The following is a 115,343-nucleotide window of genomic DNA, read 5'->3' on the forward strand; positions in this document are numbered from 1 at the left end:
CACTTGGGCACGCCCTGGAGTCTTATCATGGATACGGTAAGTTAACTCATGGTGAGGCGGTTGCAATCGGTACATTATTCTCACTACATATTAGTGAGGACCTTTTTAATACGAATCTTCCATATAAGGAAATATACGATTGGATGAAGGTAAATGACTATCCACTTCATGCAAAGTTACTTTCCGATACAGAAGCATTAATTAAAAAAATGAAAGCAGACAAAAAGACAGTAGATAACAATATACAAATGGTACTCCTAGAGACTACAGGAAAACCTGTGAATAGAATTGTTTCTGACGAAGCATTACAAAACTATTTACATTCATTTTCAAAAAGGTTGGTGGAAGTATGACTCGTGGTATAAGAGGGGCAACGACTGTAGTTCAAAATGAAGCAACTACCATAATAGAAGAAACACGTAGACTTATAGAAGAAATGGTTACAGCTAATAACATTGCACCAGAAGATATTTCCCATGTGTTTATCTCTGTTACACAAGATTTAAATGCAACCTTTCCAGCCAAAGGTTTGCGTGAATTGCCAGGTTACACGTATGTTCCTGTAATGTGTATGTCAGAAATAGACGTGCCAGGTAGTCTGACAAACTGTATCCGAGTTATGATGGTCGCCAATATAAAAACTGACCAGTCTAGAATTAACCACATCTTTCACAATGAAGCAATAAAGCTACGTCCTGATTTAACAGAGAAAGGCGGTTTGTGATTCATGCGGGGAAAAAAAGTGCTAGATACATTGACGCCATACCAACAAGGAAAACAAATGAAAGAAATTAAGGAAGCTTATGGTTTAGAGAGAATCGTTAAGCTTTCCTCTAATGAGAACCCATATGGTTATTCTTCGACAATAAAAGCATATTTTAAAGAAAACCCGATCGATTTTAACATTTATCCAGATGGTTATTCTACTGAGCTCCGAAAAGCGATAGCAGAAAAATGTGAAGTAGAAGAAGATCAAATTATATTCGGGAGCGGATCTGAAGAGATTGTTCAAATGTTGAGCAGGGCTTTTTTATATTCAGGTGCTAATGTGATCATGCCTACACCATCCTTTCCTCAATATAAACATAATGCCTTAATTGAAGGAGCAGACATTAAGGAAGTCCCTACAGTTGATGGGCATCATGATCTTGATTCTATGCTTAAAGCGATTGATGATCAAACGAATGTTATGTGGCTTTGTTCTCCTAACAACCCTACTGGTAGCGTTATTGAAAAAGAGTTACTATATGACTTTCTTGATATATGCCCACAGCATGTCGTAGTAGCATTAGATGAAGCGTATTATGAGTACATGGAAGAAGAGGAAGACCCTCAAGCAATAAAATTACTATCACGCTATCCCAATTTGATCATCTTACGGACATTTTCCAAAGCTTACGGCCTCGCGGGCTTGCGTATTGGATATGGACTTGCTAATCCAGAGCTAATTCGAAAGTTGGATGTGATTCGTGGCCCATTTAACACCACATCTATTGCTCAAAAAGCGGCCCAAATGGCAATAGAAGATGAGATATTTATGAAAGAAACTTATTCGAAGAATCTTTCAGTCAGGAAGTCCTTTGAAGCTTTTCTTGATGATCTCGGTTGGGGATATATTCCATCACAAACTAATTTCCTTCTCGTTTCTACCCCAGTTAGTGGGATGGAAGTCTTCCAACATCTAATTGAGAGAGGCTATATTGTCCGTCCTGGAGAACTTCTAGGTTGTCCACAAACAATTAGAATGACACTGGGTACAGAGAAGGACATGGAAACATTAAAAAATGTTCTTAGAAATTATAACGAACAATTAAAGAAGGAGCTTTCATTGTGAAACAAGTAATCGTAGTGGCCGGCCTTGGCCTAATCGGTGGATCCATTGCGAAGAGTGTGGTTCGTGATAATGGTCATTATGTAATCGGTTATGATACAAACAACGAAACAATCCAGTTTGCTTTAGAAATGGGTATGATTCATGAAGCTGCTACTGACTTGATGACAGTCGCTAAAAGAGCTGACTATATCATTCTAGCAGCTCCAATTTCTGAGACAATTAGATTAATGGAGCAGCTTGATAATGTAAGTTTTGAGAAAGACATTATCATCACAGATGTGTCCTCTGTAAAAAGGCCAGTAATGGAGGCTGCTGAGAATTTAGTAAATCCCCACCTATACTTTATTGGCGGACATCCCATGGCAGGGTCGCACAAAAAAGGGGTACAGGCAGCAAAGGCCCATTTATTTGAAAATGCTATATATGTTCTCGTTTCGGGAAGTACTGTACATACGAATCAAGTTAAACAACTAAAAGAAATCCTTTCAGCAACAAATTGTAAATTTATTGAATTAAATGCAACGGAACATGACGAAATGACGGGGGTTGTGTCACATTTCCCTCACCTCATTGCCTCTTCCCTTGTTCACCAGGCTAGAAAGTGGGAAGAGACACATCAGTATTTACCAAATCTTGCAGCAGGGGGGTTCCGTGATATTACACGTATTGCCTCAAGTAACCCAGTCCTTTGGCAAGATATTTTTCATCATAATCGAGAAAAAATGGTCCAATTATTAGATGAGTGGATTAAAGAAATGTCCTTTCTTAAGCAACTTGTGGAGCAAAAAGATAGAAAGACAATGATCTCCTATTTAGAGGAAGCTCAAGTATACCGAGACGGACTTGGTAAAAAAGAAAAAGGTGCCATTCCTTCTTACTATGATCTCTATGTCGACATCCGTGACCAAACAGGTGCTATTGCTAGTGTTACGCAGTTGCTAGCAGAGCATTCAATTAGTATTAATAATATTCAAATCCTTGAAATTAGAGAAGGGATCACGGGAGCATTACGTTTATCTTTTTCTTCCCAAACTTTTTTGGGCCATGCAAGCCAATTATTACGAGATCATGGTTATGAAACAATGGTAGAAAAATAATTAGTATCATATAAAGGAGGAAGGGCTTTAATGGAAAAGCGATTGAAATCTGTTAATCATTCTCTAGATGGAGAAATAGAAGTTCCTGGAGATAAATCGATCTCTCACCGCGCTGTAATGTTCGGTTCTATGGCACACGGCGTTACACATGTGCGCCACTTCCTTGATGGGGAAGATTGCATGCGGACTGTAAAAGCCTTCCAAGCGATGGGTGTTGCTATAAGTAAAAGAGGAGACGAACTCAGAATAGATGGCAGGGGAATAACAAACCTAAAGGAACCTACAGAACAACTTGATTTCGGAAATTCGGGCACAACCGCTAGATTAATGCTTGGGGTACTTGCTGGAATGAAGTTCAACTCAACGGTATATGGCGATGCTTCTTTAACCAAAAGACCTATGGATCGGGTTGTGAACCCTCTAAAAAAAATGGGCGCAAAAATTGATGGGGCGGATTCTGGCAGTTATTTACCATTAACTATTACGGGTCAGTCATTGATTGGAATTGATTACAGTTTGCCCGTTAAAAGTGCACAAGTGAAGTCAGCGGTATTGCTGGCAGGTCTCCAGGCAAAAGGAGAAACGATAGTTAGAGAGTCTAATCTAACCAGAAATCATACAGAAACGATGTTACAGGCTTTCGGTGCCTCCATCATAACAGAAGGACTAAAAACTACTGTTACAAACGAAAAAACACTGAAGGGTACAGACGTATATGTACCTGGTGATATTTCATCGGCCGCTTTTTTTATCGTTGCATCAGCTATCGTACCTGGTAGCAAATTGACATTGAAGCGTGTTGGATTAAACCATACACGAACAGGAATACTTGATGTGATCCAAAAGATGGGTGTACGAATAAATATCTTGAATGAGCAAATGTTAGGCGGAGAAAGCTTCGGAGATATTATTGTGGAAGCTGGAGAACTAAGAAGTGTAACGATAGAGGGAGATTTGATCCCTCGACTAATTGATGAAATTCCAGTGCTTGCTTTACTTGCCACCCAAGCTGAAGGAACGACTGTAATTAAAGATGCAGAGGAACTACGAGTAAAGGAAACGAATCGAATTACAGCTGTTACGAATGTATTAAATGGGTTAGGAGCTTCTATTGAAGCTACAGAAGACGGGATGCTTATTCATGGGAAAACCCAACTAAAAGGCGGGAAAGCTGCCTCCTATAACGATCATCGTATCGCCATGATGAGTGCAATTGCTTCATTGATTACAGAAGAAGATGTTATCATAGATGATATATCTTCTATAGCCATATCCTATCCAAACTTCTTTGATGATTTACAACGGATAAAATAAAAGTTAACATTATATTACAGTTCGTTGATTAATAGTAATCAACTAAAAGAATCTGCTTAAAGCGGATTCTTTTAGTTCCAAGAACATTTTTGATATAAAGGAAGTTCACATAGTTTATTTCTTCTCAATCTATAGGATTGGTATAGATTTTTATTCACCCAAATGATCTTCTATGTGCGGCAAGTTGGTTATAATGTAAAGGTACGGTAGGAAAGGAAGCGTAATCTATGGAAACAATTATGGAAGCTGTCCATTTAATGGAGGCAAAACAAACAGAAAAAGCAATACAGCTCTTGGAGGGGTACTTACCAACTGCGGACCCTGAAGAGAAGTATACAATAGCAGAACTTTATATGCAGTGGGGGTTTTTACAGGAAGCAAGCGAAATTTTAGATGAATTGCTTCAATTATACCCTGAAGAAAGTGAGTTAAAAATCACCTTAGCTGACATCTACATTGAATTGGAAAAAGATGAGTATGCAATTGAATTATTGAACGAGGTTAAAGAAGATGATGAAGCCTATGTTCAAGTGCTGATCCAGCTTGCGGATTTATATCAGGCCCAAGGGTTATTCGAAGTAGCTGAGCAAAAGCTGCTGAACGCCAAGCAGGTTGCTCCTAATGAACCTATTATTGATTTTGCGCTTGCAGAATTGCTATTCTCGATCGGAGAATACCGAGGTGCCACCACCTATTATGATAAGGTTGCAAGCATGGATATTAAAGAGCTTGCAAATGTGTCCATTGATGATAGGCGCGCGGAATCCCTTGCAGCGTCAGGTGAATACGAAAAAGCATTGGAGATTTACCAAGGCCAAGAGATGGAAAACTCAGATTCTCTTTTCAAATATGGCGTGACCGCAAATCAAGCAGATCGGAAAGACATTGCTATTAAGGCTTGGGAACGTGTGTTAGAAACAGATCCATATTACCATACAGTTTATCAAAAGCTTGCAGGCGCATATGAAGAAGAAGGCTTGGAAAAAGAAGCTTATGAAACAGCCATTAAAGGGTTAAAGAACGATGAATTCAACAAAGAACTATATTTTATGGCTGGTCAGTTAGCACATAAACTTGATAAAAATGATGAAAGTGAAAAGTTGATGCGGGAAGCTGTGGCAATAGACCCAGATTATAAGGAAGGGGTCCTATTTTTAATAGAACTATTAAAAAATAATGAGAATTTTAAAGGGATTATTGAGCTTGTTGGCGAAATTAAAAGTATAGGTGCGAGTGATCCTCTTTATGAATGGGAACTTGCCCGAGCTTATAATGAGGCAGAATTATATAAAGATGCATTAAACCATTATAAGGAAGCATATAATAGCCTTAATCAGGATAGTGACTTTATAAAGGAATATGGTTATTTTCTTACAGAGGAAGGGAGGGTCCAGGAGGCAATACCAGTATTGGAATCCTATATGGCACAACAACCCTTGGATGATGATGTGGAAGGATTTTTAAGTCGCTTAAAACAAGCGAATACTGAAGCGTAATGCAAGAACAGATAATTGAAGGGGGACTGAAAATATATGCAAACTCCTATTTCCATACAAGATAAAAAAGGGTTTCTTCAGTGGTTTCTTAACCATTATCAACTGAAAAAAAGAGAAAGTGTATGGATCTTAAATTATTTGGTCAATCATGATGAAATCCTGGCAAACGTCCACTTTGTTAGGGAAGCTAAATTTTGTCCGCGAGGTATTATTATGACGAGCCACTGTTCCGAAGAGACACCATTTAGATTCTATAAAAACCAATTGGTGACAACAGATGCTGAAAAATCGTTCCATGACATTCGACTTAACCATAATGAACCTTTATATTTACAATTAAATTTTAAGAAATCCTATCAAAACGCTGCTTATGTGGCGGTATTAGAAGAAAACCCCTACATTCCAGATGAATATTTTATAACAGAAAAGGATCAACAGATAGCTGAAGATCTACTAGAAAGATCAATTTACACATTTAAACGAAGCTATTTAACTCAGGAAATCGATCTGGCTCTAGATAAAATGGATCAGCAAAGGTTTCTTGACCTTTCCAATGAATTAAAGAAGCTAGAAGACTCGTTTTCCAAAAATCAACCTTTGCAGGAGCAATAGGTTGATTTTTTTTGATTGGTTAAGATAAAATTTATGTAGGCATTTCGCATTTATAGCTATATTAATGAATCATCACAACGAGTCACTTGTGACCCGAGAAAAGTGGATGGGTTACCGTAACTTTGATCCTCCTTTTTTATCGTATAATGAGGTTGAAACTTATAGACTTTAAATGTATTTAGCTACACATTGTAAAAACAAAGAGAGGATAGTGGATAATAATGAAGTGGAAAAAGAATGATATTATTCAGTATATGGAGGCAAAAGACTTTATCGATAGTGTACTTATTCCATTGGTGCCTTTTCAGGTATCAGATGATAATACATTACCATCAAGCACCTTTCAAAGTGAGGTCATCCAAATTCTAGCAAATGAGATTGAAAAAGAGCTAACGGGGAGAGTATTGCTTACACCACCTTTACATTACCTAAAAAGCACCAACAAGGACACAGAAGTATCTCGTCTTAATCAGTGGGTTCAAGATGTAAAGCAGCAGCCTTTTGAACATGTTTTCTTTCTTACCTTTGATTCTGGTTGGAAGAAGGTAGAGAAAGAGTTGGATGGTACGCTTCTTTGGTTGCCTGGTAGTAAATCTGGAAACTTGCAATCAGCAGAAATGCGTGCGGTTATAAAAGACCAGGTAGACCAGTTAGGAGAATTGATCCGTTCCTATTGGGTATAATTAAAAATGTATGCATTTTCATTTATAACAGTTAATTTTGTTATTGGCTGAATATTTATTGACCGGACAAGCAGTTTGCGCTATCATGGTAATGTCCTAGTAATATGATAATTAACTAATAATTGTCCCGTGATTAATGTAAAGAGGGGGGAAACAGATGAGTGAGAAAAAGCAACAAGTATCCCGTAGACAGTTTTTAAATTATACGCTTACAGGCGTTGGCGGATTTATGGCTGCTGGTATGCTAATGCCAATGGTTCGTATGGCTGTAGATCCTGTCCTTAAAGAGTCTGGACATGGTGGGTTGACCAATGTCAGTCTGGCTGTGGAGGATATCACAACAGAGCCACAACGAATTGATTGGAAAATTGATCAGGTGGATGGATGGTATGAGTCTGAGGTAAGTAGGTCTGCGTGGGTATTTAAGGATGAAAATGATGAAATTCAGGCTTTTTCCCCGATATGTAAGCATCTAGGATGTGTCGTATCCTGGGAAGGTAATGAGTCCTATCCGAATGAATTCTTTTGTCCTTGCCATAATGGACGCTATTACAAGAGCGGTGAAAACGTTCCAGGTACACCACCATTAGCTCCACTAGATGTTTATGAACAAGAAGTTAGAGACGGAATGTTGTTTCTTGGCGATGCAGTTCCTAGAGAGGAGGCGTAATGATTTATGCTACAAAAAATTTATGATTGGATCGACGATCGTATAGATATTACGCCAATATGGCGGGATATTGCTGATCACGAGGTTCCAGAACATGTTAATCCAGCCCATCACTTCTCTGCATTTGTATATTGCTTTGGCGGTCTGACATTCTTTGTCGTAGTCATTCAAATCCTTTCTGGGATGTTTTTGACCATGTACTATGTTCCCGATATTGAGAATGCATGGAAGTCGGTATATTACTTGCAGACAGAAGTGGCGCATGGGCAAATTGTCCGTGGAATGCACCATTGGGGAGCTAGTGTTGTCATTGTCATGTTACTACTACATACATTGCGAGTGTTTTTCCAAGGGGCTTATAAAAAACCACGTGAGCTTAACTGGATTGTCGGAGTATTAATTTTCTTTATTATGCTTGGCCTTGGTTTCACAGGGTATTTATTACCTTGGGATAATAAAGCATTTTTTGCAACACAGGTTGGACTGGAGATAGCAGAACAGGTTCCATTTATTGGAACCCAGCTTAAAACATTACTATCTGGTGATCCATCCATTGTTGGTGCGCAAACATTAACTCGTTTCTTTGCAATCCATGTATTTTTCCTGCCAGCAGCTTTATTTGGATTGATGGCTGCTCACTTTATACTAATACGAAGACAAGGTATTTCAGGACCATTATAAAAAGGAGGGAAAGCTGTGCATAAGGGAAAAGGCATGAAATTTGTAGGGGATTCTCGTATTTCTGCTGAGAGAAAACCTAACGTACCAAAAGATTATTCTGAATATCCCGGAAGAACAGAAGCTTTCTGGCCCAACTTTTTATTAAAAGAATGGTTGGTTGGTGCTGTCTTCCTTGCTGGATTTTTAACATTGACATTGGCTCATCCTTCACCACTTGAAGGTGTAGCCGATCCGACGAATGCCGCCTATATACCATTACCGGATTGGTATTTCTTATTCTTATATGAATTACTGAAATATGAATTTGCTAGTGGTGATTGGACAATCTTGGGCATTCTTGTTTTACCTGGTATCGCCTTTGGAGGACTACTACTTGCGCCATTCCTTGATAATGGGCCTGGTAGAAGGCCACATCAGCGGCCAATTGCAGTTGGCATGATGATTTTAGGACTTGCATCTGTTATGTGGTTAACCTATGAGTCAGCTGCACATGTTGACTGGGAAAGCCGTGCAGAAGCAAATAAACCTATTCCCGCCTCTGATGTAGAAATTGATACAGAGGATCCTGGCTATGCTATTTATGAAAATAGTTGTCTACAATGCCATGGAGACGATTTACAAGGTGGGGGAGCTGCACCTGCTCTGATAGGGACAGAGCACTCAGCTGAAGAAATAGCTACCATTGCGGTTGAAGGGATTGGTTCTATGCCCCCCGAACAATTCCAAGGTAGTGATGAAGAATTACAACAGCTTGTAGATTTTATTGTTTCGGTTAATGAACAGGCTGAATAAAAATGACTAAAAGAAAACACCTTTGCCACGTAAACTGGTGAAGGTGTTTTTTTAGACGTTAGGGATACATAAAAATTAAATCGAGGAAACGATGACGACGCAGATTGAAATTTTGAAGTCCCTAATAAATAAAAACGTGCACATTCGCTAAAAGACAAGCGAACGTGGGTGATTCTAATCTATCTAATCCGGTAGAATAAAGGAGAAGCTATGGTTAACTACATATTACGTGATAAGCGCTTTTTAATTATATTGTTTATTATTAATTTATTAGGTACTATTTATGGCTATATATGGTACGAAAGCCAGCTTGCAATAACCCCTGACATCTTTCTTATTTTCGTCCCTGATAGCCCTACAGCGAGTCTGTTCTTTACTATTTTCCTCTTGTTTTTCATCTTTGGAAGAAATATTCCATATATAGAAGCACTCGGCATCATAACGCTATTTAAATATGGCGTATGGGCTGTGGTAATGAATCTTTTAACGTTAATTATAGATGGTTCGCTTTCAGCAGCCGGATATATGCTAATGGTTTCGCATGGCGCTATGGCCCTACAGGGATTGTTATACGCTCCATATTACAAAATAAAGCTTCGCCATATTGCCGTTGCAGCGATCTGGACATTGCATAATGATGTCATTGATTATGTTTTTGGAATGATGCCAATTTACTCATCCTTAACTGATTATATGAATGAAATTGGTTACTTTACGTTTTGGTTAAGTATTCTTTCGATATTTATTGCTTACAAATATACAGTAAGTAGAAATAACCGTATAAGCGCCTGAGTTGTTGTTATATATTGAGGTCCCTCGCCATATAGTAGATGTAGAAGATATATACGAGGTGATCTCTATGGCTAAGAAAAGAATTTGCTGGTTACTGTTCATCCTCATAGGGATTAAGATAACATTGCTGACAACTTCAACCCGCGTTTTGGCCTATACATCTAGCGCAGCAGCACAGCAAAATGGAATGAAAACTGATTTTACTTTATTGTTTTGGACCATCGGAATTGTAGGTGGTTGTATTGCCATTACATTAACTTATGTAAGCTGGAGAAAATATAAAGGGGAAGAAAAGAAGAAAAAGCAACAAGACAATATAATTGACTAAATCCTCATTTTTGACTAAAATTGACCTTAAGGAATCTATTTTAAAACATGGAGGAATGTAGAATGTTTGGCGGGTTAGGTGGGTATCTCATTTACATTGCGCTCATTATGATTATCCCGTTGTGGGCACAATCAAAAGTTAAAAGTACGTACAAAAAGTATTCAAATAAAGCAACTTCCTCTGGAATGACAGGTGCTCAAGTTGCTCGAAAAATATTAGATGATAATGGATTATACAATGTTTCGATTCAAGAGACCAAAGGAATGTTATCGGACCACTACGATCCTCGGAAGAAAGTCGTTCGCTTATCTTCAGGCAACTACCATAATCCTTCAATGGCGGCCTCAGCAGTGGCTGCTCACGAGGTAGGACATGCTATCCAGGATGAACAAGGGTATGCATTTCTGAAATTTAGAAGTGCACTTGTACCTGTAGCCAGCCTTGGATCAAATATGTCGTTCTTTCTAATCCTAATAGGGATCTTCACTCAGATATCTCAACTATTTCTTTTAGGGATTATTTTTATGGCAGCAGCAGTATTATTCCAACTTGTAACATTGCCGGTTGAGTTTGATGCGTCCAATCGGGCTATGGGTCAACTTGTGTCGGCAGGAATTATTCGGAATAACGAAGAGCGCGAAACCAAAAAAGTATTAAATGCTGCGGCAATGACATATGTAGCCGCTGCACTTGTTGCTGTAGCCGAGCTTCTTCGCTTCATTCTAATGTATGCAGCATCAAGAGACTAACGATAGCTTAACACAACAATAAATATGTTTTTCCATTAAATAAGCCAAGCGGCCATTATATGACCGCTTGGCTTTCTTTTTTAATCATCATGTAGGGGGTTCTTATTTTCATCTAACGTAAATCCTTCACCTAAAACATCATGGACAGTACTTACTGCAACGAAAGCATGAGGATCGATGGAGTTAATGATACCTTTTAACCTGACTATTTCGTTCCTTGCTACGACACAGTAAAGCACATCTCTCTTCTCTCCTGAAAAACTGCCTCGGCCATCCAAGACCGTGACACCACGATCCATTTCCTTAAGGATTTTTCCTGCAATTTCTTCGCTTTGACTGGAAATAATGGTTGTCCCTTTTGCTGAATAGGCACCTTCTTGAATAAAGTCAATGACCCTTGCTCCAACATATACTGCAACGAGTGTGTACATGCCTTCAACAAGATCAAGAATAGCAAATACCGATGTTGCGATGACGACAAAGTCAAATAAAAACATCGTACGCCCCATACTCCAGCCTGCATATTTATTTACAAGCCTCGCAATAATGTCAACACCACCAGTGGTTCCACCAAAACGAAAAATGATACCGAGTCCCACACCGATAAATACCCCTGCAAATAAAGCTACTAGTGTCATATCATTCTGTAAGCCTATTTGAAATTGATACGCTTGGAAAATGCTTAGAAATACAGACACTGCAGACGTCCCGATAATTGTGTAAAGAAACGTATTACGGCCAAGAAATTTCCAACCAATAAAAAATAGAGGAATATTTAACAATATATTTGTAATGGCAGGATCCCATCCCCAAATAAAATATAGAAGTAGGGTAATTCCTGTAAATCCGCCTTCTCCGAGGTTATTTTGCATATTAAAATGGACGATTCCAAAAGAAAAAATAGCAGAACCTAATAATATAAAGATAATGTTTTTTAATTTTAAGCCAAACATCATGGACAAGTCCTCCCTTCATTTATATGTAAATAATGTATATCCACGCCCCAATTAAGGTATGTCAGAATAAAAAGTTTGTCAAATCACAGCCTATTAGCTAACATGTTAGATAGGATTAAGTGAAACTTCATTGGGTAGGAACTTTACTAATCAAATGTTAGTTGAATGAATCGTATTAATATAAAGGGGTTTTTTATTATTCATACACATGACTATACCACAAAAGAAATGCAAAAACGTGTCGATGATTATATTTCCCAATTCAAGGAAGGATATTTCTCTCCATTAAGTTTGATGGCAAGACTTTCTGAAGAAGTGGGAGAATTAGCACGTGAAGTTAACCACTATTATGGGGAAAAGCCCAAAAAGAAAAGCGAGCAGACAAACACAGTGGAAGACGAGTTAGGGGATATTTTATTTGTGCTTTCCTGCTTTGCTAATTCGCTAGACATTGATTTATCTGATGCGTTTAATACGTCACTTACAAAAATAGAGACAAGAGATAAAAATCGCTGGACAAAAAAGGAAACAACGTAGATTACCAGTCAGGGAGGAAGCAGAAAATGAAGAAGATAATTATTGCTGGACCACGTGGCAAAATGGGCTCTGAAGCTATAAAGCTTGTGCAATCTCAAGAAGACATGCGTTTGGTCGCTTGTATTGACCGAAAGAACAATGGGAAAAAGCTAGCAGACATAGCGGAGTTACCTAACCTAGATGTGCCGATCTATGAAGATGCATTGGAGTGCTTTAGTGAAATTGATGCAGATATTCTAATTGAATTAACTATCCCTGAACAAGGGTACAAACATACGAAAGCGGCAATGGAGCATGGTATTCGACCAGTTGTTGGCACGACTGGCTTTACTGAGGAACAAATTGATGAGCTAAGTTGGCTCGCTAGCGAAAGAAAAATCGGATGTATTATTGCGCCTAATTTTGCTATTGGGGCCGTGTTAATGATGAAATTTTCTCAAATGGCAGCACAATATTTCCCAGACGTTGATATTATTGAGAAGCACCATGATAACAAACTAGATGCCCCTTCAGGTACTGCAGTAAAAACAGCTGAAATGATAAAGGAATCTAGGGAATATAAAAAACAGGGCCATGCAGATGAAAAAGAGACCTATCCAGGTGCAAGGGGAGCAGATTATGATGGAATGCGAATCCATAGTGTTCGCTTACCAGGCTTAGTTGCACATCAGGAAGTAATCTTTGGAAGCCCTGGGCAAACTTTAACAATAAAGCATGACTCAATTAATCGTGCTTCTTTTATGGAAGGGATTAAACTAGCCACTGACAAAGTAATGGAAATACAAGAAGTTATATATGGTTTAGAAAATGTTTTATAGGGGGAGAACACAATGAATATTGCTTTAATTGCACATGATAAAAAGAAACAAGAGATAATTGGCTTTACTGTGGCCTATACCTCCATTCTTAAAGAACATCAATTGTTTGCGACAGGTACAACAGGAAGGAAGATTTCGGAAGCGACCTCCTTACCAGTACATTTATTTCAATCTGGTCCGCTTGGAGGAGACCAGCAAATTGGTGCCATGATTGCCAATAATGAAATGGATATGGTTATTTTCTTCAGAGATCCATTAACTGCACAGCCACACGAACCAGATGTGAGTGCACTTATGCGACTTTGTGACGTTCATCAAATTCCACTTGCGACAAATATTGCAGCTGCAGAGATATTTATTCGAGGATTGGATCAAGGGGACTTAGACTGGAGAAAAATCATTAAAGACAGAGAGGAAGAGGATAAACAGGGATGAAGAAGATAGGAATTACCTGTTATCCCACTGTTGGTGGCTCTGGGGTTATCGCAACAGAGCTGGGGATACGGTTGGCAGAGGAAGGGCATGAAATTCATTTTATTACGTCAAGTTTGCCCTTCCGATTAAATAAAGTATACCCAAATATTTTTTATCATGAAGTAGAACTAAATCACTATCCTGTTTTTCAATATCCACCATATGACCTCGCCCTTGCGACTAAAATGGCAGAGGTTATTGACAGAGAGAAACTTGATATACTACATGTGCATTATGCGATGCCACATGCTGTGTGTGCTATTCTAGCCAGAGACATTGCCAAGCATGAGGTGAAAATCGTGACAACACTTCATGGCACAGATATTACGGTTTTAGGTATAGATAACACTTTCCAAAAAATGATTAAGCATGGCATTGAGCAGTCAGATGCTGTTACGGCAGTGTCAGCAGATCTAGTTAGACAAACAGAAGAAATGCTACAGGTTAATAAAGAAATTGAAGTGATTTATAACTTTGTAAATGAAAATGAATACTATAAGCAGCATATCCCAGAGCTGAAAAAGCAATATGGGATCCAGGACGAAGAGAAAGTAGTCATTCACATCTCCAATTTTCGTAAAGTTAAACGGCTTGAGGATGTTATTCAAACCTTCTTTAAAATCCAATCGGAGGTACAGAGTAAATTACTTTTGATAGGCGATGGACCAGAATATACAAATGCAGTTCAACTAGTAAAAAAACTGAGTATAGAGGATGAGGTACTGTTTCTAGGTAAACAGAAAAATATCCGTGATCTATTATCTATTTCAGATCTTAAATTACTCTTATCTGAGAAAGAGAGCTTCGGATTGGTATTACTTGAAGCTATGGCCTGTGAAGTTCCTTGTATTGCAACAAATATTGGAGGCATACCGGAAGTTGTGAATGACGGTGAGACGGGCTATATCGTGGAACTAGGAGATACGAAGCGGGCTGCCGCACTAGGGATTGAACTATTACAGGATCCAGAGAAGTTAGAACAGTTTTCACAAAATGCACTTAATAGAGCCAACAGCTATTTCAATTCAGAGAGCATTGTACAGCAGTATATCGAACTCTATTATAGGGTGTTAAACTAAACACTAGTGGTGATTAAAATGCTTGATAGTCCATTTAAAGAAGCGACTGCCGTGTTAGAGCGTATTGAACAAAACGGTCATGAAGCCTATTTCGTTGGAGGCTGTGTTCGTGATCATCTGCTTGATAGAGAGATACGAGATGTAGACATTGCAACCTCTGCAACACCGCAGTTCGTCCAAAATATATTTGATAAAGTAATTCCAGTAGGGATAGAACATGGGACAGTTATTGTTCGACATCTGAACACTTCCTATGAAGTTACAACGTTTCGGATTGATGGGAGCTATTCTGACAGCCGTCATCCTGACCATGTCGCATTTATTAATAAAATTGATAAAGACTTAGAAAGACGCGATTTTACAATTAATGCTATGGCAATGAATAAGCAAGGACGAATTATTGACCTCTACCATGGTAGAGAAGATTTAAAAAGACGAATTATTCGCACGGTTGGAGATGGATATGAGCGATTTAAAGAAGATCCCCTACGGATGGTTCGAGCGGTGCGATTTGCTAGTCAGCTTGGATTTACGCTAGATATAGAAACAAAAAACCAGATCAGGTCATTAAATAAAAAAATAAATACTGTTGCTGTAGAACGTATTGCTGTTGAGATGGAAAAATTTTTTGCAGGTGATTATATTTCCGAGGCGATGAAGGAGTTAAAAACAACCGAACTTTTTAATAATCTCCCTGTTTTTGAACACAAACCTAGTCTAATAAATCTGCTTCCAGCGGAACAGACACCATTACATTCACTTGCAGAAATGTTTGCCTTTTTTCACTTCCTTTACCCACAAATTTCGGTAAACACATGGATAAAAGAATGGAAGGCCTCTAATCAATCAAAACGGCATACAATCAAACTGGTTGAAGCAGTGACAGAATTTAGAAACAAGGGATTAGAAAACTGGATTGTTTATCAATTACCGAGTGACCTCTATGCAGGTTTTACCCGCGTATTAACTGCTCTTTCTGAATACGCTATACCAACTCTGCAAGAAATCCGAACTATTGCATCTAGTCTGCCTATTGAAAATCGTCAAGAGCTTGAAATAGATGGGAATGATTTAATTAAATTATTTCCAGATGTAACAAAAGGACCTTGGATGCAAAAGCTCCTGTACCAAGTAGAATATCTTGTTGTGATGCGAAAATTAACCAATGAGAAAGAAAAAATAAGGGAATGGTTAAAATGGAATCCACCAGAAGTAAATTGATTCGACTGCTTGCAGATGCTAAAGAGTCTTATATTTCAGGGCAGCAGCTCTCGGAACAATTACATATTTCCAGAACTGCAATTTGGAAACACATGAAAGAGTTAGAAAAAGATGGGTACGTGATTGAGGCGAAACCTAAAACAGGATACAGAATTAAGGAATACTCAGGAAACGTTAGTTCCAATACTATCACATGGGGACTTAACACGTCGTGGATAGGTAAGGAGATTATTCATAAACCTACTGTCACGTCCACGCAGTTTGTTGCACATCAAGCTGCACGGGACAACACACCACATGGCACAGTGGTCATAGCAGATGAACAATCCAGTGGCAGGGGAAGAATGGACCGCGTATGGCACTCCAAAAAAGGGAAAGGTGTATGGATGAGTATTATTTTACGCCCCAAGATACCACCATATATGGCTCCCCAGCTAACTCTCATGACAGCTACAGCCATTGCTGAGGTGCTGGATCAATATGATGGCTTACAACCTAAAATAAAGTGGCCAAATGATATTCTTATTCAGAATAAAAAGGTAGCTGGTATTCTTACAGAGATGCAGGCTGAACAAGATCGCATCCAGTATGTGGTAGTGGGCATAGGCTTAAATGTAAACCAAGATAATAAAGAAATACCTGATGCCATCCATTACAGGGCAACCTCTTTAAAAATGGAGACGGAGAAGGAATGGCCAATAATAGATTTAGTGCAACAAATTCTTGAAGCGCTTGAAAAAGAATACGAATCTTTTCTCAAAAAAGGGTTTCGTGATGTAAAATCAAAATGGGAAAACTATGGATTTAGGATAGGCGAAAAGATTTCTTTACATAGTGGTAGTAAAAAGAAGGAAGCCGTTTTTTTAGGTATCGCAGAGGACGGTGCACTCCTAATTGAATCATCAACCGGAGAAACGGAAAAAATTTATTCAGCTGAAATTGATTGGTTTGTGGAATAATAATAAGAAGTCATATAATGAAAGCACAGATAGAGGGAAAGTGAGGTGGTCGAGTGGAGCGATTTGTCGTGATCGACCTAGAAACTACCGGCCATTCAGCTGTAAAAAGAGATAAAATTATTGAAGTAGGTATTGTAGTTATCGAAGAGAATGAAATAGTTGATAGCTATGGCACTTTCCTCAACCCGGGTAAATCTATTCCTGAATTTATATCAAGTTTAACAGGTATAAGGGATGAGGATGTTAAAGATGCGCCTACATTTGAAGAAAGGGCAGAGGAAATTTCTGCTTTATTTGAAGACAGTTATTTAATTGCACATAACGTCCCATTCGACATGGGCTTTATAAACGCTGAATTTGCAGCAGTGGGGAGAGAACTACTGAAAAATCCAGTTCTAGATACGGTCGAACTGGCTCGTGTTCTTTACCCTAAGGCTCCCAGTTATAAATTAGGTCAGCTTGCAGAGTACTTGGGAATTCACCATGAAGACCCGCATCGCGCATTATCTGATGCATACGTAACAGCGAAACTATTTTTAAAACTTAGGGAACGACTTGATAACCTTCCTTATGAAACAATTACACATTTAATACGCCTTGAGAAAATGTTAAAATCAGATCTTTTCGCATTACTGGCTGATCGAGAAAATGAGCTTGCATTTTCTACCCAGGAAGATCCCGAGTTAGAAACATTTCAGGGTCTTGCATTTAGAAAAATCAAGGAGACAAAGATTACGCCACCATCTAGGATAGGCTCCTATGGAGATTTTTTAGATGCAATCTATGAAGAAGGCGGGACGCTATCTCAGCAAATGGCTCGGTATGAAAAAAGAACAGGCCAGCGTGAGATGTCAGAAACCATTTATGACGCATTTCAATCTCGACGCCATGCTTTAATAGAAGCAGAAACTGGTACAGGAAAATCACTTGCATACATACTTCCTGCTATTTATGATGCCGTTATATCTGGACAACGACTGGTTATCAGTACCTTTACTACCCAGTTACAGACACAGCTATTAGAAGAGGAAATCCCGCTAGTACGTAATCTTCTTCCATTTTCATTTAAGGCAGCCTTACTAAAAGGGAAAAGCCATTATATCAGTTTGGAAAAATTCGAAAGGGAATTACTTAGCACAGAGAAGGATAATTATGATATCACCCTCACGAAGGCCATGATTTTAGTTTGGCTAACAGAAACACAAACGGGAGATATTGACGAGGTTCAATTACCTTCAAGTGGTTATTTATTTTTTAGACGCGTTTCTACAGATACAGAAGCACATGTGGATCCCCAGTCTCCCTGGTTTTTAAGATCCTATTACCAAAAAGCGAGAAAAGCAGCTCAACAGGCTGACATTGTGATTACAAATCATGCACTTCTAGCTACAGATATCTTTAATGATTATCAATTATTGCCAAGCTACGATAAAGTGATCATTGATGAAGCACATCATTTTGAGGAAACTGCATCAAAGCACTATGGTCTTAAGCTAGATTATATGAACATGCAGTACACGCTAAATCAAATAGGCGAGACAAATGATCCGAAATTTATTGGTCAATTAATTACAAAATACAGAGACTATATAGAAGAGGAAATTATTGATAGATGGGATGATCTCATAATTGATGCAAAATATGAGACCGATGATTTGTTTCGAGGTATTTTCCAGTATGTGGCCGAACAAAATAAGCATCAAAAATCTTTAAGCGATATTGGTAGGACACAATACAGGTTTGAGAATAGCAAGGAAGATGCGGCCAAGTGGGACACTATTTTGGAGATGACAAACCGTTTAATGTTTTTCCTACGTGATTTAATCTATATATTAGCGAGGCTTGATCAGACTCTTGAGAAACAGTATGAAGATAAATATGATAAAAATGAAGTCGGGCAGCATATTGAGCAGCTACAACAATATATGGATCATCTAGAATCCCTATTTCTTGCAGCCGATTCACCTAAGTTCGTTAAATGGGTTGAAGTCGAAACATATGGAGCGAAAAACGCAGTATATCTATACAGTGAACCAACAGATATATCAGGCTTTCTGTCCACTGATTTCTTTGCAAAAAAAGAAAGTGTTATTTTGACCAGCGCTACCCTGACGATGAAGAACTCGTTTACTTTTATTAAAGAGCGATTAGGATTAACAGACGAAGAAATTGAAACCAAGAAGATTCCTTCTCCATTCTCTTATAAAGATCAGGTCCAACTGATGATTCCGACTGATTTTCCTGATATAAAACATGGTAACCAGGACGACTTTATTTATGCCACGTGTGAGGCTATCTTTTCATTAGCTGAAATCACCAGTGGAAGAATGCTTGTTCTATTTACTTCTTATGATATGTTAAAGAAATCCTACTATCTGCTTAAAGAAATCATGGACACATCCACTTACTCTTTGATTGCACAAGGTATATCAAGTGGAAGCAGGAGCAGGCTAAAAAAGAATTTCCAAACATTTGACCAATCCATACTGCTTGGCACCAATTCATTCTGGGAAGGTGTAGATATACCTGGAGAAGACTTATCCAGTCTGGTCATCGTACGTTTACCCTTTCAACCACCAGATCATCCTATTTTTGAAGCGAAATCTGCAAACTTAAAGGAAAATGGGAAGAATGCGTTCATGGAATTATCGTTACCAAATGCTGTTATTCGATTTAAACAAGGCTTTGGCAGGCTTATCCGTTCAAACACAGATAGAGGGATCGTGTTCGTTTGTGATTCAAGGATCATTCAAGCGAGATATGGCAAGTATTTTCTTGATTCAATACCTGAGATCCCTTTAACGAAGGATAAAACCCAGCAGCTAATGCGAAAAGCAGAAGAATGGTTTTAATATATTTATCTGTAGATCGTAAAAGGTAAAAAAAACTACTGATGCGTCAATTGTGCATCAGTAGGAAAGATGGTATGGTATAGGTTGGAATAAATTTATTGAATTAAATAAAACACAATCCTTCGCTTACTTGGTATACTGTAATTGCGTTTCACCTTACATCAACATACTTATAGTATAAGCAATGAGCCCTACACTATGTCTAACAATATTTGATAAAACAAGCAGTTCTTTAACTGGAGGGGAAAAGATGGATAATAAAATACAAACCCTGTCAACAGTCAAGCTCCAATATTCATCAGATCTTTATAAAATTGTCGATTCATTAAATCGAACTCTTAAAGAGAATGATTTAATGTTTGGTCTAACATTGGATGAAAATGATGAGAATCAGGCAATCTTCACCATATACAAAACCTAGCTGGCTGAGATGGAGCTTGCTGCTAGTTGGCATTGTAGTAGTAGCAGTAGGGATATATGCTGCATTTTTATATCATGACATAAACAAAAATAGAACTGCAGGATTTGAAACAACAAAAAAGCAGGTCTTATCTGCTACATCTGTAACAGAGATTGAAAAAGTTGTCACCTTCAATGGGGCAGATAGCTATCATGTAGTATTTGGGCAAACAGATGAGAATGATGGTAGACTCGTTTTTTACCCTTTGGAGGGAAAAGAAAAGACCTTGACGACTATTAACGAACAAGAGATGGTTAGTGAAGAAGATATGCTACGTAAGTGGAAAAGCAATTGTACCGATTGTGAATTTATTAAGATAGTACCAGGGATTGTCGATGAAGAAGTACTCTGGGAAATCACGTATCGGGATGCTTCTGACCGTTATGTTCTCGACTACTATGCGATCGAAGATGGTAGTCAATTCGAACAATATCGCTTAAAACAAATGTTTAAATAGAAAGGTGAAAAGTGAATGAACTTAGCGAAAAGAGTAAAAACATTATCACCCTCTTCCACACTTGCTATTACAGCAAAAGCGAAGGAGTTAAAACAGCAAGGACATGATGTAATTGGACTAGGAGCAGGGGAGCCGGACTTTAATACCCCACAATATATCCTCGATGCTGCAATGGAGGCAATGAATGATGGGAGAACAAAATATACACCATCTGGCGGCATTGCAGAATTGAAAGATGCGATTGTGAATAAGTTTCAAACTGATAATCAACTTAGTTATAGTCCTGACCAAATTATTGTAACAACTGGCGCTAAACATGCATTGTACACGCTATTTCAAGTGTTATTAGATGAAACAGATGAAGTTATTGTGCCAACACCATATTGGGTAAGCTATCCGGAGCAAGTAAAACTAGCTGGCGGGAACCCTGTTTTTGTAACAGCTAAAGAAGACAATCATTTTAAAATGACACCACAGGAGCTTGAGGCGGCGATTACAGAGAAAACAAAAGCTGTTATTATCAACTCTCCAAGTAACCCAACGGGTATGATGTATACAAAAGCAGAGTTGAAGGCATTAGGTGAGGTATGCTTAAAACATAATATCCTTATCGTTTCAGATGAGATTTACGAAAAGCTAATATATACAGATGATGAGCATGTATCAGTTGCCCAGTTATCACAGGAATTAAATGAACACACGATCGTAATCAATGGTGTAAGTAAATCCCACTCTATGACTGGTTGGAGAATTGGATATGCAGCTGGCCCTCAAGAAATTATTAAAGCCATGACAAACCTTGCGTCGCATTCTACTTCAAACCCGACATCTATTGCTCAATATGCAGCTTTGGCGGCGTATGAGCAAGCTGGAGATACAACATTAGAGGAAATGAAGAAAGTATTTGCTGAACGATTGGAAATGCTACACGCGTTGTTAAATGATATACCTGGTGTTAGCTGTATTAAACCAAAAGGCGCTTTTTACTTATTTCCTAATGTTAAGGAAGCAGCAAGCAATTGTGGCTATGCTAATGTAGATGATTGGGTAGCAGCTTTATTAGAAGAGGAAAAAGTTGCCGTTGTACCTGGTTCTGGATTTGGCTCAGAGGATAATATTAGGTTGTCTTATGCTACTTCAACAGAAGCACTTAAGGAAGCAGCTGAAAGAATAAAACAATTTGTTATAAAACATCAATCATAGATGTGTAGGAGGTAGGAAAGTGAAAATTACTATATCGCAAGCACCAAAATATAATGAACAAACCGTTACTATGGGAGCTTGGTTATCAAATAAACGCTCAAGTGGTAAAATTGCATTTTTACAATTACGTGATGGGACAGGTTTTATCCAAGGTGTTGTTGTAAAAAGTGATGTCAGCGAGGAAGCTTTTCAGCTCGCAAAAAATATCACACAGGAATCTTCCATGTACATAACGGGTAAGATCGTGGAAGATACAAGATCTCCTTTTGGCTATGAAATGCAGGTCAGTGATATCGAATTGATTCATGAAGCAACAGATTATCCAATTACACCAAAAGAGCATGGGACAGAGTTCTTAATGGACCATAGACATTTATGGCTTCGTTCAAAACGCCAGCATGCAGTGATGAAGATTCGTAATGAGATCATTCGTTCGACTTACCAATTTTTCAACGAAAATGACTATGTAAAGATAGATCCACCAATCCTAACTGGCTCTTCTGCTGAAGGGACAACAGAGCTTTTCCATACAAAGTATTTTGACGAGGAAGCATATCTCTCTCAAAGTGGACAATTGTACATGGAAGCAGCTGCAATGGCTTTTGGTAAAGTATTTTCTTTTGGACCAACCTTCCGTGCCGAAAAATCTAAAACGAGAAGACATCTTATCGAGTTCTGGATGATAGAACCCGAAATGGCGTTTGTAAATCATGAGGAAAGCTTAGAGATACAAGAGCAATATGTCAGCTTTATCGCACAAAATGTTTTAGAGAACTGTAAATTGGAGTTGGATGTTCTCGAGAGGGATACATCGAAATTAGAAGCTATTAAAGCGCCTTTCCCAAGAATTTCTTATGACGATGCGATTACATTACTTCAAGAAAAAGGATTTACAGATATTAAATGGGGCGAAGACTTTGGTGCGCCACATGAAACGGCTATAGCAGAAAGCTTTGACAAGCCTGTATTCATTACAAACTATCCAAAAGATATTAAAGCCTTTTATATGAAACCACATCCGGATCGCTCAGATGTTGTGTTATGTGCCGACTTAATCGCTCCTGAAGGATATGGAGAAATTATTGGAGGATCACAACGAATTGATGATCTACAATTAATGCAGGAACGCTATGAAGAGCATGGTCTAACAGGACAAGCTTATAAGTGGTACCTCGAACTCCGTCAATATGGAAGTGTTCCACACTCTGGTTTCGGTCTTGGCTTAGAAAGAACGGTAGCATGGTTATCAGGTGTAGACCATGTAAGAGAAACGATACCGTTCCCACGTTTATTAAATCGTTTGTATCCATAAGTATCGATTAAGTTTTGAAACGTAATCCCTTGCCTTTTACAGTGCAAGGGATTTTTATTCCGTTTATGATCGAGATTTTTCTAACTTTATCATGCTATACTAACAATTGAGGTGCTAATATGAAGAAGCAATTACAAGTTCAACAAATATTATTGGATCAAATTAATATACCAATAAAGCTTTTCACTTCTTTTCAAACGTTGGGGCTTGACGAAACAGACGTCATGCTTATTTTACAAGTACAACAATTTCAACAAAAGGGAATTGGGTTTCCCACTCCAGCAGAACTATCAGATAATATGACAATAAATGAGGAACAATGCTCCAATTTATTACGCAAGCTAATTCAAAAAGGAGTACTGGTTATTGAACAAAATAACAATAAAGAGACGGAAAAGATTAGTGAAGTATATTCCTTAAACGAGTTATGGGAAAAGCTCTATGCAGAAAAGGAAGATAAAACGGAAGAACATGCGGATGGGACGATTTTTGTTCTGTTTGAACAAGAATTCGGCAGACCACTCTCACCTTTTGAAATTGAGACAATCAATGGTTGGCTTGATGAAGATAAACAAGCCGCCTCTTTAATTAAGGCAGCCTTAAGAGAATCGGTTTTAATGGGCAAGTTGAATTTCAAGTACATTGATCGTATTTTACGAGAATGGCATAAGAAAGGAATCCACACGGTAGAACAAGCAAGAGATGCGAGTAAAAAGTTTCATGGCAATCAGACTACAAAACAAGAAGGCCCTCGTACTAAACGGGATACATCCTTTTACTATAACTGGCTAGAAGGGGAGGATTAGGCAATGCTGAATAAAAAACAAATACGATTTTGCTTGGATGAAATAACAAAAATGTTTCCCGATGCGGAATGCGAATTAAAGCACGCTAATCCTTTTGAGCTTGTGATAGCTGTTTTGTTATCCGCCCAATGTACAGATGTACTTGTAAATAAAGTAACAGCTGAACTCTTTAAAAAATATAAGACACCGGAGGACTATCTTGCAGTTTCCCTTGAGGAATTACAACAAGACATACGTTCCATCGGCTTATACCGTAATAAAGCGAAAAATATTCGTAAACTATGTGAAGTATTAATTGAGAATTATGGTGGGGAAGTACCGAGAACAAAAGCAGAGCTGGAGAAGCTGGCAGGTGTCGGTCGTAAAACTGCGAATGTTGTAGCATCTGTTGCGTTTAACGAACCAGCAATCGCTGTAGATACGCATGTAGAGCGGGTATCTAAACGCTTAGGTATTTGTAGGTGGAAGGATTCAGTTGTTCAAGTTGAAGAGACGTTGATGCGGAAAGTGCCTATAAAAGAGTGGAGCGATACGCATCACCGATTAATATTCTTTGGCAGGTATCATTGCAAAGCAAGAAATCCTGAATGCCCAACATGTCCGTTGCTAGAGCTTTGTAGAGAAGGGCAAAAACGAATGAAGAAAGAAAAAGAGGTAAACGCATAGTAACTGCGTTTACCTCTTTTTAGATTAGAAGGGGGAAGATTAATTCCCACTACCTTCCTCGTCATCACTTCCACTTTCTTCGTCTGTACCTTCATCATTGTTTCCATTTCCATTGCCATTTCCGTTATTTCCATTACCCTCACTATTGTCTTCATTATTAGCTTCATCATTATTTCCCTCATCAGAGCCCTCATCACTTTGGTCTCCGCTGTCCTCATCGTCACCATTACCTTCGCCAGTATCTTCTTCCGCCGCTGGCACCGTGACGCTTGTTGACTGAGATTCACCCTCGACGCCTTCATTTGCGCCATTTTGACCAATTGGTGTCACGACAATATCATACGTTTCACCAGGTGAAGCACCACTAATTTCAATGCCATTGGATTCAACTGTCTGGGTTTGACCGTTAACCGCTACCTCAAAAGAGGCTGGTGGCCCATTGTAATTCCATGACACATCGATAATGGAGGCATCTTTATTATATTTAGCTGATAGCCCACTAACAGGCGGGATATTTCCTTCTTCTTCTTCCTCATCACCGCCAGGAACGGAAACCGAGGTCGTTGCCGGTTCACTTTGCATATCCCCGTCATTGCTTGTTGCAACTACCTGTATTGTATAGTCAGCACCAGGCTCTACTTCAGATATCTCCATAGATGTATCTTCGGTTGTTGAGAGACCTTGCATTTGACCATCATCTACCTGAGCACTTAGTTCAAACGAAACATCTGCATCACCGTCGTAATCCCATGTAACTTCGATCGCGTTACTATCTTCGTTATAGCTTGCAGATAGCCCGCTTACAGGATCAAGTTCATCAAACTTTTCAGAAGTGTCATCTGGTTCTGTTCCCTTTACGAAGAGCTCCGTTACGATTTGGGAAGAAGGGGTGTAGTCACTTGGCCTCGCCGCAGGACGAGATCCTTTTTCTACTGCCGCTTCCACAACTGAATCTGGTTTAACAAAATCCGTGTTCTCCACACCTTTGGAGATCTCTGCCATTGTATTACTAAATAGTGCATGTGGTATTTTAGTCTGCCCATTCGGAATGGCCATTCGATTACCATCCTCATTCGTGTAACCACCAGTCCAAACCGAGATTGTATAATTCGTTGAATAACCAGTAAACCAGGAGTCCGGGCTGCCTGATTCATCAGATAAACTAGTAGTACCCGTCTTACCTGCTACTGTCACACCTGGAACATTTGCTTGGGCACCAGTTCCGTCCGTAATTACAGTTTTTAGCATATCCGTAATCATGTATGCCGTGTAATCAGCCATCACGGCTTCTGCTTCTGGCTTTAATTCGACGGTCCTGCCATCAGGGAATTCAACACTGGTAACGGCATACGGATCATTGTATAAACCTTCATTACCGAATGCTCGATATGCTCCAGCCATTTGTAATGGGGTAACATTCGTTCCGGTCCCACCAATTGCATCACCTATTGTAACAGAATCATCGGCAAATTTTATACCTAGACTCTCAGCAAAACCTTGTGCTTTATCATAGCCAACTTCTTCTAATGTTTTTACAGCTGGAACGTTAAGCGATTGATTTAATGCATGTCTTGCACTCATCCAACCTGCATAGCTTCGGTTCCAGTTTCTAATTGGGCTGTCCCCACCATAATCATATGGTTTATCATCATTTATTTGATGATAAGTGGACATTTTATTAAACTCAATTGCTGGACCGTAAGCTACAAGTGGTTTCATAGTTGAACCAGGCTGTTGTCCACCTTGGATGGCATAGTTGTATCCCGTACCATTCCCATTCCTGCTACCGCCAATTGCTCGAATGGCACCATTTTTTGTATCAAGCACTGTCATCCCTGCTTGCATTTCATCATCAGGGTAGGGAATAGGGTTTTCCTCACTATCTGTTAGAAGAAACTCTACGTGTTCCTGGATGCTTGTATCAATAGTAGTCTGTATTTTAAGGCCATCTGTATAAATATCTGCACCATCTACTTTTTCTTCCACTTCACGTTGTACTTGCTTCAGAAAATCCTTGTAAGGTATAGAATTTTCGCTTACTCCTGCCAGCATGGAAGGGATATCTACTTCTCTTGCTTCATCCGCATCTTCTTGTGATATCTTGCCATGACGTACCATAAGCGTGAGGACAGTATCCATACGTTCTTTGGTTAATTCTGGATTTTCATATGGATTGTATGCTGTTGGACGCTGAGGTAAACCTGCCAAAATTGCAGCCTCTGCAAGGGTAAGCTCGCTTAAGTCTTTCTTTCCAAAATAAGTTTCAGCAGCCTTTGCAACGCCATACGCACCGCTTCCGTAGAAAATTTTGTTTAAGTACATTTCCAATATTTCTTCTTTTGAATATTCACGTTCCAGTTTTAGAGCAAGCCACTGCTCCTGAACCTTTAAGCTGATCTTTTTTTCAGCAGACAAAAAGGATTTTTCCACTACCTGTTGGGTAATTGTACTAGCTCCTTCTGATCCAAAGCCATTCTTAAAGTTTGCAATAACGGCACCACCGATGCGTCGTAAGTCAATTCCTGAATGCTCGAAGAACCGGGCATCCTCAGTAGCCGTGACCGCATCTATGAGTACCTGCGGCAGGTCATCATAGCTGATTTTTGTTCTTTTCTCTTCACCCAGTGTTGCAAATACTTCTCCATCCTTATCTAGTATTTGAGAAGCAAGGGGATCGGATAATTTTGATTCATCAAGATCCGGTGCTGTTGCAATCCAATAAGCTGCGGTTGCCCCAGCACCTATTCCCATAATAATAAAGATAAGTAGCATAATAAGTAGGATTTTTTTCCATAAAGGCTTTTTCGATGATTTCTTTTGTTTTCTTCTTGCTGTACGAGATTGGCTATTATTGGCCATAACTCATTCCTCCGTCTCTAAAAATAAAGCTTATCAATGATAGCTAAATAATCAATTCTTGCCTGATATTGAAAGGGGATCTGGTGCCCTTCCTGACATATCTGGTCGTAGCTTATCGACTTTCTTCCACCTTTTAATTTGTCGTCCCAGTGCTGAAAAAGTTTCTCAGCAGGTAAAAAATACGTCTCTTGATATAAAGTAAATCGAATTAATAAGAAACAAATACCACCATGTTCCACCACAGAACGCATATGAGCAACTTGGTGATTATGGATATTTGCTAATGGAAATAACGTTTTGTTTTTCGTTTCCTTGGCTTCAAAGTCTATATGCTTGCTTCGGTATACACCATTATAGTCAGTGGTTGATGCTTGTTTGAAATATGCTTCTGTTATTACAGCAGCACTCCTTTTTGGGTAATTTACCTTAACAATTTGTACAGGTGTTGGTTTTTTATGAATAATTGCCTTGTCCGTATCAAGGTAAAAGCGGTTTGTTTCATTAATATCTTCTTCTAACGTCATTCCTCTGTTACTAAAAGCATGGTTTCCTGCACCGGAGGGTCTACTTTGAGAAGGTTGGGTTAACGATCCTTTTTTTCCATTTGGGTAGTTCATTAAAAAAATCCTCCTTGCATATTACAGTATCATATCAGATATAGTAGGAAATGATAACTGTAAAAGCATCAATTGGATGAGAATGAAACAAAATATAGCCAAACGAAAGCAGGTTCATCCATGTACGGAGACGACTCATTCGATCCATATATCCATTATATAATAAACACCACAAGGAAGCATAATAAAGACAATATTTCTCGGACAAAGGCCTACCAGAACTTCTATATAGAAAACCCGGAAATTAAATGGGCCTTTCTTGCAAGCATGGTTTCTAGAAATGCTGGCTGGAACATGACTGACCTTCAATTACAACCTTTTAAAAAAATCTTAGGGAAAAAAGAAAGAGACCAGTTATTTATGACGTATGAGCGAGCAAATTGGCTGATTTTTTCAGATGCTTTCCCCCAGTTACTAGTATATAACCTTTCCAAGCAAGCAGAAAAACCGCTGTTTTATTTGTTGAAAAAGTTTCACGTTTCATCATTTATGATCGAGCAATGGATGTTATTTTGGGAAAGGCAGGAACGCGACAAGCTTATGATCGCCCTAATCATTAATGAACAAAATGTAATCCAAGGCCCAGTTGTGAAACAAACGTACTTTCAGTATCATGTTTTTAATCAACTTCCATACATAATGCAGAATTTTTTACGTTTGAATGCTGTATTATTCCCAACTAGTTCCTCAGAAGTGTACGGGTCGTACGTTCATGGATTTACAAATATCTCGAAACGAATAGGCTTAGGTGTCCGACTAGCTAATATACTCTATTCCCCGAAAGTTTATGACAAATCCCTATATTTTGCTAAAACACAAGAACATACTGGCTCACGCAGGGATTATGAGTCGTATTTACCAGCACATTATCCGTACGCTCCAATGTTACGCGTGCTCTACCCAGTAATTAAACATCAGGATAATATTCGTCAAGATTGGTGGAAGACAGGGGGTATTCCTAGTAAATGGTGGCAAACACCAAAAGAAACATCTTTGGAGGACATGAAAAAAACGTATTATAGGAAACGTGACTTACTATTTGGATACTATTATATGAAGTACGCAATTAAGCCCGACTGGTAAATGGTTATCCAGCCGGGCCTAATGCTTACTATTTATTCAGGAGCAACGTCCGTAAGACTCCCACTTCAACACATGAAGGGGAACCGTTAAGTTTTTAGTGAGCGGAAACGGACGCTAACACCCCGATTCGTTCAACTAACAATCAATGGGAGGAAGAACGAAAACCCCCACTGTTTGAAGTTTCACTTTATGTGGAAGGGCGATTCGGACCTTGTAGCTTCTTATCCCCAGTTTTTAGTGAGCGGGACTTTTCGCTTTCTGCTTTTTGCTTTTGCTTTTTCTTATTCATTAATATCCCTCCTTCGCTTATTAGTTTGTCTCATTATCGCTAAATGATAAGTAATTCCACTTCTTTTGTTATCTTCTTACTTCTTTTGTCGAACAGGCAGGACACTTTCATTCTGAAGCGAATAAAACAATTACACAATGAAGAGGAGTGGGTGTATATGGGGCTGGCAATTAAATATGTAGAGAGTAGTGTAAATGGAGTAGAAAAGAATACGGTGGAACTGCACTTACAAGGATTAGCTGATCAAGTTAGAAGAATGGATCAGAAATTAACAACACGTTTGGATCGTACTATTTCTGAAGACTTTGAAACACAGCAATTAAAGATAAGTCATACACGCTCAACTATCAGAGGCGCATTTTCGCTAAAGTAGAAGGTGCATTTTTTGTAAATTGATGATAAAGTATTGTTGTAGAGTTTGAAGGCAAAAGGCGGTTGTTTTAATATGATTTTACTCGAACAAACAGAGAAACTTCAGCAATATCTAATCACGCTGAAAGACAAATTTGAATACAGTGAGCCACCTGAAAATAAAAAAGATAGAGAATTTTTTTTACAGGTTAAGCAGGAAACAGAACCTGTTTATGAGCTCCTTAACCAATGGGAGAAGTCCGCATTAGAGGCGGTAAAGAACAGGGAGGTACAGGTACACCCACACCAAGTAACTTCCACAAGAGAGAACATGGAGTTAATGCTTATGCATAGCTACTATATTGATGCGAGAAGGAAACGGTATATGGAATTAAACAATTCTATCCATTATGTACTGGATCAAATCCATCGGGAGTTGTCCCAAGCATAATACCGTTTTACATAAATTAAGAATGATACTGGGGGATACAAAATGACGAAAGATAAATTGATTGAAGAAGCATTGAAGATGAGAGAAAAAGCTTACATCCCATATTCCTCATTTCCCGTCGGGGCTGCTTTGTTAACGAAGTCTGGTAAGCTTTATACTGGCTGTAATATTGAAAATGCAGCATATCCAGTAACGTGTTGTGCTGAAAGAGTGGCCATTTTCAAAGCAATCTCAGATGGCGAAAGAGAATTCACAGAAATGGCTGTAGCAGCTGACATGAAACGTCCAGTGCCGCCTTGCGGTTCTTGTCGACAAGTGATGAGTGAGTTTTTTGATAGTGAAATGGTGATCCACTTGACGAACAATGAAAAAATGGTTAAAACTGTGACTATGGAGGAACTGCTTCCATTCTCTTTTCACCAATCCGATATGGAGAAGTAATCTTTTCTTTACATAAATCTGCTATCAGGATTGATGATATTCCTTTAATGAATAATGCAATGCACGTTATAGAACGAAAAGTAAGGGAGCTGATCTTTCAGGTTCCTTTTTTATTGGTAAACTGGTACCATGTAGGTATGCGAAACATTCAATTTGGATATCGATGTATAAAATAAGTTTCGGATAAATAGACTTTACATTGACAATAAGTTTGTATTTTGGAAAAATAGGCATGTAAATAGGATGAGGTGATAAGATTGAGTTTAAGTCAAGTTCAATTTAGTGGGAAAGACATACTTGAGAAAGAATTTAAAACAGGTATGCGAGGATACAATCAGGAAGAAGTGGACGAGTTCCTAGACAAAATCATTCAAGATTACGATCTATTCAAGCAAGAAATTGACCGTCTTCAACAGGAGAATGAGCGACTTAAGAAAACAACATCAGATCAAACTAGAAGCCGATCTACACAACCAGCGCCACAAATGAATTATGATGTTTTAAAAAGATTATCTAACTTGGAGAAAGCTGTTTTTGGTAAAAAGTTTGCAGAAACGGATAACTAGGTTTATGTAAGCAGAACTTGTCGATTCAGCGAAAAAATGGTACAATAGTGAAACTGGATATAAATACTCAGGTAATCGCTGCATGCTACATGCAGAGGAAAGTCCATGCTCACACAAACTGAGATGTTTGTAGTGTTCGTGCTTGACGAATTCATAAGTCAAGGTAACCATCATGGTTAACGGCAGGAGGTATTCCTAAGTCTTCGGATATGGGATACGTACCTTGAAAGTGCCACAGTGACGTAGCTGAATGGGAAACGATTCAGGTGGAACGAGGTAAACCCCACGAGTGAGCAACCCAAATTTTGGTAGGGGCATCCTTCAGTAGGGAAATGAACCGAAGTAGGGACAAGTTTTACACTTGTAGATAGATGATTACAACCAATGTACGAGGCTGACCACCACTTGTAGTACGTTGGCGACAGAACATGGCTTATCGAGTATTTATTGGTCTACTATAACAGAAATGAAAACCTTGCTTACAGCAATACTGTGAGCAAGGTTTTTTTAATATTATATGAGTCTTTATTATATAGGATTAAATCAGCATCCTATATGTCCATAATAAATAGCGAATAAGCTTTTAGTTAACAAGTTGTTGATGAGGTGCTCCTCAAGCCCATTATGCCGGATAGTAAGCTGTCAACTCAATGGATATGGATTCATCTTTTACAGAGGATTATGATAAACTAAAAAAGAATTAATTTCGAGATATGAAAGGATACATTACATGCAGAATGTTACATTGATTGCAACTGCAGCAATGGGACTTGAATCAATTGTTGCGAACGAAGTAAAAAGCTTGGGGTATGAAGTACAAGTAGAGAATGGCCGCGTTGTATTTGAAGCACCGGTTTCTGCTATTCCACGGTGTAACCTATGGCTCAGAACAGCAGATAGGGTCCGATTACTTGTAGGAAGATTTAAGGCTTATACGTTTGATGAGTTATTTGAAGCAACGAAGGCCTTACCATGGGAGTACTATATTTCTGAAGAAGGACAGTTTCCGGTATCAGGGAAATCGGTCCAATCCAAATTATTTAGCGTTCCAGATTGTCAAGCTATTACCAAAAAAGCAATTGCAGAACGACTTAAGCTAAAGCATGGTGTTGCCTCTAAAATGCCAGAGACAGGGGCTCTTTACAAGGTTGAGGTTTCCTTATTAAAGGATGAGGCAATACTAACCATTGACACATCTGGTGTAGGTCTCCACAAAAGAGGCTATAGAATTGGCCAAGGAGAGGCTCCACTTAAAGAAACAATGGCTGCAGCGCTCGTATTGCTGACGAACTGGAAAGCTGAGTATCCATTAATTGATCCATTTTGTGGTTCGGGTACGATTCCGATTGAAGCTGCTATGATTGGGCAGAATATCGCTCCTGGCTTCAATAGAGAATTCGCTTCAGAAGGTTGGTCGCTTATTAAAGCAAAACATTGGGAAAAGGCTTTTGAAGAAGCAGAGGACAAGGCAAATTATGACCAGAAACTTGACATTACGGGGTCCGATATTGACCATAAGCTAATTAAAATTTCGGAAGGAAATGCCACGGAAGCAGGGTTTGGTGACTTAATCTCTTGGAAGCAAATGCAAGTTAAGGATTTATCTATTAAAAAAGAAAATGGGTATATCATTGGCAATCCTCCATATGGGCAACGACTTAGCGACAAGGAAGCGGTAGCGAAGATTTATCATGACTTTGGATCTGTTATGGAAGAGCATCCTAGCTGGAGTGTTTATATCCTAACTGCTTTTGAAAAATTTGAGAAACAATATGGAAAAACCGCTACCAAAAAGCGTAAACTATTTAATGGGTTTATAAAAACAGACTATTACCAATACTTTGGAAGGAAAACCAAGGGGGAGAAGTAATTGGAGAACACATATTTAATCGAGAAGGACTTTAAAGAACTGCTAAAAGAACAGAGCGCTTATAAGGAAGCAATAGCCCTTGCTCATTGGGACATGAGAACAAAGATCCCAAAGAAGGGAGTGGAGCAGCGCTCAGAAGTAGTTGGTTTCCTAGCTGAGAAGCTTCACCAACTTGAAACATCCGAGAAGATGAAATACTTCATAGACGTACTGAAGGATAATACAAAAGACGAGATTGTACGTAAAACGGTTGAAGAATGTGAGCAGAATTACGAGAGAAATCGCAAAATCCCGCATGATGAATTTAAAGAATATGTAATGCTCCAATCTAAATCCGAGGCAATCTGGCAAGAAGCACGTGAAAAGTCAGACTTTACGCTTTTTCAGCCATACTTAGAAAAGCTTGTTGACTATAATAAGAAATTTGCTAATTACTGGGGATATGAGAAAAATATTTACGATGCATTATTACATAATTATGAACCAGGTGTCACAACAGAAACTTTAGATCAAGTGTTCCCTGCGTTACGTAATTCGCTAACAAGTTTGCTGGATAAAATCAATCAAAGCACTGTGAAACCAGACCCACAAGTGCTCAAAGGACATTTCCCCAAAACAAAGCAAGAAGCTTTTACGTTAGATATATTAGAAAGAATGGGGTATGATTTCAGTTCTGGAAGGCTTGACGAAACCATACATCCTTTTGCTATTTCACTAAACATTAATGATGTTCGCGTAACGACTAGATATGATGAAGAAGATTTTCGTATGGCTGTTTTTGGTACAATCCACGAAGGTGGGCATGCGCTTTACGAACAAAATATAAACCCCAATTTGGCAAGTACTCCACTGGCTACTGGGACTTCTATGGGAATTCATGAATCACAATCCTTATTTTGGGAAAACTTTGTAGGTAGAAGTGAATCATTCTGGTCTAGTCATTATGAGTTATTTAAAAATTATGCCCCAGAGGCGTTTCAGTCTGTCCCATTAAATCAATTTTACCGAGCTGTAAATGAAGTTAAACCTTCCTTTATTCGCATAGAGGCAGATGAATTAACTTATCCACTTCATATCATGATTCGATATGAACTTGAGAAAGCACTCATTAACGGCGAGATAGACGTGAAAGATTTGCCTGGTTTGTGGAATGAAAAAATGAAAGATTATTTAGGGATAGTACCGCCTTCAGATAAAGAAGGTGTACTACAGGACATTCATTGGTCCGGAGGAGATTTTGGATATTTCCCATCCTATGCTCTTGGTTATATGTATGCTGCTCAATTTAACCATACATTGAACAAGGAAATGAATGTGAACAACCTTATTGCCTCAGGGGAATTCGATCAAATTAGAGAGTGGTTTACCAAACATGTTCACCAATATGGAAAAATGAAAAAGCCATTGGAGATAGTCAACGATGTGACGGGTGAAGCATTGGATGCAAGGTATCTCGTCGACTATTTAACGAAGAAATATAGCGGTATCTATCAATTTTAAACGAATAAACTGTTGGAAGGTGCGTTATGACATACATTTGTTCAACTGGATTAGGAGTTCCCCCCAATGCGATACAACAAGAAGAGATTACGGAACTAGTTCAAGGTATTTTCCGTAGTTCCAGTAGACATATCACAAGGCTACTTCCTGTTTTTAAAAATGCTGAGGTTGCCACGAGACAATTTGTTGTAAATAGAGACTGGTTTCAGGCAGACCATAGCTTTAAAGAACGAAACGATCTTTATCAACAACATGCTGTGACAACTTCCCTAGAAGCGATTGACAATTGCTTAGCTAATAAAACATTCTTAAAAAAGGAAGTTCCCTATGATGCTATTGATATGATTTTATTTGTTTCTAGTACTGGAATAGCGACCCCTTCTATTGATACCTACTTGTATAATCAGCGAGATTTTCGCAGTGATATAAAACGCATGCCTTTATGGGGGCTAGGTTGCGCAGGGGGAGCAATTGCCCTGTCCCGAGCTCATGATTGGATTACAGCAAACCCAGATAAAACTGCACTTATTGTATGTTGCGAATTATGTAGTTTAACCTTTCAAAGAAGCGACCTGAAAAAAAGCAATATAATAGGAAGTGCTTTATTCGGTGACGGAACAGCCGCTGTCTTATTAATGGGAGAGACGTCTCCTTATCGAAGCCATCTTAAAACAAGCCCTGCTAAAATCTTGCATACGAGTTCCCGGACGAAAAAACATAGCACGGATGTGATGGGTTGGGATGTAACAGATCAAGGATTAGAAGTTATCTTTTCTAGAAGCATTCCATCCTTGGTACATTCTTTTTGGAGGGAACATAGTTCAGCTTTTTTTAAAGAAAGGGAGCTTGAAGAAGGCATGATCCATTCCTATATCGCCCATCCTGGTGGTAAAAAAGTGCTGGAAGCGATGGAGGAGGTCCTGGAAACATCGAAAACAAAACTGAAGCATTCTTATCATGTTTTAAAAAACCATGGAAATATGTCTTCTGCTACCGTTTTCTATGTCTTAAATGAAGTAATGAAGGAGCAGAACCCTGCGAAAGCAAAAAGTATACTTTCTGCTCTCGGACCTGGCTTTAGCTCAGAATTGTTGTTACTGGAGTGGACATAAATGTTACCAGTATTTTTATGGGTCATATTTATTTATCTTGTTGTTCAAAGGCTAGTAGAGGTAAACATCGCCAAACGAAATGAGCTTTGGCTCAAAGCACATGGAGGTGTGGAAAAAGGGGAAGGACACTATAAATGGTTTATTATTATCCATACTCTTTTCTTCTTGTCTATTCTTTTAGAAGTTTATACAAGAAAAGCACCTGTACAAAATCCTGGTCTGGTTTTACTAACACTCTTTATCTTAACGCAAGTTTTACGAGTGTGGTGTATTACATCACTAGGGAAGTTCTGGAACACAAAGATTATTGTTTCACCAAACTACCCATTGATTAAAACGGGTCCATATAAATACATCTCACATCCTAATTACGTTGTGGTTGGGATAGAGCTCTTTATTATACCCATTATGTTTCAAGCCTATTTGACCAGTATTATATTCCCGATCCTGCATATTATCCTCCTCCTAATCCGTATCCCAGCAGAGGAGCGGGCATTAAGGGAGACATCGATTTCTAAATGATCCAAAGGAGAGACAGTCAGCACTACGTTGACTGTCTCTTTTTATATGGATAATTTACGAATACAAAAGGAACCAAACACATTTAAAATTGCTTGTAATCCGACTTCATAAATTAACAACCTAATGCAAATACTAAACAGAAAAAGTAGAGGAGAGGGTTTTGGTGATAGTATCCTGGATGTGGATTGCAATCGTCGGATTAGTAGTAGAAAGAATTGCTACCAAACAGATTTCTAGCAGAAATGAACGATGGCTTTTAGAAAAAGGGGGGAGAAGCTCCATCGAAAAGCATTATCGAGGCTTATTAATTGTGCAGTATTTAAGCTATGGTGCCATTCTGTTTGAATTGATATATTTACGACAATCAACCGTCACCTTTAATATGTTCTTCTTTGTTTGCTGTGTCATCATTCTTAGTGGGAAATGGTGGTGCATTCGATCTGCAGGAATGTTCTGGAACGCAAAGAAGATTACATTACCAAGGGTAAGATTGTTTAAACAAGGGCCGTACAAATATGTAAAACAACCTGAATATGTTATTACATTATTGGAAATTGCTTTTATTTCCTTCTTATTTGGTGCTTATATCACGGCGTGTGTCTTCCCCTTTTTATATATGATCTATTTTAAATCTATTCAAAGTGGAGCACAAAAGGTCTATACCAATGCTTAAAGCAAAAGGCCAGCATTAGCTGGCCTTTTCGTTGTTCATTCTTTTTGCAATATACATAAAAGGTGTGTCTAAGAGCGCGACGATAAATTTTATAACATATGTCGTTAAAAGTATTTCCAGCCATACAGAAAACGGAAATTGTCCGTAGAAGGCTATTGTACAAAATACGACGGAATCCAACAATTGACTGATCACAGTACTACCATTGTTTCGAATCCATAGCTGCCGGTCAGAAGGAAAGAGTTTTCTTAGTTTGTCATATATCCATACATCAAAATATTGACTAATAATATATGCTGCGAGGCTTCCGGCAGCGACACGAACTACTAAGCCGAAGATGGTGGCAAGTGATCCTTGCGCAATATCATCAGCTGCTGGTTGAAACGCTAGTGCGAACTGCATTACAACGGTCATGGTAATTAAAGTAGCAAACCCAAGCCAGACGGCTTTTTTAGCTTCTTTCTTACCATATTTTTCGTTGATAATGTCGGTTGCAAGGTATGCTGTTCCATACATGATATTCCCTAGTGTTGCTGTCAGACCGAGCAGTTCAACCGTTTTTAGTACTTGCATGTTGGCGACAACAGTTGACATCCCAATCCATACAAATAGTCCCGTTTTACCAAATAAACGATAAAACAAGAGTAAACAAGAAAAATTGATTAGTGCAAACAAAATCCATATAAGTTCATTTGACATGTAAATGCCTCCTTAGTTTTGATAACGCGGGAGTTTGCGAACCGCGAAAATATTATTATAGCATATTTTAGCTAAATGCACGAAAGAGATAAACCAGAAAAAGCGGTAATCCTTTTACAGATTACCGCTTCTATATACGTTCACTTATTTTTTTGTTACATTTGCAGCTTGTGGTCCACGTTCGCCTTCAACTATTTCAAAGGATACTTCTTGTCCTTCTTCTAATGATTTGAAGCCTTCCTCTTGGATTGCAGAATAATGTACGAATACATCATTTCCTTCTTCTAATTGGATGAAACCGTAGCCTTTCTCTGCGTTAAACCATTTTACTACTCCGTTTTCCATGAATATAATCCTCCTAGAAACTTTCACGTTCGAAATTAGAAACGTGTTAATACAAAGCAGATTTATAGAACATAAATGAAGGCAGCTTCTATAGAAGTGTAGGATCACGTTACATCCACTTCTATAGAAGCTGCCTGTGTCATAAAGGATCCATACATCTTCTTTGCTTGTGTCTAATATAGCTTATATGGACATGTCAGTCAAGAAATAGACTGTATATTTAAATGATTTTCTAGGAATTTTTTTAAAATACAGGTATAATGTAACCATTTCAAAATAATCTTCTACATTTCGACAAACCAGCTAATAGAAAAGAGGAGTAAGAGAGTGAAATCAGACATTGAAATTGCACAGGAAACAACTTTAAAACCGATTCACGACATTGCAACAGATCTTGGCTTATCAGAAGAAGACTGGGAACCGTATGGAAGAACAAAGGCAAAGCTCTCCACAGGTCTCTTAGAAAAGTTAGAGGAACAGCCCGATGGGAAAATCGTTTTAGTCACCTCTATTAATCCCACTCCCGCAGGTGAAGGAAAGTCGACCGTAACAGTAGGTTTGGGACAAGCATTAAATAAACTTGAAAAAAAGGCAATTATTGCGTTACGTGAACCGAGTCTTGGACCTGTAATGGGCTTAAAAGGTGGCGCTGCTGGTGGAGGATATGCTCAAGTTCTTCCAATGGAGGATATCAACCTTCACTTTACGGGAGACTTACATGCTATCACAACAGCGAATAACGCGTTGTCTGCGCTTATTGATAATCATATACATAGAGGGAACAATCTACAAATCGATCCAAGAAGAGTGGAATGGAACAGGGTACTTGATATGAATGATAGAGCGTTACGCCAAGTTGTGGTAGGACTAGGTGGACCTACCAAAGGCGTTCCGAGAGAAGATGCTTTTAGTATTACGGTTGCCTCGGAAATCATGGCTGTTTTATGCTTGGCAAAGGACCTTCAGGATTTAAAACGCCGGCTTAAGAAGATTGTAATTGGCTATACCTACGATGAAAAGCCAGTTACTGTTGAGGATTTAGATGCAGAGGGGGCATTAACTGTACTACTAAAAGATGCATTAAAGCCTAATCTCGTCCAAACAACCGAAAACACGCCTGCTATCATTCATGGTGGTCCATTTGCTAATATTGCTCATGGCTGTAACAGTATCATTGCAACCAAAACAGCAGCAAAGCTAGGGGACTATGTTGTTACTGAGGCCGGCTTTGGAGCGGATCTCGGTGCAGAGAAATTTTTAAACATTAAGTCACGTGCTGGAGGCATCCAACCTAGTGCTGTAGTCATTGTCGCTACCATCCGCGCTTTGAAAATGCATGGCGGCGTTGGGAAAAGTGAACTAACAACCGAAAATGTTGAAGCAATTGCAAGTGGGGTCGAAAACTTAAAGAAACATATAGAGACAATTGAATCATTCGGCCTTCCGTATGTTGTAGCAATTAATAAATTCCCGACGGACACTCAAAAGGAAATAGACTTTTTGAAAGAATGGTGCTCCACGAATAAAGTAGAAGTAGCCCTAACCGATGTATGGAAGAATGGTGGAGCAGGTGGCATCGACTTAGCAGAAAAAGTCATCAAAAAAGCGGAAGAACCGGCTACAAACTTAGAATATACGTACGATCTACACGATCCTCTAGAAGAAAAAATAAGAAGTGTAGCCCAAACTATCTACGGAGCAGATGACATCGTATTAAGCGCAAAAGCTCGCTCCCAATTAGTATTTTTTGAAAAATTAGAGTGGGGAAAATTGCCTGTTTGCATGGCAAAAACCCAATATGCTTTGTCTAATGACCCTTCACAGGTCGGACGCCCAACAGGATTTACAATTCACATACGGGAACTACGAGCTTCTGTTGGAGCCGAATTCATTGTGGTATTAACAGGGGATGTAATGACAATGCCGGGCTTACCACATCATCCTGCTGCATTAAACATGGATGTGACAGAAGATGGCAAGATAGTAGGGTTATTCTAATGGAGAAACGTGAACAATTAAATGCAATTCGCCAGTATGTAACGAACTCCTTTAATAATGAACGAACAGGCCATGACCTTTATCATTTACAACGCGTCAGCCGTATGGCGATGGAAATCGCTAGGGAAGAAGATGCTAATCTATTCCGTTGTGAGGCTATTGCATGGTTACATGATGTGGCAGATCATAAGCTTGTTGAAGATGAAGAGGCAGCAATCCAAGCATTAGAAGAATTTTTAGAGTCTCTTCCATTAACTAGACCTGATATTGAAGCTATTATAAAAGGAATCAACACCATTTCGTTTAGCAAAAGTAAAGTACCAACCTCGCTGGAAGGTAAAATTGTTCAGGATGCCGACCGTCTTGACGCCATAGGTGCTATTGGTATTGCTAGAGCTTTTACCTTTGGTGGGGCAAGAGGGAAATTTATGTACCATGAACAGGATAATGATAATACGATTCAACATTTCTATGATAAATTATTAAAACTGAAATCAACCTTGCATACGAGTACTGCAAAATCACTAGCAGAGGATCGACATCAATTTATGCAGCAATTTTTGGAGAAATTTCATCAAGAATGGTAGTAGTAAAATTAGAAAGAGCAGGCATCCTTACAACGGTGCCTGCTCTTTCTAACATATGCTCTTTTTATCTTTATAGACCTTTATCGCAAGATGCCTTCTTTCTTTATTCTTCCACTATTAATTAGCCAATTATGTTGAAAGATCTCAGTAATAACGAGAATGACTGCTGTTAGAATGGCTCCAAGTAAGGTTACACCAGTGTTTGCAAACACCCATGCCCCAATATATATCCCGGCAGCAGATATAACAAAATCCATTGCTAGAACAAAGCCTTTCGTTTTTCTACCAAGAAACATAAGCTCTCCCATAAAACCAATAACAGCTAACACTGCTCCCAACAAAATCGGCTGATACCAGGCAGCAAATTGCACATTTGGCAAGATCCAGGATGAAACAACAATTCCCAACGGTGTGATGATTAATTTCAATAAGAGGCCTGTCATAGAACCCACCTTTTATTCTTTTGATAGCTTAGTATATGTAATCTGCTATTTTTTATCCGAACATATCCTATCTATTGCATAACCCGTTTGGACCCAATATACTTTTCTTTCCAATACTCATTATTTAAGTTCGTGACCTCAACTCCGCGCGATTCACCAGCGTGAATGAATTTCCCATCCCCAATATATATTCCCATATGGGAGGGACCTGGTTTATAGGTTTCAAAGAAAACCAAATCTCCAACAGACTTTGAATCGACAGGTGTAGCAAAATTCCACATATCACTTACCGTTCTTGGAGTTTCGATCCCCTGTAGGTTGAACACATATTGGATAAAACCACTACAGTCAAAACCTGCTGGTGTAGTGCCGCCCCATACGTAGGGAACACCAACAAAGGAGTGCGCCTGGGCAACGATGCTTCCACCGTTGATTCCTTCGACAACTACCTGCTTTTTTTCTTCCTCTTTTTCTTCTTTAACAATTTCCTTTTCACCCGCGTTACTTACTTGAGGCTTTACTACTTCTGATTCAACCTTGTTTTGGATTGTCACCTTTACGGCTGGAGCTTCGGCCAACTCAATACCATCATATTCATTGCTTGCGGTAACAAGTGCTTCTTTCGTAAGCGGTCCATATATACCATCGATATTTCCTTTATAATAACCAAAATACTGAAGGGCGTTTTGAACTGTTTCTACATTTTCTCCTGTTAAACCTGGATATACTTCTGTGGAAAGACTTTGGATTTGTTTTAAATAGAGATCTTTTTCAGTATCAATCAAGGCCTGGATGGTTTGTTCATCTGCTTGGCCGTTAATTGTTATATTATAATCTGCTTGAAAGTTTTTTAAAGCATGGGCGGTTAAAACACCATATTCTCCATCTAATTCAGTATCAAAATATTCTAGCTTATTAAGCTTTTTCTGCAGAAGTTTAATAGACTCTCCGTGTTCTCCAAACTCTAGCTGTTCTGTTTCCATTAATATTTTATTTTGCAGTTCAGGGTATGCATCGACGTACGTAACAAGCGGCTGACTAAGTACATAACTACATAATATGGAATGCTTTACCACATGTTCCATTGTTCCATTCAGCATGCAACAATCCCCTTTCCCGATATGAAAGCTCTTAACAGATTTATGTAGAAAATTATATTTTCATGCGTTACGTTTATGTTACAATAAACATTAATTTGAGATTATTGAAGTGGGGAGATCATAATGATAACTGGTGAACAAGCTTACTTAGATTTGTGTAAACATATTTTGGAGCACGGAACAAAAAAGGAGGACCGGACGAACACTGGAACATACTCTGTTTTTGGTCATCAAATGCGATTTGATCTTAGTAAAGGATTTCCACTATTAACTACTAAAAAGGTCCCTTTTCGCCTTGTTGCTTCTGAACTGTTATGGTTCATAAAAGGTGACACCAATATACGTTATCTTTTAGAGCATAATAATAATATTTGGAATGAGTGGGCCTTCGAAAAGTGGGTTAATAGCACAGAATATAAAGGACCTGATATGAAGGACTTCGGAAACCGCAGTCAGGTGGACGATGCATTCAAAGCGCAATATATGGAGCAAATGAATCTTTTTAAGCAAAATGTATTGCACGATGATGTTTTTGCTGCCAAGTATGGAAGTTTAGGGTCCGTATATGGGAAACAATGGAGAGAATGGAAAACCTCAAACGATACAACCATTGACCAGTTAAAAGATGTCATTACATCTATTAAACATAGCCCTGATTCCCGACGGCATATCGTGTCTGCTTGGAATCCTGAGGATGTACCAACAATGGCTTTACCGCCATGTCACACCTTATTTCAATTTTATGTAGCAGATGGAAAACTATCTTGCCAACTATATCAGCGAAGTGCCGACGTCTTTTTAGGTGTACCATTTAACATCGCAAGTTATGCACTGCTAACACATCTTATTGCATATGAATGTGGCCTTGAAGTTGGCGAATTCGTTCATACCTTAGGGGATGCGCATATCTATCTAAACCATGTTGAGCAGGTAAAGACACAATTAGACAGAGATGTTCGGAGTATGCCTGAGTTAAACATTACGGGGGACAAGCAGTCTATCTTCGACTTTGAGATGAGTGATTTTGCTGTAGTAAATTATAATCCTCATCCGTCTATTAAAGCACCAATCGCAGTTTAGGGAGAAAAGGAGGGAATAGAATGATATCTTTGTTATTGGCGATGGATCGCAACAACCTGATTGGACGAAACAATGATCTTCCATGGCATTTACCTAAAGATTTACGATTCTTTAAGGAAAAAACGTTAGGCAATACAATTATCATGGGTAGAAAAACCTTTGAATCAATAGGATTTCCGCTACCCAAAAGAGAAAATATTGTGATCACCAGCTCTTCAGAGTTAGAAAAGGAAGTTACTTGTATTTCGAGCGTTGACACCATCAAGGAATGGAACAAAATGAACCCTGAAAAAGAATACTTTGTTATCGGTGGTGGCCGTTTATTTGAGCAAGTACTGCCATTTGCTGACCGAATGTATATTACGTTAATTGATGAAGCCTTCCAGGGTGATACTTACTTTCCTGAAATCTCTTATGAGGATTGGGAAGAGAAATCCAAGGTAAAAGGAGAAAAGGACGAGAGTAATCCTTATGACTACTACTTCATACAATATGATCGGGTTAAATGATTGACTGTAAAAGTGAATGAAATAATTTAAAGTGATTAAACTAAGAAGAGACACATAAAAGCTTGTTCGTCTATGGGCTTCCATGGTAAACTAAGGGAAACAAGTCTGTATCATCAAGACATAACTTTAAAGAGTAGAGAAGGTGTTTAGATGTTTTCAAGTATTGGATTTCCTGGATTGATTCTTATCCTTATCATAGCACTTGTTATCTTTGGTCCGAAAAAACTTCCAGAAATAGGGAAAGCAGCGGGACAGTCATTAAGTGAGTTTCGCAAGTCAACCCGTGACCTAACTAACGATGACTCATACGATGAAAAAGAAGTCACTAAAAGTGAAACAAAATAAAACTTGGGAGTGAAATGAAATGTTCAGTAGTATCGGCATCCCGGGCTTAATATTAATTTTAATTGTTGCTTTAATTGTTTTTGGACCTTCTAAACTACCAGAAATCGGCAAAGCTTTTGGAAGTTCTCTGAAAGAATTTAAAAATGCTACAAGAGATATTGTTTCAGATGAAGAAACCACAAACAAAAGTAATAATCATACATCAACTAAAAATTAATGAATGAAGGTGTAAGGTACATACCCTTGCATCTTCTTTTGTGTCTGCTAAGATATAATTCAGGAGTGTGGAATATGTCAGACAACAGTACAGATTTACATGAGAAGGAAATGAACGTAACAGGACATCTAACAGAGTTGAGAAATAGAATAATTGTTACAGCAGTTTTCTTTGTAGCCTTTTTCGCTTTGGGATTTATTTATGTGAAGGACATCTATCATTTTTTCACAGCAGATCTCAGTTTTCAGCTAAACATTATTAGCCCTGGTGAAACAATTTGGCTTTATTTTACCATGGCAAGCCTTGTGGCAATCGCTGGTACAATACCAGTCTTGACATACCAGATTTGGGCATTTATTAAACCTGGATTAACAGACCTTGAGAGAAAGGCATCCATGGCATACATACCTGCTGTATTCTTATTGTTTATTGCCGGTTTAGTATTTGGCTATTACTTATTCGTTGAATTAATTCTGCCTTTTTTACTTGGTTTAAGTGAAGGTATGTTTAATGAGATGTTTACAACCGAGAAATACTTTAAATTTATGTTGCGTGTTACGTTGCCATTTGCGATCCTGTTTGAGATTCCAATCATTGCAATGTTTCTAACAACAATTGGCGTTCTAACACCTGAATTTATGCGCAAGAGCCGAAAATACGCCTATTTAATTTTGATTATTATTGGTACAATTGTCACGCCACCTGATTTCTTACTACAACTTGTTGTAGCAGTACCATTAATTCTTCTCTATGAAATCAGTATACGTCTTTCAGCATTCGTTTATCGGAAGAAGCTAAAAAGGCATCAAGAATTTATGGATCAGGAGGAGCTGTAACAGAGGAGGGATAAACATGCGCTCTTTTTATCATTATTTAATGACCTATCGTGGGAAGAAAAAGCCTGACAATAATTCACAGTTGGCGGACTGGGCATTTTACGACCATAACTTTCCCCGACATTCTACAGACTACGATGAGTTAAGTAGCTACCTCGAATGGAACAGTCCTTTTGCTGCGGCGTTGGTGACCTTTGATGCGTTGTGGGACGATTATAAAAAATAAAATTTACAATGAGTGGAGGAGCTGTCTAAAAGGCAGCTTTTTTTATTTAATAACACTTCAAACAAACGTTTGATCAAAAAATACACGAGTTTAGAAAAGCGGTAGTAGTCTTTATAATTAAGGAAGGAATTAATATCCGACCATAATTGTTCCCCTTTCGACAAATTAAGCTACTTCACCGGCGAGAAACTGTTGAATCATGCGGTTGCCCGGGAAATATTCCATTAAATTATTCCCCCTATTTCTTAGCCTACACCATTTTGTTAATGCAACGTATTCTATTAGTGATGCAAAGTCAAAATTCATATAACAAAGGGGAAGTGCAGCATGGTATTTCCATCACCTCGGAACCAGCCATTCCAACGTCCATCAGGTCCAAGTTCTAATCCATTTATGTTTCCCAATCAAAATGCAGGTCCTACTAGACAAGGATTACCATCACTTTTAGGTAAATTTACAAACCAACAAGGATCTGTGGGATTAATAAATAAAGGGGTGGGAGGACTATCTTCGACTTTAAATAATGTGCAGCAAGTTTTAAAAGTCGTACAGTCTACCGCACCTATTGTGCAGGAATACGGTCCAATGGTAAAGAACCTGCCATCTATGTATCGTATGATGAAAGCTTTTAAAGATATGGAAGCAGATGATAAAGAATCCAAGGATGCTCCAAACAATTTAGAAGATCAAAAGCAAAGGAAAGAACAAACCACAAATAGTCAACCCAGCATACGAAAAAAGAAAGAAACGAGCGGTGATTCAAAGCCAATTCTATTTTTTTAAAAAAAATAAGGCCCCCGACTTGATTTTTTTAATAAGAAACGGAAAAATAGAGGTAAGCTGAAATCAGCAATGGAGGTAATAGCATGAGTTCAAATAAAGAAACTGCAACATTTGCCGGGGGTTGCTTTTGGTGTATGGTAGAACCATTTGATCAGAGGCCAGGGATTCATCGCGTAGTATCAGGATATACAGGGGGACATGTAGAAAACCCAACATACGAACAAGTTTGTTCTGATACGACAGGCCATGTGGAAGCTATAGAAATTACTTTTGATCCAGAAGTCATGCCATATGAGCAATTACTTCGTACATTCTGGCAACAAATCGATCCAACTGATGCCGGAGGGCAATTTAACGATCGCGGGGAATCTTATCAAACCGCTATCTTTTACCATAACGAGCAACAAAAACAACAAGCAGAGCAGTCTAAAAAAGAATTAGAGCAGAGTGGAAAATTCTCTAAGCCCATTGTTACACCAATTCTTCCAGCAAAACCATTCTATTTAGCGGAAGAGAACCATCAAGATTACTATAAGAAACAGTCGTTTCATTATAAACTGTACAAAAAAGGATCGGGAAGAGAAGACTTTATAAAAAACACATGGAAGAAAGCTATTGACAAAGAGGAGCTTAAACAAAAACTCACTCCTATTCAATATCATGTTACCCAAGAAAACGGGACGGAAAGACCTTTTCAAAATGACTATTGGAATAATGAAGAAGAGGGAATTTATGTCGATGTTATTACAGGTGAGCCATTATTCTCTTCTAAAGATAAATATGATGCAGGGTGTGGATGGCCAAGCTTTACCAAGCCAATTGATAAAAATCAAGTGGAGGAGAAAACAGACACTACACATGGCATGAGGCGTACAGAAATAAGAAGTAAAGATTCCGATTCTCACCTTGGACATGTCTTCGAAGACGGTCCAATGGAAGCGGGAGGGCTGCGATATTGTATGAACTCAGCTGCTATGAGATTTGTACCTGTAAGTAAAATGGATGAAGAAGGTTACAAAAAGTTTCTTTATTTATTCAAGTAAACCATAATAATATTATGTAAACAAAGAGAGGAAACAAGCATGATTCATTTAGATTGGGATAAAAGACAAACAAAAAAACAAATAAAATGTGTCCATGCGGATGCTAAAAAGTTTATCGTACATCATAAGTTAACTCCAGGGGAAGTTTATGACGTAAAAAATGAAACAGATGAGTTTTATTTCATCATGGATAACAGTAATCGCATTGGCGGTTTTCGTAAAGATTACTTTGAAGAGGTAAAATAACAGGGGAGCCCCCTTGTTATTTTTACCTCTTATTTTTTTAACCGAGTCTCTTCGAACTGGTTTATAAATAAAGATTTGCAAGCATGATTCCGAGGGTTTCTTGGTAGATATCTTCAAATTGTTCAATGGGTAGTGGGTTCACTCCACTGCCTAATTCTATTGTAAATCCTGGGAGTTGAAACTCTTGAATAAACCAATCTTTATAGCCTGCATAACTATCTATATACTGGATAGGCTCGTAACCGCTAACTCGTGCGTATTCCATGACAATTTGTTCTGATTCTGGTGGTTCAAACCCTTCAAACCCCCAATAAATTTCTTCTCCCTGTGTGTGTAAAGCATTCACACGCACAAAATCACGTTGCCTTGCTAATTCTGCCATTGCTATCGCCTCAGGTTCAGTTAAAGGGGCATAGCCCGGGAAGTCCCGAGGCTCGGGGGAAGTTGGTTTTCGTTCAGCTTCAACCTCCCAAAGTGCTGGGTATTGGTTATTTAGGTCGACTCCCCGAATATTCGCCTTCCAGTTTGAAAAATCAGCCTGTTGACTATTTATATCCAAAACTTCTTCTTCTCTGTCCTCAGCAGCACCAGCACCATTAAGAACTAGGTTTACACCATCTGGATTAACCATTGGAACAATAGAGAAAGTCGTATCTGTAAATAATGGTAATGCAAATACTCCTCTTATGGGAAGATGATTTGTCAATGCGAGGGCATAATCGTTTAAAAATCGCATAATAACTGGTGTTGTAATCCATTCATTTGCATGAAAAGAGCCATTTAAATGGACTTGCTTCGCTCCATTACCAATTTGCAATTCAATTAGATCTTTACCCATCACGGAATTCCCAATAATGTTTTGCCGAATAAAAGGATATACCTCTTGTAATGTTTGGAGGTCTTCTAGCATCTTATCATACGTATACCTATCCGGATCAGTGAAGAGCATAGCGTTAACCTTTTGGGGGATCTGTAGTAATTGTCCTTGTTGCAAATTGCTCGGATCCAGAGATTCGTTTGCTAGAAACAACATATCTAAAGGGACGTTATTACGGATTGAAATAGAATACAATGTATCATTTGCCTGTATGTTGTAGGGATCATTTACATAACCAGGAATTTGTATATTCTGCCCTATGGATAATTGATTGGGGGATATTCCAGGATTTGATTGTTCTATTAAAACGAGGGGAATACCAAATAACTGGCTATAATACCATAATGAATCCCCTTGACGGATTGTTATTTCCATGCAATTCTCTCCCTTATCATGTATTACTAAATAATATGGTTATACGTTTAAAAAGTGAATCATACAAGGTATGTAGATTGTGTTACTTTATAAATAGTATGAATATTTAACTAATATGCTATAATATACAACAAATGCGACCAATCGAACTAGTAAAATAGGGGGAGAGTTTTCATGAAGGTGTTTAAAACAAGTGATGGGATTGACCTGGCCTATTCTGATGAAGGGGAGGGTAACCCTGTTATATTTATAGCAGGGTATCGTGCAAGTAGACATACTTGGTTTATGCAAACGAAACTTTTTGTGGAACTTGGTTACCGTGTACTAACACTGGATCGTCGATCACAAGGATCTTCTGATCGACCAAATCATGGACACCGGATGTCTAGGCATGGTAAAGACTTAGATGATTTTATGAAAGCGTTAAATCTTAGTAATGTACTTCTCATTGGTCAGTCTATGGGAGCATCTACAATATGGGCTTACGTCTCACTATTTGGAGACAATCTTCTACGTGGCATTGTGAGTATAGATCAGACACCAAAAATGTTGAACGAGACTGACTGGGATTATGGGATGTACCATCTCAACCTTGTAATGATACATTAGTCCATTTCATACAACAGCTTAAGTAATAAAGTATCTCTACACAGGTCGAGTTAGAAGGTTTGCTCTTTTAATTTTTGGTGAAAATAGTTATAATAGCTTGTAGCATACTTATTAGAAACGGATATGTAATGATTAGAGGAGGAAATGGTTTTATGGCTTTTGTAATAACTTCACCGTGTAAGGAAGAAAAGGCGGGCGAATGTGTAGAGGTTTGTCCTGTTGACTGTATAGAAGAAGGAAAAGATATGTTTTATATAGATCCAGAAATTTGCATCGATTGTGGTGCTTGCGAAGCAGTTTGTCCTGTAGAAGCAATTTATATGGAAGATGAGGTACCTGAGGAAGAGACTCCATATATCGCAATAAACCAAAAGTTTTTTGAGGAAAAATAATTCGTAACAAAAAGCTCAACCGGAGAAAATACCGGTTGAGCTTTTTGTGTATAAATAGATGTAGAGTAGATTATCTTGTTTGAAAACTATCATACCCATAGTCTTCCATGGTTTCAATCTCAATGTTTTCTACGTTAACGAACTTATTTAAACCCTCATCAAGTTGTTGTATAAAGGTATTTAGCTGTTCTTCTTTCCCTTCAACTTCAAGTTCTACCGTACCATCATCATTATTTTGAACCCAACCATATAGGTTCATTTCTTTTGCCCTCATCTGTGCTGAATTCCTAAAACCTACACCTTGCACTCGTCCACTAATATTTAGATGCTTTCTCATTATTTCACCTCTCTATTTATTCTAATTACCTGTTTAACTGTTATTAAAACACATATATTCATCTAAAATAGTTCATAATAATGCTAATCTATAGTGTAGAAGAGGAGACAAATTAGTGAGTGAAATTCAACTTCCACAATTTCCAGAGCCTTATTGGCGTGAAATGAAACTACCCACATTTGAAAAATTGACCACTTCCATAAAAGCTGATGTTGGGATTGTAGGGGGCGGTATTACTGGTATCACTGCAGCCTATTTATTATCCAAACAAAATTTAAAAGTTGTTTTAATCGATTCTGATGAAATACTTAATGGTACTACAGGTCATACAACAGCCAAAATAACGGCACAACATGGTTTAATCTACGATGAATTTATGAAACATATGGGAGAAGAAAAAACAGCCAAGTATTATCATGCTGCTATAAAGGCGAAGGAATTCATAAAGAATACCATATCAGAAAATAAAATTGATTGTGATTATGAAATGCAAGATGCCTATGTATACACAAATGATAATAAATATATTATGCAGCTAGAAAATGAAATAAAGGCTTATGAAAAGTTAGAAATTAGTAGTGAATATTTATCGGAAATACCTTTAAACCTGCCAATAAAAGCAGCAGTTATGATGAAAGACCAAGCTCAATTCCACCCTTTAAAATACTTAAAGGCACTCGTTCAAGCAAGCAAAGATAATGGAGTCGAGTTTTATGAGAATACGACAGCTGTTGATATTGAGTATAACAAACACCCAAATATTGTTACAAAAGATGGCCACCGTATCACATGTAATCATGTAATTGCTGCATCACATTTCCCATTTTATGATAAGCAAAGCTTCTACTTTGCCAGAATGTACCCTGAACGATCATACGTTCTAGCTATCAACTCAAAGCTAAAATACCCTGGAGGTATGTATATTAACGCAGAGAGTCCTTCACGATCTGTTAGAAGTACACCAGGGGAGAAGGGAGCCTTATGGTTAATTGGAGGAGAGAATCACAAAACAGGTCAAGGTGAGTCTGTTATCCATCATTATGAAAAGCTTGAGGATTTTTCATCGAAGCATTTTGAAATGAAGGATATTGCCTATCGTTGGTCTGCCCAGGATTTAATCACCATAGATAAAGTACCATATATTGGTGCTGTATCCAAAGGAGAGAGTAATGTTTATGTAGCTACAGGATACAGAAAATGGGGTATGACGAATGGTACTGCAGCAGCCATGATCCTTGCTGATAAAATAACGGAGACACCGAATGAATATGCGGATATATATGAACCATCGCGGTTTCAGCCAGATCCATCTGTACGTAAATTTATTGAGATGAATGCAGATGTAGCAAAGCATATGGTAAAGGGTAAATTGGATTTTTCTAATAATGAGCTAGCACAAATAAAAACAGATGAAGCAATTGTTACTCGAATTAATGGTAAAAGAACTGGGATTTATAAGGATAAAGAGCAAACATTGCATGCTGTAGACACGACCTGCACACATTTAGGTTGTGAAGTCGAATGGAATTCTGGTGACCGAAGCTGGGATTGTCCATGTCACGGGTCGAGATTTTCTTATGAGGGTAATGTAATGGAAGGTCCAGCAAAAAAACCTTTAGCTAAAGTAGACATTAAAAGTGAACATGGTTGATTAGAAATAAAAACATAAAAAACTACACTAAGAAAATTGTTTCTAGTGTAGTTTTTTTACAAAACATCTCACTATCTCAAGTATACTTTGATATTAAGATTAGATTTCAGGTTTTTGCTACAACTTCCTATAATATATATTATGTAAACCCGAAGATAATAAAAAATAAGTAGTCACCATTTTAGTTAATTCTCTTCCCCAATAAGCTACTGGATTCGAAAAGTTACTTTTTTCCCCGAAAAAGTCCGGATTAGATTTAGAAATCACCTTGTAATGAATCTTTGTTTTTAACTATTTTCATTACCATCAGGCTTAATAAAACAAATTTAACCCGATTATAATAATCATTAAATCTGCGCAAATATGTATTATCCACGATGCCCAAATGGTTCTGTTCTTCTCATTAACCAACTGGAAAACCAAACCAATTATCCATAACCCAATAAAGCAAATTAAAATAATTTCAGCTGTAAACCACAACATAATCATCGGTATATGGTAGCTTGCAAACAATAACGGGCTATATATATAGCCCCATTTACGCGGTAAATTAAAGAATATAAACCCTCTAAAGAAATACTCTTCAAGTAAAGAGTTACCAAAAGAAACATAAATCCCGACAAAAATAAAACCAGTTGCTGTAATGCCGAGTCTATCTGTTAAGTCTTGCTGGATCAGGTTAAGATCAATTTGTGGTAAAAATAACAGATAAGCAGCAAGCACAATTCCTGCTGATGATAGGCCAAGAATCGTAACTTTCAGCCATTCTCTCCTCCCCATCTTGGATAATGCAAGCACTTGTTTGAAATGAAAATCCTTGCATAACTTCATATAGACCCATACAACAATGAAAAAGAAGCTTATTTTACAGACAGTCTTTATAACATAATTAATCTCTATTCCATGCTCTATAAATGCCAATACAGCACAGGTAAAGAAACTACTTAACAAAATATAGGTTGTTTTTCTAATCATGTTCTCCCCCCCTTACTTTCAGAATGCTATAAATAGTAACTTTAAAAGACTACTTTTATTTTAACATAAGAAATATTCAAATGAGTTTACCAATAAAAAAGCCTGCTTCCCAAGGGATACAGGCTTTTTACCAATATAGAAATAGACTAAGGTTTTACGTTATTGAGACTTTTTTTAGGAGATTTGGAAAACTAAGCATCATTACCCTCAAACAGATTCATACTTAAGTACCTTTCTCCTGTATCAGGAGCTATACATACGACACGTTTCCCTTTTCCTAATCGAACTGCTTCCTCTATGGCAGCTGCGACTGCAGCCGCTCCTGATAGTCCAATGAAGATACCTTCTTGTTGAGGTAACCTTTTATACATGGAAACTGCAGTTTCGTCTTCAATTTGAACAATTTCATCATATATAGATGTATTTAAAATATCGGGTACAAATCCTGGGCTTGTTCCCACCAGTTTATGACTCCCTGGCTCGCCACCAGAAAGAACAGGAGAGCCTTTTGGTTCAACTACGGTTATTTTTAATTCTGGTAATTTCTCTTTTAACATTTCTCCAGTGCCCGTTACCGTTCCACCTGTCCCTGCGGTGCATACAAATGCGTCAAGCTTTCCATCCATCTGTTTGAGAATTTCAGGGGCTGTTGTCACACGATGCACGTCAGGATTGGCTACATTTTCAAATTGCTGAGGTATAAAACTGTTCGGTATATCCTTTTGTATCTCCAACGCTTTTTGAATTGCACCTGGCATTTTCTCTTTGCTCGGTGTTAACACTACTTGTGCTCCAAAAGCTTGTAGAAGGTTTCTTCTTTCCTGTGTGCTATTGTCAGGCATAACAAGAATCGCTTTATAGCCCTTGGCAGCAGCATTCATTGCTAGGCCAATTCCGGTGTTCCCACTTGTTGGTTCAATAATCGTGTCCCCTGGTTTAATGAACCCTTTTTCTTCTGCTACTCTAATCATATTATAAGCTGCTCTGTCTTTAACACTTTTACTCGGATTAAACATTTCCATCTTTATATATACATCTGCTGCATTCTCTGGAACGAGTCGATTTAACTTTACCATTGGTGTTTCGCCAATTAATTCTGTTATATTTTGAACAACCTTCATATAGATAACCTACCTTTTCGCACTCTCTTTTGTATTTCGATCATATCACCTTAAAGTTATGACAAACAAGTAAACTGCACAAGATAAATTGGTATTAATTGGTAGTGTGATGAAATGTATAGGAATTGCATAAAGGGTTAAAATAATTTTTGTAATTGTTATGTGGCCTGCAAAAAGTAAACCACATATAAAAAAATAAAAGGAGTGTTAGCGATGAGCAATAATAACAACAACAATCGTCAGAACAACCGCAATAACAACCGTAATGAGAACAACAATAACAATAACAATAACAACAACCAGGATATTAACAACGTTGAATTTGCGAATGAATTCCTAGACAATAACAACAACCGTAACAATGATAATAACCGCAACAACAATCGTAATGAAAACAATCGTAACAACAACCGCAACAAATAAATTAACCTCAAAAAAGCTGCTTCCATTATGAAGCAGCTTTTTTGTCACCAACTCAGTATAAATAGCTATAGAGTCAACGAAACATCGTAAATTAACATTCTTCTACTCATTTAAAGTCTTTAGCGACTCCACAGCAGGACCTTCAATTACCTCACCTGTTCCACTAAAACGTGATCCGTGGCATGGACAATCCCATGTATTATCACCGTCGTTCCATTGGACACCACAACCGAGATGCGTACAAGTAAGATCAACATAATGTAAGTTGCCATTTTCATCTTTATAGGCTCCTACCTCTTCGCCGTCTCGCTTGGTGATCATCCCTTGATTATTTGACAGTTCTTCCGGATTATTCTTTTCACTGGCATCATCATAGTGATTAGGGTTTTCTTCCTTCGGTTCTACCGAGGTCCTTTCCTGAATGTTTCTTTCAGGAGAAAATATAGCTTGATAAGGATTGTCTTTTTCAAGAATGGTGTCAGTAAGAATTTTTGCACCAGTAGCAGAAATGGCCAGCCCCCACTTGCTTAACCCTGTTACTACATAAACATTAGGTTGATCTTCTGAAAGTGCGCCGATAAATGGGAGTCTGTCTTCTGAAATATAGTCATGGGCGGACCAGCGATTTATAATCTCTTTTACTTCAAACAGCTCCTTAGCAAAAGATTCTAGCTCTTTGTATCGCTCTGAGGAAGACTTTCCATCACCAGTCGAATGACTTTCTCCACCAACTAATACAACCCTTCCTGTTTTACTATCTAAACCACGTAACGTCCGTTTTGGTAAGTCTGCATTAATGTATAATCCGTCTGGGAATTCATCCTCTGTTTTAACAGCAAGTGCATAAGAGCTCTCTGGATTATTTTGTTTTGAAAAGAATTTACTTTCAGGTTCTATAATGGGTAAATGTGTTGCCTGTACCACTTGGCTAGCTGTTACTTTTAACCCACTTTCTGTCGTACATTCTGTCTTATTGGCTTTTTCGGTAATGTCTATTACCCTTGTCTGATCATATACTTTACCACCAAGGTTTACAAACTCTTCTAACAGCCCAGCTAAAAACTTAACCGGATGAAATTGTGCCTGATTACGCATCATAATTGCCGCTTCTACATCCATATTTAATGGAAGGTCTTCAACAAACTCGCCTTCAATTCCCAGTTTTTCGTAGGCTTCTGCCTCTTTTGAAATTTTGCTGCGGTTTTCTGCTTTTTGAGTAAAAACAAAAGCTTCTCGTTCTTCGAGTTCACAATCAATACCAAATTGGTCGGCAAGTTCCTTAATAGAAGCAATCCCTTCCATATTCGCTTGATAGAACAGCTTAGCTGACTCTTGTCCATAACGATTTATTAGTTCGTCATAAATGAGATTATGCTGTGCGGTTAGTTTTGCTGTAGTAAAACCGCTTGTACCACTAAATAATTCACGCGCTTCAAGCAGTGCTACTTCTTTCCCTGCCTTGGCAAGCTGATAAGCAGTCATCACACCAGCTATTCCTGCTCCGACTACTACCGTATCCACATGAAGATCATTTTTCAGCTCACCATATGAAGGAACTTTTCCTGTGTCTCTCCAATAGGATTCGTTTGCTTTAGGTAAAATAGATGTCGTCTCATTTTGTCTCAATGTTATACCTCCAGGTTAAACTTTGATTATGCTTTTCTTATAACCTGAATTAGCAAGGTGTAAACACTTTGTCAAACTTCTAATTTAATAAATGGTTTATATGAGACCGAATTCGCGCAACATACGATGGTGATAAAATGTCCGCTGCTCCCCGTAATATTTCATTTGCATATCTTTCAGTAGGCTTCGTTTCCTTATCCTTTTCCACGCTAACGAAGGTTAGGCCTTCTACTTCCACCCCGTAATTTAAAGCTAGCGTAATAACTGTCGGGCGGTATCTTTTAGAATACACTCCTTCTCGCCTATATAAATAATCAATCGCTTCTAAAGGTACTTTATAGACGACACCTTCCACCTTTTCCATTTGGGATACAATAATATCTGCTTTCCCGCCATCTTCACTGGATCTCGTAAAGCGAAATCCATAATTTTCAACGACCCCTTTTCCAGCAATAGATGTAAAGTATTGATCGACATTTGCCATTTTAAATCGATTATCATCCATACATGAGCCATATGCAAAGTAGTAAAGCGTTTCATTTTTTAAGTAACGGTATACTTTCCAGTCTCCAAATGGTACTTCTTCCAATTTATCTTCAGTGTCTGCTTTTTCTTTATAAATAAATGCTTCATACTGTTCATTTGTTGATGACAATACAGAAACGGTAGACCGAAAACACTTTAGTTGATTACCTAGATCTGTTAGCTTTTCATCGTTAATCTCTACTAGCTCCCCATATGTTAACGCTTCGGGATCCTCCGCTAAATAAGGAGTTCCACTCCAATCAAAAAGTTTACCTCTTATCCACACTTGTTCATCTATGCTAGTTGATTCCTTTTTCAATACTTCCGCTTTTTCACCTATCCTTAGATCGCCATAAATAAATAATAAATGCATGTTATCTCCCCTTTCTATTTTCTATACCTTATGAAGGGTCCTGTAAAACGATGAAGACGTGAGGGTATAGATTCTTTACCTTAGATAAAAATAAGATAAACCTCAATACAAATTAGGAGTATGATAAATATGAAAGCCGTAACATATCAAGGAAAGTATGCCGTTGCAGTTAAGAAAGTCCCTTTTCCTACGATACAGGATTCAGAAGATGTAATTATTCGAGTTACTTCTACTGCCATCTGTGGATCTGATCTTCATTTATACCAAGGTAATTTTCCATTGCCTATTGGCTATACTATTGGGCATGAACCGATGGGGATTGTAGAGGAAGTTGGACCTGATGTAACGAAAGTAAAAAAGGGTGACCGGGTCGTTATCCCCTTTACGGTAGCCTGTGGCTCATGTCCCTACTGTACGAATCATCAGGAGAGTCAGTGTGACAACTCCAACCCACACTATGATTCAGGAGGATATTTTGGTTACTCCGAAAAATTCGGTGACTTTCCTGGTGGACAAGCGGAATATTTACGCGTCCCTTATGGAAATTATACACCCTTTTTAATACCAGAGGATTGTGAGTTAGAAGATGAGCAATTGCTTTTCTTATCCGATGTTCTTCCTACTGCATATTGGAGTGTCGAGCATGCCGGTGTTAAACAGGGAGATACAGTTATTGTCCTTGGTTGTGGACCTGTTGGGCTAATGGCACAGAAATTCGCCTGGCAAAAAGGAGCAGAGCGTGTGATTGCGATTGACTATTTTGATTACCGCCTCCAACATTCAAAGCAGACAAACAAGACGGAGGTCTTTGATTTTACAAAGTATGATGATATGGGTGAAACATTAAAAGAGTTAACGAAAGGCGGAGCTGACGTCGTAATCGATTGTGTAGGGATGGATGGAAAGAAGTCAGCTTTGGAATTTGCTGAGCAAAAATTAAAGCTTCAAGGTGGCACATTAGGTCCAATTCAAATTGCTACAAAAGCTGTTAAAAAATGTGGCACAGTGCAGTTAACCGGTGTTTATGGTGGGCTCTATAATATGTTTCCATTGGGACCCTTTTTCTCAAGAAATATCACCATTAAAATGGGGCAAGCCCCCGCACGAAGTTATATGCAGGAGCTTTACCGACAGATTACAGCTAATGAAATTGATCCAACTGATATTATTACCCATAAGCTTCCCCTAGATGACGCTGCAGAAGGGTATAAGTTATTCCAAAATAAAGAAGATGACTGTATAAAAGTCATCTTAAAACCATAATTCTTAAATTAATTTGGCGAGATTTTTAAACTCCAGCTCGTCAAATTTTTTCTGTATCTTCTCTTTATCATAACTCCATAAGGCCCCGTCTAGTTCGCAAGTAACAGGCACATCACATTTAATTTCAGCAAGAGTTCTTGAAAGGTGTAGCATATCTAAGTTCGCTTTAATTTTAGTTTGTACACCTTTTGGTAATGAGTCTATATTAATAAGCAGTTCGTCTATTGTTCCGTGCTCTTTTATAAGCTTGAGTGCCGTTTTCTCCCCAATCCCTTTTACACCAGGATAGTTATCAGAGGTGTCTCCCATTAATCCTTTTAAATCTATGACCTGTCTTGGGGTAATTCCTTTCTTCTCATAAAAGTTTTCATTTGTGAAGACCTCATAATTTCCTTGTCCTTTTCGCATGATTGCAACTTGGATATGCTCCTCTACAAGCTGTAAGATATCTTGATCGCCTGTAAGGATCGTCACGTCATTCTCTTGTGCATATGTTCTGGCTAATGTCCCAATGCAATCATCCGCTTCAAAGTTTTCTAATCCGATGTTTGGCATATCAAATGCCTCGACAACTTCTTTTACTAGGTCAAATTGTGGGATCAATTCTACTGGTGGAGCATCACGGTTAGCTTTATACCCTTCATACATGTCAGTACGGAAAGTCTTACTCCCCATATCCCAGCAACATACTACATGGGTTGGTGTAAATGTTTGTACTGCATCTAGAAAATAACGCATAAACTGGTATACCCCATTTGTTGGGATGCCTTGCTTTGTAATCATAAAGTTACCCCTGAAGGAAGTAGCAAAGAATCCTCTAAATAAGAGTGCCATTCCATCGACGAGTAATACTTGTTTTCTATCCATCATTTCTCAATCCTTTGTATTTTGATTAGTTAGTATATCTTCCAACTTTTGACGTTTCGCTGTAAGAATGTCTGTGTTCAGCGGGATTGTCAACGCAGCAAGGGAATCTTCTACATATTGTTCGACTCTTAATTGAATCTGCTGCTGAATTTCTGAGACGTTTTCCTGCCATTGTATATCATATTGCTGCTCCAACACCAGTCTAATTTCGTCTAAATAAGTTGATGCCATTGGGCGAATCTGTTGGAAAAGTGCTTCTTTCATTTTTTCTTTTTCATTATGTGCAAAGAAAGCTTTCGTGCCTCGATAGGATGCTAACACAGTAGAAAATTCCTTCGCACTCACAGATTGGAGCCCTTTTTCAAATACTGGCGTCTCTAGCGTTACCATTTCCAAATCTGCCACCTGAAATTGAGCATCCCGCGCATTCAATGTGGTGTATAGATCGTGGTATACTTCCTGAAGCAGTTTATTTACCAATGCTTCAATCCTCAATGCGACAGCCTGTACCTCTTGAAGTAACTCAAATGCTGTATATTCAAGCAGCTGTTGCAAGGCTAGTTTTAATTCTGGCTGTGCAGCTTTTCCAGACTGTGTAATCGTAGTTGGGTTAAATGTTTCTTTAAACATATCATGAAATCGAATCGTATAGCGTTCTAAAACATGAAAAAGTTGTTTGGTAATTTTTTGCTTCATTTGCTTGGACAGAACATCTGTTTCATACCCTTGAATATCCTGTATCATCTCATGCTTCTTATTAGATAATGCTAGCTCGTACTGTTCTCGTTCCTTTTGATCCAGCTTGCTAGAGTTCAAGAAATGCGTCAATGTCGACAGAGCCCGTTCCATGTCTCTAACTGCAGAGGCTACAGTAAGTGAGCTTAGGTCATGTTTAATAAACCTATAAAAGGTTTCTTCAAATCGAGCCATCCCTTTATTTAAAGGCCTTGCCTGCTTCTTTTCTAACAGTGATACTTTACTTGACACAGGATAAAGCCTTGGGAAGCGAATTCCTAATTGTATTAACTGCTCTTGGACATAATCAGTAACCAGTTTTAACTCTTGTTCATTCTGCGCAAGATCAGCAGCATTTACTATAAAGAACATTTTATCAAGCTCAAAAGTGTCTTTAACACGACCAAGCTGCATCAGAAAGTCTTTATCTGCTCGGGATAAGGCATGATTATAGTATGTTACATATAAAATAGCATCCGCATGTTTTATATAGGTGAAAGCCGTATTTGTATGTCGAGCATTGACAGAGTCGGCACCTGGAGTATCCACAAGCGTAACACCCTGTCTTGTAATCTCACAATCATAGTAAAGGTCTATCGCATCAATGTAACAAGCCTTTTTTTCATCTGTTATATAAGGACCTAAATCCTTTAACTGGAGGTCAAGTTGTCCTCCAATGTACTCCTTCATTGCCTCATATCCATCTATCATTGCCTGGAGATAAGATTGATATAAAGGATTTAATTGGTTACTTTGTTGGTAGTTATGGTCTTTTACCCAATTAAGCAACTCTTCAAAATCTGTAACAGTAGGTTGAAATACCTTTAATATTTCACGTATGTCTTTTTCCAAATCTTTTCTTTTTTTCACACTTATATGAACCTCACCATGTGCTATAGCACCAGTTACTGGGTTGATTCGGTTGACGGCAGCTGTTGTTGGATTCGGAGAAACAGGAAGCACATTATCACCAAGTAAAGCATTGGCAAAGGAGGACTTACCTGCACTAAAAGCACCAAATAATGCAACGGTGTACGATCGTTTTTCTAGACGTTGTTTTTTCTGAAGCAGGTCATCGACAAGAGTCTTCGTTCCTGGCACACCCTCTAAAATTTTTATCGAATCGTCTAAATGTGGAAGGATATCCTTTTGAGATGCGAAGCGGTTCTCATCAGGTAGTTTATTGGTATCTTCTTGGTATTCTCCTTTCGCCTCTTGACTCAATCCTTCTACAGAACCCTGCTTCCTTTTTTCGATTCGCTGATGAAGGGCTTCCTCCAGCAATTCACTTGATTTGACGGAAGGCTGATCTGCTTCCAATTGTTTCTGTACGACAGCTTTTTCCTCCGCAAGATCTTGCTCCAATTCTTGCAGACGTAAGATGTTAGAAGTTTCTATTTCAAGCTCAGCTATAGTCGTTTCCCACTCCGTTAGTTGCTTGCTACTTTGTTCAAAAAGTTTAGCTTCTACCATATCTGCTACATGTTTCGCTTGTACTTTATATTTTGATTTAATATCTGCTGAGACATCGTTTGTATAATTTAAAACGTAGTCACTGTTCATGGTGGCACCTGATTTAATTAAACGAAGAAGGTCTTCTTTGGTATAGTCAACGTTCATCCCCTGTACACTGTGGATTAGCTCTGTATCATGAATTTGATATTCTGATAAAATAGCCGATAACTTTTCTTTCAAACGCCATTCTAACGAGGAATTTACCGACTCATTTAATTTTTGTAAAAAAGTGAGGAGTCTAGCTTCCTGCTCCTCTTTTGTTTTCTTTTTAGAACCAAAAAGCCCGACTTTAAAATTAGGCTGTTGTGAAGCAAGAAACTGTTCAGCATTCTCTCTCAGTGTTGCTGGCATTACGTATGCATTCTTAATTGTTTGCTGTGTTTCCAACATCAATTGATTCTTTACAGCTTTAGGCTTCTCCACTAACTCGTCCTTTTGTATAATGAGGTCCCTCTTCTTTTGGAGCATTTCTTCATACGTATACTTGTTATCTACAACAGGCATTTTTTCACTATAAAGACTATCTAAATACGTTTCATGTGCTTTTACAATGGTCTCAAGCGCGTTATACGTTGTATCGTGGGCTTTTGGCTCTTCTTCAATCATATTATTAATTGTTTGTTGCAATGCTTCAAATTCATTATAACGGGCCGACCTGTTAGTTAAAGAGGTGTAAAATATGCCCAAGGGAGAGATCCCCCACTGTTCAAACGTTTGTTTGATACTCGCCTCAAACAATGCAAACGGAAGTTCAGAATCATCATGTTTATCAACCTGATTAATGATGACAAAGTAAGGAATACGTTTTTCCTGAAGAGATTCGAGGAATTGCAAATTCACTTCTGACTGAACATGATTATAATCCATAACATAGAACACAACGTCCACCAAATGCATAGCAGACTCTGTCATTAGCCGATCCGCATCATCCGCTGCATCAATACCTGGTGTATCCATAATTACGGTTCCTTTTGGGAGAACTGTATCATGAGAACGAACGTCAAGTTGCTTTATTAGTTCCCTGTCTTTTGAATATTTTTTAATCAGTTCAAGATCATAGGGTTCTTTTATCTCTATTGTCTCACCGTCACGATAATATACTCGAATAAGACCTTCCCCTCGAGAAATGGTCACAATATTAGCACTTGTGGGTACAGGGCTTTTTGGCAACAAATTTTCACCCAAAAGCGCGTTTATCATAGAAGACTTGCCAGCAGAAAAATGACCAGCAAAGCTGATGATAAACTGGGCATTCTGTTGCTTTTCATAAAGGTCAACTAATTTCGCAACATTAACGTGATCCTGTTTGTCGAGTAAATGGTCATATATGGAAGCCATCTTTTGTAATATCAATTGTTTCTCTTCTTTTAGCATGATCAATTCTAAGACCCTCTCCGTAAACTTTCTCCTTCTCATTATACGCCCTTTAGGTACTATTTTCTACATTTGCTAACACTTACTTTTCAACAGCCTGATCGATCAATTGTGTAGTAATATAGCGGATTAAATCACCTCGGCTTATTACTCCAATGACTCTATTTGCCGGGTTTACGACAGGTATTTTTTTAATATGGTGTTTAGAGAAGACATTCATTGCTTCATCAATCGGGCTTTTTGGGTTAACTGTAAACACATTCTTTTGCATAATTTCTTTTACTTGTCGATTTAATGAATAGCTTAATCGTTCGGTCAGATCTGTTTGTTCACTAACTAAGATTAAAGAAAAGATATCGTAGACCGTTCTTCCTTTTGGCTGTATGTGTCGAATTACGTCTCCATCGGTAACCATCCCGAGCAGTTTACCTTCCCCATCGACCACAGGGACACCCGTAATTTTATTTTGTACTAGCTTTTCTAGAAGCTGCTTAATGGTTGTTTCCTTGCTAACACTTATTACATCTCTAATCATGAACTCTTCTATTTTCATATTGCACCCTCCATTTCAACGTACTGTTACGGTTTATTATTCTATTTTCCTGGTAAATGTCAAATAGGAACCATCATTTATCAGTTAACATAATAATATTATCGTAAACCTTTTATTTAGAATTCATTTCAAAGTACAAATTTAATCCTATTTAACTATACAAAAAACCAGAGGCTATGCTTTCCACCTCTGGTTAAAACGTTAAACTATACAGGATAAACACCATGTTTCCTCTCCGTAAAGGTCACATTTTTTGTCTCATAAAGAGAGAAACGACTAGACAGCTCTTCCCTTAGATGTTCTGGATCAATTACCGCATCGATAACCATTTCTGAAGCCATCCGGTAAATGTCAATATTATCTTTATACTCATCTTGCTTTTCCTTAATAAAAGCAGGTCTTTCAGATTCAGGGAGTTCTGCGATTTTGTTTGCGTACACCGCATTCACTGCTGCCTCCGGACCCATGACAGCAATATGGGCTGTTGGTAAAGCGATACAGCTATCCGGCTCAAATGCAGGGCCTGCCATCGCATATAACCCTGCACCATAAGCTTTTCTTACAATAACGGAAATTTTCGGGACGGTTGCTTCACTCATTGTTGCCACCATTTTAGCCCCGTGTCGGATTATTCCTGCCCGCTCCACTCTGGTTCCAATCATAAAACCAGGAACATCTACTAGAAATAACAATGGGATATGGAAGGCATCACAAAGCTGCACAAATTTTGCTGATTTATCTGCTGAGTCAGGAAAAAGAACACCGCCCTTTACCTTAGGTTGGTTGGCAATAATCCCGATTGGTTTCCCATTTATCCTAGCTAAACCAGTAATTAATTCAGGAGCAAATTTTTTCTTTATTTCACAAAAGCTCTCTTCATCAATCAGCTTATCAATTAAGTCATACATATTAAAAGGAGCATTTTGGTTTTCCGGAATGATATCCGTAACGCTCTTTTCTATGAATTTTGCTTCCCTTGCTTCCATTACTTTTGGGTTCTGTCTAAAATTAGTAGGAAAATAGCTTAAGTATTTTTGAGAAAATGAAATGGCCTCTTGCTCAGTCTGGACTAATACATCCCCTACACCCGAAACACTGCAATGCATGTTGGCCCCACCCATTTCTTCAAGACTCACCTTTTCTCCAATTACCTTTTCTGCCATTCTAGGTGAACCCAAATACATTGAAGCATTGCCATCCACCATGACAACAATATCGCAAAATGCTGGGATGTATGCTCCACCTGCTGCTGATGGGCCAAATAATAAGCAAACCTGTGGCACGCGTCCAGAAAGCTTAATTTGATTATGGAAAATGCGACCTGCTCCTCTTCTTCCTGGAAACATCTCTACTTGGTCCGTGATTCTAGCACCAGCTGAATCTACCAAATAAAACATCGGTATTTCAAGCTTCATAGCGGTCTCTTGAATTCGGAGAATCTTTTCAACAGTCCGTTTTCCCCAGGAACCAGCTTTTACTGTAGAGTCATTTGCCATTACACAAACTGCTTCTCCGTTAATTTTTCCAATTCCTGTGACCACACCATCTGAAGGGAGCGTATCATCCATACAATTGGCGAAAAAGGCGTCTTCTATATTAACATCTTCATCAAAGAGTAATGTGAGGCGCTCTCGGACAAATAATTTTCCCTTTTCTTCGTTTTGTTTATGATATTTTTCCTTGCCACCGCTTTTTATTGATTCAACTTTTTGTTTTAACGTATCTCTATAATTCATATCTGCCCTCCTGCGTAAACTAGTTCCCTTTATAGATAGGTTTTCTTTTCTCTTTAAATGCTGCAAGGCCTTCTACCCGGTCTTTTGTAGGGATTGTTTCCTTATATGCCAGGTGTTCTAATTTTAATCCAGTAGTAAGATCTGTCTGAAGTCCTGAATTAATCGCAAGCTTTGCCTGGCGCATGGCAACAGGCCCGTTAGATGCAATTTTGATTGCCATTTCTGTTGCTCTTTCAACTACATCATCCGGGCTAGTTAATTCCTCTACTAAGCCAAGCGTGTATGCCTCCTCTGTGCTAATCGGTTTGCCTGTATAAATTAAACGTTTTGCCTGACCAGGTCCAATTAAACGTGGTAAGCGTTGTGTTCCACCAGCTCCCGGGATAATGGCCAGCGTGGTTTCTGTCAGCCCTATTTTAGTTTGATTACTAGCTATTCTGATATCACAGGCCAATGCTAGCTCTAGACCGCCCCCAAATGCCGCACCATTTATCGCCGCAATGACGGGGATACGAACGTTTTCCAATGCAGTAATGGTTTGGCCGATATAATGAACTGCTTGCACTACTTGGTCTTCTGTCATCTCTTTGCGTTCCTTTAGGTCCGCACCTGCACAGAAAGCCTTGTTTCCAGCCCCTGTTATAATGAGGCAGCGAATAGTAGTGGATTGATTAATTTCGTATATATATTCATTCAATTCATCAAGAAGTACTTTCGATAATGCATTCGCTGCATTTGGCCGATTTAGTGTAATAATCGCAATACTATCGTTTAGTAGTCGATATGTTGTACCACGCATAAACACCCTCCCATTCAGCTATTTAGTAGTTTCATTTGATGGCTTGATAGTTCTGGTACATGCTTTGCAATATATGTGGCTGCCTCTCTAACTTTTTCCGTATCAATGCCTGTATGAATGCCCATTCGGTGCAACATATATAAAAGATCTTCCGTTGCTAAATTACCTGATGCCCCCTTTGCATACGGACAACCGCCTAGTCCTCCAACTGCACTGTCAAATTTCGCAATACCTAAATTCATTGCTGTTAGGACATTAGCTAGTGCCGTCCCTCTCGTATCATGGAAATGCATGGCTAGACGATCACTTGAAAAGTGGCTAAGTAAGGATTTAGTCACATTTTCTACCTGTAGGGGATCCGCAATCCCAATTGTGTCTCCAATCGATAACTCTTCGACTCCCATTTCCAATAACTTGTCACAAATAAAAAGAACTTGATCAATAGAAGTCTCTCCTTCATAGGGACAGCCGAAAACAGTGGAAATATAGCCCCTAATTCGCTTATTACTCTTCCTTGCTTCTTCAGCAACTTTCTCCACAATAGGGATTGTATCTGCAATGGTTTTATTTACGTTTTTTAGATTATGCGTCTCACTAGCTGAAATAAAAACGCATACTTCATCTACGTCTACCTCTAACGCCCGCTCCAGTCCTCTTTGATTAGGGACAAGAGCTGCATACGTAACACCAGGGTGCCGTTTAATCCTTTTTGCAACCTCTGTTGCATCCTTTAACTGTGGTATCCATTCGGGTCTAACAAAGGAAGATACTTCGATATAGGAAACCCCGGTCTCACTAAGCATATTGATCCATTCCACTTTTGCATCTAGCGAAACGAAAGCACTCTCATTTTGCAATCCATCCCTAGGACCGACTTCTTTAACCGTCACTTTTGGTGGAAAGTTCATATACAACCCTCCTCACATTCAGCTTATTCAATTACCGCCAATACATCTCCCTCATTCACAAAGTCCCCTTCAGCTACGTTTAATTTCGCTAAGGTACCTGATTTTTCTGCAGGTATGGGGATTTCCATCTTCATTGATTCCAAAATAATTACGTCCTGTCCTTCGTTCACCGTCTCTCCTTGTGCAACAATTATTTTCCATACACTTCCTGCCATGCTTGCTTTTAATTCCATCTTTGTGTCCTCCTTATTTTGCTTTGATAATAGGTAAATAGTGTTCCTGAATATACGCGGTGGTTACATTTCCTTTTTTAAAAGTCTCATCTTCTGCAATGCGTTTAAGCATTGGTAGATTCGTTTTTATACCTTCCACTTTATATGCTTGCAAAGCCTCTGTTAGTATGGAAATTGCATCCTGTCTGTCCGTTCCGTGGACAACCAACTTTGCTATCATCGGATCATAAAATGGCGTAACATCACATGTTCCCGTGATAGCTGGTTCGTTTCGTATATGCTCACCCTGTGGGAATATCACTTGACTCACATGACCAGGCGAAGGTAGAAATGTCTCTGGATCTTCTGCATAAATACGTACCTCGATGGCATGCCCATTGATCCCAATATCCTCTTGTGACAGGCCAAGGGGTTCACCAGCAGCAATTAAAATTTGTTTTTCTACAATATCAATTCCTGTTATTTCCTCCGAGACAGGGTGCTCAACTTGGACACGGGTGTTCATCTCCAGAAAATAAAAATTCTCCTTGCTATCTACTAAAAACTCGATTGTTCCTGCATTGGTATACCCAAGCGCTCTAGCTGCATTTATTGCGGCTTCAGTCATCTGGTTCCTTGTTTTCTCTGTGATAAAGGTAGACGGCGCTTCTTCAACTACCTTTTGATTGCGGCGTTGAATAGAACAATCCCGTTCAAACAAATGAAGAACGTTTCCTGTATTATCAGCGAGAAGCTGGACTTCTATATGTCGAGCATCTTCAACTTTCTTTTCCATGAACATGTCACCATTACCAAAAAAGGTTTTGGCACGCTTTGTATTGCTTTCAAAGGCAACAATTAGTTCCTCATCGGAATTAACTACTTGCATTCCAATCCCGCCACCCCCAGCGGACGCCTTTAGCATGACGGGATATCCAATATCGTGTGCAGCTATTAATGCTTCTTCTGTTGTACCGAGAGCATCCTTTGTCCCTGGAATGGTAGGTACGCCAGCTTTTTCCATTAGCTGTCTCGCCAGAATTTTACTCCCCATTTCTCTTATTACAGAGGCACGGGGACCAATGAAAATAATACCTTGTTCCTCACATTGCTCGGCAAACACATCACTTTCACTTAGAAAACCATAGCCTGGGTGAATGGCATCTACATTCGCTTGTTTTGCTACAGAAATAATTTTATCTGCATTTAAGTAGCTTTCGTTTACCCGTGGTGGGCCAATTAGATAACTCTCATCTGCCATGTCTACAAAGTCTGCTTTTTGGTCAGCCTCTGAATATATTGCCACTGTCATAATGTTCATCTTATTGCATGTTCGAATTATTCTAGCAGCAATTTCCCCTCTGTTTGCTATTAGTATTTTTTTAATCATGGTATCTCCCCTATTGCTTCAAGTTTTTTCATTGCATCCTCTCTCAATTTATATTTTTGTATTTTACCACTTGCTGTCATTGGATAGGAGGTAACGAATTGAACAAATTGCGGAATTTTATGTCTAGCTATGTTTCCCCTGCAATAAGTACGAATATCTTCTGCTGTTATTATTTCTGTTTCTTTTAGAATAATAGAGGCTAACACCTCTTCTCCATATTTCTCATCTGGTACCCCAACAACCTGCACATCAAGAACAGCTGGGTGCTGGTATAAAAACTCCTCTATTTCACGAGGGTAAATATTTTCCCCGCCTCGGATGATCATATCTTTCATCCTACCGGTAATTTCCAAATAGCCATTCTCTTGCTGAATAGCTAAGTCTCCTGTATGAAGCCATCCATCTTGATCTATCGCTTCAGCGGTAGCTTCTGGATTTTTATAATAACCTTTCATAACATGATAGCCTCTTGTAAGTAGTTCACCAGTCAGTCCTTTTTCTTGCTCTTCACTAGTCCCAGGTATCACAATTTTTACTTCAACATTAGGATGGGGCTTTCCTACCGTACCGACCTTTCTTTCAATCGGATCACTTGTTTTTGTTTGGGTAATTACAGGAGAAGATTCTGTTTGCCCATATGCAATGGTTATTTCTTTTGCTCCCATTTTATCCATTACCTTTGTCATCACTTCCATAGGGCAAGTAGAGCCTGCCATAATACCAGTTCGTAGAGAGGTTACATTATAATCAGCAAATTCAGGATGATTTAATTCTGCAATGAACATGGTTGGTACACCATGCAAAGCAGTACATCTCTCGGATTCTACAGCTTTTAAAACTGCCACAGGATCAAACTGCTCAAGTAACACCATTGTCGTTCCTTTAGACACTGCAGCCAAAATACCGAGTACACAACCAAAACAGTGAAAAAACGGCACCGGAATACATAACCTATCAGCTGGAGTTAATTTCATACAATCCGCTATCTGATTACCGTTATTTACTATATTATGGTGTGTGAGCATAACTCCTTTTGGAAAACCGGTAGTGCCTGACGTATATTGCATATTTATGACGTCAAATGGGTCTAGTGAACCACTCCGATCCTTTAACTTTTGTTCGCTTACAGCGTGCCCTGCATTGACAACCTCCTGCCAGTTATATGCATAATTTGGAGACTTATTATCTAAAACAATTATATTTTTCAAGTTTGGAAGGTTGTCAGAATAAACATTTCCTTTGTCACTTGTCTGAAGTTCTGGGCATACCTTCTCCAAAATGTCCAAATAGGAAGTACCTTTAAAGGATGGTACTAGTATCAACGTCTTTGTGTCAGATTGTTTCAGCAAATAATCAAGCTCCATTGCTTGGTAGTTTGTATTCACTGTTACAAGCACCGCGCCTATTTTTGCTGTGGCAAATTGGGAAATAAGCCACTCTGGTTTATTATCAGCCCATATTGCTACATGCTCTCCTTTTTCTATTCCTAGAGACATAAGTCCTTTTGCTGTTTCATTTACCATTTCATTGAACGCTTTATACGTTTTTCGAAAATTTAATTCTGGATAGACAACTGCCTCATGATGGGGATTTTCATTCACTTGTTTCTCCAATAGTTCACCAATTGTTAATGACATCAGCCCCATGAATTTTCTCCTCTCAACTTTTTAATCTAGCAACCTAGTTGTCTAGCAATGACAAGGCGTTGAACCTCAGAGGTGCCTTCCCCAATTTCCAATAACTTTGCATCACGCAAATATCTTTCCACTTCATACTCTCTCATATATCCATAACCGCCATGTATTTGAATAGCCTGATTTGCCGCCCTAAAGGCTGTCTCGGTTGCATAAAGCTTGGCATAAGCTGCTTCTTTACTAAACGCCTTCTTATTATCCTTTAACCATGCAGCCTTATGAACCATGTTGCGTGCTAATTCAATTTCCATCGCCATATCAGCCAACTTAAATTGAATAGCCTGGAACTTGGATATCGACTTTCCAAATTGTTTCCTCTCTTTTGCGTAGCTTAAGGCTTTATCCAAAGCCCCCTGTGCAATCCCTACTCCAAGAGCAGCAATCGATATTCTGCCCCCATCAAGGGTGTACAAGAATTGATTAAATCCTTTATTCGGATCACCAAGCAAGTTAGCTCTTGGAACTCGTACATCCGTTAGCACAATTTCCGCAGTATCTGAACCTCTAACTCCCATTTTTTTGTATTCACTTGTAATGGAGACGCCTTTCGTATCAGTAGGCACAATAATTGCGGAGATAATATTTCTTCCTTTATCATTTTTGCCTGTAACAGCAGTAACGATAAGAGTCTTAGCAAAGCTTGCATTTGTGATAAAACATTTCTCTCCATTTATAATAAAATCGTCGCCATCCATAACTGCAGTTGTTTTTGTACCACCAGCATCTGACCCTGCATTAGGCTCTGTTAGACCAAAGGAGCCAAGTGCTTCCCCTCTTGCAAGCGGTTTCAGAAAAGTGTCTTTTTGTTTCTCTGTTCCAAAATAATAGATAGGACTTGCACCCAAAGATACCGCTGCTGCATAGCTTAGCCCAGTACTACCACAAACTCGCCCGATTTCTTCAACTGCAAGAGCGTAAGAAAGAGTGTCGCCACCAGAACCGCCTATCTCCTCAGGAAAAGGGATACCGAGCAATCCGAGTTTTCCCATTTGCTCAAAGATATCGACGGGAAAGGCAGCCTCTTCGTCAATTTCGATGGCTCTTGGCTGGATAACCTCATCAGCGAAATCTTTAACCATTTTCTTAATCATTAATTGTTCCTTGGTAAGTTCAAAGTTCATAGTATACCTCCCTTAAGTCAGACCGACTGGTTGGTCTGTTCACGCTATTAAAAAAGTATGCGAATAACCACATATTTAAAACACTTTTTCTAAAGAAACTTTTTCACTTTCTTTTTCTAATACTGCTCGTAAGATTAGATCAACGAAAATATCTCCGATTTCATTAATCGACTTTTCCCCTGACTGTTTATACCATTTGTATGTCCAATTAACCATTCCTAATATGGCCATACTTGTAATTTCCACGGAGAGATCTTGACGAAATTCTCCCGCTTTCTTTCCATCTTTTATGGCTTGCATAATCATTTTTTTATATGTGTCACGTTTTTCATTGATAAGCTTAGCATAATGTGGCTTTAAATAGATGTTCTCTTGATAGAACACAGAAATATGTGGTTTGTAAAGATCAAACACCTTTACAAAATCTTTGATGATAGCACGAAGCTTAAGGGTTGGTGAGGTATGTATGGCGTTTGCTACGGATGCTTTTTCCAAAACATACGATATAAAAGTGTCATGAATTACAAACAACAACTCATCCTTTGATGAAAAATGATGATAAAAACCACCCTTTGATGTCCCGACGTTTTCCACAATTTGTTTGACCGTTACACCATGAAATCCATTTTGTTCAAATAAGAGCAGGGATGATTGGATTATTCTTTGACGTAGCCCCGTTATGACCCCTCCTTTCTCTTAATACATATACTTTAGCATACTTTTCTGATAATAGAAAGCGTTTTCATTAGTGTGAAGATTAACTTTGACAAGAAAGCTTGAATAAAACAAACGCCGAACAAATATGTGTAAACTGATACCAGTTTACCAAGTTTGTTCGGCGCATAGCTTATTTAGTGTTCAAAACATTTACGGTAGTGAAGGAAGTCATCTCAAGCCTTACTACCTAATCGTCTTAAAGAAGACTTCGAACGTATAAATCGTCGTTCTTCTATAATTAGTCGTTCATATCTTCAAATGGTTTGATATATTCAGCTTGCTTCCATGCTGCTACAACTTCCCCGTCATGATCGGCATCAATAACAAAAGAGCCATTACTGTAACGATCACTTGTAGAAAGTGCAAGTGGATAAATACTATGGGTTTCCCCATTTGCAGTATTGTAACAAATAGTATCGTTGTCATTCACTACAAAGAAGCCTTGTATTCGATGCGGTTTGCTTTTTAGCTCCCTGAGCATAAGCAATCCGCGTTTGGCCCTACTGGTCTTTTCAAATTCCTGTAGTTTCATGCGTTTGCATGCACCGCGCTGGGTAATAATCGCTAATGATGGTGCGCTCATATCATTAAAAATCTGGCCATTTACGACATATTCTTCTTCTTTTAGCTGAATCGCTTTAACTCCTGCAGCACGCTGTCCTACAATCGTTACTTCTGATTCATGATACCAGAGTCCATATCCTTTGTTAGATGCCAGGAATATATCAGCATGTCCGTCTGTCTGGTAAACATTCACAACTTCGTCGCCTTTTTTTAAATTTAATGCAATCAGTGCTTTAGAGAAACGCTGCGAGTCATATAATGCAAGTTCACTACGTTTAATCATCCCATTCTTAGTAAAGAAGAGGAGGAAATGCTTATCAGAAAATTCCCGAATAGGTAGGACTTGGATAATACGCTCATCTTTATCAATCGACGCGAAATTGGAAATATGCTGTCCAATATCTTTCCACCGTATATCTGGTAGCTCGTGTACAGGGATTGGCAGGTACTTTCCTTTATTGGTAAATAGAAGTACTTTATCGGTCGTATTTAGCTCGACTAGACCTATTAAGTGGTCTTCCTCTTTAATTGCTAAATCATCCCCATTTGAAGCACCATAAGAACGGAGACTTGTTCTTTTTATATAGCCATCTTTCGAGACAGACACAAGTACATCTTCGCTTGCTACCATTACTTCTATATTTATCTTCAGTTCTTCAATTTTATCCTCTATCACAGTTCTGCGCGGAGTATAAAAGGTTTTTTTAATTTGTTTTAAATCTTTCTTAATGGTCTGAAGAAGTTTTCTATCACTTTGCAGGATAGCTTCCAGATCTGTTATATTTTTGCGCAATTCAGCTGCTTCTTTTTCAAGTGATGTTATATCTGTATTTGTTAATCGATATAACTGTAGCATTACAATCGCTTCTGCTTGAGCCTCGGAGAAATCATAGCTAGCAATAATGCGCTTTTTGGCATCTTGCTTGTCCTTAGAAGCGCGAATTGTTGCTATCAGCTCATCCAAAATTGAGATTGCCTTAATCAGACCTTCCACAATGTGCGCTCTATCCTTTGCTTTCCGCAAATCGTAATTGGTCTGTCTTGTTACAACTTCTTTTTGATGTTCTATATAGGCATCAAGCATTTGCGGTAACGAAAGAAGCTTCGGTGTTTTATCCTGTATAGCCACCATATTGAAATGATAGGTAACTTGTAAATCTGTATTTTTAAAGAGGAAGTTTAAAATTCCTTCACTGTTAACATCCTTTTTGAGCTCTACTACTACGCGTAAGCCAGTTCGATCCGTTTCGTCACGTACTTCGGCTATTCCTTCAACTTTTCGGTCGATGCGTAGCTCATCCATTTTCTTCACCATATTTGCCTTATTCACTTCATATGGTATTTCATCAATCACAATTTGTTGCCTGTTTCCGCGGACTTCTTCAATCGATGTCTTACCACGAACAATGATCTTTCCTCTACCAGTTTCGTAGGCTTTTTTTATCCCTTCAACTCCCTGAATAATTCCCCCTGTTGGAAAATCTGGTCCTTGCATCACCTGCATTAATTTTTCAACTGACACCTCTGGTTTGTCAATCTTCATAATGACAGCATCAATCACTTCAGAGAGGTTATGTGGTGGTATGTCGGTTGCATAACCAGCAGAAATCCCTGTAGATCCGTTAACTAAAAGGTTAGGAAATTTAGCAGGCAAGACTACAGGCTCTTGGATCGTATCGTCAAAGTTAGGTATGAAATCTACGGTTTCCTTATCAATATCTCGTAACAGTTCGGAGGAAATACTAGAAAGCCTTGCCTCCGTATATCTCATTGCAGCTGGTGGGTCACCATCGATACTCCCGTTATTTCCATGCATTTCAACAAGCACATTACGAATCTTCCAATCCTGACTCAGTCGCACCATTGCTTCATACACAGAAGAATCACCATGTGGATGATAGTTACCAATTACTGTACCAACCGTTTTGGCAGATTTACGAAAGTTTTTCTCGTACGTATTTTTTTCTACATGCATGGCATACAAAATTCTTCGCTGTACTGGTTTCAAACCATCCCGGGCATCAGGTAATGCCCTATCTTGAATAATATATTTACTGTACCTTCCAAATCTGTCGCCAATTACTTCTTCTAATGGAAGGTCTAGGAATGTTTCTGGTTGTGACAAATGAAGTCCCCCCTATTTCTTTAAAACATTAGCTTTCCTCATGTATCCGTTCATTTTCTAGAATGTTGGAATCTTCTTGAAGACCAAATTCTACATGGCCTTCTATCCATTTTCTCCTTGGTTCCACTTTATCGCCCATCAGAGTAGTGACTCGACGCTCTGCTCTAGCAAGATCTTCAAGCGTTACCCTAATAAGCGTACGCGTATCCGGGTTCATTGTCGTTTCCCATAATTGATCGGCATTCATTTCCCCAAGCCCTTTATATCGCTGGATCATATAACCATTTTTGAATTCAGCTACCGCTTTTTTCATTTCCGCTTCATCCCAAGCGTAAACAATCTTTTCTTTTTTTCCTTTACCCTTTGAGATTTTAAACAATGGTGGTAGCGCTATATAAATTTTACCTGCTTCAACTAGCTGACGCATATAACGATAGAAAAAAGTAAGCAGTAATACTTGTATATGGGCGCCATCTGTATCAGCATCTGTCATGATAACGATTTTATCATATTGCACATCTTCCAAATCGAAGTCGCCGCCCACGCCTGCGCCAATTGTATGGATAATCGTGGAAATCTCTTCGTTTTTAAAGACATCCTGCAGCTTTGCCTTCTCTGTATTGATGACTTTACCCCGCAATGGTAGAACAGCCTGAAACTTACGATCTCTTCCCTGCTTTGCAGAGCCACCAGCTGAATCACCCTCCACCAAGTATAACTCGTTCCGCTTTGGATTTTTCGACTGGGCTGGTGTTAGCTTTCCACTTAATAGTGTATCTTTTCTGCGCTTTTTCTTACCAGAACGTGCTTCATCTCTGGCTTTTCTCGCTGCTTCGCGAGCTTCCTTTGCCTTAATAGACTTTCTAATAAGTTGTCCTGAAACATCAGGGTTTTCTTGAAGAAAGTAAGCTAGTTTTTCTGATATAACACCATCAACTGCTGAGCGTGCCTCAGAAGTACCCAATTTCCCCTTTGTCTGTCCTTCAAATTGAAGCATTTCTTCGGGAACACGTACGGATACAACTGCTGTAAAACCTTCTCTAATGTCCGTACCTTCTAAATTTTTCTCTTTTTCTTTTAAAAGTCCATTTCTTCTTGCATATTCATTAAAAGTCCTTGTAATTGCGGCACGTGCTCCAGATTCGTGCGTTCCGCCGTCTCTTGTGCGCACATGGTTAACAAACGAAAGCATACTTTCTGCGTACCCATCATTAAATTGAAATGCAAAGTCCACTTCAATGTTCTGTTGTACTCCCTCAAAGGAAACAACTTGATGTAGTGTATCCTTTTCTTCATTCAAATAACTAACAAACGACTCAAGGCCGTCTGGATATTCGAACACTTCAGTAGTATCGTGGCGGTGATCATCTAATTGAATTGTTAATCCTTTTAGTAAAAAGGCTGCCTCACGAAGGCGCTCAGATAATGTTTCATAGTCATATACTGTAACAGAAAATATGCTAGGGTCTGGTTTGAAATGAATGGTAGAGCCTTTTTTCTTGGTAGGACCTTTCTTTTCAACTGACCCCACAGGCTTTCCACCATTTTCAAAACGCTGGTAGTATGTAAAGCCTTCCCGGTGAGTCGTTACATCAATCCATTCTGACAGTGCGTTTACTACTGACGCTCCTACACCGTGAAGTCCCCCACTTGTTTTATATCCACCTTGGCCAAATTTACCACCCGCATGTAAAACAGTAAATATTACTTCTATTGTTGGTCTGCCTGTGCTATGCATTCCAGTTGGGATGCCTCGTCCATTATCTGTGACAGATATACTGTTGTCTTTATGTATCGTCACTTTAATATTATTACCATAACCGGCGAGTGCCTCGTCTACTGCATTATCGACAATTTCAAATACTAAATGATGTAACCCTCTAGTATCCGTGCTACCGATATACATACCAGGCCTTTTTCGGACAGCTTCTAGTCCTTCAAGCACTTGTATCGAATCATCACTATATTGTAATGGTTGCTTAGTCAAAATATTTAACTCCTTTCTAAAACCCGCTCTTTCCACACATGTATGTATTATAATAGAACAAACGTTTTACTTTTGTAAAGACTATAAACATATTCAAAAATGCGCATATAAAATTGATTACCGGCCACCTAAGGCTCCCTCTATTTGTAGACATGTAATTAAGTATACTATAAAAGAAATCAGCTTGTATAGGTGAACCATAGTGTCAAACCTTCTCTAGTCCAGCTAAATCGGCTAAAAAAACAGCAAAAAGGATGGTATTCTCTGATACCATCCCATGCAATCTATCCTTTTACCAGTACGGCATGAACTACCTTTATACAAAGGTCCATTATTACTGTAAAGTCTTTTTCTTTAAGAAAATCGTAGGCTTCTTGATTAACTATTCCTTGTTGTGCCCAAAAAACCTTGCAGTTTGTTTGTGCCGCTTCTTCTGCTATAGCTGGCAGATGTTCTGGTCTCCTAAATACATTAATAATGTCAACATCATCTGGTACGTCCTGCAAAGAAGAATACGACTTCTCTCCTAAAACCTCATCCACTGTTGGATTAACGGGGATGATTCGATAGCCTTGTTTTTGCATAGCCTCCGAAATTTGGTAGGACGTTCTTTCGGGTTTGTCAGAAAGCCCGACCACTGCGATTGTCTTTGCATCTGTTAATAGTTGTTTTAATTGTTCATTCGACGGATTTTCCCATGTCATGATGAATACCTCCCTAATTATCTAACAAACCTTCATCTTGTAGAAATTCCTCCGCTACTTCCTTTGGAGAACGGTCTTCATAATCCACTTCATAGTTCATCTGGCGCATTTGTTCATCTGTGATCTTTCCACCAAGTTGATTAAGAATATCTTTAAGTTCAGGATACTCCTCCATTGTTTCATTACGCAATAATGGAGCACCTTGATATGGCGGAAAAAGATTTTCTGGGTCATCTAATGTGACAAGATTTAATTCTACCATATAGCTATCTGTGGCATAAGCGTCTATGATATCAACCTCACCATTTGCCAAGGCGTCCTGCCTTATTCCTGGTTCCATTGTACGGATATTACTGATATCCAGGTTATAGACATCCTGCATGCCAACATATCCATCGTAGCGGTCATTAAATTCTAACGTAAAACCTGCCGTCACTTCATCCTCTACCGCCTGCAAGTCTCCAATCGCCTCTAAATTGTATTGATCAGCAAGTTCCTCTGTAGTTGCCACAGCATACGTATTATTAAAAGCCATCGGCTGTAGTAAAGCCATATCGTATCTCTTATCCATACCAGTTTTAGCCTGTTCGTAGACTTCTTTCGCATCATTGCTTTCCGCTTCTTCTTCCATAAGTGTCACAATTGCTGTTCCAGTAAATTCTGGGTAGATATCAATACTTCCTTTATCTAAAGCACTAAACACAAAGGATGTTTTCCCAAGCCCTGTTTCCAACTCAACATTTAAATCAGTACCTTCTTCAATCAACAACTTGTACATATTTGCTAGTATGGCTGGTTCAGATCCGAGTTTTCCGCCAATTATGAGATCTGCTCTTTGAGAGTTGTTAAATATAAACGGGGATGTAACCACAAGCACAGCTATCAGTAACATGACAACAAATGATTTAAAACCAGCTCTTTTTGAAATACGTTCAAATCCGCGAAGAATTAAATCAAGTATAATAGCCAGTAAAGCTGCCGGTATCGCCCCAAGTAGGATTAGATTGATATCTGCTCCTCGATCAATTCCTAAAAGAATCAGTTCGCCAAGTCCACCTGCTCCAATTAGTGCTGCAATTGTCGTGGTACCGACGATTAGTACCATAGACGTACGTATCCCAGCCATAATTACCGGCATGGCAATTGGTAGCTCTACTTTAGAAAGTCGTTTAAACGAGTTCATCCCCATACCGACAGCTGCCTCTTTCAGCGCAGGGTCGACCCCGATAATTCCCGTGTAGCTGTTCCGCAATATCGGGAGCAAACCATATGCAGTCAGCGCAATGATAGCAGGTACTTTACCTATGCCCAAAAACGGAATTAGGAATGCTAATACTGCCAGACTAGGTATGGTCTGCATTACTGCAGATATTCCTATTATTGGCTCAGCAACTCGGGGAGATCTTGTGAGAATGAGTCCAAGTGGAACGGCTATTATAATTGCAATAACTAAGCTCAATAGGGAAATCTGTAAATGTTCCCATATCGTCTCTAACAATTGTCCTCTTCTATCCTGGAAAACGTTAATAAACTCCTGCATTACTGAATCACCCCGTTTTCAAGGGTTGTTTTACTTCTTAGGTATTCAACAATTTTTTTATTACTTAATACCCCAATTAGCTTCCCTTGTTTAATGACAGGGAATAACTGTTGGTTATCGTGTTGTTGTATTAAAGCGGCAGCCTTATAAAGTGGGAGATCATTCTCTAAAGTCAAAATTTCAGGCTTAATAGCACCCATACTGACCACCCCTTCAAACATGTTGTTTCTATCTGTAACAATATAGGTAGCGTTTTGATCAAAATTTCCTTGTTCAAATGCTTCTTTTGTAAGAACGTGACTTGATAATTGATCGCAAATGACGTCGACAGCTGTTTGCCAAGGTGATTTTCTTTCCCCAATAAAGTTCTTCACAAACTCTGTTTTGGGGTTTAAAATGAGCTGCTGTGGTGTGTCCAATTGTACGATTTCGCCATCCTTCATTAAACACACTCTATCACCAAGCGCCATCGCTTCATCCATATCATGGGTAACAAAGAGAATGGTCTTCTTTATTTCCTTTTGCAATGTCTTTATGTCTGTCTGGAGTTGCTCCCTGCTGATCGGGTCAAGGGCACTAAATGGTTCATCCATTAGAATAATATCTGGGTCAGCCGCCAAAGCACGAACAACGCCGATCCGTTGTTGTTGGCCACCTGATAGTTCTCTAGGCATGCGTTTTTGATAAGTGGTAGGGTCTAATCCCACCATCTCCAATAATTCATCGATTCTCTTTTTTACTTTTTTTCCTTTCCACTTTTTCATTTCGGGCACAACGGATATATTTTCTCCTATCGTCATGTGCGGAAATAATGCAATTTCCTGTAGAACATAACCAATATTCCAGCGAAGTTCATGTATGTTGTATGAATTTACTTTCTTTTCATTTATGTAGATGTCACCTGCCGTTGGTTCGATTAATCGATTTACCATTTTCATGGCTGTAGTTTTACCGCAGCCGCTCGGTCCGATTAACGTTACGATTTCACCGGCTTGTACCTTCAAAGAGAACTCACGTATAGCCTCCGTTCCATCTGGGTAGATCTTTTTTACTTTATCAAATTCAATCATCTCTTGTTCCCCCTTAGCAATATACACAAACCATTTTCAATTTCTTAAAACCTTACCCTATCTTTGTTGAATAAAAACTTCAACTGGAATGTTTCTCTTTAAAATAATAAAAATGGTTCTTTCCCCACTTACTTCGTGCTAGAATGTAAATAGAATTTTTTTGCTACATACTAATCGGAAAGTAGGAATCATGATGGAATATATTATATTCGCTATTGTTGCTTATTTATTGGGTTCTATTCCAACAGCACTAATTGTTGGAAAGCTGGGTTACAACCTGGATATACGCGAACATGGAAGCGGAAATCTTGGTGCAACCAATACATTTCGTGTGCTTGGATTCAAGGCTGGGAGTATCGTAATCGTTACAGATATTCTTAAAGGAACTACCGCTACATTAATCCCCCTTCTTTTTGACGCGGATGTTTATCGATTGATAATCGGCTTATTTGCAGTAATTGGACATACCTATCCACTATTTGCTAAATTTAAAGGCGGAAAAGCAGTCGCTACTTCTGGCGGAATAATTTTAGGGATTAATCCATTATTATTTGTCATTACGATAAGTACTTTTTTAGTCAGTCTTTATTTGTCGAAGTATGTTTCATTATCCTCTATTATCACGGGGTTTGTTGCAGTTATTGCTTCCTTTCTTTTTCAAGATACCGGACTTATTATCGTAACTGCCCTGCTCATGCTATTTGTAACTTACCGACACAAAGCTAATATTAAGCGGATTAGAGAAAAGACCGAACCGAAGATTACGTGGATGTAATTTCATCAAAACCAATAAATTGAATATTAAAAGGTGCTCACGTATACTTGTTTATACATGAATAGAAAGGGGACTGCGTCGTGAATACGAAATTCTTCCCACTAAAACAACTGCCATCCAAGGCAGAACGACATAAATTATTCGGTTCAGTATTACCAGTTCCGAGAACAAAACCCATTGAAAAAAGTCAGATGGCTGACTTGCAAAATACAAAAAAAGATTTTCTTTTTGATCTAGATGCTGTAGGGATTTCAAATGTAAAACATCCTGTTTCTGTTACTGGTGACCTGGACCCTAAAGTCCAATCCAGTATAGCCAACATTTCCTTTTCAACTAGCTTGAAAAGCACTAGTAAAGGGACAAATATGAGTCGCTTTACAGAACAGCTTAGTACCTATTACAGACAAGGTGTCTTCCAAGCTGATTGGCAAATATTAAAAACATTTACAAAAGAATTAGCAGACCGACTCGATCAACAAGATGCGACAATTGAGTTGCAATTCCCTTGGTTCTTTGAACGGCGTGGCCCTCAAAGTGATCTCGCAGGATTAAATCACACGGATATAACCATGAAAGTGATCTATGACTATCAAACAGGTTATACCCTCTCCGCTTCTTTATCGGCTTTAATTACTACACTTTGTCCATGTTCCAAAGAAATTAGTGAATACAGCGCACATAACCAAAGAGGTGTTGTATCAATAGAGGTGGAACTAAACGAAGGAGCAGTTCAAGCAGAGATGGACTGGAAAACAATGCTCTTAGAAGCGGCAGAAAGTAATGCTAGTGCAAGGATTCACCCAGTGCTTAAGCGACCAGATGAAAAAATGGTAACGGAACAAGCTTATGAAAACCCACGCTTTGTTGAAGATATGGTTCGTCTCGTTGCAGCTGACTTATATGAAATGGATATGGTTGATAAATTCCGAGTTGCTTGTCGAAATGAAGAGTCTATCCATATGCATGATGCCATTGCTTCTGTTACGTATGATAAGCGCACTGAGAATCTCGGGTAATATAGATGAAACATCTATTCATTGGGCTCATTACATTTTACCGTAAAGCAATAAGTCCATTTACTCCAAGAACATGTCGTTTCTACCCAAGCTGTTCTGAATACGGCCTTGAAGCGTTTAAAAAATTCGGTGCCTTTAAAGGAGCATATTTAACAGTAAAAAGAATTAGCAAATGCCACCCTTTTCATGAAGGCGGTGTTGATTTAGTACCGGAGAAAAAACAAAAGATCAGGAAATAGTTTCAAAAGGAGTTGTCATAATTGAAGTTGCAGGTTAGCAAGGAAGCTGCTAAATGGTATAAAGATGAATTAGATTTAGAAGAGAATAGCCCAATACGCTTTTATGTTAGGTACGGCGGGGTAGGTGGAAATCTTCCTGGTTTTTCCCTCGGAGTTGCTGTTCAAGAACCAGACAACAAGCATGCTTCTGTTATTGTGGAGGGGGTTTCCTTCTACGTAGAAACAAAGGACGCATGGTACTTTGAAGACAAGGATTTAAAAGTACAAATGAATAATAAACTTGCAGAACCTGCCTTTAAATACACGTCCCTTAATAAGTAAACAATCTATCAAAAAACAACAGCACAGAGAAGTCCCTCGTGCTGTTGTTTTCTTATTTAGTCAATAAATTAAATTGTTCTAGTTGCTTCCATTGCTTTTCGGAAAGTAATATATCCCGTTGTCTATCTCCAAACAAATCAAAATGGGGAAATCTTTGGTCCCTGTGAATCCATTCAGCTTCTAAACCATATTGTCTTCCCCATTTAGTTAGTTTCTCGAGATCATTACAACCAACCTTTGTAACGGTTGTACACCCAGGAAACCGATTATCGAGCCAATAGTGTGTTAAGATTGCAATTTCTCCAGCAAGTACTTTCTTCTTCCAGGAAATTAACTCATCTCTTTTTAAACCAAACGCCATGCCTCTTATCCCTCTTTCAATTTGTTACTGTATGCTTCATGCCACTCAGGGAAAGCTTTTCTAAGTGAAAGTGGTCGAAAGCTGTCCTTTTTCACAATCACATGCTCCGTCTTACCGCTAACTGCTACATGTCTTTTTGAATTGAGAATCTGATATCCATAGACTGTTCGTAATCCATCATAACTTTCCAACCATGTCTCTACAACCGTGTCTTCACCGTAACGAATGGGCTTTTTAAAGCTAATCGTAGCATCTGTGACAGGTGATACAACGCCCTGCTCCTCCATCACTCCGTATCGTAATCCTAGTGATTCTATAAATTTTGTTCTCCCTATTTCAAACCATACTAAATAATTGGCATGGTAGACGACACCCATTTGGTCGGTTTCCTGATAACGTACTTCAATTGGTGTTTGCACTTTATTCAACAATGATTCCTCCAATACAGCTTGTTACACTTTATATCCTATCATACCTACCAAAGCCTCCGCCTAATGAAACACTTATAAAGTGAAACTTCAATCAGTGGGGGTTTTCATTCTTCCCCCACTGATTGTTAGTTGAACGAATCGGCATGTTAGTCCGTTTACTCCCACTTAAACACCTCCGTTTTACTTTATGTTTTGAAGTGGGAGTCTTACGGAAGGTTGCACAGCGATAAAAGATCAAGAAAAACGTTAAATTAAAATAAAAGTCGAACGAAAGCTCAAGTCCTTTACCAAGGATTTGAATTCGTTCGACTTTAAATACTGTGTAAAGTTTATGGGAAGCAATACTATACCTAGTCTAGTGCGTTATATTCATCTTTGATTTCATTACGCATTGCATCAATTGCTTCTTCACGACGTTTATTTTTAGTTTCAATAGCTTGCTTTTCCTCACCATCAGTAAAGCGCATGGTTTCATGGGACTTCTCAATGTTTTGAATTGTATCTTGCACCATATCTTGCAATTTCTCTACGTTATCACTACGATCATCAGGTTTTGGTTTGTGTGAATGTTTATCAGTCAACTTCATGCTCCTTTCCTTGTTTCTTTTTTATTCTAACTTAATATTAGAAAGCTATACGTCCAGGAAGAACTTTTAATGTTTTCTAGACATAAAAATACTCCTCTGAAAATTCAGAGGAGCTCGTCCTTCTAAGATTCTTTCCTTTTAAGGCTTTGATTCATTTTCATTTCTAGATTCCGCTCTATTCTTTCTAATAATGAGGCGTCTTGCATGATTTGCTTTTTATTATCCTGTACAAGTTGTTCAAATGATACTTTCTTTTTCAAAGAAATGGTAATTCACTCCTTTTTAAATAGAAGTATTACCATTCCTCTTTATTTTCATACTATTATTCCATTTGTGAAATACTTTCCACCATGAAATCATACGTCATGGGCCCTGATTTCCGCGGCAATGCTATCTTACCATCAGATCCAATAAAATACGTCGTTGGGACATTATATACCTTATAAGCTATACTTAATTCTCCATCTTCATCAAGTGGCATTGTGTAAGTATACTTGAATTCTTCTTGAAACTTTTGGACATCACTTATGCCCTTCGCTTCTGAATCTGTCATATTAACAGCTAAAATCTCTACTTCATCCCCGTATTCTTCCTGGATAGTTTGCATCTCTGGCATTTCTTTCTTGCATGGTGGACACCATGTCGCCCAAAAATTTAGAATGACCTTTTTCCCCTTAAAGTCTGAAAGCTGAATCGGTTCACCATTTAGCGTTTGTAGGCTAAAATCAGGTGCCGCTTCTCCTGGTTCTAGTCCAGCACTTTCGACTGGTGCAATTGCTCCGCCCTCAGAGCTTATATTCTTAGCTTTTTCAGTCTCTGCTTCTTTTTGATTATCAAAGAAGTTAAATACAACAATACCTACCAATACAAGCAAAACACCTGTCGCTATTATATTTTTAATCATCTTTTAGCTCCTTTAATACACGTCCCTGACAAATTGGTTCTCTTCTTATGTTAGTTAGAATTGAGCCATTTGTAAAGTAACATTTCTTATAATCCTACTAGTCTTCTTCCCCCACTTTTTATTTAGCGTATACACCAAGAAAGGCTTGTTACACAAAAAACCGCGCACACACAGAAATACTGTGTCGCGCGGTTTAATCCTTAACAATTATTCATTTCGTAAAAGTATTTTTATATGACTTGTTTACCATACGGTATTACGGCTTTTATTTCTTTAATTTGTCGCGAAGTACCATTTGTAGTATGCCGCCATGACGGTAGTAGTCAATTTCCACTTCACTGTCAAAACGAGCAACTGCCTTGAATGTTGTAATTTTACCATTTTCATCTGTTGCGGTAACATTTACAAGATCGTGTGGTTTTACACTTTCATCTACTTCAATATTAAAGGTTTCTTTACCAGTAAGACCAAGCTTTTCAGCACTTTCACCTTTTTCAAACTGTAATGGTAAAACACCCATCATAACTAAGTTTGAACGGTGAATACGTTCAAAGCTTTCAGCAATAACCGTTTTAATCCCTAAAAGGTTTGTACCTTTGGCTGCCCAGTCACGTGATGAGCCCATACCGTAGTCTTTTCCACCCATAATAATAAGGCCAGTGCCATCCTGTTGGTATTTCATTGCTGCATCATATATCGGCATTACTTCCTCAGTAGGCCAGTAGGTTGTATATCCACCCTCTGTCCCAGGAGCAAGTAAGTTACGAATACGGATGTTTGCAAATGTACCACGCATCATTATTTCGTGGTTACCACGACGGGAACCATATGAGTTAAAGTTACGTGGGGTAACACCTTTGTCCTGTAAATGCTTGCCTGCAGGCATATCCTTAGCAATTGCCCCAGCAGGTGAAATATGGTCTGTTGTTACAGAGTCGCCAAATTTACCAATGGCACGTAAGTTTACTAACGGATTAACTTTGCCAGCTTCTTTGCTAAGTCCTTCAAAGAACGGTGGATTCTGAATGTACGTGGAATCATCATTCCATTTAAACAATGGCTCATCCGTTGTATCAATTTCATTCCAGCGTTCGTTAGATTGGAACACATTTTCATATTCTTTGCGGAAAATCTCAGGTTTTACAACATTTTCCACCTGTTCTTTAATATCTTCCATAGATGGCCAAATATCATCCATATAAACTGGCTTGCCATCTTTATCTTCACCAATCGGCTCTTTAGTTAAGTCAACATCCACTGTACCAGCAAGGGCATAAGCTACTACAAGTGGCGGTGAAGCCAAATAATTCGCTTTAACTAACGGATGAATCCTTCCCTCAAAGTTCCGGTTACCTGACAGGACAGAAGAGACAAGCAGATCATTGTCCATGATGGCTTGTTCTATTTCTTCACGCAAAGGACCTGAGTTCCCAATACATGTTGTGCAACCATAACCAACAAGGTTGAAGCCAAGTTTATCAAGATAAGGCGTTAAACCAGCATCTTCCAAATATCTTGTTACAACTTTAGAACCGGGTGCTAAAGAAGTTTTTACATAGTCAGGTACCTTCATACCCTTTTCAACAGCATTCTTCGCAAGCAGTCCAGCACCAAGCATAACGTATGGGTTTGACGTATTTGTACAAGAAGTAATGGCAGCGATAGCTAATGCGCCCGTTTTCATAACTGAGCTATTACCATTTGGATGATTAACTGTTACCTCTTTATTAAATTCTTTTTTATCCATCCCGAAACCTTGGTTGCCTGCAGGCGCCGTTATAGCTTTATTAAATTCTTTTTTCATGTTTGATAGTGCTATTAAATCTTGTGGGCGTTTCGGTCCTGAAAGGTTTGGTTCCAGTTCGGAAAGGTTAATTTCGACTAATTCGGTATATTCCGGATCAGCCTGATCAGGAGAATACCAAAGGTCATTTTCCTTACAATACGTTTCTACAAGATCTATTTGTTCTTCGTCCCGCCCAGTTAGGCGTAAATAGTTTAATGACTCTTCATCAACAGGGAAGAATCCACATGTTGCGCCATATTCCGGAGCCATGTTTGAAATGGTTGCTCTGTCTGCAAGTGGCATGTCTTGTAGACCAGGACCAAAGTATTCAACAAACTTGCCAACCACTTTCTTTTCACGAAGTACTTGTGTTACCTTCAATGCCAAGTCTGTTGCGGTTGTTCCTTGAGGGAAACTACCTATGAATTTAACGCCAATTACCTCTGGAGCAGGGAAAAAGGATGGTTGACCAAGCATTCCTGCTTCTGCTTCGATGCCTCCAACTCCCCAACCTAGTACACCAAGTCCGTTAATCATCGTTGTATGGGAGTCAGTACCAACCAGTGTATCTGGAAATGCATCATACTCTCCATTCTCATTTTCAAGGCCGTGTACCACATTGGCTATATACTCAAGGTTAACTTGGTGAACGATCCCTGTAGCTGGTGGTACAGCTCGGTAATTTTCAAATGCTTTTTGCGCCCAATTTAAAAATTCATAGCGCTCGGCATTACGCTCAAATTCAAGATCCATGTTTGCTTTTAATGCATTTGCTGTTCCGTATTGATCAACTTGTACGGAGTGGTCAATTACAAGGTCAACTGGAACTTCAGGGTTAATTTTATTAGGTTCTCCACCCATATCTACCATAGCTTTACGTAGTGAAGCCAAATCAACCACTGCAGGAACTCCGGTGAAATCTTGTAGTATAACTCTGGAAGGTTTAAAAGGAACATCTACACCTTTGCCTTCTTTTGTGCCCCATTTTGTTAGTCTTTCAACGTGTTCATTTTTGATTTGTCGTCCATCATGTTGGCGTAGCAATGACTCTAGTAATACGCGAACAGAAAATGGCAAACGGCCAATTTTACCATGGCCAGCTTCTTCAAGTGATTTTAGACGATAATAATTGTACTTTTTCCCGTTTAAATCAAACTGTTTTTTCGCATCATAAACATTATGATTCCCCATTTTGTCTTCCCCTTTCAAACATACTTCACTTAATCATTTAATAAACTCTACAAATTTCGACTGCTTTTATACTATTACTCTATCATTCATATAAAAGCGATTTCCTTACAATTATATCTTAAAGGATAATCCAGGAGAAAACAAACCATTCCCTTTTTCTTGCATATATTAAAATCTTATGTAGAGTGATAAGTTTTACTTATTAGTTTGTTTAAAAAAACCAAGGGCAACGAATAACCAAATCATTTATGAAAAATCATGTGGAACGTACTTCCACCCTTCTCGTTTTGACTGATCTCTAATCTTGCTTGGTGTGACGCAAGGATTTGCCTTGTAATCATGATACCAAGTCCCGTGCCTGTTTGCTTTGTTGTAAAAAAAGGCTCGCCTAACTTATGTATGATTTCTTCTGGAATGCCGGGGCCCTCGTCACTGATACTAATTATAATTGCTTCCTCACTGTCCTTCACGTGAAACGTTATAAAACCTGGTGATTCCATTGCTTCAATCGCGTTTTTCAGCAAATTAATTAGGACCTGTTTAATTTGAGAACGATCGCAGTTAATTTGGGCTTTATCTGAGCCTTCAATTCTAATGTTTATGCCCTTTAATTTGGCTTGTGGACCTAAAAGAACTGTTACATCATGAATCATATCTCTAATAGACTCCATTTTTCGATTGTCAGTTAATGGCTTTGAAATGAAGAGCAGTTCAGATGTTATCGTTTCTATCTTTTCTATTTCTTCCACCATGATTTGATAATATTCCTCTTTTCCCTTTACGCCAGCTTGTAAAAGTTGAAGAAACCCTTTTAGAGAGGTCAAAGGATTACGTATTTCATGTGCGATTCCAGCAGCAAGCTGCCCAGCTACTGACATCTTTTCTGAACGGATCATCATTTCTTCTGCTTCTTTTTTATCTGTAATATCTTTTAAAGTCGAAATATAGTATTTTGTATTAGTTAATTTATCCGTTAACTTCGCGACCTTGCATTCTGACCAAATGTATTTGCCATTATTATTTAATATATTTACATTAATTTTCTGAAAGGTATCGGCAGCATTCTCCAACTGTTCTCTAATATAACTCACATCTTCTGCCGATATTTTTTCGTACCAGTAGGTACCTCTTAAATCAGAAGTTTGATAGCCCAATAAATCCTCTATTGAGCTAGAGATGTAAATAACCTTACCACTCTCATCCCAGACTGTCACAATATCATGGTTGTTTTTTTCTACCCAATCTACCATGTATAGGGGTAGTTTCGATAATGCTTCAAAGGTATCCTGTGTATTGGCGGGTTCTGCTTTTTTTACAGTATGTTCAACTTGATATTTATTTTGATCTCTGTTCTTAAAAGCCATAGTACTCCCCCTCTTTGTCATAATGTAACAACCATTTGGCGTCTCATAATTCAAGATTATGATATATCATGCGATAATATGTCGCTTGTTTGCAGTAATTTTCCTATTATAATATGATATAATTGTTTTACTTGTTATCTTTATGAATATATACCCAATTATTAGTAATATTACTATACCTGCGTAAAAAAATAAATTACTTATGTAAAATACTTGTAACAATTTGTAATTTCATTTGATTATTTGAAGAAAAAGGTGAAACGATGTCGGGATTTGTAGATTATTCTATTATAATCATTTTATGGGGCTTTCTTATGATTACCTTTATGGCAATAGGTGGTTTTTTCATGTTCCGTAAATTTTTGAAACGACTTCCTAAAGAAGATGGAAAGTCCATTATGGACTGGGAAGAGTATTACATGGAAAAAAGCCAACATATGTGGAAAACAGAAGAGAAAGAACTTCTTGAAGAATTGGTTTCTCCTGTGCCTGAACTATTTAGAGATATTGCAAGGCATAAAATCGCAAGTAAAATTGGAGAAATTGCGCTCAAGAGAGAAATGAGTACTATCAACCAAGAAGTGGTAATCGAAGGATATATTCTAGCTACACCTAAACGGGATCATAAGTTTCTCAGAAAAAAATTAAAAGAGAAGAACATTCAAGTTGCTCCTTATGAACATTTGTTTATCATGGCAAAAGAGGATTATACGCCAGATTGGGAAAAACGAATGGAAAACAATAATAAAAAGAAGTCCGAACACTAAACATTTCGGACTTCTTTTTATGCATTAACGTGTAATTGCTTTTCAAGCTGAAGAAATTTATACAACATACAGCATCTCCACGTAAATATCATCCCAAATGCCAAGGTAAAAAACATTCCACTTGTTTCTCCTGCTGAAATACTGCTACCGATGATCAGTTTCATTACAATTCGAAAAAGCAGTAAACCAAAGAGAATAAAAACAAATGATTTTGAGGGAATCAAATAGATCGCTTCATGCCGAATCTCAAATCTGGAAGCTCTAACTAAGAAAAACGAACAAATAACGCCTACGATAAGAGCTTCTAAGAACTGGCTTAAGCTAATTTGAAAAACAGGAAATATAAACATTAATGCACCTGTACTCATAAAAAGGGGCGGCAACATAATTTTTTTAACCGAAGCCGGCTTCTTGGCTCCCCTTATGCGAATAAAAATCATAGTCACAGCCATACAGGCTGCAACAATAGTACTGGCTACCAACCAAAACATAATGACATTACCTCATACTTTCTATCAGGTTATACCCTTAGTTGTTACCGTTTCTCATTTCACTAAGCGGTTAACAGTTTCCAAGACCTGACTATCATCAAACGGCTTTACAATAAAGTCTTTTGCACCAGACTCGATTGCTTCCACCACAACCTTTTGTTGGCCCATAGCTGAACATACAATGATGGTAGCATGCGGGTCATAAGACTTAATCTCCTTAATTGCATCAATACCATTCATGATAGGCATCGTAATATCCATTGTAACAAGGTCAGGATCCAGTTCCTTATAGAGCCTCACCGCTTCTGCACCATCTGCAGCTTCCCCCACAATATCATGGTTTTCTTTTTTAAGTATAGTGGATAAGGTTACCCTCATAAAGTTTGCATCGTCAACTACCATAACTCTGGCCATATTCTTCCTCCCCTAAATGTTACTGATCGTTTGCTATGGTTAAAATGATTGTCATCATTACTCCGATTACTGTGAAATAGACTCCTAAGTCAAAAATCATAGCTGTTGCCAACTCAATTTCACCAAATAAAGGAATTGTAAAGTAATCAAAGGTCTGGGATAAGAATGGTACACCAAATATAAATGAACCTATACCTGTACCAAGTGCGATAGCTAAACCAATTGGAATTAATATCAAGAAGTTTATTGGTAGTACTTTCTTTACAGCCTCGATTCCATAGGCTATATACATAAGCAAAATAGCCGCTGAGGTCATAAGCCCACCAACAAAACCACCACCTGGTGAATTATGTCCGGCAAGTAATAGATAGACTGCAAAACCTAGCAGGATAAAGGCTATCAATGATGTGGTAGTACGTAATATTAGATCGTTTGTTTTGTACATATAAAAAGCTCCTTTATGCCTATATATCATAAGTTTAATATACTCTGCTAATAAAATCCATCAAAATCCTGTGAAACCAAATAACCCGCCCAAATAGGACGTCAATTTATAAATCCAGTCAAAAAACAACGCTATCCCTATCACTACCATTAAGTACCCACCTATCTTCACAATGATGGAACTGTGTCTTTTTATCCAACCTAATTTCCCAACGAAGAAGGATAATATAAAGAAAGGGACAGAGAAACCTAGAACATAACTGATCATCATCCACATCCCAGCTTGTGGCTCTGTAGACGCAAGTGACAGGACGACACCTAGTATGGGACCAGTGCATGGCGTCCACCCAAGGGAAAATGCCAACCCGATGATAAAAGATCCTACAAAGCCAGCTGGGCGATTTTTAAACATAATTTGCTTATTCTTCATCAAGAACTCAAAGTTCAACACTCCTGCAATTACTAATCCAAAAAAGATAATTAGAATAGCACCCACTTGTCTAATTAAGTCTTTGTATGTCATCAAAAACTCCGATATGTAGAGGCTCGTGAAGCCCATCATGATGAATACACAGGAAAAACCTAGTAAAAAGAAAAGGGTATGCATTGTGCTCTTCACATTGAATTTTTTATTATCCTCTTTTAATTCGCTTACACTCATACCTGTAATATAGGATATAAAAACTGGAAATAACGGCAATACACAGGGAGATATAAACGATAAAAATCCAGCACTAAATGCAATAAAAATATTTACTTCAGACATATTCTACCTCCTCATAGCTAACTTATCACAGTGTAGCTAAAAAAGTATTGTTCCATGCATTAAATTTATGACGAAAAACCGAAAATATTAAGCGTTGTAATAAAAAAGCCCCTTACGTTGTACGGTAAGGGGGTGATTCGCGCGGATGCTTGTTGCAAAATTATAAAATAATTGCTTACTTACCAGATTGATTATTCATAGAACGCATCATCTGATTAATTTTCTTCTGAGATGGTTTTTGTCCCATTTGCATCATTAACGTACGAAGCATTTGCTCATTAATTGGTGGATTCTTTTTTAAATAGCTCATCATATATTTTCTTGCAATAAAAAATCCAAGAGCAACACCAGCAATTAATGCTGCTATAGCAATTAGTACTACCCAAATCGTGCTCATGTCACGCCTTCCTCCTTCGTGTTGTCTCTTTAACAGTATAGTAAATTAATGATAAGAATACAATACTTGTCCACTTTTTGGTTCACGTATACGAATAACTGGTGATACCCAGCCATATTGCGCTGTATTTTCTCCAATGATAAAGAAGGTAGAGTCAATCTCCCGTAATATTGGAAACAATATCTCTTCAGCTTCCAGTATTGTTTCACAACGAAATTTTAAATGTTTTTCACTTATATGTAAAGGAATATTAGTCGAATTTTTATATAATCGTAAAAAATCTGTTGTTTCGTATGAAAACATCGTTTTATCCAGCTTCTCTTCTACGATCTTACAGAACTGTGTTCCAGGAAAAGGATAGGTACTATAGTCATATTGCATTTGTAGCTCCGGTCTTTGCTGACATTCTTTCTGATAATGTTTTATAAAACGATAAAGAATATCACTTTTATGGAAGTAATGCCAAGAAAACTCTTCCTTCATCCGGAATACAGTATATTCATACATACTAAACTTCCCCCTTTTCCTTCTATTATACGGAAAGAAGCTTTAAAATAATGTCGGTTCATCGGAGATATTTTAACTTGTTTTGTCGAGAAAAGTTTATAAATATACAAAAGCCCTAATACCACTAGAAAGTTCTCTTTTTAAAGCTCTTAAAAGAGTTAAGATTCGTAATTTATATATTAAAAATTAGAGTAATTTTAGATCGACTGAACGTATGGTAGTCTTATTCTGTGAACTATCTCAAACAAAAAAACAGCATACCAATCCTAATGCGAATTGGTATGCTATTTCATTTAGTTTTTCTCGACTTAAAATGGATTATTCATCCTAAAAAATCAAGCTATTTTGTTAGTGATTCTACATGTTCTACGACATTCTCTACAGTAAAACCATATTCTTTTATAACTCTATCACCATTAGCTGATGCACCGAATCGGTCAATGGCAATAATTTTTCCATGGTCACCTACATAACGATCCCAACCGAATGATGCTGCCATTTCAATTGCTACTCTGTTTTTGACAGAAGAAGGTATAACTTTTTCTTTATATGCTGCATCTTGGGCATTAAAACGATCCCAGGATGGCATGCTTACAACGCGAACGTCAATGCCTTTTTCTTTAAGGGCTGTTTGTGCAGAGACAGCCAACTGTACCTCAGAACCTGTCGCTAAGAGCAATGCATCTGGGGTTTCTTTGGTAGCATCACTTACAACGTATGCCCCTTTCTTAACACCTTCATATGCATACTCTTTTGTCCCTTCAAGAGTAGGAAGGTTTTGACGTGTAAGCACAAGTGCGGTAGGTTGATTGGTTGATTCAATTGCTAATCTCCAAGCCGCTTGTGTCTCATTAGCATCCGCTGGGCGAATTAATGACAAGCCAGGCATAGCACGTAAAGCTGCTAATTGCTCAACTGGTTCGTGCGTCGGACCATCTTCTCCTACTGCGATGGAATCATGTGTGAATACATACGTCACAGGTGCATTCATAATGGAAGAAAGACGAACTGCTGGACGAAGGTAATCACTAAATACAAAGAAAGTACCCGCATAAACCTTCAATCCACCATGAAGAGCCATTCCATTTAATGCTGCGCCCATAGCATGCTCCCGTACACCAAACCAAACATTACGACCTGCATAATTTTTTCGCGTGAAGTCTTCTTCATCATTCATGGTTGTTTTATTTGATCCTGCTAAATCCGCACTTCCACCAAAGAAATTAGGAACAGCTTTAGCAATAGCGTTCAATACTTTTCCAGAAGAAGCACGAGTTGCAAGGGTGTCTTTTCCTGCTTCAAAGACAGGTAGAGATTTTTCCCAATCAACAGGCAGTTCACCTTTCATAGCTAATTCAAATTGCTTTGCCAATTCTGGATACTTTTCATTGTATGTTGCCAATAAAGCGTTCCATTTATCTTCTGCTTCAGCACCTTGTTTCCCAATTTTTTCTTGGAAATCTTCATACACTTCTTCTGGCACATGGAAGTCTTGTTCATAGGTCCATTTATAATAATCTTTAGTTAGTTTAACTTCGTCTGCACCTAAAGGAGCACCGTGAGAAGAAGCTGATGCTGATTTATTAGGAGAACCATAGCCAATAATTGTTTTCACTTCAATAAGTGTTGGTTGATCAGTATTCTCCTGTGCTTGTTTAATCGCTTTTCTTAATTCATTTACATCGTTGCCATCTTCAACGCGAATTACTTGCCATCCATATGCTTTGAAGCGTTCTTCCGTGTTTTCAGAGAAAGATTGATTTAAATCGCCATCTAAAGATATATCGTTGGAATCATATAGTGCAATTAGCTTACCAAGACCTAAATGCCCAGCAAGTGAAGCAGCTTCATGTGAAATACCTTCCATTAAATCTCCATCACTTACAAGTGCATAAGTGTTGTGATCGACGATCTGTAGATCTTCCTGGTTAAATTTCGCAGATAGATGTGCTTCAGCCATCGCCATCCCAACTGACATGGCAATCCCCTGACCTAGTGGACCAGTTGTTGCTTCTACACCGTCTGTGTGATGTACTTCTGGATGGCCTGGTGTCTTAGAATCCCATTGACGAAATTCTTTCAAGTCATTCATCGACACGTTATAACCAGATAAATGAAGCAAACTATATAGAAGCATAGATCCATGGCCTGCTGAAAGAACAAAACGGTCTCTATTAAACCATTTTGAGTTTTTAGGATTGTGGTTCATGAAATCAGTCCATAGCGTGTAGGCCATTGGAGCTGCTCCCATTGGAAGTCCAGGATGACCAGAGTTCGCTTTTTCGATTGCATCAATAGATAATGTACGGATTGTAGTAATTGAATTTTGTTCTATGTTGTTTGACATATTGTTTAGCCCCTTTCAAAAATAACTACTGGTTGTTTCCTCCTCATTCTATAACGAAACCCATTCAGGAACAAGTTAAAACGGATAGGCTTCCTTATAAAAGGGCTGATTTTTGTCGTAGTATGGTACAAAATTAATGTTTCTTATTTCTCTCTTGCAAGTCTTTCACTTTTTTTGGTGTAACATCGTTTCCTTTAGGATCCACAACTGTCATGGATTTAAACTGGTTTTTAAAAGAGCTTCTTACATTGTTTAGATATTCTTCACGGAGCTCTTTTTGTTCCTGCTTCTCTTTCTCAGTTAAACCTGTATCTTTTGCCTTTTTCGCCAGTGAATTAATTCGCTCAATTTTATCCTGAGATAACATGGCTCTACCTCCTTTTCAATTATCTATTACACAAGTCTAAATACCCCCTGGGATTTTACAAACTTCATCGTCGTAATTGTGCCAATGTTTTGGGCTGTCTAAGATCTTATTAAGCTTTATCTTTTAAAAAACTATTTTACGTCTGAATACAACAAAAAACAAGAGCCATTAGCTCCTGCTTAGTTATTTTACGCCTATTAAGGCTTATATTCAAGTATCTTGCAGTTCCTTATACCTCCGATGGACCGTCGCTTTTGAAACAGGGTAACCCATTCCATTTAATGTACTCGTAATCTCTTCAAATGTAAGTTTTTTCTCTCTAAGTCTAACCACTTCTTCTATAGGAAAGTCAACTCTATCACGCCCTGGCGCATGATGCTGGTTTTTGAGATTTTCAGCAGGATTATACCCTTGTTCTACTGCGCGTCTCATTCCTCTTTTAATCTTTGCATTGTGAATTTTGCGTTGGTATTCTTCCACTATCCCAACAATTTGCAAAACCATAGAGTCTGATTCTGATAGTTCAAGCTTCCCATCATGCATTGCTGTATATACATCTATTTGGAGCTTTTGAAGTTGATGGAACAACGCAATTTTGGTATTCCCACGCCCTAGTCTAGTTTCATCCTGGATCAGTAAGCAGTCAGCATCTTTAGCTGCAAATATATCGAGCATCTCAAATATGCCATTTCGCTCTATCTCATAGCCACTCTTCTGTTCTTCTATACAAGCTATCACATTAAAATTATTGCGTTCTGCTAATCCCGTTAGCTCTATTTTTTGTCTAGCAAGAGAGGTCTCTTGGGTATGTTTGTCGGTACTCACGCGACAGTAGATAATTGCATTCAACACGCTTACTCCTTCTTAAACCAATTAACTCGTAATCATAGTAAAGTACAGGAATCCCAGCGTCAAGGCAAAGGCAACTATATAAAACAAATCCGTTTTTGTAAGTTTACTAAACATAGTCTCATTCCCTCCTTTTCTAAATAGGAACCTTTGTTCGCTTATTTGTAATTTTAATTATAGCAGAACATATGATCCTGTCAAGGCTTTTTCTCGAACGAATGTTTGCTTTATGTGGAATCAAATGGTAAACTATTAATAATTAATCTTATGGGCGAGGTGAAACATTTATGTCAAAACTATCAAAACGTCAGCAAATGATTTTAGATTATATTAAAGACGAAGTAACAAAAAAAGGATATCCGCCTTCCGTCCGGGAAATAGCCGAAGCTGTTGGACTTGCCTCAAGTTCTACAGTGCATGGACATTTATCTAGAATTGAAAGCAAAGGATACATTCGACGAGATCCGACTAAGCCAAGAGCAATTGAAATACTGGATTTGTCGGAAGGAAACAATATTCCTAGAGAAGAAGCTCGCTATGCTCCTGTAATTGGGAAAGTAACAGCAGGCCTACCTATTACAGCAGTTGAAAACATTGAGGAATTTATTCCTCTACCAACCACAAGTGCCGGGCCTGATGATAATCTTTTCGTATTGGTTATCGAAGGGGAAAGTATGATCGAAGCAGGAATACTTGATGGGGATATGGTTATCGTAAAACAGCAAAACACAGCACAAAACAGTGATATAGTTGTTGCGATGACAGATGAAAACGAAGCGACAGTGAAAAGGTTCTTTAAAGAAAAAGACCACATTCGCCTCCAGCCTGAGAATGCAACGATGGATCCGCTTTTATATGATAATGTAACAATACTAGGTAAAGTGATTGGCTTATATCGTAATATTCATTAAATTGAACAACGCGTCCATGTACTCGCCTTTCGACCATTCCAATTTATCTTTTTCTAACAATAAAAAACAGCTGCCTCGAGGGGCAGCTGTTTTTTTATTGTTCCATAATTACTTTGGCTGATTGGAAAAGAATTTTAACAGCAGGTAATAACGTGTCTTCTTTAATATCAAATTTTTCATTATGATGGCCTGCAGCCAGTTCTGTTCCGAATACACAGTAGGTTGCCTTTCCGCCATTTTTCTGCACTTCGTTCATAAAATAGGTCGCATCCTCTGACCCTCCTGGTGTGTTATCCTCCAGTCGACTTTTTTCAATATCTGGGGATGCTTCGGCACATTGATGGAGGATACCTGCTAGGTCCAACGAACATTTACAGCTTAGTGCCTCTCCTACTGTTTTGATCTTATGTTCTACTTGGTACATGGTAGCCGCTCCACTGACGATGGATGTGACCTGCTCTTTCACATACTCATTTATTTCAGAAGTCTCTCCTCGTGTTTCTACTTTCATACTAGCATGGTTGGCAATAATATTTCTACCTGCACCAGCTTCAAGCTGCCCAACATTTATCCTGGTAGCCCCTCCTGAATGGCGTGATATACCATGAAGGCTTAGCACACTAGCGGCTGCTGCTAAGAGTGCATTCTTCCCTTGTTCAGGACTTCCTCCGGCGTGAGCTGCTTTACCAGTATAGCTGATATCTAACTTGGAGGTCGCAAGAAAACCACTATTGGCAGCAACGAACTGCTTATGCGGAACACCGACCCCAATATGGGTAGCGACGAAATAATCAACATCTTCCACTACATTTGCTGCCGCCATAGCTTTTGCTCCTCGTGTGCCTTCCTCAGCTGGTTGAAATATTAATTTTATTTTCCCCTTAAGTTGGTCCTTATTTTCAATAAGCAGGGTGGCGAGGCCTAAACCCATCGCGGTGTGGGAGTCATGACCGCAGCCATGCATTTTCCCGTGAACTTTTGAGCTGAATCCTTCATTGCACGGGAAATGCTCGTTACTGTTTGACTCTAAAATATCCAATGCATCCATATCAAATCGAAATGCAATGACAGGACCTTTCTTACCTGTATCTAGTGTGGCAATTATTCCTGTATAACCTTCAGAAAAGAGATGAAGATAATCACCAATCGCCCCATTTTTCTGTGCCCATTGATAATGTTTCTTTGTCTCCTCCTCAGTTGGTTTTCCCATACAGTCTGCCTCAGACATAACTTCCTTTCCCATTTTCAATTGGAAACCAAGCTCATCTAAAATAGAGGCTACAATAGATGCTGTTCTCATTTCCAAAAAACCTGTCTCTGGATATTGGTGGAAATCTCGGCGCCACTTAATTAATTTATCTCCTAATTGTTGCATACTGCTCTCCTCCTTCTATAAGAACGGGTATATTCCTGGACCAAATGGTAGTCCTGAATAGTAAAATACTAGAATTAATATAATCCAAGTAGTTAAAAACGCAATACTATACGGTAGCATTAATGAAATATAAGTACCTATACTTGCTTTTTTATCGTATTTTTTTATAAACGCCAAAATAATAACCATATACGGGAACAATGGTGTAATAATATTTGTTGAAGAATCTGCCACCCTGTACGCAACTTGCGTAAAGGCCGGATGATAACCGAGTTGCATAAACATCGGAATAAATACTGGAGCTTCAATTGCCCACTTGGCAGACCCTGAAGTGATCAGGAAGTTCATTAATGCTGTAAATATGATATAGCCAATAATCAACCAAATACCTGTAAAATTAATATCCTTTAGATAATCAGCGCCATTAACTGCTACCCATGTACCTAGATTTGACCAATTAAAATATGCAATAAACTGGGCAATGGCAAACACTAAAACGATATAACCCGACATGTCTTTAATAGAGTCGGCCATGTAGTCTCCTACATCCTTACCAGATCTAATTTTACCTACTGTTATACCAAACGTAACACCAATTATCACAAAGAATATTAAAACGATTGGAACAATACCATCTAAGAAAGGAGAAGGAACAATACTACCATCCTCACCCCTTAATGGGCTATTTGGTAAAAGTATGATCGTCAAAATAATCGCTATGTATGCTAGGCCAGCAATAAGCGCATTACGGAACCCTTTCCCGCCATTTTTTAATTCTTCACTGTTCTCTTCTTCAATGGCTCCTCCTTTGTATTCCCCCAAACGTGGTTCAACAAATTTAGTAGTGATGAGTCCCCCAACAATTGTCATAATAAAGACAGATACAATATTAAAGTACCAGTTATCTACAGGTGTGATCACCAGAGAATCGTCAAGGATGGCTGCTGCTTCCGTGGAGATTCCTGCTAACAATACATCTGTCCCGGCGATAAAGATATTTGCCGTAAATCCAGCTCCTGCCCCGGCAAAGCCTGCAGCTAATCCAGCTAATGGATGCCGTCCAACTTTATAAAACACCATCGCAGCAAGTGGTGGTATCAATACAACTGCAGCATCAGAGGCTAGGTTTCCAAGAATCCCCACAAATACCACCGTATAAGTAACTAAACTTGGAGGTGAGCTTAAGATTGTTTTTCTGATAGCATAATCCATCAGTCCAACCTTCTCAGCTAGACCAATTCCTAGCATCATGACAAGAACAAGTCCCAGTGGAGCAAAACCAGTAAAGTTATCGAGCATGGAAGTTAAGATAAACTGCAACCCTTCACCTGATAGCAAATTTTGAATTTCTAGCTCTTCCCCTGTACCTGGATGCACAACAGAAGCATTAAACAAACTAAATATATAGGAAACAACGATCATTAATAATGATAGTCCAATAAATAAAATAAACGGATCCGGTAACTTATTTCCTACCTTTTCAACCAAATCTAAAAATCTTTGAAATAAACCACGCCTCTTTTCCATAATATCCCTCGCATTCTATACTAATATTTCGATCTAACTCTTTGGTAAGCCTATTTCTCATGCAACTTTGAAGGATTTACACCCTCAGGAATAGGATTGCTGTATGGATTGGCTTTCTTAAATGCCTTGAATTCTTCTTTTATGTTTTGTAGGTCTTCTGGGCTGTTAAACAGCTGAATACCAGCTAAGGCCATTGTTTCTGCGGCGCGGAACATACCGTTTAATGCATAGTTTCTTAATCCTTGTGTTGTCATTTGCCATGTGTGTAAAGCAGTACCCAGCACAGAGGTTGATGCTGATAATTGAGCTGTTGGGACGACCCAGCTTACATCTGAAACATCTGTAGAACCAGCAAGAATTTCCTTGGATTCATGATAAGGCGAAATAGAGTCAGAATAATACTTACCAGCAAACTCACTACCATCTCCTACATAACCAAAACCTTTCATTGGATCTAGGAAGTTTTCTTTTTCACCGTCTGTAAAGGTATTCCATATTTTCTCTGCAAATGCATTCTCTTCATCTGAAGGCTTTTGTACCCCAACCTCGGTAAATTTCTTATACAAGATTTTCTCCAGAGAACGATTGGGAATATAATTAGAACATGCCTTATCAAAATTAATTGTTACTTCAGTTTCTGTCATGAGTGCAGCACCTTCAGCAATTTTCTTTACTCTTTGAAAAATGCTGTCCACTTGTGCCACCTTTGGAGCTCTTACTAGGTATAGTACCTCGGCATTTGCTTGAACCACATTTGGGGATATCCCCCCTGTGTTTGTCACAGCGTAATGAATACGCGCCTCTGGCACAATATGCTCTCGCAAATAGTTAACGCCCACGTTCATTAGTTCCACAGCATCCAACGCACTTCGCCCCAAATGTGGAGTGTTTGCAGCGTGAGATGAAATGCCTTTGAATTTAAATGAAACTTGATAGTTTGCCAAGCTTGATAAACTCATAATCGCATTTGCAGGAGAGGGGTGCCATGTAAGCGCAGCATCGACGCCATCAAACACACCTTCTCTTACCATAAATGTTTTTCCTGAACCGCCTTCTTCTCCTGGACAGCCAAAAAATTTCACAGTACCTGGCAGGTTATTTTCTTCTAAGTAATTTTTTGCAGCACATGCAGCAGCAAACGCCCCTGTACCTAACAAATTGTGACCACAGCCATGTCCAATATCTTTCTCTAAAGGTTGATAACTCGTTTCATTAGGCTTCTGACTTAAGCCTGAAAGTGCATCAAACTCTCCTAGATATCCTATTACAGGCTTACCTTCGCCATATGTAGCAATAAATGCAGTTTCTATCCCAGCAACATTACGTTCAACAAGAAAGCCTTGTGCTTCGCAAGCCTTAGCAAAATAGGAAGCTGATTCATATTCTTCAAATCTTGTTTCTGGATGGTGGTAAATAAAGCTACTCACCTGTTCAAAAGTATTCCGATTGGTAGATAAATAGTTTGCAACAAATTTATTCATGTTAGTTCCTCCTTTGTCGGCCTTAAAGATTGATTAACGACATGATTAATAACATTCTGAATTTTCATCTCGCAATTTAAGTCGAGAAATGTAGATTTATTTTACCATAAGTCTAAAATATTAGACAAATGAAATCGTTAGAAGCATAGGAATGTTTTGACATTTTAAACGAAAGGATAGAGTTCCTGCATTATGGGACACCTGCTCTATCTCCCTTTAATCTCTAAATCAATCAAGAATTCAAGTGTAATTTCTACAAAAATTTATTTTTAAAAATACCGCCCATGGATGGACGGTATTTTTAATATACATTAAATAGTTGCGTACTTAAAAGCCGTAAAAGCTTAGTACGTGCTTAAATATTGTTCTCTTTCCCATGGATGCACTTGCGTTTTGAACATATCCCATTCGATTTCTTTTGCTTCAACAAAATGTTCGAATAAGTGTTCACCAAGTGAGTTTACGATAACCTCATCTTTTTTAAGTTCTTCAAGTGCACCAGCTAATGTGCTAGGAAGATCCTCGATTCCAGCTTCTTCACGCTCTTCTTTTGTAAGAACATAAATATTGCGGTCTACGGCAGTTGGTGTTTTCATTTTCTTCTCAATTCCGTCTAGGCCTGCTGCTAGTAAGGATGATAATGCCAAGTACGGATTAGCAGATGGGTCAACACTACGCGCTTCTACCCGTGTGCTAATTCCACGTGAACTTGGAATACGCATTAGACAACTTCTGTTAGAACCGGACCATGCAATATAACTAGGAGCTTCATAGCCAGGAACTAATCTTTTATATGAGTTAACTGTAGGGTTCGTAACAGCAGTAAAACTTTTCGCATGACTGATTGTGCCTGCAATAAACTGATAAGCCGTTTCGCTTAGTTGCATATCTCCTTTTTCATCGAAGAAGGCATTTTTACCGTCTTTGAATAGAGACATATTAACATGCATCCCAGATCCGTTAACGCCGAATAATGGCTTCGGCATAAATGTAGCGTGTAAATTATGCTTTCTAGCAATTGTTTTAACTACTAGTTTAAAAGTTTGAATATCATCAGCATGTTTCACAGCATCAGAATATTTAAAATCGATCTCATGCTGTCCAGGTGCAACTTCATGATGGGATGCTTCGATTTCAAAGCCCATTTCTTCAAGTTCAAGTACGATATCACGACGACAGTTTTCCCCTAAATCAGTAGGAGCCAAGTCAAAATAGCCACCTCTATCATTTAGTTCAAGGGAAGGGTCTCCTTTTTCATCTAATTTGAAAAGGAAAAATTCTGGCTCTGTACCAATATTAAAAGCATCAAACCCTAGCTCTTCCATTTTCTTAAGGTTACGCTTTAGATTATAGCGTGGGTCCCCTTCAAATGGCGTGCCGTCTGGCTTGTAAATATCGCAGATAAAACGGGCAACTTTACCTTTTTCTGAAGTCCATGGGAATACAACGAAGGTATCCAGGTCAGGATATAAATACATATCAGATTCTTCAATGCGTACAAATCCTTCGATAGAAGAACCGTCAAACATCATTTTATTATCTAATGCTTTATCTAATTGACTTAGTGGGATTTCAACGTTTTTGATTGTCCCTAGCATGTCTGTAAATTGAAGACGGATAAACCTCACGTTCTCTTCTTTAATTTGTTTCATGATTTCATCTTTTGATAATTTCTTTCCCATTCCTTCTCCTCCTAATAATTTATATATTTGAATAAAAAATATGGTTATATAAGCTAAGCTATGTATCCATATTTTCTATACATTATTAATGATTGGTAAAGAATCTGGATAATTCACCTTGGCGCAGGTTTGTTTTACCATGTCTGCCCGCATCAGTAAGTTCTGTTCGTAAAATTTTCCGAAGTTCCTTGTCTGACAATTCGTTTGATGTTGGCTTTGGCAACACTTCTTTTGTCTCGACCATTTCCTCTTGAAGCATGAGCTTGATCCCTGCGATATTCAGGCCTTTATCTAAGAGGTCTTTGATCTCAAGTAATCTGTCTACATCATTAAAAGAAAATAACCGTTGATTTCCACCTGTTCTTTCTGGATGGATTAGATCATGCTCTTCATAATACCTTATTTGTCTTGCAGTTAGTTCTGTAAGCTTCATTACAATACCAATTGCAAATAAGGGCATGGAACGTCTATCTTGATCATTCAATTCATGACCCCCTTGTAACGAATTAGTTATATTATATGAGATGTCAGGTAATATGTCAACCTGATGTTAGGTTTTCTCACACAATTAAACTTCTACTTCTTTTTAATACCCTAACTTCTCTTTATCAAACCTTCTTTTGTCAATGTTTCCACAGCTGCTACTAGCGCTAGCTTAACATGTGAATACGTTAAGCCTCCTTGAACAAAGGCTGTAAATGGTTGTCTTAATGGGCCGTCAGCTGACAATTCAATACTTGCCCCTTGAATAAATGTACCTGCTGCCATAATTACTTCATCTTCATAACCGGGCATTTCACTAGGGTATGGAGTGACATAAGAATTCACTGGCGAGTTCCGCTGTATTTCCTGGCAAAAGCGAACCATCGGCTGCTCTTCCCTGAAGGTGACGGATTGAATAAGGTCTGTTCTTTTCTCTTGGTAGTGCGGGCTTGTCTCAAAACCAGCCAGTTCTAAAAAGCGAGAAGTGAAAACTGCACCTTTCAACGCTTCTCCCACAATATGCGGAGCTAGAAAGAAACCTTGGAACATTTCTTGAAGCGTATGAAGAGTCGCCCCCGTCTCTTTTCCTAGACCAGGTGCTGTTAAACGGTTAGCACACTGTTCAATTAGTTCTTTATTTCCCGCAAGGTAGCCACCAGCCCTTACAATCCCCCCGCCTGGGTTCTTTATAAGAGAACCAGCAATAATATCTGCCCCCACATGCAATGGCTCTCTACTCTCTACAAATTCCCCGTAGCAATTATCAACAAATACAATAAGATTTTCATTTATCTCTTTAACAAAAGAAATCATTTCTTTTATTTTATCAATCGTAAAGGAGGGGCGATCATCATATCCTTTTGACCGTTGAATACCTATAACCTTTGTTTGATTAGAAATAGCTTCTTTTATACCCTGGTAGTTCACCGTTCCATTTTCCCTTAAATTAACTTGATTGTATTGGATACCGAACTCTTTTAGTGAACCTGTATTTTCACCACGAATGCCAATAACCTCTTCCAACGTGTCGTAAGGTTTGCCCGTAATGTAAAGTAATTCATCTTCTGGTCTTAAGAGTCCAAATAATGCTGTTGTAATAGCATGGGTACCTGATACAATTTGCGGTCTTACAAGCGCATCTTCGCCACCAAATACATCTGCATAGACAGCTTCGAGTGTCTCTCTTCCTATGTCGTCGTACCCGTAACCACTTGTTGAATGAAAATGGCTGTCACTAACCCGGTGTTTTTTAAAGGCATCTAGTACTCGTTTCTGATTTGTTTCTCGAACTTCTTCAATACTCTTATGGTGAATAGCACAATCTTCTTCTGTCTTTTGTATTATATCTCTAATCATGTAATGTCTTTACTCCTCTAAAAAGCCCCTTAAAGGGTGATCTTGTTTGATATAGCCTTGTAATACATACCGGTTTGTTGTTTCCTCAAACTCTTTTCGTATGATAAGTGTTTCTTGCTCTAGTCTGTTTAATTGTTTTCCTTCCTCAGGACCTAGTTGGACATTGTATGGTTTCCATATTTCTTGCAAAATCGTTTCTACTTTAGAGAGCATATTATCAATATCTTTTTGTTGATAAGCGCTCATGAAGAAGTAAGGATGCTGCATGGGGATAACTTCTTCCCCATTCAGACGGTCTTCTTTATTGTAGATAGTAAGCATGGGAATGGAACCAGCATCCAATTCATCTAAAAGCTTGATAACCGTATCTTGTTGCTGTTCCTGATCAGGATGGGAAACATCCACGACATGTAATAAAAAGTCCGCTTCTTTCACTTCTTCTAACGTGGAACGAAAGGCGGCAATCAAGGCCGTTGGTAAGTCTTGCATAAAGCCCACTGTATCGGTAATAAGCGCTTGAAAACCAGAAGGTAATTGAATTTGCCGTGTTAGTGGATCCAATGTAGCAAACAATTGATTCTCCTCAAGCGATGAACTATTTGTCAAACGATTAAACAACGTTGATTTCCCTGCGTTGGTATACCCGACAATGGCAATTTGAAAAGCTTCATTTGATTTTCTCCGTTTTCTGTATTGCTCCCGTTGACGAACAATCGTTTCTAGTCTTCTTTTAATATCATAGATTCTTCTTCTTATGTGACGTTGATCGGATTCAAGTTTGGTTTCACCTGGCCCTCTCGTACCAATACCCGCTCCCAGACGGGACATTTCTATCCCCTGACCTCGAAGTCTTGGCAAAGTGTATTCATATTGCGCTAATTCAACTTGAAGCTTACCTTCCTTGGTCCTCGCCCGCTGGGCAAAAATATCAAGAATTAGCTGACTTCTGTCAATTATCCGCACACCAAATTCTGCCCCTAGGTTCCGCAATTGGCCAGCTGACAATTCATCATTGGAAATAACTAAATCTATACCAAATTCTGTGATGGCTTCCTTAATTTCTTGTACTTTCCCTGTACCAATATAGTGAGCAGGGTCGATTCGATCTCTATTTTGAGTCATTATAGACTCTACATTCCCACCCGCTGTTTCACTTAAGGAAATAAGCTCATCTAAAGAGGACTGGAATTTTGCTTCATTTTGTTGCTTTTTATTTACGGCAATTATAAGAATTTTTTCGGACATAACTGCATCCTTTCTTTCGATGAGTGTATTGTTTTCAGTGTTCTCGCTAGTTTTATCTTACCAAAATTGGCAATCGAGTACAAAATTGAGACTAGCTAGTTATTGCTTGAAAGATCTTCTCGCGTTAGATGAATTAAATCGTGCGTTGTAAAATGTTCTTCTGTAAGAAGCCTTACAGCATGCATACGGATAGCATGCTCTATCACATTTCTAACATAACGTGCATTGGAGAAGTTCCGCTCCTCCTCTTGCATCTTTCTCGTAAGCCGTTCCCTTAGTTCATATCTTGCTTCCTTTGTAAATCTATATTCACGTTCAGCTGCCATTTGGGTTGCAATCTCCATCAACTGGGAAACTTCATAGTTTTGAAAATCCAGAATGAACGGAAAACGTGATTTGAGTCCTGGATTTAAAGAAAGAAATCGTTCCATCTCAGAAGGATAGCCCGCAAGAATAAGAACAAAGTCGTTTTGATAGTCCTCCATATGCTTAACTAACGTATCGATTGCTTCTTTCCCAAAATCTTTTTCACCACCGCGCGCCAGCGAATAGGCTTCATCAATAAATAGGATCCCGCCCATTGCTTTTTGAATAAGCGCCCTTGTTTTTTGAGCAGTCTGCCCGATGTATTCCCCAACCAAATCTGCTCTTTCTGCTTCAATAAAATGACCTTTTGATAATTGGCCCATATCAAAATAAATTTTGGCGAGCTTGCGAGCAACGGTTGTTTTTCCTGTTCCCGGATTGCCTTTAAAAAGCATATGAAGTACTTGTTTAGAACACGATAAACCTGCTTGCTTTCGTTTTTCATTGATTACTACCGTAGCATAGACTTCTTTTATCTTCTGCTTTAGTTCATGCAACCCCACAAATGAGGAAAACTCACTGTCAATGTGTTTAAAAGAATTACTCTCAGCCATTCGATTTTGCTTATTTGGTATTGCCTTAATTTCCTCTTTTCTATCTTGAAGAATAATGTTGATTTGGTTGCTTTTACTACGCATTAACTGTGTTTCCATGCCTTCACCCCTCCGTCATTTCATTATACGCGGAGGCATAAAAGTTGTGACATTAGCCCAATAATCTTCGGAACGCAGCTAATAAAAGAGCAAATGAAAAACGGGCGCCCTTAGCGCCCGTAAATTTACTTATTCTTTTTCCAACGTTACATTTTTGACAGGAGCGAATGTGGAAATTGCATGCTTAAATATCAGCTGCTGTTTTCCGTCGGTTTCTAAAAGAACGGTGAAATTGTCGAATGCTTTCACTACTCCACGTAATTGAAAACCGTTTGTCAGAAACACAGTCACCGCAATATGGTTCTTTCTCAATTGGTTTAAATATTGGTCCTGAATATTTACTGTTTGCGCCATTTTCCTTCCTCCTCTTTTCTATCTATATATTCATTTCTATCTTTCTTGAAGAAATCCTGCAATATCGCGTAAAATAAGTCTAGAATTTTCCCTAGCCTCTTCGGGTTTAATCGAATACCAATTGACATCCATCTTGTTTCTAAACCATGTATACTGTCGTTTTGCAAACCTGCGAGAATTCTGCTTTAGCGTTTCGATTGCTTCCTCAAGAGACTGGTGATTTTCAAAATAAGGAATAAACTCTTTGTAACCAATCCCCTTCATTGAAGGCTTATCTGTATATCCCCTTTGATACAAAGTTTGAACCTCTTTTACCAATCCCTGTTGCACCATGAGATCTACCCGATGATTAATTCGGTCGTATAAGAGCTCTCTATCCATCTCCAACCCAATTAAATGCAGCTGATATGGAGAAGTTAGCTGCTGTGTTTCTTGCCACTCTGACATAGTCATTCCCGTTGTTTCATAGATTTCAAGCGCTCGAATAACGCGTCTAGCGTTGTTTGGGTGCGTCTTTGCAGCCTGAACTGGATCCAATTCTTTTAACCTATTGTACAGGACATTCGCTCCATCTTCTTCCATTTGTTTTTCCAGCTTCCATGAGATGGTAATGTCTCGCTTTACATTGGCAAAATTGTAATCATATAAAGCAGCCTGTACATACAGACCGCTTCCTCCTACGAGAATGGGTAATTTATGTCTTGAGCTAATTTCCTCTATGTGCTTTTTAACACTTGCTTGGAATTCAGCAACCGAAAAAGATTCCCAAGGCTCCTTAATGTCTATCATGTGATGGGGGATATCTTCCATCTCTTCTTTTGACACCTTGGCAGTCCCAATATCCATTCCCTTGTATACTTGCATCGAATCCCCGCTAATAATTTCTCCGTCAAATTGTTTTGCTACCTCAATGCTGAGTTTCGTTTTACCAACTGCTGTTGGACCTATTATCGCGATTACTGTTTGTTCCATTATTATCCCCTAAATCCTAAATGTTTAATCATATGCCATGTACGCTCTAAGCATCCAGCATCTTTTCTCCGTTTTTGCTTGGATCGTTAAAAGTAAATCCTCTGTGGGGCCATCTTCCAATTCTCTTGCAAGTTTAAGGCCACTTGAGCGGATTTCCTTATTAAGTTGTGTAAGATCATCATACAACTGACTTATTAATTCACTTTCTTTGTCATCTGCACTGGCTTCCACCAATGTCGCTTCTTTAAGATACATACTCATAGTAGCAAGTGGCTTTCCCTCTATCATTAAAATTCTCTCGGCAATTTCATCCGAATCTTCCGCAACATCTGTGTACATTTCTTCAAATTTCTCGTGCAATGTAAAGAAATGTCTTCCTTGCACATACCAATGATATCGGTGTAATTTGACATATAGGACAAAATGATTGGACAATAATTGATTGAGAAAATTAATAAGTCTTTGATTTTCCATTAAATCCACCTCGGTGATCGTTTTTTTCTATCATCGGCGAGGCGGATTCGGTTTATTCATTTTCACATAACTCTTTTGAACATTTTTTCAAGCTCATAAGAAGAAAAGTGCACAATAATTGGCCGTCCATGAGGGCAGGTAAATGGATCCGTGGTTTGTCTTAAGTCTTCAAGGAGGCGAAACATATCTTCCTGATTTAAATAATGGTTTGCTTTAATCGATCGCTTACAAGACATCATAATAGCTGCCTCTTCTCTAATCGACTCGATATTGATACGTTCATCCGCCATTATTTGCTCTATCATTTCCCTGATAACCTCTTCTTCAAAACCTTTCGGAAACCAATTAGGGTGCGAGCGAATCACATAAGTATGCTGTCCAAAGGACTCAAAAAACAGGCCAACCTTTTCTAAATCTGCTTTATATTGCTCAATAAATATCGCTTCCTGTTTAGAGAAATCAAAGGTTAATGGCAACAAGAGCTCTTGGGCCTCGTTGTTCGTACTTCCAAGTTTTGCTTTAAAAAATTCATATTTAATGCGTTCTTGGGCGGCATGCTGGTCCACCATATAAAGCCCGTTTTCATTTTGTGCCATAATGTAGGTACCGTGGAGTTGTCCAATTGGATACATCATCGGCACTCGTTGTGCTTGTTGTTTAGGTTCCGTGCTGTCCATTTCGGTTTCGGACAGTTTTTTATCTGGCAATTCCTCTGTATACACGTTTCGGTTCTTTTGCTCTTCGGCTTCTTCGAAAGGCTTGCTTGTCAGAGGTTCTGTTTTAACCGCTGCTTGCTCTTGATTAAAAATGTTTTCTCGAACTGTATCCATGTTGTTCCAAGTTTGGTCTGATACTGATTCTGCTTTTTTCTGTTCAAAATCCATCGTATTTTGAACTGTTTTTTCTCTTGCAATAGGCTTTGATTGTAATTCCGGAATCAAAGTTAGTTGTCTAAATCTTTCCCGTATGGTCTCTTCTATAAGCTGGAACAATTCTTTTTCTTTACTAAAACGTACTTCAAGCTTCGTTGGATGAACGTTCACATCGACAAGGATTGGATCCATTTTAATATCTAGTACAACGATAGGATATTTTCCAATTGGCAATAAAGTATGATAGGCTCTTAGAATTGATTGAGACAGTGGAATACTTCTAATATAGCGACCATTGATCATGGTAGATATATAACTTCTTGATGCCCTAGTCACTTCAGGCTTGGCAATGTAGCCTTTAATTGAAAAATCCAGTGTCTCCCGTTCTATCCAAAGCATTTGCTTGGCAATTCCCATACCATATACATTTGAAATGACCTGTAAATGGTCACCTGTGCCAGGGGATTTAAACAGGCCTTTCCCATTATGGGTGGCTTCAAAACGAATTTCAGGATGGGAAAGCGATAACCGGTTTAGTAGGTCTGTTATATGACCAAGTTCTGTATGGATTGTTTTCATATACTTTAATCTAGCTGGCGTATTAAAGAATAGATCTTCAACAAGAATCTCCGAGCCTTTGCGTGCATCACTTTTCGCTTTACGTGTAACCTTGCCACCTTCTAGTTGGAGAAGTGTGCCCGCCTCCTCACCCTGCGACGTTTGAATGGTAAGTCTGCTAACAGAGGCAATACTAGCTAGCGCCTCGCCACGAAATCCTAATGTCCTTACATGAAAAAGATCGTTCTCATCTTTTATCTTACTTGTTGCATGGCGGAGGAAGGCGCGCTCACAATCATCCTCTGCCATTCCATCCCCATTATCGGTAATTTTAATTTGCTGAAGCCCTGCCTCCAATATATCTATTTTTATCCATGTGCTATTTGCATCGATGCTGTTTTCTACCAGCTCTTTTACGACAGAAGCAGGACGTTCTACTACTTCACCAGCAGCAATCTTATTCGCTAACACATCGGGCATTTGCACAATGCTCATACTAACATTCCTTTCTACTTCGTGCTTTTTGCTTCTTTCTGTAACTGATACAAAGTATTCATGGCATCCATTGGTGTCATGTCAAATAAGTCTAGCTCTTGTAATTGTTTTAACAGCTTCGCATCTATCTGGTTATTTTCACTACGGGAGTTCGAAGTTTCACGCTTTTCTTCTACGAAAAAGGACAGTTGATCAGACGCTGGTAAATCTTCTTTCGCTTTCGTTTCCTTTTTCTCCCCTTCTAGCTGTTGCAATATAAGATTTGCACGTTCAATTAAAGTTTCCGGAAGATTAGCAAGCTTTGCTACATGAATTCCATAACTTTCGTCTGCTGCACCTTCTTTAATTTGATGGAGAAAGACAACATTTCCTTCATACTCCTCTGCACGCACATGAATGTTCTTCAAGCGATCCAGTGAGTTTTCTAATGAAGTGAGCTCATGATAATGGGTGGAGAATAATGTTTTAGCATGAATATTATCATGGATATACTCGACAATCGCCTGGGCAAGCGCCATTCCATCGTATGTACTTGTTCCCCGACCTATTTCATCTAGTAAAATCAAACTTTTATCTGTTGCATGCGAGATGGCATGGTTTGCTTCAAGCATCTCTACCATAAACGTGCTTTGTCCTGAGACTAGGTCATCAGCAGCTCCAATCCTAGTAAATATCTGGTCAAATAATAATAATTCAGCTTCATCACAAGGAACAAAGCAACCAATTTGTCCCATGATGACCGTCAAGGCAAGTTGCCGCATATACGTACTTTTACCTGACATGTTTGGACCAGTAATAAGTAGCACATTTTTCTCAGCATCCAATTCCACATCATTTGGTACAAAATTCCCGTCACGCATGACCTGCTCAATGACAGGATGACGGCCATTTTTGATAGCAAGCTTTTCTGTGCTAAAACTTGGTCGTTTGAAATTATTTACTTCACTAACTGTAGCAAAGGTTTGAAGAACATCTATCCTGCTGACTATGTCAGCCAAATATTGTATCTCTGGAATATGTCCCTTGATTTTTTCCCGAATTTCTAAAAAGAGCTGATATTCAAGTTCAACGCTTTTCTCTTCTGCTTCTAATATAAGTTGTTCTTTTTCTTTTAATTCTGGTGTGATAAATCTCTCTGCATTGGTTAGAGTCTGTTTCCGTTCATATTTATCTTCCGGTAGGAGGTGAAGATTCGCCCGTGTCACTTCAATATAATAACCAAATACACGATTATAGCCGATTTTAAGTGATTTAATATTCGTCTCTTGCTTCTCTCTCTGTTCCAGTTCAGCAATCCACTGTTTTCCATTTCTTGACGCATAACGATACGTATCAAGCTGTTCATTGTATCCATCTTTAATGATAGATCCTTCTTTTATGGAAACGGGCGGCTCGTCTACCAAGCTTTCATTCAATAACGTTACTAAATGTTCCGGATAATGAAGATCATTTGCAAGGTTTACAACCTCTTTTTGATCTATTTGATTTAGGGTTTCTCTTATACCTGGAATCTTTTCTAGGGACAGCTTTAACTGTTGGAGATCTCTGGCATTGACATTACCAAAAGCGATTCTACCAGCTAGTCTTTCAAGGTCATAGACGGATTTCAATGTTTCCCTTAATGTATCTCTTTCTAGAAAATGCTCATAAAATGCCGATACTGCATCAAGTCTTTCCTCAATTTTCTCCTTGTGTAGTAATGGGCGTTCAAGCCATTTCTTCAACATGCGGGATCCCATTGCCGTTACGGTCTTATCCAAAACCCAGAGCAAGCTTCCTTGTTTTCCCTTTTTCATTATCGTTTCGGTTAATTCCAAATTTCGTTTCGAGTACATATCCAACGAGAGATAATTTTTTCGATTAATGATTTCTGCTTGTTTTAAATGATCAAGGGACCGTTTTTGCGTGTCTTGCACATAATTGAGCAGTCTGCTGAATGCTGTCATTAACCGTTCATCATTGAGATTCTCACTAAGGTCGCGATACTCCGCACTAAATTTGACTTCGTCCTGATAGGATAATGTGACCTGCAGGCGTGTTCGCAATTGACTTTGTAAGCCTTCGGGCAGTGTAGATGGAATTACTACTTCTCTGATCGGCTGGTTGTAAAATTCATGGATGACCGCTTCAAACCCTTCCTCGATAAGGGCAAGTCGATTCTCTCCTGTAGATAAGTCATTGTAAGCTATCACAAAAGAGCCATCTTCAAAGTGAGAGAGGCTGGCAATATAATTATTTTCTCCCTCGGTAAGCATTGTGCTTTCCATGACTGTTCCAGGAGTTATAAGTTGAACAACTTCCCTTTTCACAACACCTTTAGCCGTCTTAGGATCTTCCACCTGTTCACAGATGGCAACTTTATAACCTTTTTCCACAAGAATTTTTATATAATTAGCTGCTGCATGGTATGGGATACCACACATGGGGATGGGCTCTTTCTGCCCAGGATCCCTTTTGGTCAAGGTTATCTCTAACTCTCTTGCAGCTTCTATTGCATCATTAAAAAACATCTCATAAAAATCACCTAATCTAAAAAATAAAAAGGCATCTTTATAAGCTGCTTTTATTTGTAAGTATTGCTCCATCATGGGTGTATATTTTGCCATGTTTCATCCTCCAAAACGTATCTTATACTAGCTATAGTATAGCATACATCCCCTTACTCATACGAATTTCCAAGAAGCTTCTAACTAGATAAAGTGAAACTTCAATCAGTGGGGGTTTTCGTCCTTCCCCCACTTGTTAGTTGAAACGAATCGGGGTGTTAGCGTCCGTTACACCTATTTAAAACTTAACGGTTTTACTTCATGTTTTGAAGGGGGAGACTTACGGACGACTGCACCGGGATAAAATATTATATTTGGCTAATTAGAAAACTTATTTAAAAACAAAAAATTACGAGAGAGACTATCCCTCGTAATTTTTATTAGTCTTTATGATGAAGGAAATCTGGTTCAACTTCTTCCAGTTCATCATCAGTTAATTCAAAATCCCAATTGTCTTCATCGTCATCATAGTTGTTCTCAGAAGGATCAACACGGACAGCGATTTTTGTTTCACCGATAATTTGAACAACAAATTCTCTTTCAATCTCTACAACAATTTTGTGTCCCTTACTTGCAATTTTACATTCCAGGCAGTTTGGTTGCTGTGTAACTTTTGCGATTACGTCAAACTCATCATTGATACATTTATCATCTTTAACAGAAAGCGGGATTATGTCCGTATAGGTAACCCTCTCTGTTACGACCTCTGTTTTAGTATTATCATTATAGGAATACCATACATTGATGTCATAGCTCCCATTAATTTCAACAGTGTCTTCGGACTTCTTCTTAGCATTGTATAAATGATTGATCACCCAGCACCCTAGGATGCTTGATGGTCTATGAGATGGCGTAATGGAATGAGAAGCTTGCGTGAATTTTTTTCCTTTTCCACAAACGGCTTTTGTAATGATTTCTCTATAGTCTTTTTCAAGAAAAGTCATAATTACTTTTACCTCCTCTTTTTTCATTCTCATTTTATGCAAGACAAATACCTAAAGTGCATAGCTATTTGTGAAAAAAGAAAAGAAACCAATTTTAGGGTGATTGAGAAGTGTCAGGATGCGGTTTGGAAATAAAAAAAGAAAGAGACTGCTTCGTCTCTTTCATCGTAATTAGTTACTGCAACTATGATTCTTTTTTGCTTTTGACCCAGTTTCTCCTGCTAAAAGGTCACCGCCTGTTGATTCAATGACATTATTGGTAACTTCTCTGGCTATCGTTCCTGAAACGAGCTGTAATACATCATTTACCACAATTTGTGTTTCTTTAAATTCCTGAACTACTGGAATTTCGTCAATTTCATTTTGCAGACGATCAATTTCTTCCTCGATACGTTTTAACGCTTCTCTTTTCTCATAAGCCTGAAAGTTTACTGCTTGTTTCTGCAATGCTTTAATCTTTGTGATTAATTTTTGCACTTTTTGATTTTCATTTATTTTTGCTTCTACTTGCTTAAAGCGATCAATTTCTTCTGTATTTGCAAGCATTGATGCAAGTCTTTTTGCTTCTTCTAATACTTGTGTACGTGTATATTCTGCCATATTAGTTCACCTCTACTGTATTTTCTACCATCACACCGTTTAAAGACCATGTTTTTGCTTCTGTAATTTCAACTTCTACAATACTGCCAATAGAAGACTTCGGCCCTTTAAAATTGACTAATTTATTTTTTTCTGTATATCCTGCTAGTACGTCAGGGTCTTTCTTACTTTCCCCTTCTACAAGCACTTTAACTTTATTATTTGTATAGGTTTTCATTGACTCTGCCGACTGCTTATTAACAAGATCATTTAAACGATATAGGCGCTGTTTTTTCACATCTTCTGGCACATCGTCTTTTTTTCTTGCAGCAGGTGTACCTTCACGAGG

Annotated in this window: 119 protein-coding genes, 1 other RNA gene and 1 pseudogene (2 of these 121 cut by a window edge); 59 read left to right on the plus strand and 62 right to left on the minus strand. The window is 38.5% G+C overall.

Annotation, left to right across the window (positions count from 1 at the left end):
- From aroB to ACTWPF_RS10005, 14 genes and pseudogenes are all read left to right on the plus strand, one after another.
- Nucleotides 1-353 carry the final stretch of a 3-dehydroquinate synthase gene (aroB, locus tag ACTWPF_RS09940; RefSeq protein ID WP_106896808.1) on the plus strand. The gene continues 724 nt to the left of window position 1, outside the view, so only the last 353 of its 1,077 coding nucleotides appear in the window; its start codon lies off the left edge, out of view; it ends in the stop codon at nt 351-353.
- Nucleotides 350-724 (plus strand): chorismate mutase, encoded by a 375-nt coding sequence (aroH, locus tag ACTWPF_RS09945; RefSeq protein WP_036572818.1) that lies wholly within the window; start codon nt 350-352, stop codon nt 722-724. The genes aroB and aroH overlap by 4 nt, the downstream gene beginning before the upstream one ends.
- A gap of 3 nt (nt 725-727) precedes the next feature.
- The gene (hisC, locus tag ACTWPF_RS09950; protein WP_443149081.1) at nt 728-1,834 is read left to right on the plus strand and encodes a histidinol-phosphate transaminase; all 1,107 of its coding nucleotides are present in this window, start codon (nt 728-730) and stop codon (nt 1,832-1,834) included.
- A complete protein-coding gene (locus ACTWPF_RS09955; protein ID WP_443149082.1) occupies nt 1,831-2,931 on the plus strand; it encodes a prephenate dehydrogenase in 1,101 nt (366 codons plus the stop codon). Before hisC ends, ACTWPF_RS09955 begins: the two co-directional genes overlap by 4 nt.
- A 30-nt stretch (nt 2,932-2,961) precedes the next feature.
- On the plus strand, nt 2,962-4,245 hold the full coding sequence (gene aroA / locus ACTWPF_RS09960) for a 3-phosphoshikimate 1-carboxyvinyltransferase (RefSeq protein ID WP_238018984.1): 1,284 nt from the start codon (nt 2,962-2,964) through the stop codon (nt 4,243-4,245).
- Nucleotides 4,246-4,472: 227 nt separating this feature from the next.
- Complete coding sequence (locus tag ACTWPF_RS09965) at nt 4,473-5,741, plus strand: tetratricopeptide repeat protein (protein WP_443149083.1); 1,269 nt, start codon at nt 4,473-4,475, stop codon at nt 5,739-5,741.
- A gap of 36 nt (nt 5,742-5,777) precedes the next feature.
- Nucleotides 5,778-6,353, plus strand: coding sequence for a ReoY family proteolytic degradation factor (locus tag ACTWPF_RS09970; protein WP_106896803.1), 576 nt, complete (start codon nt 5,778-5,780; stop codon nt 6,351-6,353).
- Between the two features lie 221 nt (nt 6,354-6,574).
- Nucleotides 6,575-7,036 carry a YpiF family protein gene (locus tag ACTWPF_RS09975; RefSeq protein WP_106896802.1) on the plus strand — a complete coding sequence of 154 codons (462 nt, stop codon included), beginning with the start codon at nt 6,575-6,577 and terminating at the stop codon, nt 7,034-7,036.
- 157 nt (nt 7,037-7,193) lie between these two features.
- Nucleotides 7,194-7,706: a QcrA and Rieske domain-containing protein gene (locus ACTWPF_RS09980; RefSeq protein ID WP_106896801.1), complete on the plus strand. Its 513-nt coding sequence runs from the start codon at nt 7,194-7,196 to the stop codon at nt 7,704-7,706.
- A gap of 6 nt (nt 7,707-7,712) precedes the next feature.
- Entirely contained in the window at nt 7,713-8,387 is a 675-nt protein-coding gene (qcrB, locus tag ACTWPF_RS09985) for a menaquinol-cytochrome c reductase cytochrome b subunit (protein ID WP_106896800.1), read from the plus strand.
- A gap of 15 nt (nt 8,388-8,402) precedes the next feature.
- A complete protein-coding gene (locus ACTWPF_RS09990; RefSeq protein ID WP_106896799.1) occupies nt 8,403-9,179 on the plus strand; it encodes a menaquinol-cytochrome c reductase cytochrome b/c subunit in 777 nt (258 codons plus the stop codon).
- Nucleotides 9,180-9,389: 210 nt separating this feature from the next.
- Nucleotides 9,390-9,971 carry a DUF1405 domain-containing protein gene (locus ACTWPF_RS09995; protein ID WP_443149084.1) on the plus strand — a complete coding sequence of 194 codons (582 nt, stop codon included), beginning with the start codon at nt 9,390-9,392 and terminating at the stop codon, nt 9,969-9,971.
- Between the two features lie 208 nt (nt 9,972-10,179).
- A pseudogene (locus tag ACTWPF_RS10000) lies at nt 10,180-10,299 on the plus strand (sporulation protein YpjB); the annotation flags it as partial.
- Between the two features lie 62 nt (nt 10,300-10,361).
- Complete coding sequence (locus ACTWPF_RS10005; protein WP_443149085.1) at nt 10,362-11,048, plus strand: zinc metallopeptidase; 687 nt, start codon at nt 10,362-10,364, stop codon at nt 11,046-11,048.
- An 80-nt stretch (nt 11,049-11,128) separates the two neighbouring features.
- On the opposite strand, the gene ACTWPF_RS10010 is transcribed toward ACTWPF_RS10005, so the two are convergent.
- Nucleotides 11,129-12,004, minus strand: a complete 876-nt coding sequence (locus tag ACTWPF_RS10010; protein ID WP_443149086.1) for a YitT family protein — start codon at nt 12,002-12,004, stop codon at nt 11,129-11,131.
- Between the two features lie 165 nt (nt 12,005-12,169).
- Here ACTWPF_RS10010 and ACTWPF_RS10015 point away from each other — a divergent pair, with 165 nt between their 5' ends.
- The 13 genes from ACTWPF_RS10015 to nth all read left to right on the plus strand — a co-directional run bounded on the left by ACTWPF_RS10015 (nt 12,170) and on the right by nth (nt 24,848).
- A complete protein-coding gene (locus tag ACTWPF_RS10015; protein WP_106896797.1) occupies nt 12,170-12,541 on the plus strand; it encodes a nucleotide pyrophosphohydrolase in 372 nt (123 codons plus the stop codon).
- A gap of 26 nt (nt 12,542-12,567) precedes the next feature.
- A complete protein-coding gene (dapB, locus tag ACTWPF_RS10020; protein WP_106896796.1) occupies nt 12,568-13,359 on the plus strand; it encodes a 4-hydroxy-tetrahydrodipicolinate reductase in 792 nt (263 codons plus the stop codon).
- 12 nt (nt 13,360-13,371) lie between these two features.
- Entirely contained in the window at nt 13,372-13,794 is a 423-nt protein-coding gene (locus tag ACTWPF_RS10025; protein ID WP_106896795.1) for a methylglyoxal synthase, read from the plus strand.
- Complete coding sequence (bshA, locus tag ACTWPF_RS10030) at nt 13,791-14,912, plus strand: N-acetyl-alpha-D-glucosaminyl L-malate synthase BshA (protein ID WP_443149087.1); 1,122 nt, start codon at nt 13,791-13,793, stop codon at nt 14,910-14,912. The genes ACTWPF_RS10025 and bshA overlap by 4 nt, the downstream gene beginning before the upstream one ends.
- 18 nt (nt 14,913-14,930) lie before the next feature.
- Entirely contained in the window at nt 14,931-16,133 is a 1,203-nt protein-coding gene (locus ACTWPF_RS10035) for a CCA tRNA nucleotidyltransferase (protein WP_443149088.1), read from the plus strand.
- Nucleotides 16,109-17,092, plus strand: a complete 984-nt coding sequence (locus ACTWPF_RS10040; RefSeq protein ID WP_443149089.1) for a biotin--[acetyl-CoA-carboxylase] ligase — start codon at nt 16,109-16,111, stop codon at nt 17,090-17,092. Before ACTWPF_RS10035 ends, ACTWPF_RS10040 begins: the two co-directional genes overlap by 25 nt.
- 53 nt (nt 17,093-17,145) lie before the next feature.
- Nucleotides 17,146-19,944, plus strand: a complete 2,799-nt coding sequence (gene dinG / locus ACTWPF_RS10045; protein WP_443149090.1) for an ATP-dependent DNA helicase DinG — start codon at nt 17,146-17,148, stop codon at nt 19,942-19,944.
- 250 nt (nt 19,945-20,194) lie between these two features.
- On the plus strand, nt 20,195-20,365 hold the full coding sequence (locus tag ACTWPF_RS10050; RefSeq protein WP_084157533.1) for a YpmA family protein: 171 nt from the start codon (nt 20,195-20,197) through the stop codon (nt 20,363-20,365).
- Nucleotides 20,328-20,861, plus strand: a complete 534-nt coding sequence (locus ACTWPF_RS10055; protein ID WP_159033249.1) for a cell wall elongation regulator TseB-like domain-containing protein — start codon at nt 20,328-20,330, stop codon at nt 20,859-20,861. The genes ACTWPF_RS10050 and ACTWPF_RS10055 overlap by 38 nt, the downstream gene beginning before the upstream one ends.
- 15 nt (nt 20,862-20,876) lie before the next feature.
- Nucleotides 20,877-22,064: a pyridoxal phosphate-dependent aminotransferase gene (locus tag ACTWPF_RS10060; RefSeq protein WP_443149091.1), complete on the plus strand. Its 1,188-nt coding sequence runs from the start codon at nt 20,877-20,879 to the stop codon at nt 22,062-22,064.
- Nucleotides 22,065-22,083: 19 nt separating this feature from the next.
- Entirely contained in the window at nt 22,084-23,376 is a 1,293-nt protein-coding gene (asnS, locus tag ACTWPF_RS10065; protein WP_106896788.1) for an asparagine--tRNA ligase, read from the plus strand.
- Nucleotides 23,377-23,495: 119 nt separating this feature from the next.
- A complete protein-coding gene (locus ACTWPF_RS10070) occupies nt 23,496-24,182 on the plus strand; it encodes a DnaD domain-containing protein (RefSeq protein ID WP_106896787.1) in 687 nt (228 codons plus the stop codon).
- Between the two features lie 3 nt (nt 24,183-24,185).
- On the plus strand, nt 24,186-24,848 hold the full coding sequence (gene nth, locus ACTWPF_RS10075; protein ID WP_443149092.1) for an endonuclease III: 663 nt from the start codon (nt 24,186-24,188) through the stop codon (nt 24,846-24,848).
- 39 nt (nt 24,849-24,887) lie between these two features.
- Here nth and ACTWPF_RS10080 read toward each other — a convergent pair whose 3' ends face one another.
- Complete coding sequence (locus ACTWPF_RS10080) at nt 24,888-27,707, minus strand: PBP1A family penicillin-binding protein (RefSeq protein WP_443149093.1); 2,820 nt, start codon at nt 27,705-27,707, stop codon at nt 24,888-24,890.
- 17 nt (nt 27,708-27,724) lie between these two features.
- Nucleotides 27,725-28,324: a Holliday junction resolvase RecU gene (recU, locus tag ACTWPF_RS10085; protein WP_238019006.1), complete on the minus strand. Its 600-nt coding sequence runs from the start codon at nt 28,322-28,324 to the stop codon at nt 27,725-27,727.
- A gap of 120 nt (nt 28,325-28,444) precedes the next feature.
- Between recU and ACTWPF_RS10090 the strand changes: the two genes are divergently transcribed.
- From ACTWPF_RS10090 to ACTWPF_RS10140, 11 genes are all read left to right on the plus strand, one after another.
- A complete protein-coding gene (locus tag ACTWPF_RS10090) occupies nt 28,445-29,407 on the plus strand; it encodes a DUF2515 family protein (RefSeq protein WP_443149094.1) in 963 nt (320 codons plus the stop codon).
- 446 nt (nt 29,408-29,853) lie between these two features.
- On the plus strand, nt 29,854-30,069 hold the full coding sequence (locus tag ACTWPF_RS10095; protein WP_443149095.1) for a hypothetical protein: 216 nt from the start codon (nt 29,854-29,856) through the stop codon (nt 30,067-30,069).
- Between the two features lie 72 nt (nt 30,070-30,141).
- On the plus strand, nt 30,142-30,498 hold the full coding sequence (locus tag ACTWPF_RS10100; RefSeq protein ID WP_106896781.1) for a DUF1798 family protein: 357 nt from the start codon (nt 30,142-30,144) through the stop codon (nt 30,496-30,498).
- Nucleotides 30,499-30,540: 42 nt separating this feature from the next.
- The gene (locus ACTWPF_RS10105; protein ID WP_036572864.1) at nt 30,541-30,939 is read left to right on the plus strand and encodes a cytidine deaminase; all 399 of its coding nucleotides are present in this window, start codon (nt 30,541-30,543) and stop codon (nt 30,937-30,939) included.
- Between the two features lie 257 nt (nt 30,940-31,196).
- Nucleotides 31,197-31,505, plus strand: a complete 309-nt coding sequence (gene gpsB, locus ACTWPF_RS10110; RefSeq protein WP_036572866.1) for a cell division regulator GpsB — start codon at nt 31,197-31,199, stop codon at nt 31,503-31,505.
- Nucleotides 31,506-31,568: 63 nt separating this feature from the next.
- An RNA gene (gene rnpB / locus ACTWPF_RS10115) (RNase P RNA component class B) lies at nt 31,569-31,946 on the plus strand.
- Between the two features lie 289 nt (nt 31,947-32,235).
- Complete coding sequence (locus tag ACTWPF_RS10120; RefSeq protein ID WP_106896780.1) at nt 32,236-33,375, plus strand: THUMP domain-containing class I SAM-dependent RNA methyltransferase; 1,140 nt, start codon at nt 32,236-32,238, stop codon at nt 33,373-33,375.
- Nucleotides 33,376-34,875: a carboxypeptidase M32 gene (locus ACTWPF_RS10125; protein WP_443149096.1), complete on the plus strand. Its 1,500-nt coding sequence runs from the start codon at nt 33,376-33,378 to the stop codon at nt 34,873-34,875. It begins immediately after the preceding gene.
- 26 nt (nt 34,876-34,901) lie between these two features.
- Nucleotides 34,902-35,987: a type III polyketide synthase gene (locus ACTWPF_RS10130; RefSeq protein ID WP_443149097.1), complete on the plus strand. Its 1,086-nt coding sequence runs from the start codon at nt 34,902-34,904 to the stop codon at nt 35,985-35,987.
- Nucleotides 35,988-36,509: an isoprenylcysteine carboxyl methyltransferase family protein gene (locus tag ACTWPF_RS10135; protein WP_443149098.1), complete on the plus strand. Its 522-nt coding sequence runs from the start codon at nt 35,988-35,990 to the stop codon at nt 36,507-36,509.
- 163 nt (nt 36,510-36,672) lie between these two features.
- The gene (locus ACTWPF_RS10140; protein WP_443149099.1) at nt 36,673-37,182 is read left to right on the plus strand and encodes an isoprenylcysteine carboxylmethyltransferase family protein; all 510 of its coding nucleotides are present in this window, start codon (nt 36,673-36,675) and stop codon (nt 37,180-37,182) included.
- Nucleotides 37,183-37,197: 15 nt separating this feature from the next.
- On the opposite strand, the gene ACTWPF_RS10145 is transcribed toward ACTWPF_RS10140, so the two are convergent.
- Both ACTWPF_RS10145 and ACTWPF_RS10150 read right to left on the minus strand, forming a co-directional pair.
- Nucleotides 37,198-37,881, minus strand: a complete 684-nt coding sequence (locus tag ACTWPF_RS10145; RefSeq protein WP_036572877.1) for a queuosine precursor transporter — start codon at nt 37,879-37,881, stop codon at nt 37,198-37,200.
- Between the two features lie 144 nt (nt 37,882-38,025).
- A complete protein-coding gene (locus tag ACTWPF_RS10150) occupies nt 38,026-38,226 on the minus strand; it encodes a cold-shock protein (RefSeq protein ID WP_036572880.1) in 201 nt (66 codons plus the stop codon).
- 327 nt (nt 38,227-38,553) lie between these two features.
- Here ACTWPF_RS10150 and ACTWPF_RS10155 point away from each other — a divergent pair, with 327 nt between their 5' ends.
- Complete coding sequence (locus ACTWPF_RS10155; protein ID WP_443149100.1) at nt 38,554-40,224, plus strand: formate--tetrahydrofolate ligase; 1,671 nt, start codon at nt 38,554-38,556, stop codon at nt 40,222-40,224.
- Nucleotides 40,224-40,811 (plus strand): HD domain-containing protein, encoded by a 588-nt coding sequence (locus ACTWPF_RS10160; RefSeq protein ID WP_443149101.1) that lies wholly within the window; start codon nt 40,224-40,226, stop codon nt 40,809-40,811. Before ACTWPF_RS10155 ends, ACTWPF_RS10160 begins: the two co-directional genes overlap by 1 nt.
- A gap of 80 nt (nt 40,812-40,891) precedes the next feature.
- On the opposite strand, the gene ACTWPF_RS10165 is transcribed toward ACTWPF_RS10160, so the two are convergent.
- The gene (locus ACTWPF_RS10165) at nt 40,892-41,254 is read right to left on the minus strand and encodes a DUF2512 family protein (protein ID WP_106896773.1); all 363 of its coding nucleotides are present in this window, start codon (nt 41,252-41,254) and stop codon (nt 40,892-40,894) included.
- Between the two features lie 71 nt (nt 41,255-41,325).
- Complete coding sequence (locus tag ACTWPF_RS10170) at nt 41,326-42,354, minus strand: C40 family peptidase (RefSeq protein WP_443149102.1); 1,029 nt, start codon at nt 42,352-42,354, stop codon at nt 41,326-41,328.
- Between the two features lie 123 nt (nt 42,355-42,477).
- On the opposite strand from ACTWPF_RS10170, the gene ACTWPF_RS10175 reads away from it, so the two are divergent.
- The 9 genes from ACTWPF_RS10175 to ACTWPF_RS10215 all read left to right on the plus strand — a co-directional run bounded on the left by ACTWPF_RS10175 (nt 42,478) and on the right by ACTWPF_RS10215 (nt 47,639).
- On the plus strand, nt 42,478-43,434 hold the full coding sequence (locus ACTWPF_RS10175) for a thymidylate synthase (RefSeq protein WP_106896771.1): 957 nt from the start codon (nt 42,478-42,480) through the stop codon (nt 43,432-43,434).
- A gap of 20 nt (nt 43,435-43,454) precedes the next feature.
- Complete coding sequence (locus ACTWPF_RS10180) at nt 43,455-43,943, plus strand: dihydrofolate reductase (RefSeq protein ID WP_443149103.1); 489 nt, start codon at nt 43,455-43,457, stop codon at nt 43,941-43,943.
- Between the two features lie 150 nt (nt 43,944-44,093).
- Entirely contained in the window at nt 44,094-44,288 is a 195-nt protein-coding gene (tatA, locus tag ACTWPF_RS10185) for a twin-arginine translocase TatA/TatE family subunit (RefSeq protein ID WP_036572891.1), read from the plus strand.
- Between the two features lie 19 nt (nt 44,289-44,307).
- Nucleotides 44,308-44,505 carry a twin-arginine translocase TatA/TatE family subunit gene (locus ACTWPF_RS10190; RefSeq protein WP_036572892.1) on the plus strand — a complete coding sequence of 66 codons (198 nt, stop codon included), beginning with the start codon at nt 44,308-44,310 and terminating at the stop codon, nt 44,503-44,505.
- Nucleotides 44,506-44,579: 74 nt separating this feature from the next.
- A complete protein-coding gene (tatC, locus tag ACTWPF_RS10195) occupies nt 44,580-45,341 on the plus strand; it encodes a twin-arginine translocase subunit TatC (RefSeq protein ID WP_238019027.1) in 762 nt (253 codons plus the stop codon).
- Between the two features lie 16 nt (nt 45,342-45,357).
- On the plus strand, nt 45,358-45,567 hold the full coding sequence (locus tag ACTWPF_RS10200; RefSeq protein ID WP_443149104.1) for a YozE family protein: 210 nt from the start codon (nt 45,358-45,360) through the stop codon (nt 45,565-45,567).
- 327 nt (nt 45,568-45,894) lie between these two features.
- Nucleotides 45,895-46,350, plus strand: coding sequence for a VrrA/YqfQ family protein (vrrA, locus tag ACTWPF_RS10205; protein ID WP_443149105.1), 456 nt, complete (start codon nt 45,895-45,897; stop codon nt 46,348-46,350).
- Nucleotides 46,351-46,433: 83 nt separating this feature from the next.
- Complete coding sequence (gene msrB / locus ACTWPF_RS10210; RefSeq protein WP_238019029.1) at nt 46,434-47,393, plus strand: peptide-methionine (R)-S-oxide reductase MsrB; 960 nt, start codon at nt 46,434-46,436, stop codon at nt 47,391-47,393.
- Nucleotides 47,394-47,432: 39 nt separating this feature from the next.
- Nucleotides 47,433-47,639 (plus strand): DUF6501 family protein, encoded by a 207-nt coding sequence (locus ACTWPF_RS10215; RefSeq protein WP_106896765.1) that lies wholly within the window; start codon nt 47,433-47,435, stop codon nt 47,637-47,639.
- Nucleotides 47,640-47,700: 61 nt separating this feature from the next.
- Here the strand turns inward: ACTWPF_RS10215 and ACTWPF_RS10220 are convergent, their stop codons facing one another.
- Complete coding sequence (locus tag ACTWPF_RS10220; RefSeq protein WP_443149106.1) at nt 47,701-48,891, minus strand: M14 family metallopeptidase; 1,191 nt, start codon at nt 48,889-48,891, stop codon at nt 47,701-47,703.
- Between the two features lie 174 nt (nt 48,892-49,065).
- Between ACTWPF_RS10220 and ACTWPF_RS10225 the strand changes: the two genes are divergently transcribed.
- Together ACTWPF_RS10225 and ACTWPF_RS10230 are read left to right on the plus strand one after the other, a co-directional pair.
- Nucleotides 49,066-49,500 (plus strand): alpha/beta fold hydrolase, encoded by a 435-nt coding sequence (locus ACTWPF_RS10225; RefSeq protein ID WP_443149107.1) that lies wholly within the window; start codon nt 49,066-49,068, stop codon nt 49,498-49,500.
- A 152-nt stretch (nt 49,501-49,652) separates the two neighbouring features.
- Nucleotides 49,653-49,892 (plus strand): indolepyruvate ferredoxin oxidoreductase subunit alpha, encoded by a 240-nt coding sequence (locus ACTWPF_RS10230; RefSeq protein WP_036572900.1) that lies wholly within the window; start codon nt 49,653-49,655, stop codon nt 49,890-49,892.
- 70 nt (nt 49,893-49,962) lie between these two features.
- Here ACTWPF_RS10230 and ACTWPF_RS10235 read toward each other — a convergent pair whose 3' ends face one another.
- Nucleotides 49,963-50,229, minus strand: a complete 267-nt coding sequence (locus ACTWPF_RS10235; RefSeq protein ID WP_443149108.1) for an acylphosphatase — start codon at nt 50,227-50,229, stop codon at nt 49,963-49,965.
- A gap of 163 nt (nt 50,230-50,392) precedes the next feature.
- Between ACTWPF_RS10235 and ACTWPF_RS10240 the strand changes: the two genes are divergently transcribed.
- Nucleotides 50,393-51,880: an FAD-dependent oxidoreductase gene (locus ACTWPF_RS10240; protein WP_106898518.1), complete on the plus strand. Its 1,488-nt coding sequence runs from the start codon at nt 50,393-50,395 to the stop codon at nt 51,878-51,880.
- 312 nt (nt 51,881-52,192) lie between these two features.
- On the opposite strand, the gene ACTWPF_RS10245 is transcribed toward ACTWPF_RS10240, so the two are convergent.
- The 5 genes from ACTWPF_RS10245 to ACTWPF_RS10265 form a co-directional block, all read right to left on the minus strand.
- Nucleotides 52,193-52,855: a CPBP family intramembrane glutamic endopeptidase gene (locus ACTWPF_RS10245; protein ID WP_443149109.1), complete on the minus strand. Its 663-nt coding sequence runs from the start codon at nt 52,853-52,855 to the stop codon at nt 52,193-52,195.
- Between the two features lie 191 nt (nt 52,856-53,046).
- Nucleotides 53,047-53,976: a cysteine synthase A gene (gene cysK, locus ACTWPF_RS10250; RefSeq protein WP_238019046.1), complete on the minus strand. Its 930-nt coding sequence runs from the start codon at nt 53,974-53,976 to the stop codon at nt 53,047-53,049.
- 336 nt (nt 53,977-54,312) lie between these two features.
- Nucleotides 54,313-54,447, minus strand: coding sequence for a hypothetical protein (locus tag ACTWPF_RS10255; RefSeq protein WP_443149110.1), 135 nt, complete (start codon nt 54,445-54,447; stop codon nt 54,313-54,315).
- A gap of 54 nt (nt 54,448-54,501) precedes the next feature.
- Nucleotides 54,502-56,025, minus strand: a complete 1,524-nt coding sequence (locus ACTWPF_RS10260; protein WP_443149111.1) for an FAD-dependent oxidoreductase — start codon at nt 56,023-56,025, stop codon at nt 54,502-54,504.
- 79 nt (nt 56,026-56,104) lie between these two features.
- The gene (locus ACTWPF_RS10265; RefSeq protein ID WP_443149112.1) at nt 56,105-56,923 is read right to left on the minus strand and encodes a gamma-glutamylcyclotransferase; all 819 of its coding nucleotides are present in this window, start codon (nt 56,921-56,923) and stop codon (nt 56,105-56,107) included.
- A gap of 129 nt (nt 56,924-57,052) precedes the next feature.
- Here ACTWPF_RS10265 and ACTWPF_RS10270 point away from each other — a divergent pair, with 129 nt between their 5' ends.
- Nucleotides 57,053-58,186, plus strand: a complete 1,134-nt coding sequence (locus tag ACTWPF_RS10270; protein WP_443149113.1) for a zinc-dependent alcohol dehydrogenase — start codon at nt 57,053-57,055, stop codon at nt 58,184-58,186.
- Nucleotides 58,187-58,189: 3 nt separating this feature from the next.
- Here ACTWPF_RS10270 and ACTWPF_RS10275 read toward each other — a convergent pair whose 3' ends face one another.
- The 16 genes from ACTWPF_RS10275 to ACTWPF_RS10350 form a co-directional block, all read right to left on the minus strand.
- A complete protein-coding gene (locus ACTWPF_RS10275; protein WP_443149114.1) occupies nt 58,190-59,053 on the minus strand; it encodes a 5'-3' exonuclease in 864 nt (287 codons plus the stop codon).
- 6 nt (nt 59,054-59,059) lie between these two features.
- A complete protein-coding gene (locus ACTWPF_RS10280) occupies nt 59,060-62,677 on the minus strand; it encodes a dynamin family protein (protein WP_443149251.1) in 3,618 nt (1,205 codons plus the stop codon).
- Between the two features lie 82 nt (nt 62,678-62,759).
- Nucleotides 62,760-63,230 (minus strand): CBS domain-containing protein, encoded by a 471-nt coding sequence (locus ACTWPF_RS10285; RefSeq protein WP_036572912.1) that lies wholly within the window; start codon nt 63,228-63,230, stop codon nt 62,760-62,762.
- A 206-nt stretch (nt 63,231-63,436) separates the two neighbouring features.
- Entirely contained in the window at nt 63,437-64,966 is a 1,530-nt protein-coding gene (locus ACTWPF_RS10290; RefSeq protein ID WP_106896753.1) for an acyl-CoA carboxylase subunit beta, read from the minus strand.
- Between the two features lie 19 nt (nt 64,967-64,985).
- Nucleotides 64,986-65,765, minus strand: a complete 780-nt coding sequence (locus ACTWPF_RS10295; RefSeq protein WP_238019060.1) for an enoyl-CoA hydratase — start codon at nt 65,763-65,765, stop codon at nt 64,986-64,988.
- A gap of 14 nt (nt 65,766-65,779) precedes the next feature.
- The gene (locus ACTWPF_RS10300) at nt 65,780-66,673 is read right to left on the minus strand and encodes a hydroxymethylglutaryl-CoA lyase (RefSeq protein ID WP_443149115.1); all 894 of its coding nucleotides are present in this window, start codon (nt 66,671-66,673) and stop codon (nt 65,780-65,782) included.
- 23 nt (nt 66,674-66,696) lie between these two features.
- Complete coding sequence (locus ACTWPF_RS10305; protein ID WP_106896750.1) at nt 66,697-66,906, minus strand: acetyl-CoA carboxylase biotin carboxyl carrier protein subunit; 210 nt, start codon at nt 66,904-66,906, stop codon at nt 66,697-66,699.
- 13 nt (nt 66,907-66,919) lie between these two features.
- Entirely contained in the window at nt 66,920-68,275 is a 1,356-nt protein-coding gene (locus ACTWPF_RS10310; RefSeq protein ID WP_443149116.1) for an acetyl-CoA carboxylase biotin carboxylase subunit, read from the minus strand.
- Nucleotides 68,272-69,921: an AMP-binding protein gene (locus ACTWPF_RS10315; protein ID WP_443149117.1), complete on the minus strand. Its 1,650-nt coding sequence runs from the start codon at nt 69,919-69,921 to the stop codon at nt 68,272-68,274. The genes ACTWPF_RS10310 and ACTWPF_RS10315 overlap by 4 nt, the downstream gene beginning before the upstream one ends.
- Before the next feature lie 26 nt (nt 69,922-69,947).
- Nucleotides 69,948-71,090, minus strand: a complete 1,143-nt coding sequence (locus ACTWPF_RS10320) for an acyl-CoA dehydrogenase family protein (RefSeq protein WP_443149118.1) — start codon at nt 71,088-71,090, stop codon at nt 69,948-69,950.
- A gap of 75 nt (nt 71,091-71,165) precedes the next feature.
- The gene (locus ACTWPF_RS10325; RefSeq protein ID WP_443149252.1) at nt 71,166-71,771 is read right to left on the minus strand and encodes a TetR/AcrR family transcriptional regulator; all 606 of its coding nucleotides are present in this window, start codon (nt 71,769-71,771) and stop codon (nt 71,166-71,168) included.
- A 274-nt stretch (nt 71,772-72,045) separates the two neighbouring features.
- Entirely contained in the window at nt 72,046-74,496 is a 2,451-nt protein-coding gene (parC, locus tag ACTWPF_RS10330) for a DNA topoisomerase IV subunit A (protein ID WP_443149119.1), read from the minus strand.
- Nucleotides 74,497-74,524: 28 nt separating this feature from the next.
- Entirely contained in the window at nt 74,525-76,483 is a 1,959-nt protein-coding gene (gene parE, locus ACTWPF_RS10335) for a DNA topoisomerase IV subunit B (protein WP_443149120.1), read from the minus strand.
- A 284-nt stretch (nt 76,484-76,767) separates the two neighbouring features.
- Complete coding sequence (locus tag ACTWPF_RS10340; RefSeq protein ID WP_161465093.1) at nt 76,768-77,187, minus strand: CoA-binding protein; 420 nt, start codon at nt 77,185-77,187, stop codon at nt 76,768-76,770.
- A gap of 13 nt (nt 77,188-77,200) precedes the next feature.
- Nucleotides 77,201-78,727 carry an ABC transporter permease/substrate-binding protein gene (locus ACTWPF_RS10345; RefSeq protein ID WP_443149121.1) on the minus strand — a complete coding sequence of 509 codons (1,527 nt, stop codon included), beginning with the start codon at nt 78,725-78,727 and terminating at the stop codon, nt 77,201-77,203.
- Nucleotides 78,727-79,797 carry an ATP-binding cassette domain-containing protein gene (locus ACTWPF_RS10350; protein WP_443149122.1) on the minus strand — a complete coding sequence of 357 codons (1,071 nt, stop codon included), beginning with the start codon at nt 79,795-79,797 and terminating at the stop codon, nt 78,727-78,729. The genes ACTWPF_RS10345 and ACTWPF_RS10350 overlap by 1 nt, the downstream gene beginning before the upstream one ends.
- A gap of 193 nt (nt 79,798-79,990) precedes the next feature.
- Between ACTWPF_RS10350 and plsY the strand changes: the two genes are divergently transcribed.
- The 4 genes from plsY to ACTWPF_RS10370 all read left to right on the plus strand — a co-directional run bounded on the left by plsY (nt 79,991) and on the right by ACTWPF_RS10370 (nt 82,148).
- Entirely contained in the window at nt 79,991-80,572 is a 582-nt protein-coding gene (gene plsY / locus ACTWPF_RS10355) for a glycerol-3-phosphate 1-O-acyltransferase PlsY (protein ID WP_106896741.1), read from the plus strand.
- 80 nt (nt 80,573-80,652) lie between these two features.
- Nucleotides 80,653-81,588, plus strand: coding sequence for a GTP cyclohydrolase FolE2 (gene folE2 / locus ACTWPF_RS10360; protein WP_238019079.1), 936 nt, complete (start codon nt 80,653-80,655; stop codon nt 81,586-81,588).
- A 5-nt stretch (nt 81,589-81,593) separates the two neighbouring features.
- Entirely contained in the window at nt 81,594-81,827 is a 234-nt protein-coding gene (yidD, locus tag ACTWPF_RS10365) for a membrane protein insertion efficiency factor YidD (protein WP_443149123.1), read from the plus strand.
- 21 nt (nt 81,828-81,848) lie between these two features.
- Nucleotides 81,849-82,148 (plus strand): HesB/YadR/YfhF family protein, encoded by a 300-nt coding sequence (locus ACTWPF_RS10370; RefSeq protein WP_106896738.1) that lies wholly within the window; start codon nt 81,849-81,851, stop codon nt 82,146-82,148.
- 52 nt (nt 82,149-82,200) lie between these two features.
- Here the strand turns inward: ACTWPF_RS10370 and ACTWPF_RS10375 are convergent, their stop codons facing one another.
- The 7 genes from ACTWPF_RS10375 to ACTWPF_RS10405 form a co-directional block, all read right to left on the minus strand.
- Nucleotides 82,201-82,509 carry a hypothetical protein gene (locus ACTWPF_RS10375; protein ID WP_106896737.1) on the minus strand — a complete coding sequence of 103 codons (309 nt, stop codon included), beginning with the start codon at nt 82,507-82,509 and terminating at the stop codon, nt 82,201-82,203.
- Nucleotides 82,510-82,514: 5 nt separating this feature from the next.
- Nucleotides 82,515-82,937 carry an acyl-CoA thioesterase gene (locus tag ACTWPF_RS10380; protein ID WP_106896736.1) on the minus strand — a complete coding sequence of 141 codons (423 nt, stop codon included), beginning with the start codon at nt 82,935-82,937 and terminating at the stop codon, nt 82,515-82,517.
- 353 nt (nt 82,938-83,290) lie between these two features.
- Nucleotides 83,291-83,527: a small acid-soluble spore protein Tlp gene (tlp, locus tag ACTWPF_RS10385; protein ID WP_106896735.1), complete on the minus strand. Its 237-nt coding sequence runs from the start codon at nt 83,525-83,527 to the stop codon at nt 83,291-83,293.
- 122 nt (nt 83,528-83,649) lie between these two features.
- The gene (locus tag ACTWPF_RS10390; protein WP_234368480.1) at nt 83,650-83,787 is read right to left on the minus strand and encodes an FbpB family small basic protein; all 138 of its coding nucleotides are present in this window, start codon (nt 83,785-83,787) and stop codon (nt 83,650-83,652) included.
- A gap of 62 nt (nt 83,788-83,849) precedes the next feature.
- Nucleotides 83,850-84,431, minus strand: coding sequence for a TlpA family protein disulfide reductase (locus tag ACTWPF_RS10395; RefSeq protein ID WP_106896733.1), 582 nt, complete (start codon nt 84,429-84,431; stop codon nt 83,850-83,852).
- Between the two features lie 265 nt (nt 84,432-84,696).
- On the minus strand, nt 84,697-87,408 hold the full coding sequence (gene acnA, locus ACTWPF_RS10400) for an aconitate hydratase AcnA (protein WP_443149124.1): 2,712 nt from the start codon (nt 87,406-87,408) through the stop codon (nt 84,697-84,699).
- Nucleotides 87,409-87,650: 242 nt separating this feature from the next.
- Nucleotides 87,651-88,772 (minus strand): ATP-binding protein, encoded by a 1,122-nt coding sequence (locus ACTWPF_RS10405; protein ID WP_443149125.1) that lies wholly within the window; start codon nt 88,770-88,772, stop codon nt 87,651-87,653.
- 263 nt (nt 88,773-89,035) lie between these two features.
- Here ACTWPF_RS10405 and ACTWPF_RS10410 point away from each other — a divergent pair, with 263 nt between their 5' ends.
- Nucleotides 89,036-89,539, plus strand: coding sequence for a DUF2621 family protein (locus ACTWPF_RS10410; protein WP_106896731.1), 504 nt, complete (start codon nt 89,036-89,038; stop codon nt 89,537-89,539).
- A gap of 17 nt (nt 89,540-89,556) precedes the next feature.
- Here ACTWPF_RS10410 and ACTWPF_RS10415 read toward each other — a convergent pair whose 3' ends face one another.
- From ACTWPF_RS10415 to ACTWPF_RS10455, 9 genes are all read right to left on the minus strand, one after another.
- The gene (locus ACTWPF_RS10415; RefSeq protein WP_443149126.1) at nt 89,557-90,030 is read right to left on the minus strand and encodes a CcdC family protein; all 474 of its coding nucleotides are present in this window, start codon (nt 90,028-90,030) and stop codon (nt 89,557-89,559) included.
- A gap of 54 nt (nt 90,031-90,084) precedes the next feature.
- The gene (locus tag ACTWPF_RS10420) at nt 90,085-90,444 is read right to left on the minus strand and encodes a response regulator (RefSeq protein WP_443149127.1); all 360 of its coding nucleotides are present in this window, start codon (nt 90,442-90,444) and stop codon (nt 90,085-90,087) included.
- Between the two features lie 19 nt (nt 90,445-90,463).
- Nucleotides 90,464-90,889 carry a Na(+)/H(+) antiporter subunit B gene (locus ACTWPF_RS10425; RefSeq protein ID WP_106896728.1) on the minus strand — a complete coding sequence of 142 codons (426 nt, stop codon included), beginning with the start codon at nt 90,887-90,889 and terminating at the stop codon, nt 90,464-90,466.
- Between the two features lie 60 nt (nt 90,890-90,949).
- Nucleotides 90,950-91,654 carry a cytochrome c biogenesis CcdA family protein gene (locus ACTWPF_RS10430; protein WP_106896727.1) on the minus strand — a complete coding sequence of 235 codons (705 nt, stop codon included), beginning with the start codon at nt 91,652-91,654 and terminating at the stop codon, nt 90,950-90,952.
- 175 nt (nt 91,655-91,829) lie between these two features.
- Nucleotides 91,830-92,051: a YneF family protein gene (locus ACTWPF_RS10435; RefSeq protein WP_036572951.1), complete on the minus strand. Its 222-nt coding sequence runs from the start codon at nt 92,049-92,051 to the stop codon at nt 91,830-91,832.
- 45 nt (nt 92,052-92,096) lie between these two features.
- The gene (gene sirA / locus ACTWPF_RS10440; protein ID WP_106896726.1) at nt 92,097-92,558 is read right to left on the minus strand and encodes a sporulation inhibitor of replication protein SirA; all 462 of its coding nucleotides are present in this window, start codon (nt 92,556-92,558) and stop codon (nt 92,097-92,099) included.
- Between the two features lie 340 nt (nt 92,559-92,898).
- Nucleotides 92,899-94,905 (minus strand): transketolase, encoded by a 2,007-nt coding sequence (tkt, locus tag ACTWPF_RS10445; RefSeq protein ID WP_106896725.1) that lies wholly within the window; start codon nt 94,903-94,905, stop codon nt 92,899-92,901.
- Between the two features lie 133 nt (nt 94,906-95,038).
- Entirely contained in the window at nt 95,039-95,272 is a 234-nt protein-coding gene (locus ACTWPF_RS10450) for a DUF896 domain-containing protein (RefSeq protein WP_036572956.1), read from the minus strand.
- A 210-nt stretch (nt 95,273-95,482) separates the two neighbouring features.
- Entirely contained in the window at nt 95,483-96,121 is a 639-nt protein-coding gene (locus ACTWPF_RS10455) for a YneB family resolvase-like protein (RefSeq protein WP_443149128.1), read from the minus strand.
- Between the two features lie 287 nt (nt 96,122-96,408).
- Between ACTWPF_RS10455 and lexA the strand changes: the two genes are divergently transcribed.
- Entirely contained in the window at nt 96,409-97,032 is a 624-nt protein-coding gene (gene lexA / locus ACTWPF_RS10460) for a transcriptional repressor LexA (protein ID WP_036572960.1), read from the plus strand.
- A gap of 94 nt (nt 97,033-97,126) precedes the next feature.
- On the opposite strand, the gene ACTWPF_RS10465 is transcribed toward lexA, so the two are convergent.
- The 16 genes from ACTWPF_RS10465 to miaB all read right to left on the minus strand — a co-directional run.
- Nucleotides 97,127-98,407 carry an amidohydrolase gene (locus ACTWPF_RS10465; RefSeq protein ID WP_443149129.1) on the minus strand — a complete coding sequence of 427 codons (1,281 nt, stop codon included), beginning with the start codon at nt 98,405-98,407 and terminating at the stop codon, nt 97,127-97,129.
- Nucleotides 98,408-98,422: 15 nt separating this feature from the next.
- Entirely contained in the window at nt 98,423-99,934 is a 1,512-nt protein-coding gene (locus ACTWPF_RS10470; protein WP_443149130.1) for an AbgT family transporter, read from the minus strand.
- 50 nt (nt 99,935-99,984) lie between these two features.
- Nucleotides 99,985-101,415, minus strand: coding sequence for a M20 family metallopeptidase (locus tag ACTWPF_RS10475; protein ID WP_443149131.1), 1,431 nt, complete (start codon nt 101,413-101,415; stop codon nt 99,985-99,987).
- 344 nt (nt 101,416-101,759) lie between these two features.
- Nucleotides 101,760-103,097, minus strand: coding sequence for a type I glutamate--ammonia ligase (gene glnA, locus ACTWPF_RS10480; protein ID WP_036572965.1), 1,338 nt, complete (start codon nt 103,095-103,097; stop codon nt 101,760-101,762).
- Between the two features lie 85 nt (nt 103,098-103,182).
- Nucleotides 103,183-103,557 (minus strand): MerR family transcriptional regulator, encoded by a 375-nt coding sequence (locus tag ACTWPF_RS10485; RefSeq protein WP_036576294.1) that lies wholly within the window; start codon nt 103,555-103,557, stop codon nt 103,183-103,185.
- A gap of 134 nt (nt 103,558-103,691) precedes the next feature.
- The gene (locus ACTWPF_RS10490; RefSeq protein WP_443149132.1) at nt 103,692-104,936 is read right to left on the minus strand and encodes a methionine gamma-lyase family protein; all 1,245 of its coding nucleotides are present in this window, start codon (nt 104,934-104,936) and stop codon (nt 103,692-103,694) included.
- A gap of 9 nt (nt 104,937-104,945) precedes the next feature.
- Nucleotides 104,946-106,181, minus strand: coding sequence for a GTPase HflX (gene hflX / locus ACTWPF_RS10495; protein ID WP_443149133.1), 1,236 nt, complete (start codon nt 106,179-106,181; stop codon nt 104,946-104,948).
- A 95-nt stretch (nt 106,182-106,276) separates the two neighbouring features.
- Nucleotides 106,277-107,200 carry a stage V sporulation protein K gene (gene spoVK / locus ACTWPF_RS10500; RefSeq protein ID WP_106896718.1) on the minus strand — a complete coding sequence of 308 codons (924 nt, stop codon included), beginning with the start codon at nt 107,198-107,200 and terminating at the stop codon, nt 106,277-106,279.
- 129 nt (nt 107,201-107,329) lie between these two features.
- On the minus strand, nt 107,330-107,554 hold the full coding sequence (gene hfq, locus ACTWPF_RS10505; protein WP_036572969.1) for an RNA chaperone Hfq: 225 nt from the start codon (nt 107,552-107,554) through the stop codon (nt 107,330-107,332).
- Between the two features lie 36 nt (nt 107,555-107,590).
- A complete protein-coding gene (gene miaA / locus ACTWPF_RS10510) occupies nt 107,591-108,526 on the minus strand; it encodes a tRNA (adenosine(37)-N6)-dimethylallyltransferase MiaA (RefSeq protein WP_443149134.1) in 936 nt (311 codons plus the stop codon).
- Nucleotides 108,527-108,550: 24 nt separating this feature from the next.
- Nucleotides 108,551-109,000, minus strand: a complete 450-nt coding sequence (locus ACTWPF_RS10515; RefSeq protein WP_238019188.1) for a Dps family protein — start codon at nt 108,998-109,000, stop codon at nt 108,551-108,553.
- A gap of 62 nt (nt 109,001-109,062) precedes the next feature.
- Nucleotides 109,063-110,925, minus strand: a complete 1,863-nt coding sequence (gene mutL, locus ACTWPF_RS10520; RefSeq protein WP_443149135.1) for a DNA mismatch repair endonuclease MutL — start codon at nt 110,923-110,925, stop codon at nt 109,063-109,065.
- A 14-nt stretch (nt 110,926-110,939) separates the two neighbouring features.
- A complete protein-coding gene (gene mutS / locus ACTWPF_RS10525) occupies nt 110,940-113,531 on the minus strand; it encodes a DNA mismatch repair protein MutS (protein ID WP_443149136.1) in 2,592 nt (863 codons plus the stop codon).
- Between the two features lie 320 nt (nt 113,532-113,851).
- Nucleotides 113,852-114,415 carry an outer spore coat protein CotE gene (locus ACTWPF_RS10530; protein WP_106896714.1) on the minus strand — a complete coding sequence of 188 codons (564 nt, stop codon included), beginning with the start codon at nt 114,413-114,415 and terminating at the stop codon, nt 113,852-113,854.
- Between the two features lie 171 nt (nt 114,416-114,586).
- Nucleotides 114,587-115,015: a RicAFT regulatory complex protein RicA family protein gene (locus tag ACTWPF_RS10535; protein ID WP_106896713.1), complete on the minus strand. Its 429-nt coding sequence runs from the start codon at nt 115,013-115,015 to the stop codon at nt 114,587-114,589.
- 1 nt (nt 115,016) lies between these two features.
- Nucleotides 115,017-115,343: the 3' portion of a tRNA (N6-isopentenyl adenosine(37)-C2)-methylthiotransferase MiaB gene (gene miaB / locus ACTWPF_RS10540; protein WP_443149137.1), read on the minus strand. 1,245 nt of this gene lie beyond the right edge of the window; only the last 327 of its 1,572 coding nucleotides appear in the window; the start codon falls outside the window, past its right edge; its stop codon occupies nt 115,017-115,019.

Source organism: Oceanobacillus sp. M65 (genome assembly GCF_052246275.1).
Lineage (GTDB): Bacteria > Bacillota > Bacilli > Bacillales > Amphibacillaceae > Oceanobacillus_B > Oceanobacillus_B jordanicus.

What these genes read in the sequence shown, in the direction of transcription:
- aroH (WP_036572818.1), top strand. Translation starts at nt 350, where the DNA reads ATGACTCGTGGTATAAGAGGGGCAACGACTGTAGTTCAAAATGAAGCA.
- hisC (WP_443149081.1), top strand. Translation starts at nt 728, where the DNA reads ATGCGGGGAAAAAAAGTGCTAGATACATTGACGCCATACCAACAAGGA.
- aroA (WP_238018984.1), top strand. Translation starts at nt 2,962, where the DNA reads ATGGAAAAGCGATTGAAATCTGTTAATCATTCTCTAGATGGAGAAATA.
- ACTWPF_RS09965 (WP_443149083.1), top strand. Translation starts at nt 4,473, where the DNA reads ATGGAAACAATTATGGAAGCTGTCCATTTAATGGAGGCAAAACAAACA.
- ACTWPF_RS09970 (WP_106896803.1), top strand. Translation starts at nt 5,778, where the DNA reads ATGCAAACTCCTATTTCCATACAAGATAAAAAAGGGTTTCTTCAGTGG.
- ACTWPF_RS09975 (WP_106896802.1), top strand. Translation starts at nt 6,575, where the DNA reads ATGAAGTGGAAAAAGAATGATATTATTCAGTATATGGAGGCAAAAGAC.
- ACTWPF_RS09980 (WP_106896801.1), top strand. Translation starts at nt 7,194, where the DNA reads ATGAGTGAGAAAAAGCAACAAGTATCCCGTAGACAGTTTTTAAATTAT.
- qcrB (WP_106896800.1), top strand. Translation starts at nt 7,713, where the DNA reads ATGCTACAAAAAATTTATGATTGGATCGACGATCGTATAGATATTACG.
- ACTWPF_RS09995 (WP_443149084.1), top strand. Translation starts at nt 9,390, where the DNA reads ATGGTTAACTACATATTACGTGATAAGCGCTTTTTAATTATATTGTTT.
- ACTWPF_RS10005 (WP_443149085.1), top strand. Translation starts at nt 10,362, where the DNA reads ATGTTTGGCGGGTTAGGTGGGTATCTCATTTACATTGCGCTCATTATG.
- ACTWPF_RS10010 (WP_443149086.1), bottom strand. Translation starts at nt 12,004, where the DNA reads ATGATGTTTGGCTTAAAATTAAAAAACATTATCTTTATATTATTAGGT.
- ACTWPF_RS10015 (WP_106896797.1), top strand. Translation starts at nt 12,170, where the DNA reads ATGAATCGTATTAATATAAAGGGGTTTTTTATTATTCATACACATGAC.
- dapB (WP_106896796.1), top strand. Translation starts at nt 12,568, where the DNA reads ATGAAGAAGATAATTATTGCTGGACCACGTGGCAAAATGGGCTCTGAA.
- ACTWPF_RS10025 (WP_106896795.1), top strand. Translation starts at nt 13,372, where the DNA reads ATGAATATTGCTTTAATTGCACATGATAAAAAGAAACAAGAGATAATT.
- bshA (WP_443149087.1), top strand. Translation starts at nt 13,791, where the DNA reads ATGAAGAAGATAGGAATTACCTGTTATCCCACTGTTGGTGGCTCTGGG.
- ACTWPF_RS10035 (WP_443149088.1), top strand. Translation starts at nt 14,931, where the DNA reads ATGCTTGATAGTCCATTTAAAGAAGCGACTGCCGTGTTAGAGCGTATT.
- ACTWPF_RS10040 (WP_443149089.1), top strand. Translation starts at nt 16,109, where the DNA reads ATGGAATCCACCAGAAGTAAATTGATTCGACTGCTTGCAGATGCTAAA.
- ACTWPF_RS10050 (WP_084157533.1), top strand. Translation starts at nt 20,195, where the DNA reads ATGGATAATAAAATACAAACCCTGTCAACAGTCAAGCTCCAATATTCA.
- ACTWPF_RS10055 (WP_159033249.1), top strand. Translation starts at nt 20,328, where the DNA reads ATGAGAATCAGGCAATCTTCACCATATACAAAACCTAGCTGGCTGAGA.
- ACTWPF_RS10060 (WP_443149091.1), top strand. Translation starts at nt 20,877, where the DNA reads ATGAACTTAGCGAAAAGAGTAAAAACATTATCACCCTCTTCCACACTT.
- ACTWPF_RS10070 (WP_106896787.1), top strand. Translation starts at nt 23,496, where the DNA reads ATGAAGAAGCAATTACAAGTTCAACAAATATTATTGGATCAAATTAAT.
- nth (WP_443149092.1), top strand. Translation starts at nt 24,186, where the DNA reads ATGCTGAATAAAAAACAAATACGATTTTGCTTGGATGAAATAACAAAA.
- ACTWPF_RS10080 (WP_443149093.1), bottom strand. Translation starts at nt 27,707, where the DNA reads ATGGCCAATAATAGCCAATCTCGTACAGCAAGAAGAAAACAAAAGAAA.
- recU (WP_238019006.1), bottom strand. Translation starts at nt 28,324, where the DNA reads ATGAACTACCCAAATGGAAAAAAAGGATCGTTAACCCAACCTTCTCAA.
- ACTWPF_RS10090 (WP_443149094.1), top strand. Translation starts at nt 28,445, where the DNA reads ATGTACGGAGACGACTCATTCGATCCATATATCCATTATATAATAAAC.
- ACTWPF_RS10095 (WP_443149095.1), top strand. Translation starts at nt 29,854, where the DNA reads ATGGGGCTGGCAATTAAATATGTAGAGAGTAGTGTAAATGGAGTAGAA.
- ACTWPF_RS10100 (WP_106896781.1), top strand. Translation starts at nt 30,142, where the DNA reads ATGATTTTACTCGAACAAACAGAGAAACTTCAGCAATATCTAATCACG.
- ACTWPF_RS10105 (WP_036572864.1), top strand. Translation starts at nt 30,541, where the DNA reads ATGACGAAAGATAAATTGATTGAAGAAGCATTGAAGATGAGAGAAAAA.
- ACTWPF_RS10120 (WP_106896780.1), top strand. Translation starts at nt 32,236, where the DNA reads ATGCAGAATGTTACATTGATTGCAACTGCAGCAATGGGACTTGAATCA.
- ACTWPF_RS10130 (WP_443149097.1), top strand. Translation starts at nt 34,902, where the DNA reads ATGACATACATTTGTTCAACTGGATTAGGAGTTCCCCCCAATGCGATA.
- ACTWPF_RS10135 (WP_443149098.1), top strand. Translation starts at nt 35,988, where the DNA reads ATGTTACCAGTATTTTTATGGGTCATATTTATTTATCTTGTTGTTCAA.
- ACTWPF_RS10145 (WP_036572877.1), bottom strand. Translation starts at nt 37,881, where the DNA reads ATGTCAAATGAACTTATATGGATTTTGTTTGCACTAATCAATTTTTCT.
- ACTWPF_RS10150 (WP_036572880.1), bottom strand. Translation starts at nt 38,226, where the DNA reads ATGGAAAACGGAGTAGTAAAATGGTTTAACGCAGAGAAAGGCTACGGT.
- ACTWPF_RS10160 (WP_443149101.1), top strand. Translation starts at nt 40,224, where the DNA reads ATGGAGAAACGTGAACAATTAAATGCAATTCGCCAGTATGTAACGAAC.
- ACTWPF_RS10165 (WP_106896773.1), bottom strand. Translation starts at nt 41,254, where the DNA reads ATGACAGGCCTCTTATTGAAATTAATCATCACACCGTTGGGAATTGTT.
- ACTWPF_RS10170 (WP_443149102.1), bottom strand. Translation starts at nt 42,354, where the DNA reads ATGCTGAATGGAACAATGGAACATGTGGTAAAGCATTCCATATTATGT.
- ACTWPF_RS10175 (WP_106896771.1), top strand. Translation starts at nt 42,478, where the DNA reads ATGATAACTGGTGAACAAGCTTACTTAGATTTGTGTAAACATATTTTG.
- ACTWPF_RS10180 (WP_443149103.1), top strand. Translation starts at nt 43,455, where the DNA reads ATGATATCTTTGTTATTGGCGATGGATCGCAACAACCTGATTGGACGA.
- tatA (WP_036572891.1), top strand. Translation starts at nt 44,094, where the DNA reads ATGTTTTCAAGTATTGGATTTCCTGGATTGATTCTTATCCTTATCATA.
- ACTWPF_RS10190 (WP_036572892.1), top strand. Translation starts at nt 44,308, where the DNA reads ATGTTCAGTAGTATCGGCATCCCGGGCTTAATATTAATTTTAATTGTT.
- tatC (WP_238019027.1), top strand. Translation starts at nt 44,580, where the DNA reads ATGTCAGACAACAGTACAGATTTACATGAGAAGGAAATGAACGTAACA.
- ACTWPF_RS10200 (WP_443149104.1), top strand. Translation starts at nt 45,358, where the DNA reads ATGCGCTCTTTTTATCATTATTTAATGACCTATCGTGGGAAGAAAAAG.
- vrrA (WP_443149105.1), top strand. Translation starts at nt 45,895, where the DNA reads ATGGTATTTCCATCACCTCGGAACCAGCCATTCCAACGTCCATCAGGT.
- msrB (WP_238019029.1), top strand. Translation starts at nt 46,434, where the DNA reads ATGAGTTCAAATAAAGAAACTGCAACATTTGCCGGGGGTTGCTTTTGG.
- ACTWPF_RS10215 (WP_106896765.1), top strand. Translation starts at nt 47,433, where the DNA reads ATGATTCATTTAGATTGGGATAAAAGACAAACAAAAAAACAAATAAAA.
- ACTWPF_RS10220 (WP_443149106.1), bottom strand. Translation starts at nt 48,891, where the DNA reads ATGGAAATAACAATCCGTCAAGGGGATTCATTATGGTATTATAGCCAG.
- ACTWPF_RS10225 (WP_443149107.1), top strand. Translation starts at nt 49,066, where the DNA reads ATGAAGGTGTTTAAAACAAGTGATGGGATTGACCTGGCCTATTCTGAT.
- ACTWPF_RS10230 (WP_036572900.1), top strand. Translation starts at nt 49,653, where the DNA reads ATGGCTTTTGTAATAACTTCACCGTGTAAGGAAGAAAAGGCGGGCGAA.
- ACTWPF_RS10235 (WP_443149108.1), bottom strand. Translation starts at nt 50,229, where the DNA reads ATGAGAAAGCATCTAAATATTAGTGGACGAGTGCAAGGTGTAGGTTTT.
- ACTWPF_RS10240 (WP_106898518.1), top strand. Translation starts at nt 50,393, where the DNA reads ATGAAACTACCCACATTTGAAAAATTGACCACTTCCATAAAAGCTGAT.
- ACTWPF_RS10245 (WP_443149109.1), bottom strand. Translation starts at nt 52,855, where the DNA reads ATGATTAGAAAAACAACCTATATTTTGTTAAGTAGTTTCTTTACCTGT.
- cysK (WP_238019046.1), bottom strand. Translation starts at nt 53,976, where the DNA reads ATGAAGGTTGTTCAAAATATAACAGAATTAATTGGCGAAACACCAATG.
- ACTWPF_RS10265 (WP_443149112.1), bottom strand. Translation starts at nt 56,923, where the DNA reads ATGCATTTATTATTTATTTATGGCGATCTAAGGATAGGTGAAAAAGCG.
- ACTWPF_RS10270 (WP_443149113.1), top strand. Translation starts at nt 57,053, where the DNA reads ATGAAAGCCGTAACATATCAAGGAAAGTATGCCGTTGCAGTTAAGAAA.
- ACTWPF_RS10275 (WP_443149114.1), bottom strand. Translation starts at nt 59,053, where the DNA reads ATGGATAGAAAACAAGTATTACTCGTCGATGGAATGGCACTCTTATTT.
- ACTWPF_RS10280 (WP_443149251.1), bottom strand. Translation starts at nt 62,677, where the DNA reads ATGCTAAAAGAAGAGAAACAATTGATATTACAAAAGATGGCTTCCATA.
- ACTWPF_RS10285 (WP_036572912.1), bottom strand. Translation starts at nt 63,230, where the DNA reads ATGAAAATAGAAGAGTTCATGATTAGAGATGTAATAAGTGTTAGCAAG.
- ACTWPF_RS10290 (WP_106896753.1), bottom strand. Translation starts at nt 64,966, where the DNA reads ATGAATTATAGAGATACGTTAAAACAAAAAGTTGAATCAATAAAAAGC.
- ACTWPF_RS10295 (WP_238019060.1), bottom strand. Translation starts at nt 65,765, where the DNA reads ATGCGTGGTACAACATATCGACTACTAAACGATAGTATTGCGATTATT.
- ACTWPF_RS10300 (WP_443149115.1), bottom strand. Translation starts at nt 66,673, where the DNA reads ATGAACTTTCCACCAAAAGTGACGGTTAAAGAAGTCGGTCCTAGGGAT.
- ACTWPF_RS10305 (WP_106896750.1), bottom strand. Translation starts at nt 66,906, where the DNA reads ATGGAATTAAAAGCAAGCATGGCAGGAAGTGTATGGAAAATAATTGTT.
- ACTWPF_RS10310 (WP_443149116.1), bottom strand. Translation starts at nt 68,275, where the DNA reads ATGATTAAAAAAATACTAATAGCAAACAGAGGGGAAATTGCTGCTAGA.
- ACTWPF_RS10315 (WP_443149117.1), bottom strand. Translation starts at nt 69,921, where the DNA reads ATGGGGCTGATGTCATTAACAATTGGTGAACTATTGGAGAAACAAGTG.
- ACTWPF_RS10320 (WP_443149118.1), bottom strand. Translation starts at nt 71,090, where the DNA reads ATGAACTTTGAACTTACCAAGGAACAATTAATGATTAAGAAAATGGTT.
- ACTWPF_RS10340 (WP_161465093.1), bottom strand. Translation starts at nt 77,187, where the DNA reads ATGACATGGGAAAATCCGTCGAATGAACAATTAAAACAACTATTAACA.
- ACTWPF_RS10345 (WP_443149121.1), bottom strand. Translation starts at nt 78,727, where the DNA reads ATGCAGGAGTTTATTAACGTTTTCCAGGATAGAAGAGGACAATTGTTA.
- ACTWPF_RS10350 (WP_443149122.1), bottom strand. Translation starts at nt 79,797, where the DNA reads ATGATTGAATTTGATAAAGTAAAAAAGATCTACCCAGATGGAACGGAG.
- plsY (WP_106896741.1), top strand. Translation starts at nt 79,991, where the DNA reads ATGGAATATATTATATTCGCTATTGTTGCTTATTTATTGGGTTCTATT.
- yidD (WP_443149123.1), top strand. Translation starts at nt 81,594, where the DNA reads ATGAAACATCTATTCATTGGGCTCATTACATTTTACCGTAAAGCAATA.
- ACTWPF_RS10375 (WP_106896737.1), bottom strand. Translation starts at nt 82,509, where the DNA reads ATGGCGTTTGGTTTAAAAAGAGATGAGTTAATTTCCTGGAAGAAGAAA.
- tlp (WP_106896735.1), bottom strand. Translation starts at nt 83,527, where the DNA reads ATGAAGTTGACTGATAAACATTCACACAAACCAAAACCTGATGATCGT.
- ACTWPF_RS10395 (WP_106896733.1), bottom strand. Translation starts at nt 84,431, where the DNA reads ATGATTAAAAATATAATAGCGACAGGTGTTTTGCTTGTATTGGTAGGT.
- acnA (WP_443149124.1), bottom strand. Translation starts at nt 87,408, where the DNA reads ATGGGGAATCATAATGTTTATGATGCGAAAAAACAGTTTGATTTAAAC.
- ACTWPF_RS10405 (WP_443149125.1), bottom strand. Translation starts at nt 88,772, where the DNA reads ATGGCTTTTAAGAACAGAGATCAAAATAAATATCAAGTTGAACATACT.
- ACTWPF_RS10410 (WP_106896731.1), top strand. Translation starts at nt 89,036, where the DNA reads ATGTCGGGATTTGTAGATTATTCTATTATAATCATTTTATGGGGCTTT.
- ACTWPF_RS10415 (WP_443149126.1), bottom strand. Translation starts at nt 90,030, where the DNA reads ATGTTTTGGTTGGTAGCCAGTACTATTGTTGCAGCCTGTATGGCTGTG.
- ACTWPF_RS10420 (WP_443149127.1), bottom strand. Translation starts at nt 90,444, where the DNA reads ATGGCCAGAGTTATGGTAGTTGACGATGCAAACTTTATGAGGGTAACC.
- ACTWPF_RS10425 (WP_106896728.1), bottom strand. Translation starts at nt 90,889, where the DNA reads ATGTACAAAACAAACGATCTAATATTACGTACTACCACATCATTGATA.
- ACTWPF_RS10430 (WP_106896727.1), bottom strand. Translation starts at nt 91,654, where the DNA reads ATGTCTGAAGTAAATATTTTTATTGCATTTAGTGCTGGATTTTTATCG.
- ACTWPF_RS10435 (WP_036572951.1), bottom strand. Translation starts at nt 92,051, where the DNA reads ATGAGCACGATTTGGGTAGTACTAATTGCTATAGCAGCATTAATTGCT.
- sirA (WP_106896726.1), bottom strand. Translation starts at nt 92,558, where the DNA reads ATGTATGAATATACTGTATTCCGGATGAAGGAAGAGTTTTCTTGGCAT.
- tkt (WP_106896725.1), bottom strand. Translation starts at nt 94,905, where the DNA reads ATGTCAAACAACATAGAACAAAATTCAATTACTACAATCCGTACATTA.
- ACTWPF_RS10450 (WP_036572956.1), bottom strand. Translation starts at nt 95,272, where the DNA reads ATGTTATCTCAGGATAAAATTGAGCGAATTAATTCACTGGCGAAAAAG.
- lexA (WP_036572960.1), top strand. Translation starts at nt 96,409, where the DNA reads ATGTCAAAACTATCAAAACGTCAGCAAATGATTTTAGATTATATTAAA.
- ACTWPF_RS10465 (WP_443149129.1), bottom strand. Translation starts at nt 98,407, where the DNA reads ATGCAACAATTAGGAGATAAATTAATTAAGTGGCGCCGAGATTTCCAC.
- ACTWPF_RS10470 (WP_443149130.1), bottom strand. Translation starts at nt 99,934, where the DNA reads ATGGAAAAGAGGCGTGGTTTATTTCAAAGATTTTTAGATTTGGTTGAA.
- ACTWPF_RS10475 (WP_443149131.1), bottom strand. Translation starts at nt 101,415, where the DNA reads ATGAATAAATTTGTTGCAAACTATTTATCTACCAATCGGAATACTTTT.
- glnA (WP_036572965.1), bottom strand. Translation starts at nt 103,097, where the DNA reads ATGGGAAAGAAATTATCAAAAGATGAAATCATGAAACAAATTAAAGAA.
- ACTWPF_RS10485 (WP_036576294.1), bottom strand. Translation starts at nt 103,557, where the DNA reads ATGCCCTTATTTGCAATTGGTATTGTAATGAAGCTTACAGAACTAACT.
- ACTWPF_RS10490 (WP_443149132.1), bottom strand. Translation starts at nt 104,936, where the DNA reads ATGATTAGAGATATAATACAAAAGACAGAAGAAGATTGTGCTATTCAC.
- hflX (WP_443149133.1), bottom strand. Translation starts at nt 106,181, where the DNA reads ATGTCCGAAAAAATTCTTATAATTGCCGTAAATAAAAAGCAACAAAAT.
- spoVK (WP_106896718.1), bottom strand. Translation starts at nt 107,200, where the DNA reads ATGGAAACACAGTTAATGCGTAGTAAAAGCAACCAAATCAACATTATT.
- hfq (WP_036572969.1), bottom strand. Translation starts at nt 107,554, where the DNA reads ATGGCGCAAACAGTAAATATTCAGGACCAATATTTAAACCAATTGAGA.
- miaA (WP_443149134.1), bottom strand. Translation starts at nt 108,526, where the DNA reads ATGGAACAAACAGTAATCGCGATAATAGGTCCAACAGCAGTTGGTAAA.
- ACTWPF_RS10515 (WP_238019188.1), bottom strand. Translation starts at nt 109,000, where the DNA reads ATGGAAAATCAAAGACTTATTAATTTTCTCAATCAATTATTGTCCAAT.
- mutL (WP_443149135.1), bottom strand. Translation starts at nt 110,925, where the DNA reads ATGAGCATTGTGCAAATGCCCGATGTGTTAGCGAATAAGATTGCTGCT.
- mutS (WP_443149136.1), bottom strand. Translation starts at nt 113,531, where the DNA reads ATGGCAAAATATACACCCATGATGGAGCAATACTTACAAATAAAAGCA.
- ACTWPF_RS10530 (WP_106896714.1), bottom strand. Translation starts at nt 114,415, where the DNA reads ATGACTTTTCTTGAAAAAGACTATAGAGAAATCATTACAAAAGCCGTT.
- ACTWPF_RS10535 (WP_106896713.1), bottom strand. Translation starts at nt 115,015, where the DNA reads ATGGCAGAATATACACGTACACAAGTATTAGAAGAAGCAAAAAGACTT.